Origin of the sequence: Streptomyces sp. NPDC056373 (assembly GCF_042262425.1) — a bacterium.
Lineage (GTDB): Bacteria > Actinomycetota > Actinomycetes > Streptomycetales > Streptomycetaceae > Streptomyces.
Genome location: NZ_JBHJPX010000008.1, coordinates 193,092 through 304,583, shown reverse-complemented (window position 1 = coordinate 304,583; position 111,492 = coordinate 193,092). Strand labels below are relative to the sequence as shown.

Here is a 111,492-nt window from a genome sequence, read left to right as displayed (position 1 = left end):
GAAGACCAGCTCGCCCTCCTCGCCCTCGGGCAGCACCTCACCGGTGACCGGGTCGACGACCTCGGGATAGAAGTGGTCCTCCCACACGTGCAGCCCGTCCTTGGTCTCCACGCACTCCTGGGCGACACCCGGCCCGATCACCTCGGACAGGCCGTATATGTCGACGGCGTGGATGTCCGTCCGCTCCTCGATCTCGCGGCGCATCTCCTCCGTCCACGGCTCGGCACCGAAGACGCCCACCCGCAGACTGCTCGCGCGCGGGTCGAGGCCCTGGCGCCCGAACTCGTCGAGCAGCGTGAGCATGTAGGAGGGGGTGACCATGATGATCTCGGGCCGGAAGTCCTGGATGATCTGCACCTGGCGCGCGGTCATGCCCCCGGAGGCCGGGATCACCAGACAGCCGGCGCGCTCCGCGCCGTAGTGCGCGCCGAGACCGCCGGTGAACAGCCCGTACCCGTAGGAGATGTGGACCTTGTGGCCCGGGCGCCCGCCGGCGGCTCGGATCGAGCGGGCGACGAGGTCCGCCCACATCGACAGGTCGTTCTCCGTGTAGCCGACCACCGTGGGGCGGCCGGTGGTGCCGCTGGAGGCGTGCACCCGCCGCACCTGGTCCATGGGCACGGCGCACATCCCGAACGGGTAGGTGTCCCGCAGGTCGGCCTTCGTGGTGAAGGGGAACCGGGACAGGTCCTCCAGCGAGCGGCAGTCGTCGGGGGAGACCCCGGCCGCGTCGAACTTCTTCCGGTACGCCTCCACGTTGTCGTAGGCGTGCCGCAGGCTTCCGCGCAGACGGTCGAGCTGGAGCTCGCGCAACTGCTCGCGGGTCAGTCGCTCACCGTCGTCGTACAGGTCGTGGGGGAGGGGCTCGCCGCGTCGCCGTCCCGTCGGCTCCGGGGCCCGGGGGGTCGTCGTGTCGCTGGTCATTCAGGACTCCTCCGGCCCACCTCATGGCCCGACCGAACATTCGGTCAGCTTGGCGCTGTCATGTAATCCAGCCCTCTCCGTGCCTGTCAAGGGTCCAGGACTTACCCGAGGGGTCTTACCAAGGTGCGCCGACGTGTCCTACGATGGACCGAACGAATGGTCGGTTGGGAAGTGGGACGGATGGACACGACACACTCCAGCCCCCCGGGGGCGGACGGCGCCGAGCCGGCTCTCCAGCAGCACTTCGACGCGACGATCGCGCGTGACCAGCGGATCGAGCCGCGCGACTGGATGCCGGAGGGGTACCGGAAGACACTGATCCGGCAGATCGCGCAGCACGCGCACTCGGAGATCATCGGCATGCAGCCGGAGGGCGAGTGGATCACCCGCGCGCCGTCGCTGCGCCGCAAGGCCATTCTGTTCGCCAAGGTCCAGGACGAGGCCGGGCACGGGCTGTACCTGTACTCCGCGGCGGAGACGCTGGGCGCCGACCGCGCGGACCTCACCGAGCGGCTGATCGAGGGCCGCCAGAAGTACTCGTCGATCTTCAACTACCCGACGCTGAGCTTCGCCGACGTCGGGGTGATCGGCTGGTTCGTGGACGGCGCCGCGATCTGCAACCAGGTGCCGCTGTGCCGCTCCTCCTACGGGCCCTACGCGCGCGCCATGGTGCGCATCTGCAAGGAGGAGTCCTTCCACCAGCGGCAGGGCTACGAGCTGCTGATGACGATGATGCGCGGCACCCCGGAACAGCGCGAGATGGTGCAGGACGCGGTGAACCGCTGGTGGTGGCCGTCGCTGATGATGTTCGGCCCGCCCGACGACGCCTCGCCCAACTCCGCGCAGTCCATGGCCTGGAAGATCAAGCGGCACAGCAACGACGAACTGCGCCGGCGCTTCGTCGACATGACCGTCCCGCAGGCCGAGAAGCTCGGCGTGACGCTCCCCGACCCGGAGCTGCGCTGGAACGAGGAGCGGGGGCACCACGACTTCGGCACGCCCGACTGGGACGAGCTGATGCGGGTCATCAAGGGCGACGGCCCGTGCAACGACCAGCGGATGGAACGACGCCGCACGGCCCACGAGGAGGGCGCCTGGGTACGCGAGGCGGCCACCGCCCACGCCGCCAAGCAGGCCGCCCGCGCGGAGAAGGGAGCGGTGGCATGACCGCCGACCGGCAGGACTGGCCGCTGTACGAGGTGTTCGTGCGCGGCAAGCGCGGGCTGAACCACGTCCACGTGGGATCGCTGCACGCCGCCGACGACCGCATGGCCCTCACCCACGCCCGCGACCTGTACACCCGGCGCAACGAGGGCGTCTCGATCTGGGTTGTGCGCTCCGAGCACATCGCCGCCTCCACCCGCGACGAGAAGGACCCCTTCTTCGAGCCCAGCGCCGACAAGGTCTACCGGCACCCGACGTTCTACGACATCCCCGAAGACGTCCCGCACATCTGAAGGAGAGGGCCATGAGCGACGACCACGTCTACCTGACCCTCGCCGAGGGACACGACGACGACACCCGCTGGGCCTACGGCACCGGCTTCGAGGACCCCCTGCACGGCATCGACACCACCGTGCCCGGCGACGTGGACGCCGCCGAACTGGCCGCCCTGTGCGTCACCCTGGCCGACGACGCCCTCGTCTCCGCCCAGCGGCTCGCCGAGTGGACCGCCCGCGCCCCCGAGCTGGAGGAGGAGGTGGCGCTCGCCAACATCGGGCTCGACCTGCTCGGGCAGGCCCGCCTGCTCTACTCCCGCGCGGGCCAGGCCGACGGCAGCGGCCGTGACGAGGACGCCTACGCCTACTTCCGCGACGCCGCCGACTTCCGCAACGTACGCCTGGCCGAACTCCCGGGCGGCGACTTCGCGTTCTCGATCGTGCGGCTGCTGGTGCTCGCCAGCTGGCGCCTCGCTCACTTCGAACGGCTCACCGCTCACCGCGACCCCGTGCTGGCGGCGATCGCCGCCAAGGGCGTGAAGGAACTGGCCTACCACCGCCAGTACGCGGCCGAGTGGGCCGTACGCCTCGGCGACGGCACCGAGGAGTCCCACCGCCGGATGCGCAGGGCGCAGGAGCAGGTGGCGCCCTACCTGGGCGAGCTGTTCACGGCCTGCGACGTCCGGGACGAGGTCGTCGCGGTCCTCCGTCAGGTCACCGAGGCGGCGGGGCTGCCCATGCCGGTCTACCGCCCGCTGCCCGGCTCGGGCCGCACCGGGGACCACACCGAACATCTCGCCCCGCTGCTGGCCGAGTTGCAGGGCGTGGCCCGCGCCCACCCGGGGGCGACATGGTGACGGCACTCCTGGACGCGCGACGGGCCCGGCGCATCGCCGAGCAGGTGCCCGACCCCGAACTGCCCATGCTCACCCTGGCCGACCTCGGCGTACTGCGCGAAGTGAGCCTCGCCCCGGACGGCACGGTCGTCGCGAGCCTGACCCCGACCTACTCGGGCTGCCCGGCGATGGCCGAGATGCGCGCGGGCGTCGCCGCCCGGCTGCGCGAGGCGGGGTACGCGCGCGTGGAGATCCGCACGGTCCTCGACCCGCCGTGGAGCAGCGACTGGATCACGGCGGACGGCCGCCGCAAGCTCGCCGAGCACGGCATCGCCCCGCCCGGAGCAGCGCCGCGGCACGCCACCGGCCCGGTCCCGCTCGTGCTCTCGCCGGCCCGCCGCTCGGTGCCCTGCCCCCGCTGCGGTCACCCCGACACCGAGGAGACCTCCCGCTTCGGCGCCACGTCCTGCAAGTCCCTGTGGCGCTGCCTCGCCTGCCGCGAGCCGTTCGAGTACGTCAAGGAGATCTGATGGAGGACCTGATGGAGCCGGCCCCCGCCCCGGCGCCGCGCCCGCGTGCCCGCCGACGTCCGGTCTTCCACCCCCTGCGGGTCGCCGCCGTGCAGCCTTTGTGCGAGGACGCGGCAGCCGTCAGCTTCGACATCCCGGCCGAGCTGGCCGAGGAGTTCACCTTCGCACCCGGGCAGTCGCTCACTCTGCGCCGCGACATCGACGGCCGGGACGAGCGCCGCTCCTACTCGATCTGCGCCCCCGCCGGCACAGCGCCGCGGATCGGCGTCCGGGTGGTGCCGGGCGGCCTGTTCTCCTCCTGGCTGGTGCGCGACGTGCGCCCCGGCGACACCGTCGAGGTCATGGCCCCCACCGGCGCCTTCACCCCCGACCTCACCACCCACGGACACCACGTCCTGATCGCCGCCGGATCCGGCATCACGCCCATGGTGTCCATCGCCGAGTCCGTCCTGGCCGCCGACCCCCGCTCGCGCGTCACCCTGCTCTACGGCAACCGCCGCACCGGCACGGTCATGTTCGCCGACGAACTCGCCGACCTGAAGGACCTCTACCCGACCCGGTTCCAGCTCGCCCACGTCCTGTCCCGCGAGCCCCGCGAGGCCGAGGTGCTCTCGGGCCGCCTCGACGCCGAGCGGCTGGCCGCCCTCGTCGACGCCCTGGTCGACGTGGAGTCCGCCGACCACTGGTGGCTGTGCGGCCCGCACGGCATGGTCCGCGCCGCCCAGCAGGTCCTGACCGGCCTCGGCGTCCCCGCCGGCCGCGTCCACCAGGAGCTGTTCTACGCCGACGACGAGCCCGTCCGCGAGGTCCACCACGCCGAGACCGGTCCCTCCGGCCCGGTCAGCCGGGTCACCGTCACCCTCGACGGCCGCTCCACCACGTCCCCGCTGCCCCGCGACCGCAGCATCCTGGAGGGGGCCCAGCAGACCCGTCCCGACCTGCCCTTCGCCTGCAAGGGCGGAGTCTGCGGCACCTGCCGGGCCCGGATCACCGACGGCAAGGCCGACATGCGCCGCAACTTCGCCCTCGAACCGTCCGAGGTCGACGCCGGCTACGTCCTCACCTGCCAGTCGTTCCCGGTGTCGGAGGAACTGACGGTGGACTTCGACACCTGATCCTCGCCTCCTCACCGCCCCTGACCGGCGCGCAGCACCCGCAACGCCGTGAGCGCCACGTGGAGTTCCGTGCGGCGGTCGCCGTATTCGAGGTCGGTGTCGAGGAGACGCTCGATGGTGCGCAGGCGTTGGTACATGGTCTCCCTGGACAGACCGCCGCGACGGGCCGCCGTCGTCTTGTTGCCGGCGGCGTCGAGGTAGTGGCCGAGGGTCGCCAGCAGGTCGGTGCCGTGCCGGGTGTCGTGGTCGACGAGCCGGCTCAGCCGCCGTTCCGTGTAGTCCTGGATCCGGGTGTCCTCGCGCAGCGCGTACAGCAGCCGGCGCAGGTCGATGTCCGGCAGCTCGTGGAAGGAACGGCCTTCGGGCGGGGCCTGGCCGGGCGGGGTGGCCTCTATGACCCGGGCCGCCTCCCGGAAGGAACGCGCGGTGTCGGCGAGGTCCGCCACCTCCGAGCCGACGCCGATGATCGCCTCCGGGGCCAGGGCCAGCGCGGTGCGGCTCAGCCGTTCGGCCACGGGCCGCCAGGGCCGGTCGGGGCGCAGGGCCAGCAGCACGCCGAGGCGGCCGGGGGAGAGCTCGCCGACCAGGGCCGGGACCCCGGCCGACCTCAGCTCCCGGTGCAGCCGGGCCTCCGCTTCCGCGCCCTCCCCGCCGGGCCCCGGATCCACGAGGATCGCCAGGAAGACACCGGCCTCCGTGGGCAGGCCCAGCGCGGCGCAGCGGGCGCGGACGTCCTCGGCGGAGTGGTGGCGCTGCTCCGCCAGCTCCCGCAGGACGGTGCGGTGGGCCGTGTGCTCCCACGGCGTGGAGTGGATGAGCCGGGCCACGGTCAGGGCCATCGCCGTCCGCTCCAGGACGGTGATGTGCTCGGGGCCGAAGGCCGGCCCGTCGCCGGGCAGCATGGCCAGCCGCCCCCAGCGTTCACCCTGGTAGGAGACGGGCGCGGTGAGCCACCCCTCAGGGCCGCCCACCTCGGTGCGATCGCCCGGCTCGGTCGCCCTGGAGCGCCGCTCCCAGCCCCCGAGCGCCTCCTCCACCGTGCTCCCCGAGGGCTCGCAGATCAGCGCCTGGTGCACCAGGTTCTCCAGCACGACCGTCCGGCCGCTCATCTCCGCCGCCGCGCGCACCACGTCCTCCGGCCCCGCCCCACGCAACGTCAGAGCCGTGAACGCCTCGTGGATCCGCTGCGTCCGCCGCATCGCGTCGGCCTGGTTGCCGAGGATCAGCGCGTGCACGACCTGGGTGACCTCCAGGAAGTTGACGTCCCGGGCAAGGGTGACCAGGGGGAGTCCGCGGGCCCGGCAGGCCTGCACGAGGGCGTCGGGCGGCCGGTGATAGCGCCGTACGAGCTCGATGACCAGGGCGGCCGCTCCCACCTCGGTGAGTTCGTCGACATACCGGCGGACGCCCGCGGCGTCCTCGGGCAGCGGCATGCCGGTGGTCAGGACCAGCTCGCCGCCCTTGAGGAAGGAGGCCGGGTCCGTCAGCTCGGTGATGTGCACCCAGCGCACCGGCCGGTCCAGCTGCGCCAGCCCCGTGACGACCTGGGGCTGTCCGGCGGCCAGGACCGGCAGGGCCAGGACGTCGGCGAGGGTGGGTGCGCGACCGGCCGGGTCCGCATCACGGCCGGCCGTCGGGGGGTGCTGGTTCACGGTGCCTCCCTGCGTGCCCGGTCACTCTGACAAGCGGGGCTGACCTGCGCAAGAGCTGTCCACGGGTGGGACAGGGGGTGCCTGGGGGGTCCGGCGGTTGACACAACGTCCGAACAACGGGTTCCGGCCGGACAGATCACGCGTTGTCGTCCGTCGCGGCGGCCTGGATGCTCGGACACCGGAGCTGAGCCAAGCAACCACACCTCGTCGTACGGCCGGGAGACACCATGACCGCACTGTCGCCGCACCTTCGCCAGGCCACGCCCGTCGTGGCGGCCAGGGGCGAGGGCGTCCACCTCTACGGTGAGGACGGCCGCCGCTACCTCGACTTCACCGCCGGCATCGGCGTCACCAGCACCGGGCACTGCCACCCCAAGGTCGTGGCGGCGGCGCAGGAGCAGGTGGGCACACTGATCCACGGCCAGTACACGACCGTGATGCACCAGCCGCTGCGCCGCCTCGTCGACAAGCTGGGCGAGGTGCTGCCGGCCGGCCTGGACAGCCTGTTCTTCACCAACTCCGGCAGCGAGGCCGTCGAGTCGGCACTGCGGCTGGCCCGCCAGGCGACCGGCCGGCCGAACGTCATCGTCTGTCACGGCGGTTTCCACGGCCGTACGGTCGCCGCCGCCTCCATGACCACCTCCGGCATCCGCTTCCGCTCCGGGTTCTCCCCGCTGATGAGCGGCGTGGTCGTCACCCCCTTCCCGACCGCCTACCGCTACGGCTGGGACGAGGAGACCGCGACCCGCTTCGCCCTGAAGGAACTCGACTACACCCTCCAGACGATCTCGTCGCCCGCCGACACGGCGGCGATCATCGTCGAGCCGGTTCTCGGCGAGGGCGGCTACGTCCCCGCGAACCGCGCCTTCATGGAAGGCCTGCGCGAGCGGGCGGACCGGCACGGTTTCCTGCTGATCCTCGACGAGGTGCAGACCGGAGTCGGCCGCACCGGCCGCTTCTGGGGCCACGACCACTTCGGCGTCACCCCCGACATCCTCGTCACCGCCAAGGGCCTGGCCAGCGGCTTCCCCCTCTCCGGCATCGCCGCCTCCGAGGAACTGATGACCAAGGCCTGGCCCGGCTCGCAGGGCGGCACGTACGGCGCCAACGCCGTCGCCTGCGCCGCCGCCTGCGCGACGCTGGACGTCGTACGCGACGAGAAGCTCGTGGAGAACGCCGAGACGATGGGCAAGCGGCTCCGCCAGGGTCTGGAAGCCGTGGCCGACCGGACCCCGGGCATCGGTGACGTCCGCGGCCTCGGCCTCATGCTCGCCACCGAGTTCGTCACCGAGGACGGCAGCCCCGACTCCGAGACCGCCGCCCGCGTGCAGCGCGCCGCGATCGACGAGGGCCTGCTCCTGCTGCTGTGCGGCGCCTGGAACCAGGTCGTCCGCATGATCCCGGCACTCGTGATCGACGAGGCGGGCGTCGACGAGGGCCTCCAGGCCTGGGCGAACGCGGTCGAGGCCGGCATGTCGGGAGCCGGAGAGCGATGACCACGGCCACCCGCGACCTGGCGGGTCTCACGGCGCGTCTCGCCGAGCTCGCGCCCGGTCTGCGGGTGGAGACCGGCCCGGGGGCCACCGGCCCGTACGCCTACGACGCCTCCAACTACCGTGTGCCGCCGCGGGCGGTGGCCTTCCCGCGTTCCGCCGAGGATGTGGTCGGCGTGCTGCGGGCCTGCCGTGAGGCGGGGGTGCCGGTCACGGCCCGGGGCGGTGGCACGAGCATGGCGGGCAACGCCGTCGGGCCGGGGGTGGTGCTCGACCTCTCCCGGTACATGAACCGGATCCTGGACATCGACGTCGAGGCGCGCACGGCGCGGGTCGAGGCGGGGGTGGTGCTGGACGCGCTGCGCTCCGCCACCGCGCTGCACGGGCTGGACTTCGGTCCGGACCCGTCCTCGCACAGCCGCTGCACCCTCGGCGGGATGATCGGCAATGACGCGTGCGGGAATCGGTCGGTGCGCGACGGGCGGACCAGTGGGCATGTGGTGTCGCTGGAGATCGTGACGGCCGACGGCGTGCGGGCCGTCGCCGATCACGCAGGGCTGCACCCGGTCGATCCGGGCGATGCCGGGCCGGTCGCCCGGCTGGACGCCGATCTCAAGCGTCTGGTCGGGGAGAACCTGGCGCTGCTCCGGACCGAGCTGGGCCGCATCCCGCGGCAGGTCTCCGGCTACCAGCTCCACCACCTCCTGCCGGAGAACGGCTTCGACCTGGCTCGCGCCCTGGTGGGCACCGAGGGCACCTGTGCGGTCGTCACCGCCGCGACGGTCCGCCTGGTGGCGACCGCACAGGCCTCCACCCTGCTGACCCTGGGCTACGAGGATGTGGTCCAGGCGGCTGAGGACGTGCCGGAGATCCTGCGCTTCTCGCCGAGTGCGGTGGAGGGCATGGACGAGGCGATCGTCGCCACCATGCGCGCCCGCCGCGGCCCCGATTCCGTCACCGGCCTGCCCGAGGGCCGCGCCTGGCTGTACGTCGAGCTCGAAGGCGACGACCAGGCCACCGTGAACGCCCGGGCCGAAGAGTTGCTCGAGGCGCTCAAGGCCCTGGGACGGCTGACCGGTGGACGGCTCGTGGAGAGCCCGGCCGAGCGGCGCTCGCTGTGGCGGGTGCGGGAGGACGGGGCCGGGCTGGCGGCCCGGCTCGTCGACGGCGGGGAGTCCTGGCCAGGCTGGGAGGACGCGGCAGTCGCCCCGGCGGACTTGGCCGCCTACCTGCGCGGTTTCCGCAAGCTGCTCGCCGCCCACGAGCTCACCGGTGTGCTGTACGGGCACTTCGGTGCCGGATGCGTCCATGTGCGGATCGACTTCGACATGGCGACGGACGCAGGCCGGACGGTCATGCGCCGGTTCCTGTCGGAGGCCGCCGCGTTGGTTGTCGAGCACGGCGGCACGCTGTCGGGTGAGCACGGTGACGGACGTGCCCGCAGCGAACTGCTGAAGGTCATGTACAGCCACCGCATGATCGCCGCGTTCGCCGCCTTCAAGCAGACCTTCGACCCCGAAGGGCTGCTCAACCCCGGTGTCATCATCGACCCGGCCCCACTCGACGCGGACTTGGCGCTGCGTGAACTGCCGCTGGTGGACACGACGTTCGGCTTCCCGCACGACGAGGACGGCTTCGCCGGTGCCGTGCGTCGCTGTGTCGGGGTCGGCCGCTGCCGCAGTGACGCGGGCGGGGTGATGTGCCCGAGCTACCGGGCCACGGGCGAGGAGAACGACTCCACCCGCGGCCGGGCCCGCATGCTCCAGGAGATGGTCCGGGGCGAAGCCGTCAGCGACGGCTGGCGCTCCACCGAGGTCAAGGACGCCCTCGATCTGTGCCTGTCCTGCAAGGCCTGCTCCAGCGACTGCCCGGTCGGCGTCGACATGGCCACCTACAAGGCGGAGTTCCTCCACCAGCACTACAAGGGCCGCCTGCGCCCCCGCTCCCACTACTCCCTCGGCTGGCTGCCCCGGACCTCCGCCCTGGCCGGGTACGCGGCCCGCCCGGTCAACCTGCTGCTGCGCGGACCGCTCGGCAAGCTCCTGGCCCGCCTGGGCGGCGTCACCACCGAGCGCAGAATCCCCGCCTTCGCCTCCCGCCGCGCCCTGCGCAAGACCCTCCGCGCTGCGAAGACCGCCGAACCGGCCAAGGCCATCCTCTTCGTCGACAGCTTCACCCGTGCCTTCCGCCCACAGGTCGCGGGAGCGGCGAGCCGCGTGCTCGCCGACGCCGGTGTCCCCTGCACCCCGCGGGACGGCCTGTGCTGCGGACTGACCTGGGTCAGCACCGGCCAGCTCGCCACGGCCCGCAAGATCATGGGCCGCACGGTCGCCGCCCTCGACGACGGCGACGACCGGCCGATCATCGTGGCCGAACCCAGCTGCGCCGCAGCCCTCAAACGGGACGTGCCCGAACTCCTCGGCACCGAGGCCGCCCGGCGCGTGGCGGAGCGCGTGCAGACCTTCACCGGCGCCCTGAGCGACCTGGCCGACCCGGACTGGACCCCTTCGCCCCTCCCCGAGAACGTCGTACTGCAGACCCACTGTCACGAGTACGCCACCTTCAAGGGCCGCCGCCCCGCCGACCTGCTGCGCCGCCTGGGTGCAGGCAGCGTCGACGAGGCCGAGGGCTGCTGCGGACTCGCCGGCAACTTCGGCTTCGAAGCCGAGCACTACGACACCTCCCTCGCCGTCGCCGACCTCGCCCTCAAGCCCCGCCTGGACCGGCTGGACGGACGCCCCGTCGTAGCCGACGGCTTCAGCTGCGCCACCCAGATCGACCATCTCGCCGGCGACCAGGGCATCCGCGCCCTGCACCTCGCCGAACTCCTCGACCCCGCCGCCGATCAACCAGGAGAGACGACATGACCGAGGTACTGACCCAGTTGTTCATCGGCGGGGCCTGGGTGGACGCCGCGGACGGCGCCACCATGCCCGTCGACGACCCCGCCACCGGCGAAATCCTCTGCCACGTCGCCGACGCCGGCCCCAAGGACGCCCGGCTCGCCGAGGAGGCGGCCGTCCAGGCCCAGTCCGACTGGGCCCGCACCGCGCCCCGGGCCCGCAGCGAGATCCTGCGCCGCGCGCACGAGATCATCCTGGAACGCACCGACGACCTCGCCCACCTGATGACCTCCGAGATGGGCAAGCCGCTCGCCGAGGCCAGGGGAGAGGTGGCGTACGCCGCCGAGTTCTTCCGCTGGTTCTCCGAGGAGGCCGTCCGCATCGACGGCAGCTGCGGCACCCTGCCGGACGGCCGCAACCGCATGCTGCTTTCCCGCCGTCCGGTCGGCCCCTGCCTGCTGATCACGCCGTGGAACTTCCCGCTGGCCATGGGCACCCGCAAGATCGGCCCGGCGATCGCGGCGGGCTGCACGATGATCCTCAAACCCGCCCCGCAGACCCCGCTGTCCAGCCTGGCACTGGCCGGGATCCTCAAGGAGGCGGGCCTGCCGGACGGCGTGCTGAACATCGTCACCACCTCCCGCGCCGGTGAGGTGTGCGAGCCGCTGCTGCGCGGCGGCCGGATCCGCAAGCTGTCCTTCACCGGCTCCACCGCCGTCGGCCGGCTCCTCCTCGCGCAGTGCGCCGACACCGTCGTGCGCACCTCGATGGAACTGGGCGGGAACGCGCCCTTCATCGTCTTCGACGACGCCGACCTGGACGTCGCCGTGGACGCCGCGATGGTCGCCAAGATGCGCAACATGGGCGAGGCCTGCACCGCCGCCAACCGCTTCTTCGTCCACCGCTCGGTCGCCGACGCGTTCGGACGACGGCTCGCCGAGCGGATGGGCGCCCTCGTGGTGGGCCCCGGCACCCGGGACGGCGTCGACGTCGGCCCGCTGATCGACGCCAACGGACGCGCCAAGGTGGAGGAGCTCGTCGCCGACGCCGTGGAGCGCGGCGCCGAGGTGCTCGTCGGCGGCCGCACGCCGGAAGGGCCCGGCCACTTCTACCCGCCGACCGTGCTGGCCGGTGTCGACCCCGGCAGCCGTCTGATGGACACGGAGATCTTCGGCCCGGTCGCCGCGATCCTCACCTTCGACGACGAGGACGAGGTCCTGCGCCGCGCCAACGACACGCCCTGGGGGCTGGTCGGTTACGTCTTCACCGAGGGGCTGGACCGGGGGCTGCGCGTCAGCGAAGGCCTGGAGGTCGGCATGGTGGGCCTGAACACCGGCCTCGTCTCCAACCCCGCCGCACCTTTCGGCGGAGTCAAGCAGTCCGGGCTCGGGCGCGAAGGCGGCCGCGTGGGGATCGACGAGTTCCTGGAGTACCAGTACGTGGCCGTGCCCGTGCGCTAGCGGTGGCGGGGCGCCGGGGTGGTCCACGCCCGTGTCGGAGAGCTGAACCAGCCCCCCGAACGGCGGCGGGTGATCTCGGCCGCCGTGTCGGCGACCATACGGCCCCACTCGGGCAGCCGGCTCTCGTCGTAGCGCGAAGCCGGCATGGAGACCGCCACGGAGGCGAGTGGTGTGCCGTCGGCGTCGAGGACGGGCGCGGCGATCGCGCACACGTCGGGGCGGAACTGGTTGCGGTTGACCGCGTACCCCTCGGCCCGCACACGGGCGAGCTCCGAGCGCAGCTGCGCCGCGTCGACCGGCGTGGACGCGCTGTAGCTCCGCAGCCCGTGTGCGACGACTGCGTCGAGGTCGGTTCCCGGCAGGTGGGCCAGCACACTGTGCCCGGTCGCCGTGGCGTGCAGCGGGGAGATGTCGCCGACGGCATGGAAGGTCCGTACGACGTGGTCGCAGTCGACGCGGTCGACGACGACCGTGCCGTGCGGTGCGTCGGGCACCGACAGGTGGATGGTCTCGTTCAGCGCGTCGCGAAGGCGGACCATGGGTTCGCGTGCGGCGGCGAACAGGCTGGAGCCCTGGAGCGCGGCGGGCCGTACGGCCAGGACGCGAACGCCCACCTCCCAGCTCGTGGTGTCCCTGCGGTCGGCCCGCAGCCAGCCCGCCTCGTTCAGCGTGTTCAGGGTGCGCTGCACGGTCGACTTGGGCAGGCCGAAGAGCTTGGTCAGCTCCCCGACGGTGACCGGCTGATGCTGGGCGACCGCCTCCAGGATGCGCAGCGACCTGGTCACGCTCTTCATCTCCATCGGCCCGCCCGTCCTCGTTTCGCCGGTCTCGGCTCTTGACTCTCTCCCGGATCCGCGGCCATCATCGTGCCGGATTCTAGCATGGCGTTCCACAAAGTGGCACAGATGCGGAATCCGATGTCCCTGCGGTGATGGACGGTGGTGGCGCCCTGACTGCGCCTGCCCGCCGCGGGGCGACCCCTTGTGCCCGGCCTCCCTGGGCCGGGCACAAGGGGGGTGGCGGCACCCCGAACGTGACAAGGGCCGGTTCCCCGGGTGGGGCCGGCCCTCGCGGCGGTCACTTCCTCGTTCAGGCGCCCAGTCGGCGCCCCGAGATCTCCGTTGCCGCGTCGGCGACCATGCGGCCCCATTCGGGCAGCCGGTCCGCGTCGTAGCGGGACTCGGGCATGGAGATGGCGACAGTGGCCAGCGGCGTGCCGTCCTCGTCGAGGATGGGTGCCGCGATCGCGCAGACGTCGGGACGGTACTGGTTGCGGTTCACCGCGTAGCCCATCGTGCGGATCCGGTCCAGCTCGGCGCGCAATTCGTCGGGGTCGGTCGGTGTCGTGTCGGTGTAGCGCTCGAGCCCCCGCTCGATGAGCTCCTCGACGTCCTGCTTGGGCAGGTGTGCCAGCACGGCGCGCCCGGTGGCGGTGGCGTGCAGAGGCGAGGTGTCGCCGACGGTGTGGAACGTCCGTACGGCGTGGTCGCAGTCGACGCGGTCGACGACGACCATGCAGTGCAGGGCGTCGGGCACCGTCAGGTGGATGGTCTCGTTCACCGCGTCGCGAAGACGGACCATGGGTTCGCGTGCGGCGGCGAACAGGCTGGAGCCCTGCAGTGCGGCGGGCCGTACGGCCAGGACTCGGGCGCCGATCTCCCACCGGGTGGTGTCCTTGCGGTTGGCCCGCAGCCAGCCCGCCTCGTTGAGGGTGACCAGGGTGCGCTGCACGGTCGACTTGGGCAGGCCGAAGAGCTTGGTCAGCTCCCCGACGGTGACCGGCTGATGCTGGGCGACCGCCTCCAGGATGCGCAGCGACCTGGTGACACTCTTCATTTCCATCCGGTTTCCCCCATTGGTCCTCGGAATTTCTCCTGGGTGCCCTCTTGACGCCCCCTGAGGGCCACTGCCATTCTCTGTGCCAGATTCTAGCACAGTATTCCACAATGTGGCACGGCCCTCCGGAAGATCCCGATGAGGTGAGCCGGACTCCGAGAACCGGGCGAATGCGGCCGGATGGCCCTGAAGGGCCCTGTCCCCTCCGAACCCCCTCGAATCGATCAGCCTCACGCAGGGGCTCAGGATGCGCCCCTGCGATACGAAAGGAAAGCCCTGTGTCAGCTGCCAGGAAGCGCGTCGCGGTCGTGGGCGTGGGAACGATGGGCAGTCAGGCCGCCTGGCGGCTCGCCGCCCGCGGCGCGCAGGTCGTCGCCTACGACCGCTTCGCCCCCGGCCACGACCGCAGCGCGGCCGGCGGCGAGACGCGGATCTTCCGCAGCGCCCACTTCGAGGACTCCCGCTACGTGCCGCTCCTCAAGCACGCCGACACCCTGTGGGAGCGGCTCCAGCAGGAGACCGGCCGTGAGCTGCGCCGCCTCACCGGCTGCCTGCTGATGGGCTCCACCGAGCAGCAGCAGATGGCCACCGTCCTGGAGTCCATCGCCGAGCACGGCCTCGACCACGAAGTTCTCGACGCCGAGACGATGGCGAAGCGGTTCCCGCAGTACCGGCTGGAGGACGGGGACGCCGCCGTCCTCGACCGCAGGGCGGGTTTCATCCGCCCCGAGCTGACCGTCCAGACCGCCGCCCGCCGTGCCGAGCAACTGGGCGCGCACATCCACCGCTACACCCCTGTGCGCGAGATCGTCCCCGTCCCGAACGGAGTGGAGATCCGTACCGACGCCGGCAGTGAGCGCTTCGACACCGCCGTCGTCACCGTCGGGCCCTGGGTGAACGACCTGCTGCCCGAGCTGCCCTGGGAGGTGGACGTCCGCCGACTCGTCAGCGCCTGGTACGTGCCCACCACCGGCGCCTGGTTCGGCGAAGAGCGTCCCGCCTTCATCCGCACCACCCCCACCCACTGCTACGGCCTGCCCTCCCCGGACGGCATCTCGGTGAAGATCGGCCTCTCGCGCGCCCTGCACGCCCCGGCCGGCGACCCCAACACGCTGGACCGCACCGTCCGGCCGGAGGAGCTGGAGCTCTTCACCGACCTGGTCCGCCGCCATCTGCCCGACCTGCACCCGGACCCGACCCGCCTGGCCGTCTACATGGAGGGCTACACCGAGAGCAGCCGCCCGCTGATCGGCCCGCTGCCCGGCGCCGAGAACGTCGTCCTGCTCGCCGGCTTCTCCGGCCACGGCTTCAAGCTGTCACCCGCGTTCGGCGACATCGCCGCCGACCTGGCGCTGGACGGCACCTCGGCGCAGCCCATCGACTTCATCAGCACACTCGGCCGCACCACGGCCTGAACGAGGTACGCCATGACACTGACCGTCGGACCCCTGCGGGCCGAACCGGGATGCAAGACCCGGGGCACGATCCCCGTGGACCTCGGCAGCACGACCGTCGAGATCCCCCTGATCCTCGTCAACGGCTCTCGCCCAGGCCCCCGGGTCGTCATCACCGGCGGCGTCCACGGCGGCGAGTTCGTCGGTGTCGACGCGGCCGCCCGCCTCGGCGGAATCCTGGAGCCGGACGACATCGCCGGCCAGGTGGTGATCTGCCCGGTGGCCAACCCGCCGGCGGTGTACGACGGCCGACTGGGCAGGTCCCCGCTCGACGACGTCAACATCAACCGCGTCTTCCCCGGCCACCGCGAGGGAGGCCCCACCGAGCGACTGGCCGCATGGCTCTTCGACCACGTCATCGCCGGCGCCGACGCCTACTTGGACCTGCACAGCGGCGGCATCGACGAGACCCTGCTCGACTTCGTCGGCTACCGGCTCACCTCCGACGGGGAACTCGACGCCAGGACACGGGCGATGGCCCACGCCGTCGGCTACGAGCGGGTCCTGTTCGGGCGTAACGCCGAGGGCGGCAACAGCCACGCCGCGGCCGCCCGCCTCGGCATCCCCGCCATCCTCATCGAGACCGGCCGGCTCGGCGAACGCCGCCCCGAGCAGACCCGGACCCTGCTCGACGGCCTGTACCGCGTGCTGCACCACCTCGGCGTCCTCGACGAGCCGCCGCACACCGCGCCCGTGGCCGCGCCACCGCGCGACTGGGTGTGGACCGGCTCCGTCGTCTCCCCGGCCACCGGCCTCTGGTACCCGGACGCCGCCACCGGTGACGACGTGACCGCGGGCCAGATTATCGGCCGCGTCATCGACCCGGCCCACGGCAGCGAACACAAGGTCACCGCCACCGCCGGCGGCCGGATCCTCTACGGCATGAACGGGCTCACCGTCGCCCCCGGCGCCGAACTCGCCGCCATGGCGCAGCCCGCCGACTGACCGGCCGCCCCGCTCCCCGCCCTCACCCCCCAGCCACCCCACCCCCTCGCCCCGCTCATCCGGTCCCCACGCGCCAGCCCCAGGAGATGTGTCATGAGTGATCCAGTCATAGGCCGCAGAGCGCTTCTGCGCGGAGCCGGCGGTGTCGCCGCCCTCGCCGCCCTGCCCTCTCTCGCCGCCTGCGGCACCGGCACCAGCCGTGCCGCCTCGGGCGGCAAGTCCGGCGGCAAGTCGGTGGTCGTCCGCGACAGCGGCGGCACCTACGGGGAGGCCCTCCAGAAGGCGATCTACACGCCGTTCACCCAGGAGACCGGCATCGGCGTCCAGGTCGTCAACCTCCAGAGCACCCAGATGCTGGCCCAGATCAAACAGGGCCGCCCCCAGTTCGACCTCATCAACAACTCGATGATGGACCACCGCAAGTTCGGGGCCCAGGACGCCCTGGAGACGCTGGACACCGACCGGATCAAGAGCCTGAAGAGCGCCAGGATCCCCGACAACCAGATCACCGACCACGGCGTCGCCAACAGCTTCTACGGCCAGTGCATGGCCTACCGCACCGACGCCTTCGACGGCCGCAAGCCGCAGTCGTGGGCCGACTTCTGGGACACCGCGGGGTTCAAGGGCAGCCGCTCGATGTGCAACCCGGACGCGGACCTGCCCGAGCTGGAGTTCGCCCTGCTGGCCGACGGCGTCCCGATGGACAAGCTCTACCCGCTCGACCTGGACCGTGCCTTCAAGGTGCTGACCCGGCTGCGCTCCGACATCAAGAAGTTCTGGGACAGCGGCCCGCTCCCCGGTGTGCTCCTGAGCCGCCAGGAGGTGACGATGTCCACCGTCTGGGACGGCCGGATCGCCGACCTGGAGAAGCAGGGCGTCCCGGTCGCGCGGCAACTCAACGGCATGCGCCGCCAGTTCCAGGGCTACGCCATCGCCAAGGGCGCGGCCCACGTGGACGCCGCCTACCGGCTCATGGACTACGCGCTGCGTCCCGAGTCCCAGGCCCGTCTGGCCAGGGCCTTCCCGTCGAACCCCGCCTCCCCGGTGGCCTACGAGAAGCTCACCACCGGCCAACGCAACGCCCTCGCCGGAGCGCCGCAGTACTACGACAAGGGTTTCGACGCGGACATCGGCTGGTGGCTCAAGAACGAGACAGCCGTCACCAAGCGCTGGCTGGAGTGGGCCCGTGACTGAATTCGGTGTAGCCATGCCTTCCCTGGAGACCACCGGCGGCAAGCCCGCCACCACGACCGGAAAACCCCTGTCCGTAGTGGCCCTGCGCAAGACCTACGGGGACGTCGTCGCCGTGGACGAGGCGTCCATGGAGATAGCCGCCGGGGAGTTCGTCACTTTCCTCGGTGCCTCGGGGTCCGGCAAGACCACGACCCTCATGATGATCGCGGGATTCTGCGAACCCGACTCAGGCACCATCACCGTCGGGGGCCGCGACGTCACCCGGCTCGCCCCGCAGAAGAGGGGACTCGGCTTCGTCTTCCAGCAGTACCTCCTCTTCCCGCACATGACCGTCAGCGAGAACATCGCCTTCCCGCTCACCCTGCGCGGCGTGCCGAAAGGCGAGATCCGCAGGCGGGTCGGGGAGACCCTGGAGATCGCCGGCCTCTCCGGGTTCGGCAGCCGCCGCCCCCGCGAGCTGTCCGGCGGACAGCAGCAGCGCGTCGCCCTGTGCCGCGCACTGGTCTACCGGCCGCCGGTCATCCTCATGGACGAGCCGCTCGGCGCCCTGGACAAGAAGCTCCGCGACCAGCTCCAGATCGAGATCAAGGCCATCCAGCAGGAACTCGGCCTGACCGTCATCTACGTGACGCACGACCAGGAGGAAGCGCTGGTCATGTCCGACCGCATCGCCGTGATGCGCAACGGCCTGATCGAGCAGTTCGACACACCCAGGGAGCTGTTCGAGCGCCCGAGGACCCCGTTCGTCGCGGACTTCCTCGGCGCCGCCAACTTCCTCCCCGGCCGCGTGGAACAGCACACCGGCGAGCACACCCTGGTCCGACTCGACCGGACCGGGGGCCTCCTGCGGGCACGCCGCCACGACCTGGCCACCGGCGCGGCGGTCGAGGTCGCCGTCCAGCCCGGCCGGCTGCGGGCCACCGCCCCCGGCGACGGCTTCTGCGCCGGCACGGTGGAGAACGCCACCTACGTCGGCAGTGTGGTCCGCGCCGCGGTACGGGTCGACGGCGCCGACGTCCCGCTGCTTCGCCTCGAAGTACCGGCAGGCCACGCACCCGTCGCCGGCGAGCTGGTCGGCATCACCGCCGATCCGGACGACGTCAATCTCTTCCCCGCCGGACAGGGAGGCTGAGCCATGGCCGCCACCCTCGCCGGTGCCCCCGCACGGCCCCGCAGGCTCCTGGCCTCCCGGCGCACCCGGGCCGGCCTCCTCTATGCCCTGCCCGTCGTCGTCTACCTGCTGGTGCTGTTCGTCTACCCGATCCTCAGTACGCTCCTCCTCAGCCTGAAGAACACCGACGGCTCCCTGACGACGCACTGGTACGCCGACGCGCTGACGGGCGTGAACCTCTCCGTGCTGATCACCACGCTGCGGATCTCCGCGGAGACAGCGGTGTTCAGCCTCGTCATCGGATTCGTCCTGGCGAACGCGATCTCCCGGCTCAAGCCCCTGTGGGCCGGAGTCGCGATGCTGGTCGTCGTCGTCCCGCACTTCATCAGCGCCCTGGTCCGCACCTACGGATGGATCATCCTGCTCGGCGACAAGGGCCTGGTGAACCAGGGCATGTCCGACCTGTGGTTCCCGGGGGCGCCGTACCAGCTGCTCTACAACGAGATCGGCGTGGTCATCGGCACCACCTCCGTGATGCTGCCGTACACCGTGCTGCTGCTGTACGGCGTGATGCGCGGCGTCGACCGGCGGCTGCTCGCGGCCGCGGCCAGCATGGGCGCGGGCCGCGTCACCATCTTCCGCCGGATCTACCTTCCGCTGGTGGCCCCCGGCCTGGCCAGCGCCGGACTGCTCAGCTTCATCCTCTCCCTGGGCTACTACATCACCCCCGCCCTGATGGGCGGCCCCAAGCAGACGATGATCGCCTCCCTCATCAACCAGCAGGTCATGAAGCAGAACCAGTGGAACGGGGCGGCCGCCGAGGGCGTCATCCTGCTGCTGCTCACCTTCGCGGGACTGCTGCTGGTGAAACTCATCGGCTCCCTCGGCGCCAGCCGCAAGAAGAGGAGCGCGGCATGATGCAACTGCGCAGCACCCTCGCCGGGCGGATCACCCTGACCGCCGTCGCCACCGTGATCCTGCTGTTCCTCGCCCTGCCGATCGTCGTCATCGTCGTCACCTCGTTCAGCGACAACGCCTTCGCCGCGTTCCCGCCGAACGCCTGGACACTGCACTGGTACGCCTCGCTGTTCGCGGACGGCAGCAAGTGGCCGGCCGCCCTGTCGCTGAGCGTTCTCGTCGCCTCTCTCTCGACCGTCTTCTCGCTGATCATCGGCGTGACCGCGGCGACCGCCCTGACCCGCAGCGAACTGCCCCTGCGCTCCGCGGTCTACGCCCTGGTCCTCGGACCCCTGCTCATCCCGCAGATCGTGACCGCCCTGGGCCTGTTCCTGCTCTTCGAACCGGCCGCCATGCTGGGCAGCCCGCTCGCCATCGCGCTCGGCCACACCGTGCTGGCCTCGCCGATCGCGGTGCTGATCCTGGTGGCGACCCTGCGCGGGATCGACGAACGGTTGGAGGACGCCGCGGCGAGCATGGGTGCCGGCCGGCTGACCATCGCCCGGCGGATCACCTTCCCCCTCGCCGCCCCCGGCATGATCGCCGCCGCGGTCTTCTCCTTCATCACCAGCTTCGACGAGTTCTACATCTCCCAGTTCCTGTCCTCGGTCGACACCGTCACCCTGCCGGTGCAGATCTACAACTCCCTGACCTTCGACATCGACCCCAGCGTCACCGCGATCAGCGCGATCCTCATCGCCTTCGCGATCCTCGCCCTCGGCCTCGTCGCCCTGGTGCGCTGGCTGGGCACCGGCCGGCAGGACGCCCTGCTGTCCGTGGAGAACACGACGGCGATCGCCGCCCCCGGAGGTGAGGCCGTATGACCACCGCCGCTCAGCGGCACCTGCTGCTGAACATGACCGCCAACGGATCGCTCGCGAAGCCCGGCAAGGAACTCTTCGTCGTGCGCCACGGCGAGGGACCCTACGTCGACGACGCGGCCGGCAACCGCTACATCGACGGCCTGTCCGGGCTGTACTGCTGCCAGATCGGCTACTCCTACGCCGAGGAGATCGCCGAGGCGGCCGAGAAGCAGCTGCGCGAACTCTGCTACAGCCCCCTGTGGTCGGACTCCGCGCACCCCACCGGCCTGGCCCTCGCCGAGCGCCTCGCCGCCCTGGCCCCCGACGGCATCGAGCACGTCTTCTTCAGCGGCGGCGGCGCCGAGGCAGTGGAGACCGCCTGGAAGATCGCCCGCAGGTACCACACCCTGCGCGGCGAGCCGGGCCGGACCAAGGCGATCGCCCGGCGCGGCGCCTACCACGGCCTGACGCTCGGGGCGCTGTCCTTCACCGACGACCCGGGCCTCACCGAGCCCTACGGGCCGCCGGCCGTCGAAACCCACTTCGTCGCCAACACCAACCGCACGGCACTGGAACGGCCCCTCGGCGAGGCGGCGTTCACCGAGCACCTCCTCGCCGACGTCGAGGCCACGGTCCTCGCGGCCGGGCCGGACAGCGTCGCGATGCTCATCGCGGAGCCGGTGCAGAACCGGGGCGGCTGCATCACCCCGCCCGAGGGCTACTGGCGGGGCCTGCGCGCACTGGCGGACCGGTACGGCTTCCTGCTGGTCGCCGACGAGGTCATCACCGCCTTCGGCCGGCTGGGGGAGTGGTTCGGCGGCGAGCGCTACGGCGCCCGCCCGGACCTCGTCACCGTCGCCAAGGGCATCACCGCCGGCTACGCCCCCATGGGCGCGACCCTGACAGCGGGCCATGTCGCCGAGGTGATCAACCGGCCCGGCCAGGTCCTCAACCACGGCTACACGTTCAGCGGTCACCCGCTGAGCGCGGCGATCGCCCTGCGCAGCCTGGACATCATGGAGCGGGACCGGATCCTGGAGAACGTCCGCGGCCACCAGGACCACCTGGCCCGGCGCATGGCCTCCCTGGGCGCCCTGCCGATCGTCGGCGACGTGCGCGGAGCGGGCTACTTCTATGCCGTCGAACTCGTCGGCGACCTCGACGGCGGCGCCTTCAGCGACAGCGCCCGCGCCGCACTCGTCGCCGACCTGATCCCGCGCCGGCTGCGCGAGGCCGGGCTGCTCGCCCGCGTCTACAACCGCGCCGCGCCCCTGGTCCAGATCGCGCCCCCGCTGATCGGCGACCGCGCGCTGCTCGACCGAATCGCCGACATCATCTCGGCCACCCTCGACGAGGCCTCCGCCCGCCTCTGACCCCTGCTTCGGACCGTTGCTTTGGAAAGGAACGACATGTATTCCATCGGCCCCCTGACCGTCGCCCCCGGCGAGCGCGCCCAGGGACTGATCCCGGTCGGCACCAGCACCTACGGCGTGGAGCTCGGCATCCCGCTCATCGTCGTCAACGGCACCGAGGACGGCCCGGTCCTGTGCGTGGACGCCGGTGTGCACGGCGACGAATACGAAGGGCAGGAGGCCATCCGCCGCGCGCTCGCCGCCGTCGACCCGGCCGGCCTGCGCGGCACCCTGGTCGGCATCCCCTGCATGAACACCCCCGCTTTCGAGGCTGCCGCCCGCACCAGCGGCCTGGACCACCTGAACCTCAACCGCATCTTCCCCGGCGACGCGGACGGCTCGTACTCCCTGCGCCTGGCCGCCACCTTCGTCGAGCAGGTCGTCCCCGCCATCGATGCCCTGGTCGACCTGCACACCGGCGGCACCTTCGGCGAGATCGCCCCCCTGGTCATCCTCCAGGGCGGCTACGAGCAACTCGCCACGGACCTCGCCCTCGCCGCAGGACACGAGCTGGTCTGGAAGGGCGGCAAGTGGGGCGGGACGGTCCGCCACCCCACCCTCGCGGCCGGCAAGCCCGCCATCACCATCGAGGCGGGCGGCGGCACCTACCGCGAGCAGAACGTGGCCCTGCACGTGCACTCGATCCGCAACGTCATGCGCCAACTCGGCATGATCGAGGGCGAGGTGGAGCTGCGCGACACCTACACCACCGTGTCGGGCACCTTCGCCCGGTCCGCCGCCGGCGGCTTCTTCCTCGGCCACGCAGAGCCGGGCGAGGGCTGCAAGGAAGGCGACCTGATCGCCCAGATCACCGACCACTACGGCAACACGCTGGAGGAGGTCCGGGCCCCGCAGGACGGCATCGTGCTCTGGGTACGACGGATCCGCACCGTGCGGCCCGGCGACGAGGTGGTCATCTTCGGCGAGGTGCAGGGAGCGATCCAGCCATGAGCACCGAACTCCCGTCGACCCGACTCCCGTCGGCCGAACCGGCGACGACCGAACTGCTGCTGATCGACGGCAAGCCGGTGCCCGCCGCCGACGGCCGCAGCTTCACGGTCCTGGACCCGTCGGACGGCACGGCCCTCGCCGAGGTCTCGCTCGCCGGACTCGCGGACGTGGACCGTGCGGTGGCGGCGGCGCGAGCCGCCTTCACGGCACCCGAGTGGGCACGGATGCGCCCCGCCGACCGCGGCAGGCTCCTCCACCGCATCGCCGAGGGCATCCGCCGCGAGGGCGACCGGCTCGCCCGCCTGGAGTGCCAGGACGTCGGCAAGCCACTCCGCCAGGCCAGATCCGATGTCGAGTCCGCCGCCCGCTACTTCGAGTTCTACGCGGGCATCGCCGACAAGCTCGGCGGCACCACGGTCCCCCTCGGCCCCGGCCTGATCGACTACACCCTCCGCGAACCCATCGGGGTCTCCGGCCAGATCATCCCGTTCAACTACCCGCTCCAGAACACCGCCCGAGGCTCCGCACCCGCACTGGCCGCGGGCTGCACGGTCGTACTGAAGCCCTCCCCGGAGGCGCCGCTCACCCCGCTGGAGGTCGGCCGGATCGCGCTGGAGTGCGGGCTGCCGCCGGGCGTGCTGAACGTCGTACCCGGCGACGGCGTGACCGGCGCCGCGCTCGCCGGGCACCCGGGCATCGACCAGGTCACCTTCACCGGCTCGGTGCCGACCGGCATCAAGGTCGCCCAGGCCGCCGCCGCCAACGTGGTGCCCTCCGTCACCGAACTGGGCGGCAAGTCGCCGTTCGTCGTCTTCGCGGACGCCGACTTCGATCTCGCGATCAGCGCGATCCTCGGCTGGTCGTTCAGCAACGCCGGCCAGATGTGCTCGGCGGGCACCCGGCTGCTGCTCCAGCGCGGAGCCGAGGAGTTCCTGGACCGGCTGGTCGAGCGGATCGCCACGCTGCGCGTCGGGCCGGGCCTCACGGACCCGGACATCGGCCCCCTGGTCGCCGCCCGGCAGCGCGACCGCGTCCTGGACTACCTCGAACTCGCCCGGCAGGAAGGCGCCGTGGCCCGCATCGGCGGCGGCGTCCCGTCCGCCATGGAGCTCGCCGACGGCTACTACATCGAGCCGACCGTCCTCACCGGCCTCACCAACCAGGCCCGCTGCGCGCGCGAGGAGATCTTCGGCCCCGTCGTCACCGTCATCGACTTCGACGACGCCGACGAGGCACTCCGGATCGCCAACGACAGTCCGTACGGCCTGTCCTCCTACGTCTGGACCCGCGACATCGACAGGGCCATGCGCCTGGCCGAGGGCATCCGGGCCGGACAGGTCTACGTCAACGTCACCAGCGCGGGTACCGGCATCGAGCTGCCCTTCGGCGGCTTCAAGCACAGCGGCTGGGGCCGCGAGAAGGGCCTGCAAGCCCTCGACAGCTACACGCAGACCAAGAACGTCTGCATCGGGTTCGGGGACCGGTCATGACCGCCGTGAGGGGAGCCCGGCCATGAGGTACCGCACGCTGGGCGAACGCGGCCCGACCGTCTCCGTCGTGGGCGTCGGCGGCAACAACTTCGGCTCGCGCCTGGACGAGGACGGCACGAAGGCCGTGGTGCACGCCGCCCTCGACGCCGGTATCACCCTGTTCGACACCGCCGACATGTACGGCGGGTTCGGCGAGCGGGGCGGGGAACGCGGCGACGGCGAACGCCTCCTCGGCGCCGCGCTCAAGGGCCGTCGCGACGACGTCGTCCTCGCCACCAAGTTCGGCATGAAGATGGGCCCGGAGGCCGACCTGTACGGGCGCCGCGGCGCCCGCCCCTACATCCGGTACGCCGTCGAGTCCTCCCTGCGGCGGCTCGGCACCGACCGGATCGACCTGTACCAGTACCACGAACCCGACGGCCTCACCCCGCTGGAGGAGACGGTCGCCGCCCTGCGGGAACTCGTGGACGAGGGCAAGATCCGCCACCTCGGCTGCTCCGGTCTCCCGCCCGAACAGCTCAGCGACGCCTTCGTCTCCACGCAGGCCCGCTACCACCTGCTCGACCGCGGCGCGGAGAACGACCTGATCCCCGCCTGCCTGCGCCACGGCCTGGGCCTCCTGCCGTACTACCCGCTGGCCAACGGCCTGCTCAGCGGCAAGTACCGGCGCGGCGAGGAGCCACCGCCCGGCAGCCGGCTGTCCTGGCGGCAGGGCTGGCTCACCGACGCCGCCCTCGACCGTGTCGAGGCCCTCACCGCCTACGGCGCCGAACGCGGCCTGACCCTCCTCCGGGTCGCCGTGGGCGCACTGGCCGCCCTCCCCGCGGTCGGCTCGGTCATCTGCGGCGCCATGACCCCCGCCCAGGTCACCGCGAACGCGGCGGCGGCCGAGTGGATCCCCGACGCGGCCGACCTGGCCTCCCTCGACGCGATCGTCGCCCCCGGCGAACGCGTCGTCTGACACCCCTACCGAACTTGCGAAGCGAGGCTGAACCCATGCGAGAGATCGTCACCTTCGACGCCTACGGCACACTGATCGACTTCCAGCTCGGCCCCACCACCCTGAAGGTCCTGGAAGACCGTCTCGACCTGGACAACCTGGACGTCGACGAGTTTCTCGACGACTTCCGCGTCATGCGCTTCCAGGCCGTGCTGGAGGCCTACCGTCCTTACCACGAGATCCTGCACTCCAGCCTGCGCAACGCCATGCGCCTGCACGGCCTGGAGTACCGCGAGTCCGACGGTGACGCCCTCGTGGAGGCCGTCCCCACGTTCGGCCCGTTCCCGGAGGTCCCCGACGCCCTGCGGCAGCTCAAGACCCGTTACGAGATCGCCATCATCTCCAACACCGACGACGACCTGATCGCACGGAACGTCGAGAACATCGGCGTCGACTTCGACCACGTCATCACCGCCCAGCAGGCCGGCGCGTACAAGCCGGACCGGCAGACCTTCGAGCACGCCTTCAAGGCCATGGGCGTGGAGCCCTCGCAGGTCGTCCACACCGCTCAGGGCTGGGAGTACGACCACATCCCGACCCGTGACCTCGGCCTGAGGCGCCGCGTGTGGATCAACCGCTACGGCCGCCCCGGCAGCGCCGACTACCAGCCCTACGACGAGCTGACCGACCTGTCGGGCCTGCCCGGGCTGCTCGGCTGCTGACCCGGGCGACACAGGACAGAGAACGCGGAGGACCCACCCCATGAAACAGATCCCCTACTGGCTCGACACCGCTCCCGCCCTGCCCGACCGCTCCGGAAAGGACCTGCCCGCCGAGGCGGACGTGGTGGTCATCGGGGGTGGCCTCACGGGCCTGTCCACCGCCTACCACACCGCCCGCAAGGGAGCCCGGGTCGTCCTCGTGGAGAAGGACAAGGTCGGCTCGGGTGCCTCCGGGCGCAACGGCAGCATGTGCACCCAGGGCCTCACCATCGGTGTCGGCGAGGCGCGCAAGCGCTACGGCCAGGAGCGTGCCCGCGAGCTGTACGACTCCTTCCGTGAGGCCGTCGACGTGGTCGAGGAGATCACGCGGACCGAACAGATCGACTGCGACTTCCACCGCGCCGGCAGGCTCGGAGTCGCCTTCAAACCGCAGCACTTCGAGTCGATGCGGGCCACCCAGCGCGACCTCGCCGAGAACTTCGGCCACGAGACACAGCTCCTGACCAGGAGCGAGCTCCCGTCCGAACTCGGCTCGGACTACTACCACGGCGCGCTGCTCGACCCGCTGAGCGCGGCCCTGCACGTCGGCAAGTACGTGCACGGCCTCGCCGAGGCCGCCGAACGCGCGGGGACGGAGATCCACGAGCGCAACGCGGCCACCGGTCTCACCCGCCTGCCCGGCGGCGGTTTCGTGGTCGACACCCTGAACGGCACCATCCGTGCCAAGCAGGTGATGGCCGCGACCGACGCCTACACCGACAAGTCGCTTCCGTGGTTCCGCAAGCGGCTCATCAATGTCGGCAGCTTCATCATCGTCACCGAGCCGCTCGGCGAGGAGCGCGCCAAGTCGCTGATCCCCAACGGCCGTCTGGTGGTGGACTCCAAGAACATCGGCCACTACATACGGCTCACCCCCGACAACCGCCTCGCCTTCGGCGGCCGGGCCCGGTTCGCCCCCTCCGACCCGGCCTCGGACGTCAAGAGCGGCGGCATCCTGAAGCGGGAGATGACGGAGATCTTCCCGCAGCTCGCCGGGGTGCGGATCGACTACGTGTGGGGCGGCATGGTCGGTTTCTCCTGGGACCGCCTCCCGCACGCGGGCGAGGCGGACGGCCTCTACTACTCGATGGGTTACTGCGGCCACGGGGTCCAGATGGCCACCTACATGGGCCGCGCGGTCGCCGAGATGATGGACGGCCGCCCCGAGGCCAACCCGCTGCGGGGCCTCGGCTTCCCGAAGGTCCCGGTCCCCTTCTACAACGGCACCGCGTGGTTCCTGCCGTTCGGCGGCGCCTACTACAAGGCCAAGGACAGGCTGCGCTGACCCCGGCACCGCGGACGGGACGGCCGTCGGGAGCGGGCGGGGAATGAAGACATGAATCAGTCTTCATGTGTTCCTGTATGGTGAGGAAGCCACACGCCCCCGCCCGAAGGACCACCCCCGATGACCTCCACGCTCACGCCTCAGCCGGTCGAACGGGCGAAGCCCGCACGCGCCGGAGCGGTGGCCCGGCGGCGTACCCGTGTCCTCGCCCTCCCCGAGGCGCGCTGGGCCGCCGCGGCAACCGTCCTCTTCCTGCTCGCGCTGCCCCTGCAGTTGACGGGCGCCCCCTCCTGGACCTGGGGGGGCCTGTACGCCCTGTCGTACGTCACGGGGGGCTGGGAGCCGGGGTGGGAGGGGCTCAAGGCGCTGAAGGACCGCACCCTCGACGTCGACCTGCTGATGGTCGTCGCCGCACTGGGCGCGGCAGCGATCGGGCAGGTCATGGACGGCGCCCTGCTCATCGTCATCTTCGCCACCTCGGGCGCGCTGGAGGCCCTGGCCACCGCCCGCACCGCCGACTCCGTGCGCGGCCTGCTCGACCTGGCCCCCGCCACCGCCACCCGGCTGAGCCCCTCCGGTGAGGAACAGGCCGTGGCGGTGGAGGAGCTGGAGGTCGGCGACACCGTTCTCGTACGGCCCGGCGAGCGGGTCGGCGCCGACGGACGCGTGCGGGACGGGGCGAGCGAGGTGGACCAGGCGACCATCACCGGCGAGCCGCTGCCCGTGGTGAAGGAGCGGGGCGACGAGGTCTTCGCGGGCACCCTCAACGGCACCGGCGCGCTGCGGATCCGGGTCGAACGCGACGCGTCCGACTCGGTGATCGCCCGGATCGTCCGCATGGTGCAGGAGGCCTCCGAGACCAAGGCGCCCACGCAACTGTTCATCGAGAAGGTCGAACAGCGCTACTCGCTCGGCATGGTGGCCGCGACCCTGGCCGTCTTCCTGGTGCCGCTGGCCTTCGGGGCGCAGCTCACCGACGCGTTGCTGCGCGCCATGACGTTCATGATCGTCGCCTCCCCGTGCGCGGTCGTCCTGGCCACCATGCCGCCCCTGCTGTCGGCCATCGCCAACGCCGGACGCCATGGCGTGCTGGTGAAGTCGGCCGTGGTGATGGAGCGGCTCGGCCAGGTGGACGCCGTCGCGCTGGACAAGACCGGCACGCTCACCGAGGGCGGCCCCCGGGTGACCGACGTCCGGCCGCTGCCCGGATCCGGTCTGGACGAGGGCGAGTTGCTGACGCTGGCGGCGGCAGCCGAACGGCCCAGTGAGCATCCGCTGGCCCGGGCGGTCGTGGACGCGGCCCGCGAGCGCGGTGCCGACCTGCCCGTCGCGCGGGACTTCACCTCCGCGCCCGGCGTGGGAGTCACCGCCGTCGTCGGCGGCCGCAGGGTAGAGGTCGGCGCGCCGGCCCGACTCGCCGGCGCCGCCGTCGGAACGGTCGCGGAACTGGAGGAGTCCGGCCGTACCGCCGTCCTGGTCGTCGTCGACGGCACGCCCGCCGGGCTGCTCGGCATCGCCGACCGGCTGCGCCCGGACGCCCCCGCCACCGTCGCCACCCTCGCCCGGCTCACCGGCACCGCCCCGGTGCTCCTCACCGGCGACAACCCTCGCGCCGCCGCGCAGCTCGCCGCCGAAGCCGGCATCGACGACGTGCGTGCCGGGCTGCTGCCGCAGGACAAGCTGGCGGCCGTCAAGGAGATGGAGAGCGCGGGCCGTAAGGTGCTGGTCGTCGGCGACGGCGTCAACGACGCTCCCGCGCTGGCCGCCGCGCACACCGGCATCGCCATGGGCCGGGCCGGCTCCGACCTGGCCCTGGAGACCGCGGACGCCGTCATCGTGCGCGACGAACTCGCCGCGGTTCCCGCCACGGTCGCCCTGTCCCGCCGCGCCCGACGCCTCGTCGTGCAGAACCTCGTGATCGCCGGGGTGTTCATCACCGGTCTCGTCGTCTGGGACCTGGCCGGTGACCTGCCGCTCCCGCTGGGCGTGGCGGGCCACGAGGGCTCCACCGTCCTGGTGGGACTGAACGGGCTGCGGCTGCTGAGGGAGGGGGCCTGGCAGCGGGCCGCCGCCGGGGGAGACGGCTGACGAAGGGGGGTCAGCGCGCCGGTGGGGGAGCGCTGCTCGCCCGCACCACGAGGTCCACGGGCACGACGCTGTCGACGCGGGGCCGCTCGCCCGGGCCGTCGATGCGGTCGACGAGGAGCCGCAGCGAACGGGTGCCGATCTCCGCGAAGTCGGTGCGGACGGTGGTCAGCGGCGGGAGGAAGTGCGCCGCCTCGGGGATGTCGTCGTAACCGACGACGCTGACGTCCCCGGGGACGGAGCGCCCGGACTCGTGCAGGGCGTGCAGCAGGCCGAGCGCCATCTGATCGTTGGAGACGAACACCGCCGTCACCTCCGGGCGCCGGGCCAGCCGGCGGCCCAGGTCGTAGCCGGAGCCGGCGCTCCAGTCCCCGACGAGGGGGTCCGGAACGGCGGCACCGGCCGCCCGGAGCGTCGACTGCCAGCTCGTCAGCCGATGGTGGGCGGAGGTCCAGCCCGTGGGACCCGCGATGTGCCACACGGTGGTGTGGCCGAGGCCGAGCAGATGCTCGGTGGCCTTGCGGGCGCCGGTGCGGGAATCACCGGTGACCAGGGACGTCTCGTCGTCGAGCGCGTTCTCCAGCACCACCAGGGGAGTGCCCAGATCGGCCGCCTCCGCCAGGGTCCGGCCCACCCACAACTGGGGGGCGATCGCGATCACGCCGTCCGCGCCCTCGGCCGACAGCCGGTGCACGGCCTCGACGACGGTGTCGTGGTCGGCGGTGTCGAGGGCGATGGAGCTGACGAGGTAACCGGCCTCCTGAGCCGCCGTGTTGATCGCGGTGAGGATCGAGGCGGGCCCGTACCGCGCGGCGTCGAAGGAGATGACCCCGAGCATCCGGGTCCTGCCGCTGGCCAGGGACCGCGCGCTGCGGCTGGGCCGGTAGCCGAGGGTGCGCATGGCGTCCAGGACCGCCTCGCGGGTCTGCCTCCGGACGGCCGGATGGTCGTTGAGCACCCGCGAGACGGTCTGCTTGGACACCCCGGCCATCCGGGCCACGTCGGCCATCACCGGCCGCGCTCCCGCGAAGTTGCGCCTGCTGCGGCCCTTGGGAACGGGGTCGTCGGGGGCGCTCGGTGTCATGGCGGATGATTCCTCGGGGTCGGCGCGGCGGTCCTGAACCCGCCCGGCAGGAGCACAGCATAGGCCGGGCGGTGCCCGTGGAGTCCTCGGCCGTGCCGAACCCCCCCGGCGCCGGATGAGGGAACGTACGGCGTGCCTCACCAGGTGTTCTCCGGGCCGAGGTCGGGGGTGTCGGTGAGGAGCGCACGGGTGGCCGTGGTGCCGTGCAGCTCCAGCAGGACGAGTTCGTTGGTGCCCGGGCGCAGAACCGGGGCCGGGACGTACAGCGTGCGCTGCGGGCCGCGGTTCCAGTAGCGGCCCAGGTGGAAGCCGTTGACCCAGGCCTGGCCCTTCGACCAGCCCGGCAGGGAGAGGAAGGCGTCGGCGGGGGTGCCGACGGCGAACGTGCCGCGGTGGAAGGCCGGGACGGTGACCGGCGCGTCCCCGGCCGGGGCGAACGGCACCGCGTCCAGGCCGTCCAGGGGCAGCGGACGGCAGTCCCAGCCCGTCAGGGCCGTGCCGTTGAGGGAGACGGGACCGAGCAGGCCCTTGGGCGCGCCGATGCGGGGGCCGTAGTTGACGCCGCCCATGTTCTCGACGAGCACCTCCAGCGTCGCCCCCGGGCGCGGCACCCGCACGGGCAGCGACTCGTCGTGTCGCTCGCTCTCCAGCACGCCGACGGGCGCACCGTCGACGAAGACCTGGGCGCGGTCGCCGACCCCGCGGGAGAAGTGCAGCAGGCCGTCGCCACCGACCGGGAGGGTGGTGCGGTAGAGCGCGTAGCCGGTGCGCTGCCCGAGCTCGTCCATGGTCACGGGCGTGTCGGCGCGCACGGCCGTCGCGAGCGAGCCGGCGAGGGGCAGGAGAGGGGCGCGGTCGCTCAACTCGACCGGGGTCGGCGGAAGTTTGGTGCTCGGAGCCGGGGCGGGCTCGTCGGGCACGGCCGTGTGGCGGGCGATGACCTCGCGGAAGGCGTGGTACTTCGGGCCCGGGTCGCCGCACTCGGTGAGCGCGGCGTCGTAGTCGTAGGACGTGACGGTGGGTGTGTAGGCGTGCTTGTGGTTGGCGCCGTTGGTGAAGCCGAAGTTGGTGCCGCCGTGGAACATGTAGATGTTCACCGACGCCCCCGCGGACAGCAGCCGGTCCAGGTCAGCGGCGGCGTCGGCCGCGTCCCGCACATGGTGGGGGCCGCCCCAGTGGTCGAACCAGCCGATCCAGAACTCGGCGCAGAACAGCGGGCCTTCGGGCCGGTGCTCGCGCAGCCGGGCCAGGGACCGCTCGACGCGGCTGCCGAAGGTGCCTGCGGCCGGCACGCCCGGCAGGCTCCCCGCGGCCAGGTGCTCGGGGTCGGCCTGGTCGCAGGTGAACAGCAGCTCCTCCACGCCGCGGGAGCGGAAGGCGTCGGCCAGGTGCTTGAGATAGGCGCCGTCGTCACCATAGGCCCCGTACTCGTTCTCCACCTGTACGGCGATGACGGGACCGCCGGCCGCCGCCAGGTGCGGGCGGATCGCGGGCAGCAGCAGGTCGAGGTAGCGGTCGACGGCGCCGGTGAAGCGGGGGTCGCTGGTGCGCAGCCGGATGTCCGGGTCGGAGGTCAGCCACTCGGGCAGGCCACCGCCGTCCCACTCGGCACAGATGAACGGACCCGGACGCAGCAGCACCCGCAGCCCCTCCTCGTGCGCGAGCCGGAGGAACCGGGGCAGGTCGAGAAAGCCGTCGAGGACGAGAGGGCCCTCGGGAACGGGCTGGTGGTGGTTCCACGGGAGGTAGGTCTCCACCGTGTTGAGCCCCATCAGCCGCGCCTTGCGCAGCCGGTCGGACCACAGCTGGGGGTGGACGCGGAAGTAGTGCAGAGCGCCGGAGATGATCCGGAACGGCTCGCCGTGCAGCAGGAATCCGTCGGACGTCGTGGTCAGGGCGGGCATGCGGAAGCTTCCCTTCGGCTGAGGGGGATCACGGTCAGCGGGAGCGGGTGGCGCGGATCAGCCAGAGCGTGGCCGACAGGCAGAGCGCCGACACGCCGCAGAGCAGAAGCGGCACGGCGCGGACCCCGGACCACTCGATGGCCTTGCCCAGAGCCGGCCCCGCGACCACGCCCCCGGCCATGGAAGCGGCGATGACCAGCGCACCGGCCCGCCTGGCCCGCGGGGCGGCCCGGTTCAGCCACGGCAGCCCGGTGGGGAAGATCGGAGCGATGAACAGACCGACACCGGCGTACGCCCAGGGCGCCAGTGCCGGAACGGTCGCGGCGAGCAGACACACCGTCATCCCCGTGCAGGAGACGGTGATGATGGCCTGCGGGGAGAAGCGCAGCGCGAGCGGGGCGACCAGGAAGCGGCCGACGGTCATCATGAGCCAGTACACGGAGGTGGCGGTGGCGGCGGTCCCCGCGCCGTAGCCGACGGTCTCCAGATGCGTGGGCTCCCAGCCGCCCACACCGGCCTCGATACCGACGTGCAGCACGTAGAGGACGACGAAGACGGCGAGCACGGAACCGAGGCTGCGTCCCAGGACGGCTTCGCCGACGGGCCGGTCGCCGGCCGTGGCGGGTGCCTGGTTCCGCACGCCCCTCAGGCACAGCAGCAAGGGCAGATTGGCGAGGGCGAAGACGAGGAACACGGCCGGGTAGTGCTCCGAGCCGACCGCGCCGATCACGGCGGGGCCGAGGATGGCCCCGATGCCGAAGTGCGCGTTGAGGATGTTCAGCATCGCGGTCGAGCGCCGGCCGAAGCCCACGGCGAACAGCTGGTTGAGGCCGTAGTCGATGCCGCCGAAGCCGAGCCCGGCGAGCAGGGACGCCGCCAGAGCGGTCGGCCAGTCGGGCGCCAGCGCGAAGCCTGCCGCGCCGACGGCCATCAGCAGATACGAGCTGCCGAGGATCCGCCGGTTTCCGATCCGCCCGTAGAGCCGGTCGAACAGCAGGACACCGGCGACACCACCGACGAAGTGCGCACTGAGCCCGAGCCCCGCGGCGGACGGCGACAGGCCGAACTCCGCACGCAGAGCGGGGATCGCCGGCCCGTACAGCGCCTGCAGCGCCCCGATGAGCACGAAGCCGGCACATGAGGCCAGGACGGCCGCCCTGCTGAAGAGCGGGCCGGGCGGTGCGGGGGAGGGACGGGCGATGCACTCTTCGATCACGCGGACTCCGAGGGACGGGCCACCGAGTGGCGGGGCGGAGGGCACAGGCGCGTACGTCTGGATCAGGCAACCTGATGTTACCGGTAACATCAGGTTCGTCAACATCCCTCGGCAGGTGCGGTTTCGCCGGGGGCCCCACCACAAGATCTCCCCCGCGCTCCCACGAACCCTGGAGATCCACCAGGATTGCCCCGTTCCCGTTCGGGTACGCGAGCAGGACCGAACCCGGGGCGGATCTTCCCCCGGGCAGGCCGCACGACCGCCGCTACCAGGGAATGTGCCATGGAGACACCCGCAAACGACCCCACGCCCACGCCCGCCCAGCGGGCACTGGACGTCCTCGCCGAGAACACCGAGGACACGGCGGCTCTGGACGCGCTCGCCAACAGCGACGTGCTCATCCCCGTGCCCGACGACGCGGGCGACGCCGACGCCGCCAACCCCTCGACGGTGGCGCTGCCCGTGCTGGAGCAGCCGGACGGCGAACCGGTGGTGCCCGTGTTCACCTCCGAGGTGGAGATGGCCGGGCTGCTGCCGTTCGTCTCCCGCTACCGCATGGTGCCGCTCGGCGCCCTCGCCGCCCAATGGCCGGCCGACGACCTGTCGCTCACCATCGACGGCAGCTCGGAGCACCGGCTGACGCTGACCTCGGAGGGAGTCCGCACCCTGCTGGTCCGTTAGTCAGCAGCACGCGCGCCGGCGCCCACGCGGGCGCGGCAGGTCAGAGCGCCTTGCCCGGGTTCAGAATTCCCCGGGGGTCGAGTGCCTCCTTGATCCGCCGCTGCACCGCGTGGGCCGTCGGCCCCAGCTCCTCGGCGACCCACTGCCGCTTGAGCACACCCACGCCGTGCTCCCCGGTCAGTGTGCCGCCCAGCCGCAGCGCCAGCGCGAAGATCGCACCCGCCGCTTCCCACACCGCGTCCGGCAGTCTGTCGAGGGCGGGGTCGACCACGATGATCGGATGCAGATTGCCGTCCGCGGCATGCGCGATGGTGAACACCGGCACGTCGTAACGTGCCGAGATCCCCCGGATCTCCCGGACCGCCTCGGCCAGCCGGGAACGAGGCACGGCGATGTCCTCGATCAGCGGGCGGCCGAGCCGCTCCAGCGACGGCAGTGCGAGCCGGCGAGCCGCCAGCAGCGCCTCGGCCCGAGCCGGATCCGCCGTCCGCTCCACCGTCGTCGCCAGCGGCTCCAGCAGCCGGGCGACCGCCGCCGCCTCGCTCGCCGCGCCCGCACCGTCGCACTGCACCACCAGCAGCGCGGCCCCCCGCTCCCGCAGCGCCGGGTCCACGGCCCGCAGCACCGGCCCGTCGACCAGTTCCGCCAGCGCGGGCTCCACACCCGCCCGGGTGATCGCGTACGACGCCTCGGCCGCCGCCTCGAAGGTGGCGAAGTACGCCGCGAGCGTGGCCGTCGCCACCGGCACCGGCCGCAACCGCAGCGTCGCCGAGGTGATCACGGCCAGGGTGCCCTCCGAACCCGTGAGCAGCGCCGTCAGGTCGTAGCCGGTGACGCCCTTGACGGTACGGCGGCCCGTGCGCACCACGGTCCCGTCCGCGAGGACCGCCTCCAGGCCCAGCACACTGTCCCGGGTCACCCCGTACTTCGCGCAGCGCAGCCCGCCCGCGTTGGTGGCGATGTTCCCGCCGATGGTCGACCATGCCGCGCTCGCCGGGTCCGGCGCGTAGCGCAGACCGTGCTCACCGGCCGCCCGGTCCAGTTCGGCGGTGATCACCCCGGGTTCCACGACGGCCAGCTGGTCGTCCGCCGAGAGTTCGAGGATCCGGTTCATTCCGGACAGGTCCAGGACCAGCGTGCCCTCTCCGGCCGCCGCCCCGCCCGACAGACCGGTCCCGGAACCCCGTGGCACCACCGGGACGCCCAGCTCGTGTGCGTGCCGGAGGGTGACGGCGACGTCCTCGGTGCGCCGGGCCCGTACGACGGCCAGCGGCTCCCCGTCCGGCCGGGTACCGGAGCGGTCGGTGGTGTGCGCGGTGATCGTGTCCGGGTCGGTGAGCAGCCGGTCGGGTGGCAGGTCACGGGCGAGCAGGCCGAGCAGGCGCGCGGAGGCGGTGGTTTCCGGTGCCACTGTCATGGGTTCAGTGCTTTCGTGCCGAGGGCGAGCAGGGCGATGTCCTCCTGGGGGGCGTGGACCGGGGCGCACTGGATGTCGCGGAAGTGCCGCTCCAGCGGATTGCCGCGGGCCAGTCCTGGGTTGCCGAGCAGCCGCACGGCCAGCTCCACGGCCCGCACACCGTGCCGGTCGGCCAGGACCCGTGCGCCGAGGGCCTGTTCGGGGGTGTAGGCGGGGCTGGCGGTGTCCACCCGCGCGGCGCCGTCGAACACGAGCTGCTCGGCGGCGGCGAGCAGCACCTCGATCTCCCCGGCGGTCCGCCGGAAGCGCTCCGTGCGGGCCACCGGATGGCCGAGGTTGGCGGGCACGCGCGCGTGGGCGAACGTGTGGAAGAAGGACTGGGCGGCGCGGGCCACTCCCAGGTACAGGGCGGCGAGCGGGAGATGCAGGTTCGCGCCCGCACGGTTGTCCTGTTCGGCGGCCGGCCCGTACGGTCCGAGCCCGATGACGTGTTCGTACGGGACCTCGACGTCCCGGAACGTCACGTCGTGACTCCCACTGGCCCGCAGGCCCAGCTGGTCCCAGCGGCCGGTGATCTCGACGCCCGGCGAGCCGCCGGGCACCAGGAACGTGCCCACGCGCGGCTCCGGCTCGTCGGTGGTCGCCCACACCAGGAACCAGTCGAGCCCCTCGGCGCCCGTGACGAACCGCTTGGTGCCGCTGACCGCCCAGCCGCCGGCGGTGCGCCGGGCCCGGGTGGCGGGCAGCCCGCCCCGCGCGGGGGAGCCCAGATCGGGCTCCACGCGCGCGTGGTTGAGGAGGACCGGCCGCTCGAACGACTCCTTCACCACGCGCGCGTACAGCTCCTCGGGCCAGTGCGGCTGTACCGCCTGCCGGGCGTGGTTGGTGAGCGTCATCGCGGCGATCAGGGCGACGGACGGGTCCGCCCGCCCAAGGCGGTGCAGGATTCGCGCGGTCTCCTCGACTCCCGCGCCCTGACCACCGTAGGGCCGGCCGATCGTCGCGGTGAGCAGTCCGGCCTCGTGGGCGATCCGGAGGGACTCGGCAGGGAAGGCGGCGGACCGGTCGTGCTCGGCGGCCAGTTCGGCGATGCGCTCGGTCACAGGGCCTTCTTCAGATCGGCGTCGAGGGCGGTGGTCCAGAAGGACTTCACGTCCAGGTGCTCCTTCAGTGCTCCGAGTTCGGTGAAGGCGTCGGCGACCTTCTGCTGGGAGGCGACGGTGTCGTCACCGACCGGGCGGGCTCGCGTCGGGCGCTGCTTCTGGGCGTCGACGAGGTCCTTCCTCGCCTGGGCCAGGGGCTGGTGGGTGGCGTCTGCGGTGATCTTCGCGAAGCCTTCCTCGCGCCCGTCGCGGACGTAGGCGTACGCCTTGGTGATCCGGGCGATCAGATCGGCCGCCGCGGCCCGCCGTGCCGGGCTCCGAAGCACGTTGTCGCGTGCCGACCACAGGAAGTTGCCCGACAGGATGTCCTTGCCCGAGCCGATCGTGCGGGCGCCCTGCTGGTGGGCGGTGATGATCGACGTGCCGTAGGAGGCGAGGGCGTCGATGCTGCCGCCGTTCAGGGCCGCGAGCCCGTCGTTCGGCAGCAGCGGCTTGGCGTCGATGTCCGACCACTTCAGGCCCGCCTGCTTCAGCAGCGCGTAGAGGAAGTAGTGGGCGGTGGTGTTCTGGACGTAGCCGACCTTCTTGCCCTTGAGTGCCGCGATGCCGGTGATCTTCGAGCCCTTGGCGGCGACGACCTCCTGGTTGAGCGTCGCCCCGCGCTGGACGGCGACGACCCTGAAGTTCGGGGCGCCGTCCGCGGCGGCGAAGACAGGCGGGATCTCACTGGACGAGGCGAGGTCCAGGGCTCCGGCCCGGACGGCCTGGAGCTGCTGCTCACCGCCCTGGAACTGGCTCCACCTCACCTTGTACGGGGTGTCGTCGAGGTGGGCGTACTTCAGGACCGCCTCCTCGGTCTTCCAGCCGGTGGCGCCGACGGCGAGCGTGACGGAGGACAGGCCGGACGGGGACTCGGCCTGCGCCGGACCGCCGCAGCCCGCGGCGAAGGGCAGGAGCAGGGCCAGGGCGGCGGCGGACGTACGCAGGGTGTGCCGGAACAACACGGGCTCTCCATCAGGCGGCTTGGGTGCTGGCGCGGTGGGCGAGTTCCTGGCGGACCAGGGGCAGGACGTGGCGGGCGTAGTCGATCGCGTCGTTCAGCGGGTCGTAGCCGCGGATCGACAGCAGGTCGCAGCCGATGTCGACGTAGTCCAGCAGTGCCTTGGCGACCGTCTCGGGTGAGCCGACCAGGGCCGTCGACGCGCCGGCCGCGTTCGTGGCGGCCGCCGGCGCCGTCCACAGGCAGCGGTCGTGCACCTCGCCGCGCTCGGCGATGTCCAGCAGCCGCTGCGAGCCGACGTTGGCCGGGCGGCCGGTCGTGCGGTAGTGCCGCAGCAGCTCGGTGTTGCGCGCCTGGTCCTTGAGCACGCCCAGCGTGCGGTGCGCCTTCTCCCAGGCCAGTTCGTCGGTGGGAGCGATGATCGGGCGGAACGACACCCAGATACGGGGGCCGGGGCGCCCGGCGGCCGCCGCCACCTTGTTGACGGCCGCGATCTGCTCGGCCGTCTCCTTCAGCGGCTCGCCCCACAGCCCGAAGATGTCGCCCTGCTGCCCGCCGACCCGGTACGCGTCCTGCGACGAACCGCCCACCGAGATCGGCACCAGCCCGTTCACCGGCTTCACGTCCGAGTGGTAGCCCTCGAACGTGAAGTACTTGCCCTGGTGCGAGACGGGGCCGTCCGCCTGCCACACCTTCCGCAGGATCCGGATGTATTCGTCGGACCGCTCGTACCGCTCCGCCTTCCCCAGGTAGTCGCCCTCCCGGCGTTGCTCCTCGTCGCTGCCGCCGGAGATGATGTGCACGGTCAGCCGGCCGTCGCTGATCCGGTCCAGGGTGGCCAGCGCCCGGGCGGCGTGCGTCGGGAAGATCACGCCCGGCCGGTGGGCCAGGATCGGGCGGATCCGCTCGGTGTGGGTGGCGACGAACTGGGCGATCTGGAAGGCGTCCGGCGAGGCCGAGTGGTAGGCGACCAGGGTGTGGTCGAAACCGCCGTCGTCCAGGGCGCGGGCGTACTTGCGCAGGTGATCGACGTCGAGCCCGGTGCGGCTCGCCGCGGCCGGTCCCGAGGCCCCGGCGTCCGTGTGGACGGCGCTGATGAATTCGACAGGCATGTACGGCTCCTGGTCAGTCGAGAAGGGAGGGGTCGGCGGACGTCGCCACGTCGACGTTCGGGTCGAGGACGCCGATGCCGTGCATGAGGTCGGCCACGCTCTGGACGGTGGCGTTCACGTCGCCGGTGACCGGCAGGACCTCGCTGTAGCCGGCGGAGGCCAGCGTCCTCGCCACGGCCGGGTCGGCGCCGTTACGAGTCTGGATGGCCTTGGCGTAGGCCTCCCGGTGCGTGCTCGTCCACTTCAGGGCCGTGCCGAGGCGCTTGAGGAAGTCGGCGAGCGCGGCCTTCTTGGACGGGTCGGCGAGGGCCTGCTCACTGGCGTTGACGAAGCCGATGCCGCTGACCCGGCCGTCCCCGCCGTCGGCGAGGAGGCGCCCGCCCTGCTTCAGCCCGATGGCCTGGTAGACACCGAAGGTCGCCCAGACCTTGACCTTCCCGGAGGCGAACGCGGCCTGCGCGTCGGTCGGCAGCAGGTACTGGACCTCGACGTCCTTGTAGTCGAGCCCGTTCTGCTTCAGCACGTTGGCCAGCAGGTACTCGGAGACGCTGCCCTTGGCGGAGGACACCACGACCCTCTGGCCCTTGAGGTCCTTCACGCTGTCGATGCCGGAGTCCTTGCGCACGACGAGCCCTACATGCCGGCCGTCGTTCTTCAGCGCGGCCACGTTCTTCACCTTCACCCCGCCGCTGAGCGCCTGGAGCGCCGGCAGGTCCGCGGAGTACCCGGTGTCGGCGGCACCCGCCTGCACGGCCTGGTAGAGCGGGGCCGCGCCCTCGAACTCGGCCCACTTCACCTTGTACTTCGCACCCTTCAGGGCATCGGCCGCGGCGACCATCGTCTGGAGCGTCCCGGCCTGGTCGCCGATGGTGAGGGTGGTCGCCTGCGGCGAGGAGGCGTCCGCGGAGGAGTTCCCGCCGCAGGCGGTCAGCGCCAGCAGGGTGGTCATGCTCAGCGCGGCGGCTGCGGTACGGCGGTTCACGACGGGGTTCCTTCCAGGGTGCGGTTCACGCCCAGCCAGTTCAGGAGGCGGGCGCGCAGGGACACGAATTCCGGGGCGGTGAGGTCCCGGGGCCGCGGCAGGTCGACGCTCAGCTCATGCGCGATCCGGCCCTCGTCCATCACCAGGACACGGTCGGCGAGCAGCAGCGCCTCCTCCACGTCATGGGTGACCAGGAGGATCGCGCAGCCGTGCCGCTGCCACAGCTCGGCCACCAGTTGCTGCACCCTGCCCCGGGTGAGCGCGTCCAGGGCGCCGAACGGTTCGTCCAGGAGCAGCAGTTCGGGCTCGCGGACCAGGGCCCGGGCCAGTGAGACGCGCTGTGCCTGGCCGCCGGAGAGCGTCTTCGGCCAGGCGGTCGCGCGGTCCGCGATGCCCACCTCGTCGAGTGCCTTGAGCGCCAGCGCCTTGTCGGGGCGGCCGGGCAGCCCCAGGACGACGTTGCGCCAGACCTTCAGCCAGGGCAGCAGCCGCGGCGACTGGAAGGCGGCACTGCGCCGGGCGGGTACGGTGACCTCGCCGCCGATCTCCTCGTCCAGCCCGGCCAGGATCCTCAGCAGCGTCGACTTGCCGCAGCCGCTGTGCCCGAGCAGGGCCACGAACTCGCCCTCCCGGATGTCCAGATCGAGATCGTGCAGCACGGTGTTGCCGTCGAAGGACCGCGAAAGCCCCCTGGTCTCGACACTGTTGGTCATCGTTTACGCCTCGCCCTCGAAGTTGGCGCGCCAGGTCAGCAGCCGGCGCGAAAGGATCCGTACGGCGAAGTCGCAGGCGAGCCCCAGCAGCGCGTACACGACGAGGCAGAGCACGATGACGTCCGTGCGGAAGTACTGCTGGGCGTTGCTCATCAGATAGCCGAGGCCCGCGTCCGCGTTGACCTGTTCGGCGAAGACCAGTGCCAGCCAGGCGGTGGACAGCGCGTACCGGAGTCCCACGAGGGCCCCGGGCAGCGCGCTCGGCAGGATCACGTAGGCGATCAGCCCGAGCCTTCCGAGCCCCATCATCCGGGCCGCCTCGACGAGCTGGGAGTCGGTGGAGCGGATGCCGCCGTAGATGTTGAAGTACAGCGGGTACGTCACACCGAGCGCGACGAGCGCGATCTTCGGGGTCTCCTCGATGCCGAACCAGACGATGAACAGGGGGATCAGGCCCACCCACGGGATCGCCCGGAACATGCCCATCGAGGAGTCGATGACGTCTTCGCCGAGCCGGAACAGCCCGGCCAGCAGGGACAGGCTCAGCGCGACGGACGCGCCGATCAGGAATCCGACGGCGGCCCTGCGGCCCGACGCGGCGATGGCGGAGGGCAGCTCACCGTTGCGGGTGAGTTCCACCGCCTGGTTCACGACGTCGACGGGGGAGGCCAGCACGGACTCGGGGAGGACACCGGTGGCCGAGGTCAGGAACCACAGCAGGACCAGGCCGACCGGGCCCGCGGAACGGCGTACGGAACGGGGAAGAGAGAGGCGGCGGCCGGACTTCGCGGTGCCGCGGAGGGTGACACGGGCGCTGGCGGCGGGCGGGCCGGGGTCGGCGGTCAGCTCGGGCAGCACCGCCGTGGCCGGTGATCGGGTCGTCATGGCGGGTTCCTTCGTCAGACCGGGAGCGGGCCGGTCACGGCCCGGCGGGCGGGATCGGCGGACCAGGCGGACCAGGAGCCGGGGAAGAGCACCGCGTCGAATCCGGCGATCTCCAGGGCGGCGATCTGGTGTGCCGCGGTGACTCCGGAGCCGCAGTACACGCCGATGCGCGTGGCCCCGTCCGCCCCCTTTTCACCGAACCGCTCGCGCAGTGCCTCCGGCGGCAGGAAGGTGCCGTCGGCCGCGATGTTCTCCCCGGTGGGCGCGGACACTGCCCCCGGGATGTGGCCGGGGCGCGGATCCACCGGCTCCACCTCGCCGCGGTAGCGTTCGGCCGCCCGGGCGTCCAGCAGCAGACCCGTGGCGGCGAGTTCGGCGGCACCGTCGGCGCCGGTGACGGGCAGACGGCCCTCGGCCAGGACGACGTCACCGGGCTCCGGCGCGGCGGGTACACCCGTCTCCAGGGGCAGTCCGGCCGCCCGCCAGGCACCGAGCGCCCCGTCGAGGAGGGTCACACGCGTCAGTCCCGCGTACCGCAGCAGCCACCAGGCGCGAGCCGCCGCCGTGTTGCCGAGGTCGTCGTACACCACCACGGGCCGGTCCCGGCCGATGCCCCAGCGGCGGGCCGCCGCCTCCAGCCGCGCGAGGTCGGGCAGCGGGTGACGCCCGCCCTCCGGGCTCGGCGGCGCGGCGAGCTCGGTCTCCAGGTCTACGTACACAGCGCCCGGGATGTGGCCCTGCGCGTAGTGCTCACGCCCGCGCGGGTCGCCCAGCGCCCAGCGGACGTCGAGGAGCACCGGCGGCTGCTCGGAGGCCAGTCGCTCGCGCAGTTCGGCAACGCTCGTCGTCACGCTCATGCCAGGCCCTCCGCGATCAGGGGGAGTTCGGGGGACAGGCGCAGCCGCTCCAGGAAGAGCACGACAGTGGCGGCGGCGGTGCGGTGCAGGGCGTCGTTGAGGACGTCGTGCCGCCCTCCGTGGAAGGTCACCAGCTCGACGGGGCGGCCGGCGTATGCCTGCCGGGCGGCGTCGAGCGGGCTCACCACGTCGTCCGTGCCGTGCAGCGCCAGCACCGGGACCCCGACCCGGTCCAGGCCCGGCCCGGACAGCTCCGGAGTGACGTCCAGCGCCCCGCGCCGGAACTCCGGGTCGCCGGCGAGGCGCCCCTGGTGTGTGGGGCAGGCGGTGCGGGCCTCGGTCTCCTCCACCCAACTCCCCGCCGTCCAGGCACCGGTGGGCAGCCCTGCCAGGACCAGGGCGTCGATGCCGGGGGTCCGGTCGGCGGCGAGTCGTACGGCGTGGTGGGCGCCGGTGTCCGAACCCACCAGCACCTTCGGTCCGGGCAGGGACGCGTCGGCGAGCAGCTCGGCGGCGGTGTCGAGCACACCCGGGTCGGCGGACGGGTCGCCGAGGGCGCGGACGCGGTAGGCATCGAAGGCGAGCCGGCGGCCGAACCGCTCGTACACACCCGCGTGTTCACCACGCCCGGCCAGCACGATCAGCGTGCCGCGCGGGGCGAGACCTTCGGGTTCGTCCCAGGTTCGGAGCGAAGAGGACATGAGGGGGCAACTCCCGTGTCGGGGCAGGGGGTGTCCAGGGCAGGACAAGGCAGGGCAGGGGGTGCCGGCTGTCACGTGTCAGTGCGGAAGAACGTGATCAGCTCGGGTGCTGGAGCGGGGAAGTGCCGCGGAGAGTCAGCGACAGCGCGCGCTGCACGCCACGCCGAAGTCGATGACCCGGCGCTGCGTCAGAAGGGCAGCGAAAGCGGTGGCGTGCGGCATGCGTTCATCATGACCGGTCGTGACAGCCGCCGTCCAACGACGATTCCTCATCGAAACCGATCAGAAATCGCGATCGATCGCACGAACGGATACGGTCGCCGCATGCACCGACCCGTCCTGGATCTCGTCGCCCTGCGCAGCCTGACCGCCGTGGCCGACTGCGGCGGCTTCCACCGCGCCGCCCGGGCGCTGGCCCTGAGCCAGTCGGCGGTGAGCCAGCACGTGCGCAAGCTGGAGAAGATCCTGGGGCGGCCGGTCGTCGAGCGCGAGGGGCGCGGCATGCGGTTCACCGCCGACGGCCACCGGCTTCTGGAGCAGGCCCGGCGCATCCTCGCGGTGCACGACGAGGCCGTGCGCACCCTGCTCGACGTCGACGCCGACACGGTCACCATCGGCGCCACCGAGCACGCCGCCGACCAGTTCCTGCCCCGGCTGACCGCCGCCGTCCAGGACGTGCGTCCCGGCTGCCGGGTCCGCTACCGCATCGACCGCTCCGCCCGCCTCGTCGAGGCCGTGGAGCGCGGGAGTGTCGACGTCGCCGTCTACGTGACCGAGGCCGCCGCCACCGAGGGCACCCCCGTCGGCGGTCTGCCGCTGACCTGGTACGCGGTGCCCGGCTGGCAGCCGCCGTCCGAACCCGCTCCCGTGCCGCTGGTCGCCGTGGAGGACCCCTGCGCGATCCGCCGCCGGGCCATCGCGACGCTCGCCGCGCACGGCGTGCCCGCCCAGGTCGTCGGGGACGCCGGGTATCTCGCGGGCGTCCTGGACATCGCCCGCACCGGTGAGGGCGTGGCCCTGCTCGCGGCGGTCGGTTCCGCCCCCGACGGGCTCGCGGCCTGCGCGGCGCTGCCGCCGGTCACACCCATTCCGATGAGCGCGCTCGCCCGTTCCGGGGCGGACCCGGCGACCGTCGGGGCCGCGTTCGAGGCCGTACGCGACCTGCTGCGGCAGGACACCCCGGCAGGGGCGTGACGCCCGGGGCTATGCGCCCAGCGTCCGTGCCAGCGCGGCCCGCTGCAGGGGCAGCACCTCGGCGTGCAGGTCACGGCCCCTGGCGGTCAGGGTGACCCAGACGCCCCGCCGGTCCTCCATGCACACGGACCGTGTCACCAGACCGTCCTTCTCCAGCCGGGCGATCAGCCGGGACAGCGCGCTCTGGCTGAGATGGACCCGCCCGACGAGGTTCTGCACCCGGCACTGCTCGCCCTCCTCGGCCGCCGCGGTCGCGAGCATGTCCAGCACCTCGAAATCGGACGCGCCGAGACCGTGCGGATGCAGCGCCCGGTCGATCTCGCACATCGTGCGCGCGTGCGCCGACAGGATGTCCCGCCACCGGTCCTCGAGCTGCCCACCAGCCGTTTTCGCCGCCATATGGGAACGGTAACACCGGCGCGGGGTTCAATGACCGTGCATGGAGTACGGGCTCGTCGCCCGGGCGCGGAACGGCCCGCCCCCGGCCGCCACCCCGGCCGTCCCCGGACATCCCCCCGGATCGCAAGCGTTTCCGGCAGGTCTCCGCGAGCCTCAGGCCGACTCCCGCTTCACCAGCTCCGTCGGCAGGATCACCGCCGCCGGTTCCTCGCCCCCGATCTGCGCGAGCAGCACCCGCACCATCTCGTTGCTGATGCGGTCCCAGGGCTGCCGGATGGTCGTCAGCCCGGGACTGGAGGCCACGGCGGCCGGCGAGTCGTCGAAGCCGCCCAGCGCCACGTCCTGCGGCACCCGCCGCCCGGCCCGCCGCAGTGCCGTGAGCGCCCCCTGCGCCATGAGGTCGGAGGCCACGAACAACGCGTCGATGTCCGGGGCCTGCGCCAGCAGCCGCTCGGCGCCCGCCTCGCCGCTCGCCCTGCCGTAGTCACCGGAGACGACCAGCCGCTCGTCGAACTCCAGGCCCGACTCCGCCAGCACCTCCTGGTAGCCGGCGAGGCGCTCGACACCGCCGGGTGTGGTCAGCGGCCCGGTCACCGTGCCCACCCGGCGCCGCCCGAGCGACAGCAGGTGGCGCACCATGTCGCGGGCCCCGTCGCGGTCGTCCGCGGCCACGTAACTCACCTTGGAGGCCAGCCCGATCGGCTTCCCGCACGCGACCAGCGGCACCCCCGCCTCGCGCAGCCGCTCCGCCACGGGGTCACCGGAGTGGCTGGAGACCAACAGGACCCCGTCGACGTGCCCGGCGGTGATGTACCGCGTGATGCGCCGCCGTTCGTCCTCGGTGCCCGCCAGCATCAGCAGCAGCGGGATGTCGTGCGCGGCGAGCGCCTGGGTGCAGCCGCGCAGCAGGACGTTGAAGTTGGGGTCCTCGAAGAACCGCTCCTGCGGCTCGGTGAGCAGGAAGCCGATCGAGTCGGACCGCCCGGTGATCAGGGAGCGGGCGTGCCGGTTGACCACATAACCGGTCCTGCGGATGGCCGCGTTGACCGCCTCCTGGGCGGCCGGACTGACGTAGTGGCCGCCGTTGAGGACACGCGAGACGGTGCCGCGCGAGACCCCCGCCTCGCGCGCGACGTCATGGATCGTGGGCGGCCTGCGCCTGCCTCCCGCAGCGTTCATGGTCATGACTTTACGGCTCCGGAGAACGGATCCGGACTCCGCCTGGGGAGGGGCCGGCCTGTCGTCCGAGCCCCTCCCCCTCCACCTGGGTGTCCGAACTCCACCCTGGGTCAAGGCAGTTCGGTATCGGTCAACGATGCCGAGTGCGGGACAGGGCGGCATCGGCTGCGCGACAGTGGGAAGGCTCGGTGAGAGGGCGAAGCCGCGAGGCAGGGGCACGACATGCTGAGGACTCCCACGGACGAGACGCGGCTGCGCATCCTGGCTTGGCTGAAGGAACCCGGTCCCGCGGCGGACGGTGTCACCGCGGACGCCGTCGCCGAGCGGTTCTCGATACCGCGCCCGGTCGCCGTCACCCATCTGCGGCTGCTGGAGGCCACCGGCATGCTGCGCACCAGCAGGTCCGCGGGCCGTGTGCGCTACCACCGCGACGACATGCGGATCGCCGAGGTCGCCCGGATGTTCGAGAAGGGCTGGTAGGCCACCCGGTACCGCCGCATCGCCCCCGATGACGAAGGACAGCTCTCGCTATGGAACGTCCCACGGCACTCGTCCCCCGCCACTACATCGCGGTGGGCCCCGGCCCCGAGGACGTGGTCGCCGACCCGCGCGGCCGCGTCCTCACCGGCGTCGCGGACGGACGCATCCTGCGGCTGGACGCCCTCGCCGACCCGGTCGCGGCCCGCGTCGAGGTGCTCGCCGAGACCGGCGGCCGGCCGCTCGGCCTCGAACTCCTCCCCGACGGCGACCTGCTGGTGTGCGACGCCGAACGCGGACTCCTGCACGTCGGCACCGGCGACGGCACGGTCCGGATCCTCGCCGACTCGGTGGCGGGAGAGCCGCTGCGCTTCTGCAGCAACGTCGTGGCCCTCTCCGACGGCAGCGTCTGCTTCACCGTCTCCAGCCGCCGCTACCCCCTGGAGCACTGGATCGGCGACATCGTCGAGCACACCGGGACGGGACGGCTGCTGCGGCTCGCCCCCGGCGCCGACGCTCCCGAGGTGGTGCTGGACGGCCTGCAGTTCGCCAACGGGGTCGCCGTCGGCGCGGACGAGTCCTTCCTCGTCGTCGCCGAGACCGGCGCCCGCCGGCTGCTGCGCGTCCCGCTCACCGGGCCGAAGGCCGGGCGCAGCGAGCCGTTCGCCGAGAACCTCCCCGGCATGCCCGACAACCTCTGGCGCGGCGCGCCCGACGGACCGATCTGGGTCGCGCTCGCCGGGCCCCGCGTCCCGCCCCTCGAGCGGCTCCACCGCAGCGCGCCCGGCGTCCGGGCCGCCGCCGCGCGCGTCGCCGTACGCGCCCCGTTCCGCCCCACCGGCACGATCGCCCTCCAGGCCTTCGACGACGAGGGCCGCGTCGTGCACCATCTCGCCCGCCGCCGCTCCGGCTACCGCATGCCCACCAGCGTCTGCGAAGCGGGCGGGCACCTGATCCTCGGCAGCATCCGGGAACGGGGCGTAGCGGTCTGCGAGGCGCCCGCGGCGAAGTGACCCGCGTCGTCCGTCCCGAGGTGCTCTCGACCGGCAGGTGATCTCACCGCCCGCCTCGGAGTGACCCCGCCCCGCGCTCGGGGTTAACCTGAACTCCGGCCGCGACGGGCGTCGCGGCGCGGCGGTGGGGCCCGCCGTACCCGAACCGCGGCGAGGAAGCCGCCAACGGTCCCTACTTGCGACGGCACGCGCCCGCACGACCCCGGGCCCCGGCGAGTAGGAGACGGACCACCCCATGACAGCCCCCGAAAGCCTCCGCGTCGCGGCGCCGGCTCCCCACCGGCCCTCTTGGCGTGCCCAGGCGCCCGTCGTCGCGGTGGTCTCGCTCGGCGGGGGAGTGGGCGCGACCGCCCGCTACGCGGCCTCCCTCATGTGGCCCAAGCCCCCGGGCGGCTTCCCCTGGACGACCCTCTGGGTCAACATCGCCGGCTGCGCCGTGATCGGCGTGTTCATGGTGATCATCACCGAGGTCCGCACCGCCCACCCCCTCGTCCGCCCCTTCTTCGGCACCGGCGTCCTCGGCGGCTTCACCACCTTCTCGACGTACGCCGTCGACATCCAGAAACTCATCGACGGCGGTCGTCCCGGCACCGGACTGGCCTACCTCGCCGCCACCCCGCTCGCGGCCCTCACGGCGGTGTGGCTCGCGGCCGGAACGACCCGCCGCGTCCTGAAAGGCAGGCAACGATGACGAGGCTCACCGGCAGGGCCCTGCGCCTGACCGTCTTCATCGGCGAGAACGACACCTGGCACCACAAGCCCCTCTGCTCCGAGATCGTGCACCGGGCCCACGCGGCGGGCCTCGCGGGCGCCAGCGTCTTCCGAGGCATCGAGGGCTTCGGCGCCTCCTCCCTGATCCACACCTCGCGGCTGCTGTCCCTGAGCGAGGACCTGCCGGTCGCCGTGGTGATCGTCGACACCGAGCCACGGGTCCGCGCCTTCCTGCCGCAGCTCGACGAACTGGTCACCGAGGGGCTGGTGACACTCGACGACTGCGAGGTCATCCGGTACACGGGCCGGGACGACACGCCCGGCACGACGGACACGAAGGGTAAGAGCTCGTTGTGAACTGGCTGCTGGTCGTCGGTGGCGCGATGGTGGGCGCCCCGCTGCGCTACCTCACCGACCGGGCGGTCCAGGCGCGCCACGACTCCGTCTTCCCCTGGGGCACCTTCACGGTCAACGTCACCGGCTCCCTGGTCCTCGGCCTGCTCACCGGAGCCGCCACCCACGTCCAGCTGTTGCTCGGCACCGGCCTGTGCGGGGCCCTGACGACCTACTCGACGTTCTCCTACGAGACGCTGCGGCTGGCGGAGACCGGCGCGCGTCTCCAGGCGGCCCTCAACGTCGGCGTCACGGTGGCGGTCGGCCTTGCCGCGGCCTTCGCCGGGGCGGCACTGGCGCGTATGTGAGGCGCGTCCATGAGCTCCGTTCTCGTCCGGGTGTAGTAAGACGGTCCCCTCCGCTCCCGCCCTCGAGCAGAACTGGATCCCATGAGCGTCATCAGCGTCGGTCAGGCCGTCGTCCTCGGAGCCGTCGAGGGGGTGACCGAGTTCCTGCCCGTCTCCTCCACCGGGCATCTGAAGATCGTCGAGGGGCTGATGGACATCCCCGTCGACGACGACGCCGTGGTCGGGTTCTCGGCCGTCATCCAGGTCGGCGCGATCGCCGCGGTGCTCGTGTACTTCTTCAAGGACATCGTGCGGATCGTCTCCGCCTGGGGGAGGGGCCTGCGCGACCGCGAGCAGCGGTACCACCACGACTACAAGTTCGCCTGGTGGGTGATCTGCGCGACGATCCCGATCGTCGTCGTCGGACTCGCCGCCAAGCCGCTCATCGAGGGCCCCCTCGCCTCGCTGTGGGTGGTCGCCGGCTCCCTGATCGCCGGCAGCGGCGTGATGTGGGCGGCGGACCAGATGGGCCGGCACAAGCGCGGCGAGGACGACACCTCCTTCAAGGACGCGATGCTGGTCGGCAGCTCCCAGATCCTCGCCCTGCTCTTCCCCGGCTTCTCCCGCTCCGGCGCCACCATGTCCACCGCGCTGATCCTCGACCTGGACCGCGTCGCCGCCACCCGGCTCTCCTTCTTCCTCGGCATCCCGGCGCTGACCGGTGCCGGCCTCTACGAGCTCAAGGACGCGCTGGGCACCGGGGTGGGAGCCGCCCCGCTCGCCGTGGGCACGCTCGTGTCGTTCGTCGTGGCGTACGCCTCCATCGCCTGGCTGCTGAAGTTCGTCGCCAAGCACTCGTTCAACGCGTTCGTGATCTACCGGATCGTGGTGGGTGTGCTGCTGTTCGGCCTGCTCGGGGCGGGTGTTCTGCACAGCTGAGTGTTCCGCCGGGAGGCGCCGGGGCCTGTGCCCGGCGCCGTCGTGGCTTGTCGCGCAGTTCCCCGCGCTCCTTCGGGAGCACCCTTGACAGCACGAGCCGTCGGCCGGAGTATCTCTCCCGTGAACCTGTCAGACAGCCGGACAGCCGGACAGCCTGTGCGTCGCGTCAGTGCCATGGAAGCGGTGCTGGCGTACCTGCGCGGCGCCATCGAGCGGGGTGAGTACGCCATCGGCGACAAGCTCCCCTCGGAGGCCGAGCTCTGCCGCACTCTCGAGGTCTCCCGGCCCGTGCTGCGCGAGGCGCTGCGGGCCCTGCAGACCATGGGCCTGACCGTGTCCCGGACCGGCAAGGGCACCTTCGTCGTGGCCAGCACCGTCGAGGACCCCACCTTCGGCGACTACTCCGCCAGCGACCTGCTGGAGGTGCGCCGTCACGTCGAGATCCCGGTCGCCGGGTACGCGGCCAGGCGCCGCACCCCGGAGAACCTCGACCACCTGGCCCACCTCCTGGACCGGATGGAGCGGGAGACCGACACCACCGCGTGGGTCGCCATGGACAGCCTGTTCCATCTCGCCGTGGCCGAGGCCGCCCAGAACCCGGTCTTCCGCCGGGTCATCGAGGAGATCCGGGACGCGCTGGCCCGCCAGTCGGCCTTCCTCAACGAGCTGGGCGGCCGCCGCGAGCAGTCCAACCGCGAGCACCGGGCCATCGTCGAGGCTCTGACCGACGGTTCCGAGACCGACGCGGTGGAGGCCATGGCCCACCATCTCGACCGCGTCGAGACCACCCTCACCGACATCGTGCGCTCCTCGCGCACGGACACCCCCACGGAAACCCCCATGGAAGGCGGAACCGAGGCGTGAGCGAGCAGTCCCTGCACGACGATGTGCAGAAACGTTCCATCCATGTCGATGCCGGAGACGCGGGCTACAGCAAGTCCCTGAAGTCCCGGCACGTCAACATGATCGCCATCGGCGGAGCCATCGGCACCGGCCTGTTCCTCGGCGCCGGCGGCCGCCTCGCCGACGCCGGCCCGTCGCTCTTCATCGCGTACGCGGTCTGCGGCCTCTTCGCCTTCCTCGTCGTGCGCGCCCTCGGCGAACTGGTGCTGTACCGGCCCTCCTCGGGTGCCTTCGTCTCCTACGCCCGTGAGTTCATGGGGGAGAAGGGCGCCTACACCGCCGGCTGGATGTACTTCCTCAACTGGGCCACCACCGGCATCGCCGACATCACCGCCGTCGCCACCTACACCCACTACTGGGGCATGTTCTCCGACATCCCGCAGTGGGTCATCGCGCTGATCGCGCTGGCCGTGGTGCTCACCGTGAACCTGATCTCGGTCAAGATCTTCGGCGAGCTGGAGTTCTGGTTCGCGATCGTCAAGGTCGGGGCCCTGGTCGTCTTCATGTGCATCGGCATCTTCCTGCTGGTCACCCAGCACCCCGTCGACGGCCACACCCCGGGCCCGTCCCTCATCGGCGACAACGGCGGCGTCTTCCCGCAGGGCCTGCTGCCCATGCTGCTGATCATCCAGGGCGTCGTCTTCGCCTACGCCTCCGTCGAACTGGTCGGCGTCGCCGCCGGTGAGACCGAGAACCCCGAGAAGATCATGCCGAAGGCGATCAACTCGATCATGTGGCGCGTCGGCGTCTTCTACGTCGGCTCGGTCGTCCTGCTGTCGATGCTGCTGCCGTGGAACAAGTACACCGCCGGCGAGAGCCCCTTCGTGACGGTGCTGTCCAACATCGGCATCCCGGCGGCCGGCGGCGTGATGAACCTCGTCGTCCTCACCGCCGCCATGTCCTCCCTCAACTCCGGCCTGTACTCCACCGGCCGCATCCTGCGCTCCATGGCCATGTCCGGATCCGCCCCCCGGTTCACCTCAGTGATGAGCCGCAGCCAGGTCCCCTACGGCGGCATCCTGCTCACCAGCGGCATCTGCGTGCTGGGCGTCGGCCTCAACTTCGTCGTGCCCGCCGAGGCGTTCGAGATCGTGCTGAACTTCGCCGCGATCGGCATCCTCGCCACCTGGGGCATGATCATGATCTGTCACCTCCTCTTCTGGCAGAAGACCCAGAAGGGCGAGCTGACCCGCCCGGGCTACCGGCTCCCGGGCTCCCCCTGGACCGAGATCGTGACGCTGGCCTTCCTCGCCTCCGTCCTGGTCCTCATGTACGCCGACGGCGGCGCGGGACGCACCACCGTGCTGTGCCTGCCGCTGATCGTCGGGGCCCTGGTCGTCGGATGGTTCGTCATCCGCGGCCGTGTCGCACGCAAGTCCACCACCTGAGCCGACGCGTGAGGAACGCGTCGCTCCCCGAGAAGCAGGCAGTGATGTTCAGCAGTTCTCTCGCGGACGCACCCCTTGTCCGTGAACCCCTCCACGCCCCCGTCGCCCACCTCGTCCGCGGCGGAATCGTCGAAGGCATCCACTACGGCTCCGTCGTCGTCCTCGACGCCGACGGACAGGTCCGGCTCCAGATCGGAGACATCGAGGCCGCCTTCTACCCCCGCTCCGCGATCAAGCCCGTACAGGCCGTGGCCATGGCCCGGGCCGGGCTGCCGCTCGACGGCGAGCTGCTGTCGCTGACGGCCGCCAGCCACTCCGGCGAGGAACGGCACCTCGCCGGGGCCCGGCGCATCCTCGAACTCGCCGGGCTCACCGAGGACCACCTGCGCAACGTCCCGGACCTGCCGTTCGACCCGGTCGTCCGGGACGCCTGGGTGCGAGAGGGCCGACTGCCCTCACGGCTCGCCCAGAACTGCTCGGGCAAGCACGCGGCCATGCTCTACACCTGCACCCTCAACGGCTGGTCCCTGGAGGACTACCTCGACCCCGGCCACCCGTTGCAGCAGGCCGTCGCCGAGATCGTCGAGGACCTCACCGGGCAGAGCATCGCCGGCGTCACCGTCGACGGCTGCGGCGCGCCCCTGTTCTCCCTCTCCCTGCACGGACTGGCCCGGGCCGCCGCCCGGATCACCACCGCCGCGCCGGGCACGCCCGAGGCCAGGGTCGCCGACGCGATGCGCGAACACGCGGAGATGGCCTCCGGCTCCGGCCGGGACGTCGCCGCGCTGATGCGGGCCGTGCCCGGACTGCTGTCCAAGGACGGCTTCGAGGGCGTACAGGTCGCCGCGCTGCCCGACGGCCGGGCCGTGGCGGTGAAGATCGCCGACGGTGCGAACCGGGCGCGTGTCCCGGTGGCTGCCGCCGCGCTGGCCCGGGCCGGTGTCGACCCGGATATGCTCACCGAGTTCGCGGGTGAGCCGCTGCTGGGCGGTGGGCGTGAGGTCGGGCGTGTGCGGCCCGTCCGCTCGCTGGAGCCGGTCGCCGGTGCTGCCCGCGCTTGATGACGTGCCGGATTCTGCCCTCCGGCGGCTGCGGCGCGCATGTGGCCGGTCGGGCAGTTCCCCGCGCCCCTGACGGGGCGCACCACCACCCTCACCTCCCTCAGAAAGAGGACCCCCACCGTCATGACCGCCGCCACCCGTTCCGAGCACGATCTGCTCGGTGACCGTGACGTTCCCGCCGAGGCGTACTGGGGTGTGCACACCCTGCGGGCCACGGAGAACTTCCCCATCACGGGCATGACCATCTCCGCCTATCCGCACCTGATCGACGCCCTGGCCGCCGTCAAGGAGGCCGCCGCCCTCGCCAACGAGGAGCTCGGCCTGCTGGAGCCGAGGAAGGCCGCCGCCATCGTCGAGGCCTGCCGTGAGATCCGGGACGGCAAGCTGCACGACCAGTTCGTCGTGGACGTCGTCCAGGGCGGCGCCGGCACCTCCACCAACATGAACGCCAACGAGGTCGTGGCGAACCGGGCACTGGAACTGCTGGGCCACGCCAAGGGCGAGTACGGGTTCCTGCACCCCAACGAGGACGTCAACCTCGGCCAGTCCACCAACGACGTCTACCCGACCGCCGTCAAGATCGCGACGGTGTTCGCGGTACGCGGGCTGCTCGACGCGATGTCCGTCCTGCAGGACACGTTCGCCCACAAGGCCGTCGAGTTCCGCGAGGTCCTCAAGATGGGCCGTACGCAGTTGCAGGACGCCGTGCCCATGACGCTGGGCCAGGAGTTCTCCGCCTACGCCGTCATGCTGGACGAGGACCGCTCCCGTCTCGCCGAGGCCGTCCAGCTCATCCACGAGATCAACCTCGGCGCCACCGCGATCGGCACCGGGCTCAACGCCCCCGCCGGATACGCCGAAGCGGCCCGCCGCCACCTCGCGGCCATCACGGGGCTGCCCCTGGTGACGGCGGCCAACCTGGTCGAGGCGACCCAGGACTGCGGTGCCTTCGTCCAGATGTCCGGAGTGCTCAAGCGCATCGCGGTCAAGCTCTCCAAGAGCTGCAACGACCTGCGGCTGCTGTCCTCCGGCCCGCGCGCCGGCCTCGGCGAGATCAACCTGCCGCCGGTGCAGGCCGGTTCGTCCATCATGCCCGGCAAGGTCAACCCGGTCATACCCGAGGTGGTCAACCAGGTCGCCTTCGAGGTCATCGGCAACGACGTCACCATCACCATGGCCGCCGAGGCCGGACAGCTCCAGCTCAACGCCTTCGAGCCGATCATCCTGCACTCACTGTCGGAGTCGATCACGCACCTGCAGAGCGCCTGCCTGACCCTGGCCGAGCGGTGCGTGTCCGGCATCACGGCCAACACCGAGGCACTGCGCGCCGGCGTGGAGAACTCCATCGGCCTGGTCACCGCCCTCAACCCGCACATCGGCTACACGGCCGCCACCGACATCGCCAAGGAGGCCCTCGCCACCGGCCGGGGCGTGGCCGAGCTCGTCCTGGAGAAGGGCCTGCTCCCCGCCGAGACACTCGCCGGCCTGCTGCGCCCCGAGGTCCTCGCCGGAAGCGGCCCGGCACCGGCCTGACCTGCCGGAGCGCACCGGGACCGGCGGAGGGACAATACCGATCATGACGTCGCCGACGACCTTCCAGCCGGTCCTGGAGCGCATCGCCGAGGAGATCGAACGGACCCCCGGCCGCGGCCGGCCCGCCGACTACATCCCGGCGCTCGCCGCCCGCGACCCGCGCAGCTTCGGTATGGCCGTCGCCGAGCCGGACGGCACCGTGTACGGGGTGGGGGACTGGCGGCAGCCGTTCTCGGCGCAGTCCCTCACCAAGGTGTTCACCCTCGCCCTCGACCTGGCCCGCGAGGGCGACGTCCTGTGGGAGCACGTGGGCCGCGAACCCTCCGGCAACCCCTTCAACTCCCTCGTCCAGCTGGAGTACGAGAACGGAATCCCGCGCAACCCGTTCATCAACGCGGGCGCCCTCGTCGTCACCGACCGGCTGCACACCCGCACCGGCGACGCGTCCGGCGAACTGCTGACGTTCCTGCGGGCGGAGAGCGGCAACCCCGGCCTGGCCTTCGACGAGGAGGTCGCCGCGTCCGAATCGGCGCACGGCGACCGCAACGCCGCGCTCGGCCACTTCATGGCGTCCTACGGCAACATCGACAACCCCGTGCCCACGCTCCTGGAGCAGTACTTCCGGCAGTGCTCGATCGCCGCGTCCTGCGCCGACCTGGCCCTCGCCACGAGCTTCCTCGCCCGGCACGGCATACGTGCCGACGGCACCCGCCTGCTCACCCGCAGCCAGGCCAAGCAGATCAACGCGATCATGCTGACCTGCGGTACGTACGACGCGGCGGGCGACTTCGCCTACCGTGTGGGCCTGCCCGGCAAGAGCGGAGTGGGCGGCGGCATCATCGCGGTCGTACCCGGCCGCTGCACCCTGTGCGTGTGGAGCCCGGGCCTCGACGAGCGGGGGAACTCGGTGGTGGGCGTGGCAGCCCTGGACCGGTTCACGACCCTGACCGGCCTGTCGGTGTTCTGACCACCCGGAGCGGCAGCCGCGGCGAGGTGTGATCCGCGTTCCAAACCGCCTCGTAGTAGCCGTTCTGCCGGTAGTGGTGGCGGCGAGGACCAGCCGCCCCACCCGCTCGGGGTGGCGCACGCCCACGTCGAGGGCGGTCCGGCCGCCGAGGCCGAAGCCTGATCACGTCCGTTCGTCGGTGTGCTGATGGCGGTGGGACCCCTGCTCCGGCGGGAACTCACCGGCCGGCGATCACCGGCCGGTCACCGCGGGGCCGCCCTCCGGAGAGGGGTGCGTCCCCTTGCGGCCATCCGCCGTTGACACGCTGCCCGAGTGTTGGCCATGGCTTTCCCCGTCGATCTCCGCCGCTGCCAGATGTTCGGTCTGGCCGGTACCGCCTGCCTCGCCCTGGGCGGTGAGACTGCCGGTGCCCTGCCCGTGGAGGACCTTCTCCACCCGGCCTCCGCTCGCGCCGCTGTAGGCCTGGTCGGCGCGTACTTCGGCGTCGTCCTGCTGATCGCGGCCTGGGCGCTGCTGGGCCGGCTGGTCCGGGGGCCGAGACCACCCGCGCCGCGCGCCCTGCTGCTCGTGCTCGCGGTGTGGGCGGCCCCGCTGCTGCTGGCGCCGCCTCTGTTCAGCCGGGACGTCTACAGCTACCTCGCCCAGGGGGCGATGGTCGAGGCGCACCTGGACGTCTACGCGCACGGGCCGTCCCTGCTCGGCGGTCCGCTCGCGGACGAGGTCGCCCCGCTCTGGCGGCACACCGGCGCCCCGTACGGGCCGGTGTTCCTGGCCGTGGCGGCGGCCCTGTCGGGTCTGACCCGCGGTGAACTGCCCGCGGGCCTGCTCGGGATGCGGCTCGTCGCCGTGGCGGGCGTGGCCCTGATGGCGGCCGCGCTGCCCCGCCTCGCCCGCCACAACGGCGCCGACCCGAGTGCGGCGCTGTGGCTGGGAGCCCTCAACCCGCTCGTCCTGCTGCACCTGGTCGCGGGCGCCCACAACGACGCCGTCATGCTCGGCCTGCTCGGCGTCGGCCTGGTGGCGGCCCTCGGCCGGTGGCCGGTCCTCGGCGCCGTCCTGGTCACCCTCGCCGCCCTGGTCAAGGCGCCCGCCGCGCTCGGTCTCGCCGCCGTCGTGGTGCTCCAGGTGCGTGCGGGCCGCAGCCCGTCGAAGGCCGTCGTGACGACCACCGTCGCGGCCGCGGGGACCACCGTCACCGCGACGGCCGTGGCCGGCACCGGCTACGGCTGGGTCGGTGCCCTGAACACCCCTGCCTCACCCCAGAACTGGGCGCTGACCACCCTCCTCGGCCGCGCCACCCGGGCCCTGCTCACACACCTCGGCAGCGATCTCGCGCCCTTCGCCGTTCCCGCCTGGAACGCGCTGGGCGTCGTGACCGCAGGGGCGGCGATCGTGCTGATCTGGCGACGGCTGCGCGTGCGGCCGGTGTACGCGCTCGGCCTGTCCCTTGCCGCGGTGGCCGCGCTCGGCCCCGCGATCCGCCCCTGGTACGCCCTGTGGGGCCTGTTCCTCATCGCCGCCGCCACGCCCAGCAACTCCGTACGCCACCGCACGGCGGCGGTGACCGGGGTGCTCGCGCTGTCCGTCCTGCCCAGCGGCGGCCCGGCGGACTCGGGGCAACTCGTGCTGGCCGTCTGCGGCGCGGCACTCGCCCTCGTCGTGCTGTGGCAGGCCCACCAGGCCGAACTCGCCCCGGCGCCGGGAGGCGCGGCATGACCCCGGCCCTGCCGCGCACCGACCGGGGCCGGCTGCTGCTGGTGCTGGCCCTCGCGGCGCTGGTGACGGTCTTCACCGCGACCGTGCCGCTGCTTCGCGACTGGTTCGACCTGCGCGTCTACTACGGCAGCATCGACAGCTGGGTTCACCACGGCGGCCGGGTGTACGACTACCGGGTGCCCGGGACGACGTACGGCTTCACCTACCCGCCGTTCGCCGCGGTCGCCATGCTGCCGATGGCCCTGCTCGACCTGCGCACCGCCATCGCCGCCGCTCTGCTGCTCAACCTGGCAGCCCTCGCCCTGGTGATGCGCCTGCTCGCGGGGCAGGACCGGCAGCGCCCCGGCTGGTTCGGCTGGGCCCTGATCGCCTGTCTGCTCGCCCTCTTCGAGCCACTGCGCGACACCTTCAGCTTCGGTCAGGTCAACCTGCTGCTGCTGGCGCTGGTCCTCGCCGACGCGAGGCTGCTCGCCACCGGACGCGGACGTCTGGCGGGTGCGGGCATCGGGCTCGCGGCGGCGGTCAAACTCACGCCCGCGCTGTTCATCGGTCTGCTGCTGGTGGCCAGGCGGTGGCACGCGGCGGCGGTCGCGACGGCCGTCGCCCTCGGGGCCACGGCCCTGGCGGCGTGGGTGGACCCGGACGCCTCGCGCTTCTACTGGACCGAGGCGCTGTGGGACACCGGCCGTGTGGGGCGTCTCGACTACGTCTCGAACCAGTCGGTGCAGGGCATCCTGGCCAGGCTCGGTGAAACGGACCGCACGGTGTGGGCGGTGGCGGTGCTGGCGGTCCTCGGCGTATGGGTGTCACGGACGCGCCGGGCGGTCGCCGCGGGGGACTGGACGGCGGCGTTCGCCCTGACCGGCCTCGCCGCCTGTCTCGTCAGCCCGATCACGTGGGTGCACCATCTGGTGTGGCTGCTTCCGTCCTTCGCCGTGCTGGTCCGGGCGGGGCGCCCGAGGATCGCGGGCGCCCTGTACGCGGTGCTGTGCACCAGCGTGGTGTGGCTGTGGTTCGACGACGCTTCCGGCGTCGACGGGTTCGTGGGCAGCAACACCTACGCCTGGATCACCCTGGGGCTGCTGCTGTGGCTGCCGGCCGGTCAGCTCCCGTCCGGTCTGCGGACCGGGAGCCTCAGCACCAGCACCACGACCGCCGCGCCCGTACCGGCGGCACCCGCGATCAGCCCCGCCTCCGTCCAGGCGGAGGTGTGCTCCTCCGGCACGGCCGCCGCTACCGCCGGCGGCGGCGTCGTCGTCGCCCGCGCGGAGGTGGGGGGCGCGCCGAGCGAGCCCACCGACTCGACCTTCCCGGCCGATCTGAACCCCCAGTCGAGCAGCGAGCGGGCCTCCTCGTACACGGTGGACCCACCGCCGTCCTGAGGGTTCATCACCGTCACGACCAGGGTGCGCCCGTCGCGGCGCGCCGCCGCGACGAGTGTGCTGCCGGCCTTGCTGGTGTAGCCGTTCTTGATGCCGATCAGCCCGGGGTACGGCTTCACGCCCTTGGCGCCGCTCAGCAGCCGGTTGGTGTTGAGGATCGGGTACGACGACGTGCCGTCGCCGGGGAACGCGGCCTCGACGGTGGCGCAGTACCGGGCGAAGTCGGGGTTGCGCAGCCCCACCCGGCCGAACACCGCCAGGTCGTACGCCGACGACACCTGGCCGGGTGCGTCGTAACCGTCGGGCGACACCACATGGGTGTCGAGGGCGCCGAGGGAGCGGGCCTTGGCCTGCATCCGCTCGGCCGTGAGCCGCCAGCCGCCGTTGAGCTCGGCCAGGACGTGCACGGCGTCGTTGCCCGAGTTGAGGAAGACGCCGCGCCACAGGTCGGCGATCCGGTACGAGTGGCCTTCCACGACCCCGACCAGGCTGCTGCCGGCACCGATGCCCCGCAGCTCCCGCTCGCTGACCGTGTGCCGGACGCCCGCCGGCAGCCCGGGCAGCACGGTGAGGGCGAACAGGGTCTTCAGGGTGCTGGCCGGGGGCAGTCTGCGGTGCGCGTTGTGGGCGGCGAGCACTTCACCGCTGCGGGCGTCGGCCACCAGCCAGGACAGCGCGGAGACCTCCGGGAGGCGAGCCACGCCGGGGCGCGGGCGGACCTGGGTGCCGGGTCGGTACAGCAGCGAGGGGTGCGGTGCCGCGGCCCGCGGCCCACCCGGTGGCGTGGGATCCGCGCCGACGGGGTCGGCCGCCGCCGCGGGCGTCAGCGCCAGGAGCCCCGCCACGCAGAGCGCACCGGCCGACGCGGCCACCCGGGAAGAGAGTCCGATGATCATATGATCAAAGTAGGAACGGACCTGCTTCGCACGGCGACGGCGGGGCCGCATTCCGCGCGCTAGCACCCGGATGGATGATCTCCCCGCGTCAGGCCGGCGGCAGGGTCGGCTGGATGCGCCGCAGGAACGTCGCGTTGTCCGGCGTCTCGCGCATGCGCTCCAGGAGGGTCTCCAGACCGCCCTGCCCGTCCCGGCCCTGCAGCACGCGCCGCAGGCCGTGAACGGCCGCCAACTCGGCCGGGTGCAGCAGGAGTTCCTCGCGGCGGGTGCCGGAGAGGGTGATGTCGACGGCCGGGAACACCCGGCGGGATGCCGGATCCCGGCTCAGGCGGAGCTCCATGTTGCCGGTGCTCTTGAGCTCCTCGAAGTAGAAGTCGTCGGCCCGGGAGCCGGTCTCCACCAGGGCGGTCGCGAGGATCGTGAGGGAACCTCCCTCCTCGGCGGACCGGGCGGCGCCGAAGAACCGCTTGGGCCCGGTCAGCGCGGACGCGTCGACGCCCCCGCTGAGGATGCGGCCCCCGGAAGCGGCCGCGTTGTTGTGCGCCCGGCACAGCCGGGTCAGCGAGTCGAGGAGGAGGACGACGTCCTCACCGGCCTCGACGCGCCGTTTGGCGCGCTCGATCACGAGGTCGGCGAGCGCGATGTGCTGCTTGGCGCTGCGGTCGAACGTCGAGGCGTACACCTCGCCCCGTACGCAGCGCCGCATGTCGGTGACCTCCTCGGGCCGCTCGTCGAGCAGCAGCATCATCAGCCGGCACTCGGGGTGGTTGCCGGTGACGGCGGCGGCGAGCTGCTGGAGGAGGACGGTCTTGCCGGTCTTGGGCGGGGCCACGATGAGCCCGCGCTGGCCCTTGCCGACCGGTGCGATCAGGTCGACGACGCGACCGGCGAGGCCGGCGGCCGGGTGCTCGAGCCGCAGCCGCTCCTGCGGATGCAACGGCGTCAGATCGTGAAAACGGCGCCGGCCGCGCAGGTCACCGGGCGCACGGCCGGCGATGTGGGAGACGTCGGTCAGGGCGTGCCGGTCTCCGGTCACGCCCTCGACGAGATCGCCCTTGCGCAGGCCGTACCGGCGGATCAGCGCGGGGGAGACCGCGGCGTCGGCGGGCGAGGGCAGGCAGTGCTCGGCGCGCAGGTGCCCCTTCCCGTTCGAGTCGATGTCGAGGACACCGGAGACGGTCCGGGCCGGGGACTGCTGCCGGACGGGTGGATTGTCGAGCGTGGTGGTCATGGTGGTGTGTGTCCTTTCACGGACGGCAGGCATGGGATGTGCGAGGGGGAGGGGGAGAGCCGCGCGGGGAGGAGGGCCTGTGGCGCGCTTCCGGGCGGCGGGGGACAGCACCTCGGGTACGACGAACACGTCGTGGTGCTGGAAATGCACGTCGTGGTGCTGGAAATGAAGGAGAGAGATGAAGAACGGCACCGGCGCCCGCAAAGAGGGGCGTGCACGAGTGCTCTTCGCAATGTACCACCGAAATCGGCGGATGCGGGTGAGCTTACCCGGAGGGGTGGGTCAGCGCGTGGCCGGGAGCCCGTTCAGCGCGTGGCCAGCAGCCCGTACAGCAACGGGATCCGCGGCTCGGGCAGGCGCCACCAGCCGGACTCCGTACGGACCATCCGCGGCCAGCGCGGCCAGGGGAGCTCGTCGCCCTCCCGCAGCCGCCGCACGGCGAGTCCCGCATCGGACAACGCGTTGAGGACCTCGCCCATTCCGTGCATCCACTCGTAGCTGTCCGTGGCGCCCTCGACGGCCGGACCGTCCGTGTAGGTGTGGGTCCCGTCGCGGTGCACCGGACCGGCGCCGCCCAGGTAGTCGTGGCGCAGCAGCAGCTCGGGTCCCTCGCCCGGGGCGGGCTTCGGCCCGAGCGAGTTGAGCAGCGGGTGGAACTCGACGATGTACAGCAGGCCGCCGGGCCGCAGGAGCCGCGCGATGACCCCCGCCCACCGGTCCAGGTCGGGGAGGTAGCACAGGGCGCCCTTGCCGGTGTAGACGACGTCGAACCGCCGCCCCTCCAGGGCCTCGACGGCGTCGTACACGTTGGCCCGGACGTACGTCACGGCCGTACCGGCCTTCGCCGCGATGTCCCGGGCGGCCGCCACCGACGCGCCCGAGAAGTCGAGACCGACGGCCCGGGCGCCGCGCCGCGCGAAGGCGATCGTCTCGGTACCGAGGTGACACTGGAGGTGGAGCACGTCGCGCCCGGCGAGCTCGCCGAGGTCCTCCCACTCGAACGAAGCGAACCAGCGCTCGGGTTCGAGGTCCTGGTCGAGGCCGTAGAAGCGGCTGGCGAGATGGACGGGCGTGCGGGCGTCCCAGTTCGCCTGGTTGGCCCTCATCAGCCGGTCGTGCTCGACGGACGTCATGAGGACATGAAACCGTGAACCGGCCGCGGGCGCAGGGAGAACGCGGGAACGGAACTCAGGACGTGTCGCTCAGAGAGAGCGGGTCCGTGCCTCCTCGGCGATCTTCTCGAACTGCTCGCCCATGGCCGCCGCGAGCGCCTGGGCCGCCGACAACGGTCGCACCATCACCGTGAACTCGTCGATGAGGCCGTCCTCGTCGACATGGATGAAGTCGCAGCCGCTGATCTCCCGGTCACCGACGCGCGCGGCGAAGACCAGGGCGTGGTCGCGGCCGTTCACGTCGTTGATCTCGCGCTCGTAGCGGAAGTCCTGGAAGACCTCGGAGACGGCACGCAGGATCGCGGCCGTGATCGCCTTGCCGGCGTACGGCTTGAACACGACGGGGCTGGTGAAGACGACGTCGGGCGCCAGCAGCGCCTCGGCGGCGTCGAGGTCGAGCTTCTCGATCGCCTCACGGAATGCACGCATCGAATCCGCCTTGGTCAATTTGTTGAGTAGGTGCGGAGTAGAATAATCACCTGTTGGTACGGTGTCCACATGTCTCTCAAGTACGCCGTTCTGGCGGCCCTCCTGGAGGGCGAGGCCTCGGGGTACGAGCTGTCCAAGGTGTTCGACGTGTCGCTGGCCAACTTCTGGGCCTCGACCCCGCAGCAGCTCTACCGGGAACTGGAGCGCCTCGCGCAGGACGGACTGATCGAGGCCCGGACGGTTCGCCAGGAACGGCGCCCCGACAAGCGCATGTTCACGCTGACCGAGGCGGGCCGCGAGGACCTGGGCTCGTTCGCCGCGGCGCCGCCCCGGCGGCCCACCGCCATCCGCGACGAACTCCTCATCAAGATCCAGGCCATGGACGGCGTGGACCCGGACGCGACCCGTGCGCTGGTCGAGGAGCGCGAGGCGTGGGCCCGGGCCAAGCTCGCCCGCTACCGGCGGGTGCGCGAACGCCTCCTGGCCGGCCGCAGCGAGGAGGAGTACCTCCGGGAGACCGACCGTGTCGGCCCGTACCTCACCCTGATGAGAGGCCTCGGCTTCGAGGAGGAGAACCTCCGCTGGTGCGAGCGCGTACGCGCCGTCCTGAAGCAGCGGGCTCCCCTAGGCTGAGCCGATGTTCAGCCCCGAAGGCCCCAGTCTGCGCGAACTCGCCGTCCAGGCACTGTCGTCCGTGGAGCGCGGCTACGACCTCCTCGCGCCGAAGTTCGACCACACGCCCTTCCGGACGCCCGACACGATCCTCGACGCCGTGGGCTCCGCCCTGCGGGCGGCCGGGCCCTTCGACGCCGGACTCGACCTGTGCTGCGGTACGGGAGCGGGCGTCGGGGTGCTGGCAGGGGTGTGCCGGGAGGGGGTCACCGGCGTCGACTTCAGCGCGGGCATGCTCGACGTCGCCAGGGAGCGTGTGCGGCCACAGGGCACGCAGGTCTCCTGGGTCCGGGCCGACGCCCGCGCCCTGCCCTTCGGGCCCGCCTTCGACCTGGTGGTGAGCTTCGGGGCCTTCGGGCACTTCCTGCCCCGCGAACTGCCCGGGCTGTTCGCGCAGGTCCGCTCCGTCCTGCGGCCGGGCGGCTGCTTCGCCTTCCCGCTGGTCGCCCCGCCCCGCCCGGTCTCGCCCGGCTACTGGGCACTGCTCGGCTTCGACACCGCCATGCGGGTGCGCAACGCCCTCTGGCGGCCTCCGTTCGTCATGTACTACCGCGCGTTCCGCCTCGGAGACGTACAGCGCGGACTCGAGGCAGCCGGTTTCGGCGTGGAGCTCCAGCCGCTCCCGGAGTTCGGGAGGCGGCCGGACGGCAGCCCCCGGGTGCGGCTCATCATGGCCCGGCTGCCGGGCTAGGCCCCGGCGCGAGGTGCTGGTCAGCCGCGCAGGAAGTTCAGCAGATCGTCGTTGAACGCCTTCTCGAAGTCGCCGACCAGGCCGTGCGGGGCGCCCGGATACACCTTCAGCGTCGCATCCTTGACGAGCTGGGAGGTACGGTGGGCCGAGGCGGCGATCGGCACGATCTGGTCGTCGTCCCCGTGCGCGACGAGCGTCGGCACGTCGATGTGCCCCAGGTCCTGCGTGAAGTCGGTCTCCGAGAACTGCGCGACGCAGTCGTAGGCACCCTTCAGACCGGCCTGCATGCTCCACATCCAGAACGCCCGCCGCACGCCCTCCGACACGGCGGCGCCGGGCCGGTTGAAGCCGTAGAAGGCCTCGCTCAGCTCCCAGTAGAACTGCGAGCGGTCTGCCGCGACCCCGGCGCGGATCCCGTCGAAGGCGTCCTTCGGCGTGCCCTGCGGATTGGTCTCCGTCCGCAGCATCAGCGGCGGCACCGCACCGAGCAGCACGACCTTCGCGACCCGCGCCGTCCCGTGCCGCCCGATGTAGCGGGCCACCTCGCCGCCGCCGGTGGAGTGGCCCACCAGGACCGCGTCGGTGAGGTCCAGTGCCTCGATCAGCTCGGCCAGGTCGTCGGCGTACCGGTCCATGTGGTTGCCCTGCCAGGGCTGGCCCGAGCGGCCGTGCCCGCGGCGGTCGTGCGCGATCGCCCGGAAGCCGTGCTCGGCGACCAGCCGGGCCTGCCCGTCCCACGCGTCCGCGTTGAGGGGCCAGCCGTGGCTGAACACCACGGGTTGCCCCGCGCCCCAGTCCTTGTAGTAGAGCTCGGTTCCGTCGGAGGTCGTGAACGTGGTCATGGGGATCCTCTCGAGGGTCGCCTGGGGGAGCCGTGCCGTCTCTCGATGATCTCCGTCATCTCGCGGAACCCGCGTCGGCAGTCCGCCGAACGGGTGACGGGCCAGGGTCGGCCCCGGGTGCCGCGGCGCGGCCCGGCAGGGTGAACTCGTAGACCAGCGCGTCCTGCTGGGCGTCCACCACGAGATCGGTGATCTCCAGCGGGCGGGCGTACTGATCGTGCACCTGCCGGGTGACCCGTACCGACGGGGCGTTCGCGATGCGGGTGATGGCGTCGCGGTGGTGCAGGGTCAGACCGGCCCGGCGCATCCAGTCGTAGGCCCGCCGCAGTTGCGCGGCGGCGGTGCCGTCGGCGTGGTCGCGGTAGCGGTAGCGGGCCAGCTCCTCCACCTCCGCCAGCGCCACGGCGGAGAACGATGTCACCGCGGTCCGCAGGCCCTGCCCGTCGGCCGTCGCGTACCGGTAGCGGTGCATCAGGGTCGGGCGGCCGGGCGCCAGCTCCAGGGCCTCCGCATGGTCCGGCGGGGGTGTCTCCCAGGCGACGGTGGCACGGGCGACACGCCCCGGGGCCGCGGCCCCGGCGCCCACCGGGAAGGTGAGCGACGCCGGGGTCTCGACCGGCGGGCCGGGCAGGATGGCGTGACTGCCGCGCCGGTCGGTGGAGACCAGGCCGTCGCGGCGCAGCAGCTCCAGCGACTGCCGTACGGTCTCCCGGCTGACTCCCAGGTGAGCGGCCAACCGCCGTTCGCTCGGCAGTCGTTCACCGGGCGGGATGGTGCCGTCGCGCAGCTCGCCGAGCAGCGCGGTCGCGATCCGCCGGTACAGGGGCTCGTCCTCGGCCGACGGGTGGTCGTGCGGGGTGGTGCGGGCCATGCCGCCCCTCCTGTGGGTGACGTTGGGTGGCCGTTCGGGCTCGGTGCGCCACCAGATCTAGCATTGGTCTAAACCAGCTGGGAAGGGTGGCCGGGCGGTTCGGCCGAAACCGGCCCGCCCGCTCCCGCCCTCACAGCACGCCGTACAAGGCGTCGATCAGGGCCCTCTTTCGCGGGTCGTCGGCGATGCGCGAACCCATCCGGTTCATCACATAGCCCAGGGACACTCCGGCGTCCGGGTCGGCGAGCCCGCAGGAGCCGCCGGCGCCGTCGTGTCCGAAAGCGCGCGGGTTGGGGCCGTACGAGCCGTCGGGGCCGCTGAGCCAGAGTCCGAGACCGAGCTCCGTCTCGTGCTCGAAGCCGGCGCCGAGCACCAGGTCCCGGCAGCCGCCCTGCCCCTCGCGCACCCGCTCGGCGGCCTCGGGGGACAGTACGCGGTGGTTCCCGACGGAGCCGCGGCCCGCGAAGACGCCGTACAGTCCGGCGACGGCACGCGCGGTGCCGTGGCCGTTCGCCGCCGGGATCTCGGCGGCCCGCCACTGCGGGGTGTGCGCCGCGGCGGCGGACACCGCCGGATTGGTCAGCGCGGCGACGGCCGCCGGCGTCAACCGGGCGAAGACCGCCGCCCGTTCGCTGTCCGTCGCGGTCGGCGCCTGGACCAGCTCGGCCGCCCTGCCGAAGTCGCCTTCCGGCAGGCCGATGCGGAAGTCGATGCCGAGCGGCCCCGTCACCTCCCGTGCCAGGAAGGCCCCCGGCCGCAGCCCCGACACCCGGCGTACGACCTCGCCGACCAGATGGCCGTAGGTCAGCGCGTGATAGCCGGACCGGGTGCCCGGTTCCCACCAGGGCTCGGTGGCCGCGAGCCGCTGCGTGGTCAGCTCCCAGTCGCAGAGCTGCTCCAGCGAGTGCGGCTCACGCAGGCCGGCCAGACCGGCGCGGTGCGACAGCAGATGCCGCACGAGGACCTTCTCCTTGCCCGCGGCGGCGAACTCGGGCCAGTACCGGGCCACCGGCGCGTCCAGGTCGAGCAGTCCGCGATCGGCGAGGATGTGCGCGCACAGCGCCACCGGCCCCTTGGAGGTGGACCACACGTTGACCAGGGTGTCCCGCTCCCACGGCCGGGAGCGCGCCGCGTCGGCCCAGCCGCCCCACAGATCCACCACGGTCCGGCCGCCGACGGTGACGGCCACCGCGGCGCCCAGTTCACCGCGCTCCCGGAAATTCTCCTCGAACGCCCGGCGCACCGCCGTGAACGCCGCGTCGCAGTGACCGTGCACCTGTGTCCCGATCTCGGACATGAACCCCTCCGCGTACCGCCCCGGGCCCGGACCGCCGCGTCGCGGCCCGGGCGCGATGAACGTACCGACCGGTCGGACCGAGGGGAAGCCCGGCGGAGGGGAACGGCCGGATCAGATGTACGAGCGCATCCAGCGCAGCTTGGCCGCCTGCTGGAAGGGACCGCCACCCTCGTGGTCGTTGAAGTCGTAGACCTCGATCGCCTTGTCCTCGTGGCCCCAGGCGTTGAAGGCCGCGAAGACGGTCGAGGGCGGGCAGGTCTGGTCCTCCAGAGCGGCCGAGAAGAGCGCCGGGGCCCGGCCGCGGGCGGCGAAGTGGACGCCGTCGAAGTAGGACACCGTGCGCAGGGCGTCCTCCGTGCGGCCTCGGTGGGTCTTGAGGTAGAGACCGATCTCCCGGTACGGGTGCCGGTCCGTGATCGTCGCCGCACGCGGGAAGTCGCACAGGAACGGCACGTCCGGCGCTATGCCCGCCAGGTCCGGGACGAGTCCGCCGACCGCGATGGTGATGCCGCCGCCCTGGCTGGAACCGACGGCCACCGTGCGCGCCGGGTCGGTGAGCGGATGGGAGCGGGCCGCCTCCACGGCACGCACCGCGTCCGTGTACACCCGGCGGTAGTAGTAGTTCTCCGGGGCGTCGATGCCGCGCGTCATGAAGCCGGGGTACGCGGGCGCGCCCCCCACCGGGTCCGCCGTGCCGCCGCCCCCGCCCCAGCCGCTGCCCTGCCCGCGGGTGTCCATCACGAAGTGCGCCCGGCCCGAGGACGCCCACAGCAGGTGCTCGTGCGGGAGCCCGCGCCCGCCCCCGTAGCCGATGTACTCCACCACGAGCGGCAGCGGCCCGTCCGCGCCGGCCGGGAGCGTCAGCCAGCCCTTGACCGGGTGGCCGCCGAAACCGGCGAAGGTCACGTCGAAGACCTGGACGGTGGACAGGCCCGTGTCGACCGGTTCGAAGCGGGCGTCCAGGTCGTGCCGGCGAGCCTCCTGGAGGGTCTTGGACCAGAAGGCGTCGAAGTCCTCGGGCTCGGCGGCCGCGCTGCGGTACTCGCGGAGCTCGTCGAGCGGAAGGTCGAACAGGGCCATGCAGGACCGCCTTGGGTGAGAAGCAGCTACAGGGGCAGTGCGGATGATCACACTACGTCCGTGGCCGGAGGACTGGCCAGGCGTTTCCTCCGATGCCCCGGGCCCCGCGCGCCGTCACGCGTTGCGATGCGTCCACTCCGGTTCGATACGGGCCCACGCCCGGTCCCACTCGGCCATCCGGCGCCGCAACGCCACCCGTCGCACGAGCAGGTGCCCGAGGAGCACCACGGCCACCGCACCGCCCGTGGCGCAGGCGCCGATGGTGAGGGTGTGTTCCCAGACCGCCGTTTCGTCCACCGGTGGCAGCACACTGCGTCCCTGGCGGTCGAACCAGACGTCCACCCGGTCGCCGCGCCGGGAGTCCGCGGGCACCCGGGCCGTCGATGTGTGTGTGGCGCCGCCCGGATCCGTCCAGCGCACGGTGGCCCGGTACGCGTGCTGTCCGCCGGCCCGTACCGACGGCAGGGAGTCGTTCCCGCCGATCACCTCGGCCCGGACCCGATGCCGCTCGGCCCGCTGTTCGATCGACAGCGACCGTGCCTCGCCATGCGCCCACCAGGCGGCGGCCGTCCCGGCCAGGGGCGCGCCCACGAGGACGAGAACGGCGACCACCAGCACCGTCCACGCTTCGACGACGTCCGACCGGCGCCCCAGCGGACCGCGCCGCCGGCGCCAACCGTGCATCAGCGTGCGCATGCCCACCTCCTCGCCGTCACCGCGGGGGAGGGCCGGACCGGCCGTGCGGTGCACCGCCGCTCCCCGCGCATCACCTCACGCGTACGCGTGCCCTACGGATGGGATACCCCCTCCGGCGCCCGTCGATCGCTTCACGTCCGAGGGGGCGTCCCGCGAAAATCATGAACGCCCGCCACATCCACGCACAGCAGCGGCGGGCAGCCGCACCCCTTCGCCTGGGTGCCCGGCGCGCGCGGGGCGAAACACCCGGGTCAGCCGAAGCGCTCGATGCGGATCCGGTCCACCGGCTGACCTGCCGTCACCAGCAGGCGCGAGGCATGCTCGGCGAAGGAGTTCGAGCCGCACACATATGCCTCCCACCCACCGGAAGGCTGCTCGGCCAGGAGTGGCGCCACATGTGCGGCCGCCATACGTCCGACCGCCGCACCCTCCGGCGCGCTCCGGGTGAAGACGGTGGTGGTCTCCGCACCCAACTCCCGGGCGTAGATGAGGTCCTCGGGACTGCGCGCGGACACCACCAGCCGCAGCGGCACGGTCAGGTTCCGTGCCCGGTGGTGCCGGACCATCGACATCAGCGGCACGACACCGGAGCCTGCGCCGACCAGCAGCGCGGGGCGGTCGCCGGGCCAGGCGAAGAAGCCGCTCACCGGGCCGCGCACCTCGACCCGGTCGCCGGGCCGGGCGACGGTGTGGAACCAGCCCGAGACCTCGCCGCCCTCGACGTGGTCCAGGGTCAGCTCGACCTGCCCGGAGTCGTCGGGCGCCGACGCGATCGAGTAGTGCCGCTGGGCGGCGTAGCCGTCCTCGGCGGTCAGCCGGACCATCAGGTGCTGGCCGGGCAGATGCCCCGGCCAGCCCGGCACGGAGAGCCGGAAGGTGGACACACGCGGCGTCTCGCGGCGGACCTCCACGACGGTGGCGGTCTGCCACTCGGACGCGGCCTGCTCGTTCACCGCGATGCGCCCGGGCACGGCGAACCGCGTGGGCGGCACGAAGGTCTCCGTGGCGGCGGTCTCTGTCACGGCGGTCTCAGTCACCGGAGTACCTCTGCTCCTCCCAGGGGTTGCCCCGCTCGTGATACCCGTTGCGCTCCCAGAAGCCTGGCTCGTCGTGGTCGAGGATCCGCAGACCCGCGATCCACTTGGTGCTCTTCCAGAAGTACAGATGCGGCACCAGCAGCCGGGCCGGGCCGCCGTGCTCGGGGGCGAGCGGCTGCCCGTCGTACTCCCAGGCGATCCAGGCGCGCCCGCCGGTCAGGTCGGCGAGCGGGAGGTTGGCGGTGTAGCCGGTGTGCGAGTAGGCGACGGCATGGGTGGCCGACTCATGGGGCCGTACCACGTCCAGGAATGCGTCCAGGGACACGCCCGCGAAGCGCACCCCGAACTTCGACCAGCTGGTGACGCAGTGGATGGCGCCCTCGTAAGCCGACTTCGGCAGCCGGTGCGCCGCCTCCCAGTCCCAGGTGCGGGGCTCGGCCACCAGCCCGTCGACGCGGAAGGTCCAGTCGGCGGCCGCCAGCTCGGGAGTGACCTCGGCCGACAGCACGGGCCAGTCGTCGCCCGCGTCGTACTGGCCGGGCGGCAGGCCCGGGTCGGCGACGCGCGGGCGCCCGGTGAAGCCTCGGGTGATGTGCATGCGGTGGTGCCTCCGGGCCGGTCCGACGGTGCCCCGCCGGACCGGTGTGCTCGGTGTGTGCGTACTCAACCCTACGTGCCGGGTGTCCTAGTCCTGCCGGCCAAGACCCGGCGAGGCGTTGTAGCGCACGAGGTAGTCCGCGAACCGGCTCAGGTCCTCCGCGGGCCAGTCGGCCAGGCGCTCCCGGAACGCCGCGCGGCGGCTCTCGGTGACCTGGGCCAGGATGTGCCGCCCGGCCCCGGTCAGGTGCAGGACCTGGACGCGCTGGTCCGCCGCGTCGGGACGGCGCTCGATGAGTCCGGCGCGCTCCAGCCCCGCCACCTGGCGGCTGACGGTGGACTTGTCCAGCGCGTAGTGGACGGCCAGGTCGGTGGCCCGGCACCCACCGCTCTCCTCCAGGTGCCCGAGCAGCGTGTACGACACCAGTGACAGCTCGGGGTGCATCCGGCCCGCCGCGGCCCTGGCCCGGCGGGCGAAGACCGTCATCTCCCGCTGGATGGTCTCCACGGCGTCTGCGGTGTGCACAGGCCCTCCCTCGCCACGGTGCTGCTCGGCTCCTTCCATGGTTGCACAACCCAACCACCTGACCGGGTGCCGTCACGAGGGCGCGGCGGGCGGTGGGCCCGTCGGGTAGGGTTGCCGTCCGGCCGGTCAGGACCCGGCCGTCGGAAGCCGAGGAGGTGAGACCCATTACCGCTGTGTCAGCTCGGGTGCTCTCCTCTCGATGTCGCGCGGATCGCCGGTCGTAGCGATCGCCGGAGCGCCCTTCGGTTCCCGAAAGGCTCTGGGCTTCCATGCCGTCTGTGTCCGCTGTCCCCCCTTCCGCGCCGTCCTCACGTGACCGTGTCGTCCGCGCCCTGCGCGCCGCGGGCTGTGTCTTCGCCGAGGACGAGGCCGAGCTGATCCTCTCCGCCGCGCGCACCCCGGCCGAGGCCGCCGCCATGGTCGAGCGTCGCGTCGCGGGCCTGCCGCTCGAACTCGTCGTCGGCTGGGCCGGGTTCCGTGGCCTGCGCATCGCCGTCGCCCCGGGCGTCTTCGTGCCGCGCCGGCGCACCGAGTTCCTGGTCGAACAGGCCCTGGAGCGGGCGTCCGGCGCCGCCGTCGTCGTGGACCTGTGCTGCGGCTCGGGCGCCGTGGGAGCGGCGCTGGCCGCCGCGCTCGGCCCCGTGGAACTGCACGCCGCCGACATCGACCCGGCCGCCGTGCGATGCGCCCGCGGCAACGTCGCCGCCGCCGGCGGCCGCGTGCACGAGGGCGATCTGTTCGAGGCACTGCCCCGTGCGCTGCGGGGCCGCGTCGGCATCCTCGCGGCCAACGTGCCGTACGTGCCGAGCGACGAGATCGGGCTGCTGCCGCTGGAGGCCCGGGACCACGAGCCGCTGGCCGCCCTCGACGGCGGCACGGACGGCCTCGACGTCCTGCGCCGGGTCGCCGCGCAGGCGCCCGGCTGGCTCGCCCCAGGGGGCTGCGTCCTGGTGGAGACGAGCCGGCACCAGGCACCGGCCGCCGTCGAGGCCTTCGAGCGCGGCGGCCTCACGACCCACCTGGCCGTGTCGGAGGAGCTGTACGCCCACGTGGTGATCGGCGTCGCGCCGCAGCCGGTCAGTCCGGTGCGGTCGCCCGCGCGATGAGCAGGGCCACGTCGTCGAAGTTGTCCGGCTCGTGCAGTGTGCGCAGCAGCAGGTCGCAGACGTCCTCCAGCGGCAGGTCCGGCCCGTCGAGCAGGGACAGCAGTGTCTCGAGCCGTTCGTCGATCGGGTCGCGCCGGGTCTCGACGAGACCGTCGGTGTAGAACACCAGCCGGTCCCCGGGCTCGAGTTCGACGGTGGTCGTGGAGAAGGCGACACCGCCCACCCCGAGCGGCACCCCGGTGGGCAGGCCGAGCAGTTCCGGCGGCCGCCCGGCCCGGACCCGCACCGGCGGCAGGTGCCCGGCGTTGGCGATCCTGCACTGCCGAAGATGCGGGTCGTGGACGGCGTAGACACAGGTGGCGATGGCCTGTTCGAGGCCCGCGGTGATCTTGTCGAGGTGCTCCAGGAGCACGTTCGGGTCGAGACCGAGGGAGGCGAGGGTGTGGGTCGCCGTGCGCAGCCGCCCCATCGCCGCCGCCGCGGGGATGCCGCTGCCCATCACATCGCCCACGACGAGCGCCGTCCGGCCGCCGTCCAGCGGGATCACGTCGAACCAGTCGCCGCCGACCTCGCTCGTCGCCCCGGCCGGCTGGTAGCGGGAGGCGACCTCCAGTCCGCCCGTGACGGGCGGATGGCTGGGCAGCAGGCTGCGCTGCAGGGTGAGGGCGGTCTCCCGGGCGCTCTGGTACCAGCGGGCGTTGTCGATCTGCACGGCGGCCCGGGCGGCCAGCTCGCGCGCCAGCAGCAGGTCGTCCTCGCTGAACGGCAGAGGATTGCGGGTGCGCTTGAGGTCCAGTGCCCCCAGCACCTCTCCGCGCGCGATCAGCGGCACCGCCAGATACGAGTGCACCCCGGCCCGGCCCAGCAGCTCGGCCGCCTCCGGGGAGCGGGCGATGTGCACCAGGTCCTCGTCCTTGACCTCCGGCAGCATCACCGGGCTCGCCGTACGCACGCACCGGGTGACGAGCCGGTCCGGTGCGTACCGGGCGACCTGCCCGGGAGTGTCGGCCGCCTCCAGTGCCTCGGCGGACTCGTACCCCTGGACCGCCAGCGCGCGGATCACGGCCGACTCCGCGGGGCCCAGGCTGGTGCGCCGTCCCTGCACCACCGCGTCCAGCAGGTCGACGGCCGCGATGTCCGCGAGCTCCGGCACGGCCACGTCGGCCAGCTCGCGAGCCGTGCGGTCCAGGTCCAGCGTGGTGCCGATCCGCCCCGAGGCGTCGGCGATCAGGGCCAGTCGCCGGCGGGCCGCCTCGGCCTCGATGCCCGCCCGGTACTGCTCGGTGACGTCGACGATCGAGACGGCCACGCCCAGCACGGTCCCGAAGGCGTTCTCCAGCCGGTACAGCGAGACCGACCAGGCGTGGTCGTGGTGCGGGTCGGCCGGAGTACGGCCGATCGTGGACTGGTCGACGACCGGCGTGCCCGTCTGCAGAACCCGGCTTGTCGCGGCCTCCAGGGCGTCCACGTCCATCCGGGGCACCACCTCGCGAGGGGTGCGGCCCAGGTGCTCCGCGGCCGGTACGCCGTTGATCTTCTCCAGCGCCCTGTTGACCGAGACGTACCGCAGCTCGGTGTCCAGCACGGCGAGCCCCGTCGGGGACTGCGCGATCATCCGCGTCGACAGGGCCACCTCGCGCTCCAGCCGGCGCACGGTCCTCTGGTCGGCGCACAGCCCCAGCGCGTAGACGTCGCCCTGGTCGTCCAGCAGCCGCATGTTGCGGAACTCCACGAGCCGGGTGCCGCCGTCCTTGCGGCGGATCGGGAAGGCTCCCGCCCAGCTCTGTCCGGTGCCCATGACGTCGGCGAACAGCTTGACCACGAGGTCGACGTGCTCTTCGTGGACCATGATCCGGGCGGCGTACTGGCCGAGCGCCTCCTGGGCTTCGTATCCGAACAGTTCCTCGGCCTGCGGGCTCCACAGCACGATGCGGCCCTCGGCGTCCAGGACCACCGAGGCCACCCGCAGCACGTCCAGCAGCCCGCTCGGGCGCGCCGGTCCGCGCACCGGAGCGTCGCCTGCGGATTCGGGAGACCCGGCTGCACTCATCCCACGCCCGCCTTCGCCGTCCTCGCGGCACGCCGTCGTGTGCCGACACCCCAAGTTCTACCGCGCGGAGCCGTGTCCCGGCGGCCCCTTCCGTCACCTTCCACCATCTCCCACCACGGCGCGGACCGCCCCGCAAAACCGTCACCGGATCGACCGCACCGGCCGGTAGTGCTCGCCGGAAGGTGGTGCTTTGCTGGGGTAGGGGCGGATACGGCAGCCGGTGGCCTCGAGAGGATTGATCACGATGGCGATGGACCACGAGCGACCGCACCCCCACTCCGTCTCGGTGGAGATCAGCGGGTGCAGCAAGTACGACGCCCGGATCGTGTTCGACGCACTGTGCTCCTGCTTCGAGTCCGACCGGTGTGCCGACGACGTGCCCGAGGAACTGCACGAGACCCGCCCGACCGTGTGGCTCGGCACCTTCGACGTAGCCGACGAGCACGAGGGCACGCGGCCGGTTCACCTGGCGTCCTCCGTCGAGGCCGACCTGCACGGCGGCTACTGGGCGATCGAACGGTTCCGCACGACCCTGGACTCGCTGTTCGACGTGCATGATCTCAGCACGGTCTCCGGCGACCAGGAGAAGGAACTGCACGTGCGGCTGCAGAGCCGCTGACGGCCTCCTGGTTCTTTTCCCCCGTAGCGCGCCCAGGGCCGCCCTCAGGCCGGCGGCACCTCGGCGCGGTGTCCACGCATGCGGACAGCGGTCGCAGGGCCCCGGTCGTGGCCCTGCTGTGCCCTCCATCACGTTATGCAACTAGTTGCATAAACCGCCGGTAGTCCTCTACAACTACAGGCACGACACCGCGCACGGAGGGCCCGATGAGCCGTTACCCGCACCTGCTGACCCCCCTCGACCTGGGCTTCACGACCCTGCCCAACCGGGTCCTCATGGGCTCCATGCACGTCGGCCTGGAGGAAGCAGAGGGCGGCTTCGCGCGCATGGCCGCCTTCTACGCCGCCCGCGCCCGCGGGGGAGTGGGCCTGATCGTCACCGGCGGCATCGCCCCCAACGACGAGGGGCGGCCCTACGAGGGCGGCGCCAAGCTCACCACCGAGGAGGAGGCCGAGCAGCACCGGGTCATCACCGACGCCGTGCACCGCGAGGGCGGGCGGATCGCGATGCAGATCCTGCACTTCGGCCGGTACGCCTACCACAAGGACCTCGTCGCCCCGAGCCCCGTCCAGGCGCCGATCAGCCCCTTCCCGCCCCGCGAACTCACCGACGCCGACATCGAGCGGACCATCGACGACTACGCCCGCGCCGCCCGCCTCGCCCGGCAGGCCGGCTACGACGGTGTCGAGATCATGGGCTCCGAGGGCTACCTCATCAACGAGTTCATCGCGCAGCAGACCAACCACCGCACCGACGGCTGGGGTGGCTCCTACGAGAACCGCACGCGCTTCCCGCTGGAGATCGTGCGCCGGGTGCGCGAGGCCGTCGGCGAGGACTTCATCGTCATCTACCGGCTGTCCATGCTCGACCTCGTCCCGGGCGGCTCGACGCTCGACGAGGTCATCACCCTCGCCAAGGCCGTCGAGGCCGCCGGGGCGACGATCATCAACACCGGCATCGGCTGGCACGAGGCCCGCATCCCCACCATCGCGACCTCCGTGCCGCGCGGCGCGTACACCTGGGTGACCAAGCGGCTCATGGGCGAGGTGTCCGTCCCGCTCGTCACCACCAACCGCATCAACACCCCCGAACTCGCCGAGGAACTGCTCGCCGAGGGCGCCGCCGACATGGTGTCGATGGCCCGCCCGATGCTCGCCGACCCCGACTTCGTCACCAAGGCCGCCGCCGGCCGCCCCGAGGCGATCAACACCTGCATCGGCTGCAACCAGGCCTGCCTCGACCACACCTTCAGCGGCCTGATCACCTCCTGCCTGGTCAACCCGCGCGCCTGCCACGAGACCGAGCTGGTGCTCTCCCCGACCCGGCTGCGCAAGCGCGTCGCGGTCGTCGGCGCCGGCCCGGCCGGCCTCGCCTGCGCGGTCTCCGCCGCCGAGCGCGGGCACGAGGTGACGCTGTTCGACGCGGCGAGCGAGATCGGCGGCCAGCTCAACGTCGCCCGCAAGGTCCCCGGCAAGCAGGAGTTCGACGAGACGCTCCGCTACTTCCGCACCCAGCTCGACTGGCACGGCGTCGACATCCGGCTGAACACCCCCGTCACGGTCGCGGAGGTCGACGGCTACGACGAGGTCGTCGTCGCCACCGGCGTCACCCCGCGCACCCCCGGGATCCCCGGCATCGACCACCCGAGCGTGGTCGGCTACCTCGACGTCCTGCGCGACGGTGCACCCGTCGGCGACCGGGTCGCGATCCTCGGCGCGGGCGGCATCGGCTTCGACGTCGCCGAGTTCCTCACCGACGGCGGCGACAAGGCCCACGAGGACCCGGCGACGTACTTCCGGCAGTGGGGCGTCGACATGGACTACAGCGGTCCCGGCGGCCTCGCGGCGCCCGAGCGGCCCGCCCCGTCGCGCACCGTGCACCTGCTCCAGCGCAAGACGTCCAAGGTCGGCGCCGGCCTCGGCAAGACCACCGGCTGGATCCACCGCACCGAGCTCAAGCACCGCGGCGTCACCATGGTCCCGGGCGTGCGCTACGACCGGATCGACGACGCCGGGCTGCACATCACCGTCGGCGAGGAGAGCACGGTCCTGGAGGTCGACACGATCGTGCTGTGCACGGGCCAGGAGCCGCGCCGCGGGCTCTACGAGGAACTGCTCGCCGCCGGGCGCAGCACACACCTCATCGGCGGTGCCGACGTGGCCGCCGAGCTGGACGCCAAGCGCGCCATCAAGCAGGGCACGGAGCTGGCAGCGGCCCTGTAGTGCGAGAAGGCGTCCCTAGGATGAGGCCATGTCACTCCCGCACGCGATCCTGACCGCCCTGCTCGAGAAGCCGTCGTCGGGCCTGGAGCTGACCCGCCGCTTCGACCGGTCGATCGGCTACTTCTGGTCGGCGACGCACCAGCAGATCTATCGCGAGCTCGGGAAACTGGAGGCCGACGGCCTCATCAGGGCCCTGCCGGCCGAGCAGCCGGCCCGCGGGCAGAAGAAGAGCTACGAGGTCCTGCCCGCGGGCCGCGCCGAGCTGGCCCGCTGGACCTCCGCCTCCCAGGACCCCAAGCCGCACCGCGACCCGCTGCTGCTGCGCCTCAGGGCGGCGGCCGTCGTCGGTACGGCAGGCCTGGAATCGGATCTGCGACGCCATCTGGAGCTGCACGAACGGCAGCTGGCGGAGTACGAGGAGATCGAGAAGCGCGACTTCCCACCCGGCCGGGACGGCACCGACGTCCGGCTGCGGCATCTCGTGCTGCGGGCGGGTATCGACCTGGAGACCTTCTGGACCCAGTGGCTCGGTCGTGCCCTGGCGGACGTCGCCGAACTCCCGGACGCCGAACCCACCTGACGGACCCGGCCGACCCGGACACGACATGACGGTGGCCCGGTCGTCCGGCACACGGCATGACGGCCGCCCGGTCGCCCCGGACACGACATGACGGCGGCCCACCCGCCCGGAGCGCTTCGGGGGAGCGGGCCGCCGTCCGTACCGGGTCAGAGCCGGTACGGCTTGTTGCGCCGGCGCAGGTACCAGGCCGTTCCGATCAGGCCCGCCCCGACCAGCGTGCCGCCCGCCACGAGCGTGAGGGTCCCGTAGTCCTTCGTGCTGCCGCCGACCCCGCCCATGACGCCACGGGACGCCGAGGCGGAGGGCGACGCGGACCGTGAGGGGGAGGGAGCGGTGGAGACCACGACGGACTGCGTGCCCGCGGTGGTGCCGTCCGAGCAGACGACGATGACCGTGTACGTGCCCGGGGAGACGTTCGACCAGGCCGCGGACTGACTGGTGGACGTCCCCGACAGCGTCACCTGGCGGCCCTGGGCGAAGCTGCCCTGACTGCTGGTGAGGAGCGAGGCGGTGCCCCAGCTGCCGTTGATCTGGGTGCACGAGCTGGTCGTGACCGACACCGTGGACCCGGTGGTGCTCACGGAGATACCCGGGCCCGCGACGGCGGGCACCGCGGCCAGGGTGAGGGGCAGCGCGGCGACTGCCACGGTCAGGCCGGAGCGGAGAACTGACGATGAGTAGCGCATGTGGACTGCCCTCCGGCGGCACGGTCGGCGGTACATCCCTTGAGCCGCCGAGGGTCGGGGAACGCCCGTGCTGCCTCGGAGTCAGCCAAGGCGCCCCCGGCCACGGCCGCACTCCGAGCGCCCCCGTGCAGGTGACGGGTTCCTCCGCCCGGCCGATGCCGCACAGGACGTCAGGACCCCGTCGTCACCGTCCGCTCCGCCGAGAGGCCTCCCCAGGTGCCGTCCGGCAGCATCGCCCTGATGCGGACCCGGTGGGTGACACCGGCTCTGCGTCCCACGTAGAAGCTGTAGGTGGCCCGGTCACGCGGGGCTCTGCCGCCGAACACGAGGGACGTGGCGGGCCGGCCGTCCAGCTCGATCCGGTACTCGGTGACCTCACCGTCCACGCGGGGCGGCACCCAGCTCAGGTCCAGGTGGTACGCCCCGTCCGCCCGGTGGCCCGTCGCCCGGAAGCCGATGGGGGCGGTGGCCCGGCCGTCGTCGGTGCCCGGGGTGGTGAGGCGGACGGGGCGGGTGGTGGGGGAGACGTTCCCGGCCGCGTCCCGGGCCCGTACGGTGAACGCGTAGCGCGTGCCCGGCCGCAGCCCCGTGAGCACCGTGGCCGTCCTTCCCGCGCCCACACTGTGGATCTTCGTGCCTCCCTGGAGGATGTCGTACGACACCACACCCCGGTCGTCCGTCGCGGCGGACCAGGACAGCCGGACCGCCCGGCTTCCCACCGCCCGGCCGCGGGGCGCGGACGGGCGGGCCGGCGCGGAGCGGTCGTCCGCCACGGCCGCGGGCGTCCGCGCCCGCACCCGGCGACTGTGCGGCCCGAGACGCCCGTCGGCGCCCCGCGCCCGCACGGAGAAGACGTACAGCGTGGAGGGGCGGAGCCTGGTGACATCCACCATGTGCTGCGAACCCGGCACTTCCTTGACCTTCGTGGTGCCGCGATACACCTCGTAGACGTCGGCCCGGTCGGTCGTGTTCCACATGACGTGCACGCTCGTCGCGCTGCCCGATGCGGCGGTGACCCCCGTCGGCGCCCCCGGCGCACCGCCGCCGTCGCCCTCCTGCGCCCCGGCCGGGCCGCAGGAGGCGGCCAGCGCGAGGGCTCCGCAGAGCGCCAGGCGGCGCAGGAGGAGGGAAGAGGGAGCGGAACGTCCTCGCACGACACTGCCTCCGTGGGGTGGTCGGCCGGCCGGTCGACGGCAATGGTCCGGACCAATATGACGCCGTTGGCGGGACCGCATCAAGAAGGCGTCCGGTCGAACATGGGCGGTCCGGCCGGGAAGGGCGTACGCCGGGCCGTGCCTGACCGCCCGGAAGCCGTGCCTGTGCTGAGCCTCACGGCCGAACCCCCCTTTCGGCAAAGGGGAGTTCGTTCCTGCGGTGCGCGGGCCGCTGTCATCGCGGAACTCGTGCCGGCCCGGGTGACCGGGCGGCCGGAGTCTTACGCGCAATCAGGCTCCCGGCCCCTGTCGGGGGTTGAGGACGTGAGCCGTCCGGCCCCTTATCGGTGGCCGGGTGATCGTCGCGGGAACAGATTGGGCTGAGTGCCCGTCAGGTTCCCGATGAGAGGCTCCCGTATCGTGCGTGTCCAGTCGCTCACCCTGGCCGCGGCCAGCGCCGCCCTGCTCGCCCCGACGACACCCCCCGCCGCCCACCCCCAGCCGGCGGTATGGCGCGAGAGTGCCGTGAGCGCCGCCGAACTGCTCGCCGGGGTGAGTGACTGCACTCCCGTCTCCCGGGGCCGCTTCCGCAGTGACAGCGACGCGCCCGCGGACATCCCCGTCTGCGGCACCCCCGACGCCGTGTTCTGGAAGGCCGACATGGACATCGACTGCGACGGCCGGCCCGGGCCCCGCTGCAACGTCCGCACGGACCCGTACTTCGCCGCCAGCACGGCCTACTCCCAGTCGGACGGCCGCCCGTTGAGCGCCGAACGCCTGCCCTTCATCGTCGTGCCCGCGCCGAGCCGCCGCTGGGACTACCGGGACCACGGCATCGGCGGCGGTTCGGTGGTGGCCGTCGTGTACCGCGACCGCGTGCAGTACGCGGTCGTCGGCGACGCGGGCCCCCAGGGCATCATCGGAGAGGCGTCCTACGCGACCGCCAAGGCCCTCGGCATCCGCGCCGACCCACACGGCGGCGGCGCACCCTCCGGCGTCACCTACATCGTCTTCAAGAACACCAGGGTGTCGCCCATCGAGGACCGCACCGCCGCCGTGACGGAGGGGGAACGAGCGGCGAAGCGGTTCGCCACCGGAAGCCGGACGGAGCGGAACTGAACGGCTGACGGCACCTCACCGGCAGGCCTGCGGCCGGGCGCACCGCCGTGTCGGCGTGCCCGGCCGCGACCCGCGCTCACACCTTCCGGTAGGAGTACGCCTCCGTGGCGGCCGCCTCCACCGCGGCCAGGTCCGCCCCCGTGGACGCCGTGACGACCGCCGCCACGGCCCCCTCCACGAAGGGGGCGTCCACCAGGCGCGTCCGCTCGGGGAGTTCGTCGCCCTCCGCCAGCAGCGCCTTCACCGTGAGCACCGCGCTGCCCAGGTCGGTCAGTACGGCGACTCCGGCACCGCGATCGACGGACGCGGCCGCCGCGGCGATCAGTTCGGAACTGGTGCCGAGCCCACCGCCCTCGGTACCGCCCGCCGGAGCGACGGGTACCGCCGGGCCGCCGCCCGCCAGCCCCTTCGCCAGCTCGGCGACCGACGCGGCCACCCCCGCGCTGTGCGACACCAGCACGATTCCCACCAGCTGCTCGTCACTCACCTGCGGCCTCCGCGAGTCCGGCGATCAGCAGCGCCGACGACGTGGCACCCGGATCCTGGTGGCCGATGCTGCGCTCGCCCACGTAGCTCGCCCGGCCCTTGCGCGCCTGCAGGGGCGTCGTCGCCACCGCGCCCTCCTCCGCGGCGGTCCGGGCCGCGGCGAACGAGTCGCCGAGCGCGTCCACCGCGGGCACCAGGGCGTCGATCATGGTCTTGTCGCCCGGGGCGGCACCGCCGAGCGTCATGACCGCGTCCACCCCCGCCCGCAACGCCTCTGCCAGCTGCTCCGCGCTGACCTCTTCGGCATCGCCCAGCGCCTTGCCGGTACGGCGCAGCAGCGTCCCGTACAGCGGCCCCGACGCGCCGCCGACCGTCGAGATCAGCTGGCGTCCGGCCAGGGTGAGGACCCCGCCCGGCGTGCCGGGGGCCTCCTTCTCCAGCACGGTCACGACGGCCGTGAACCCGCGCTGGAGGTTGCTGCCGTGGTCGGCGTCCCCGATGGGGGAGTCGAGGGCGGTGAGCCGTTCCGCCTCGCGGTCGACGGACGCGGCGGTCGCCGTCATCCAACGGCGGAAGAAATCGGCGTCGAGCACTGGATCTCCTTGCCTGGTAGGTACGTGGTGATCCTCTACCCCCTGTGGGTCACATGCCCCAGCGCAGGCCCGGGGTCTTGACGGGCGCGTCGTACAGTCGCAGCAGCTCCTCGTCGACCTGGCACAGGGTGAGCGAGGCGCCCGCCATGTCCAGTGAGGTGACGTAGTTGCCCACGAGGACGCGTGCCACGGGGACGCCGCGCTGGGCGAGCACCCGGTGCACCTCGGCGTTGAAGCCGTACAGCTCCAGCAGTGGTGTCGCGCCCATGCCGTTGACCAGGACCAGCACCGGGTTGCGCGGCTGGAGGTCCTCCACCACCGCCTCGACGGCGGCCTCGGCGATCTCGCCGGAGGTCATCATGGCGCGTCGCTCCCGGCCGGGCTCGCCGTGGATGCCGATGCCCAACTCCAGCTCACCGGGCGGCAGATCGAAGGTGGGGCTGCCCTTGGCCGGGGTGCTGCAGGCGCTGAGCGCGATCCCGAAACTGCGGGAGTTCTCGTTCACCTGCCGGGCGATGGCCTCGACGCGCTCCAGGGGCATCCCCTCGGCTGCCGCGGCGCCCGCGATCTTCTCCACGAACAGAGTGGCGCCCGTACCGCGACGGCCCGCCGTGTACAGACTGTCGGTCACCGCCACGTCATCGTTGACCAGGACCTTCGCCACCTGGATGCCCTCGTCCTCGGCCATCTCGGCGGCCATGTCGAAGTTGAGTACGTCCCCGGTGTAGTTCTTCACGATGAACAGCACGCCGGCCCCGCTGTTCACGGCGGCGGCCGCGCGCAGCATCTGGTCGGGCACGGGGGAGGTGAAGACCTCGCCCGGACAGGCCGCCGACAGCATGCCGGGGCCCACGAATCCGCCGTGCAACGGCTCGTGCCCCGAGCCTCCGCCCGATACCAGCCCCACCTGTCCGGCGACGGGAGCGTCCCGCCGCACGATCACCCGGTTCTCCACGTCCACGGTCAGCTCCGGGTGGGCAGCCGCCAGACCACGCAGCGCATCCGCGACCACGTTTTCCGGGACGTTGATCAGCATCTTCACGGGGTACCTCCTAGACGACCTAGTAGATGAGGCCTCCACTCCAGCTTCGCAGCCCACATCACGTTTGACCAGTTGTCGATCTTGGCTGGTCCCATCGGTCCGTCCCGGACCGATGGCGCCCTGCGGGCCGAGGCCGTCCGCGCCCGTGAAGGACGCGGACGGCCCCGGCCCGGTGCCGGATCAGCCGGGCAAGGAGCACCGGGCGCCCGTACGGCCCGGGATCAGTAGCCGTAGATCATCTTGTAGGCGACCTCGGGGAGGAACTGCCCGGCAGAGGAGCCGCCTCCCACGCCGCAGTTGCCGTCGGACTCGCCGGGAACTTTGATCCACAAAAGCATCTCGGCGCCTCCGCCCAGCCGGGTGGGGGTGCCGATCCGGCGGCCTGAGGGGTTGCACCACTGGCCGTTCGAGCCGTTGCCGTTGCGGCTGGTGTCCACGACGAACGGCTTGGTGTAGCCGTACCGGGCGCCGAGTTCCCGGTTGACGGCGTCGGCGTACGCGGTGTTCTCGGCCGTGGTGAGGTAGTTGGAGACGTTGAGCGAGAAACCGTGAGCCTGCCGGACACCGGCTTCGTGCAGACGCCGGGCCATGGTCGCCGCGCTCGCCCAGGCCGGGTTGCCGGCGTCGAGGTAGACCCAGGTGTTGGGGGCTCGGCGGTTGAACTCGGCGAGCGCACCGGTCAGCATGCTCTCGCGTTCGTCCACCTGTGCCTGGTTCATGCAGTCGTAGTCCCCGAGGGAGTCCGGTTCGAGGACGGCGACGGCCGGGCGGGCGCCGATCCCGCCCGCGAACTGGGAGATCCAGTTCGCGTAGGCGGACGGCGAGGAGGCTCCGCCCGCGGAGTGTCCGCCGCAGTAGTCACGGTTGTAGATGTTGTAGGCCACGAGGAGGGGCAGCTTGTCCCGGGCGTCCGCCGCGCCCGTGTACGCGCTGATTGCGGTGCCGATGCCGCCGCTCCAGGAGCCGAACCAGCGGGCCGTCGGGGTATTGGCGATGGCGGCGTTGATCGCGGAGGCCCGGCCGTCGCCGGAGTTGGCGGCGACCCATCGTTTCGCACTGGAGTCGGGGTCCACGTAGAACCCGTTGGTCATGGTCGTCGGGTCGGCCGCGTGCGCGGCCGGGGCGGCGGCGAGTGCCAGGGGCAGTGCGGAGAGCGCTGCCACCAGGGCGAGGAGTCTGCGGCGCATGACGGGGTACCTCGGCTTTCTGACGGGGGCGTGCGAAGGTCGACGGCGATCCGGTGAGGGGAGCACTCTCGTCTCAAGCGCTGCCCACGGCACGGTCGGTCAGCAGGAGGAGTTCGTCCGGGTGAGCAGCCCGAGCCGCCACGGGAGCAGGTTGTAGTCGCCGCCCGCGTTGGGGTTCATGCCCTGGTAGAGGTACTGGAGCCGGCAGGACGGGATGGTCATCGTCTGGTCGTGGCCGGCCCGGATCATCTCGCCGTGGCTGATGTCCCGGGTCCAGGCGCCCGAGGGGAAGGCCACGTTGCCGGCCCGCGCGAAGGGGTTGCTCTCGGACGCGGCCAGGGGGGTCCAGGAACCGGTCAGGCTGCCCGAGGTCCAGGACCGGAAGTAGCGCCGGCCGTCCGATCCGATGGCCTCGACGAGCAGCAGGTACTGGTTACTGCCCTGGACCTTGTACACGTTGCTCGCCTCGAACAACGCGTACTTGGAGTCCTGGGCCGCGATGACGGTGTTGGTGAACCCGTTCGGGAACTGACCGGTGGTCGTCTGCGAGCGGTACAGGTGTCCGTTGTCGTCGGAGGAGAACAGGTAGCAGTTGCCGCTGTCGCAGATCACCCACATGTCGACCCAGTCGCTGTCGCGGATGCCCCAGACCGTGATGCCGGTGCAGCGCGCGACGTTCATGCAGGCCCGCACCGTGTTCGCGTAGGCAGAGGCCGAAGCCTGTGCGATGTCCAGTTCGGTGATCTGGACGTCCACGCCGAGGGCGGCGAAGTTCGACAGCGTCGTCCGGAAGCTGCCGGGCGGGCCGCCGGTGCCGAAGTGGGCCTGGAGGCCGACGCAGTCGATGGGTACTCCGCGCGCCTTGAAGTCGCGCACCATGCGGTAGACGCCCCGGGTCTTGGCGTCGCTCCAGTTCTCGATGTTGTAGTCGTTGTAGCAGAGCTTGGCCGCGGGGTCCGCCGCCCGTGCCGTGCGGAACGCCTGCTCGATGAAGCCGCTGCCCAGCACGTCCCGGAAGACCGAGCTGCGCATCTGGCCGCTGCCGCCGTCCGCGAAGGCCTCGTTGACCACGTCCCAGGAGTGGATCCGGCCCTTGTAGCGGTTCATCACCGTGGTGATGTGGTTGTTCATCACGCCGCGCAGCGTGTTCGCGTCCCTGATGGCGTTGACCCAGCCGGGCAGTTGGGAGTGCCAGACCAGGGTGTGGCCGCGCAGTCGCTGTCCGCGGGCCTGTGCGCGGCTGGCGATCTGGTCCGCGCGGCTGAAGTTGAACGAGCCGCGGGACGGCTCGGTCGCGTCCCACTTCATCTCGTTCTCGGGAGTGACCGAGTTGAACTCACGGTCCAGGATGCCGGTGTACGTGCCGTCGCCGAGCCGTTTCAGTGGGTTCATGGTTGTTCCTCGTGGAGGGGTGGGGGGTTGCGTGGTGCGATCGGATCGCATGAGGGCGCGGGCAGCGAGCGCCTGTGTGGCGCGGTGGAGAAGGGCGACTCGGTGGCCCATGACCCTGGAGGTGCCTTGCCTCGTACGGGTGGAGCACTGCATCGGTTCGCTATGTCGAACATGCTTCGATGTGCCGAGCACCCTGGATGATAGGAGGCCCTTGAGCCCCGTCAATCCTTCTCGCATTATTCGATTTCGGCGTCGAAACATTCGGAGCCTGTGTGGCCAGATCGCCGCAGGTCCATCGCTTGCCCCGCACGGACGCCGACGCTGTTGACATGTTCGGGCCTCCGTCTACCATCCCAGGCATCACGAGTTTCGGAACGGCATGCGAAATTTTGAAACCCACGGGATGTCATGCACGTGACAGTCGCAGCGGTCACGGCTCATGGCACCCGTCCGGCTGAGGAGGCACCGGTGCCCAGACGATCAGGCGGACGACTGCTCCGCCTTCTCGCGACCACCGTGCTGACGGTCACCACCTCCCTGGTGGCCTTCGCACATTCCACCGCCGGGGCTGCGCCGGGCAGCCCGGCGCTCACTCCGCCGATGGGCTGGAACAGCTGGAACAGCTTCGGTTGCGGTATCACCGAGGCCCAGGTGCGCCAGGCCGCCGACACCATGGTGTCCTCGGGCATGAAGGACGCCGGATACCGGTACGTGGTGGTCGACGACTGCTGGTTCGACCCGCAGCGTGACGCGGCGGGCAACCTGCGGGCCAACCCGGCCAAGTTCCCCGGCGGGATGAAGGCGCTCGGTGACTACATCCACGGCAAGGGCCTGAAGTTCGGGATCTATCAGGCGCCCAACGAGAAGACATGTGCCCAGGGCGTGGGCACCTATCCCGGCTCGACGGGCAGCAAGGGGCATGAGGCCCAGGACGCCGCCACGTTCGCCTCCTGGGGCGTCGACTACCTCAAGTACGACTGGTGCTCCGGCAGTGGCACCCGTGACGAGCAGGTCGCGCGGTTCAAGCTGATGCGCGACGCCCTGCGCGCCACCGGTCGGCCGATCGTCTACAGCATCAATCCGAACAGCTTCCACGCCCCCACCGGCGACACCTACAACTGGGGCGAGGTCGCCGACCTGTGGCGGACGACCGAGGATCTGCTCGACATCTGGCAGAACAACAACACCAACAGCTACCCGATGGGCGTCGGCAACGTCCTGGACGTCACCGCGCCGCTGGCCGCTCAGTCCGGCCCGGGCCACTGGAACGACCCCGACATGCTGGTTGTCGGCCGCCCCGGCCTGTCACTGACCGAGTCCCGCTCGCACTTCGCCCTGTGGGCGCTGATGGGCGCCCCGCTCATGGCCGGCAACGACATCCGCTCCATGTCCTCCGACGTGAGTGCCATCCTGCGCAACCCGCGTCTGCTGGCGGTGAACCAGGACCCGTTGGGGGCGGGCGGGCGCAGGGTGCGCGACGACGGCAGCACCGAGGTGTTCGCCAAGCCCCTGTCCGACGGTTCGGTCGCGGTGGGTCTGTTCAACCGGGGCGCGGGTGCCGCGACGGTCACCACCACGGCCGCGCAAGCCGGCCTCACCGGCGGGTCGTTCACCCTCACCGACCTGTGGACCGGTGCCACGTCCAGCACCTCCGGCCAGATCTCCGCGAGCGTCCCCGCGCACGGTGTGGCCGTGTTCCGTGTCAGCGGCGGCAGCCCGCTGGCCTCCACCACCGCACGCCTGCGTGGTACCGGATCCGGCCGCTGCCTGGACGTGGATCGCTCCTCCACCGCCGCCGGATCCACCGTGGTGATCTGGGACTGCCACACCGCCGCCAACCAGCTCTGGACCACGTGGGCAGGAGGCGAGATCCGTGTCTTCGGCGACAAGTGCCTGGACGCCTACAACCAGGGCACGGCCAACGGCACCCGGGTCATCACCTGGCCCTGCAACGGCCAGGACAACCAGAAGTGGACCGTCGGCTCCGACGGGACGATCCGCAACGTCCACGCCGGACTGTGCCTGGACGTCGACGGGTCCGGCACCGCGGGCGGCACCCCGCTGGTCCTGTGGACCTGCAACGGGCAGGCCCAGCAGAAATGGAGCCGTGCGTGAAGTCGCCGGGTGCCCGGGCCCCGTTCGGGGCGAGACCCCCGTCGGTACGGAGGCATGGGCGGCCGCCGATCGCGCCGGGTCGGTGGCCGCGCGACCAGGGCCTCCTCATGCCATGCCCACACGAGTGATTCCGGCCCGGGCGGCCCGGCCGTGATGAGAGAGTCGGCTGCATGTCCACCTCGGTTCTCGTCCGCCCGGCCGCTGCGGCCGCTCTGGCCCTCGCCCTCACGGCCTCTCTCAGCGCCTGCGGTGACCTGCACGCCCCGGACTCGCGGACCGGGGCGGCGTCCACTCCTTCGGAGGCATCCTCGCCCAGTGCCCCGGGAGCGTCGCCGTACGTGGAGCCGGGGGCGGGAGACGGCGCCCCGCACTACAACGAGAACAACGCCTCCCGCCGTGAGGGCGCCATGACTCCGGCCCACGCGGAAGACGCCCGGCGGGAGGCCGACCGCATCCGGCCGGTGCTCGAACGGCTGTGGGAGCGGCGGACGTGGGACCCGGCGACCGTACGGACGGCCCTGCTCCGGCTCGGCTACGAGGAGGAGCGCGTCACGAAGGACGGCGAACGCGTCGGCGGCACGCTCACCGTCACGGGGATGTCCCCGCGCTGGAAGGACGACGGCTACGTCACGCCCGAGGGGACGCGGGTCGCCCTGCGCGTGCACGACGACGCCTGCGTCTCGGGGCCGTGCAGAAGTCGAACTTCGAGGTGCGGGCCAACGGCCCGTACCCGGAGAGCGGCTGCCTCGAACCGCCCTACGGCCACTGAGGCCACCGGCCAGGACGTCGATGCGGCCGCGAGCGGGTACCCGGCCCCCGCATGGTCAGGCGCGCACCGGGAGCGCGACGATCGCCTTTGCTGTTGTAAGCGGTTTCTCCTTCTGTGTCATGTTTTGTTCCCGCGGGAGTGCGGCACTCGGTAACCCACGAGCGTTCCCCCGAGAGGTGACCTTCGCTGCGTGAGGTGCGTCCGACGCGCGCCGGAGTCCGGCCCGGTCGCCGGGCGGAACAGAGGGTGGTAGATGAGGACCATCGGCGTGGAAGAGGAGTACCTGCTGCTCGACCCGGTCACGGGCCTGCCGGTACCTCAGGCGGACAAAGTGCGCGCCGCGGCGGGCGTGGGGCACCTCGTGACCGACCAGGAGGTGCAGTACGAGCTGCTCCAGGCGCAGGTCGAGGTGGCCACCCCGGTCTGCGGCACCCTGGAGGAGGTCGGCGGTCACCTGCTGCGGCTGCGGCACGCCGTCGGCGTGGCCGCCGAGCAGCACGGCTGCCGGATCGGGGTCTGCGGCACCCCACCGTTGCGGCACGGCCGTCCCATCGCCGTCACCGACCAGGCCCGCTACCGGGCCATGGTCTCCCAGGCCCCCCAGCTGGTGGCGGAGCAACTGGTCAACGGCACGCACGTGCACGTCGCGGTGCCGGACCGGGAAGCGGGCGTGCAGGTGCTGAACCGGATCCGCTCCCGGTTGCCGACGCTGACGGCCATGGCGGCGAACTCCCCGCTCTGGGACGGCCACGACACGGGCTTCGCGAGCTGGCGCACCGTGATCTTCAGCAGGTGGCCGGTCAGCGGCATGCCCCCGCACTTCCGGGACGCCGACGACTACGACCGGCGCGTGGCACGGCTGCTGGAGTCGGGTCTGATCTCGGACGTCGGGCAGCTCTACTGGCAAGCCCGCCTCTCGGACACGTATCCCACCATCGAGGTGCGGTGCCTGGACGTCCAGCTGCGGGCGGACGAGGCGGTCATGCTCGCCGCGCTCATCCGGGCCCTGGTGGAGAGCGCCCTGACGGAAGCGGCCGCCGGCGCGCCCCTGCCCGACACCGCGCCGGAGCTGCTGCAGGCGGCCATGTGGCACGCCGCCCGGCACGGGCTCGGCGACACCCTTCTCGGCCCCGGCGGCGCCCCGCACCGGGCCGGCGACGTGCTCTACGAGTTCCTGCGTCACGTCGCTCCCGCCCTCGACGCATCCGGCGACTCCCGGCAGGTCACGTCCCTGATCCACCGGCTGCTGCAGGACGGGACCGGTGCGGACCGGCAGCGCGCCGCCCTCGCACACGGCGGTCTGCGTGCGGTCACCGAGCTGATCAGCGCCCAGAGCACGATGCCGTGACGCCCTGAACGGCTCCCCGGGCCACCGCGGCGTAGGCGGCGGCGATGTCCGCGCGGGCGTGGACGACCAGGAGCGTGCCGCCGGTGTCGGCTTCCGCCCCGAGCACGCGGCGGCCGGGCGCACGGTGCGCGGCGACCGGCATCGGAGTGGGCCGGACGAGGCGTCTTGCCGGACCGGGCCCTGGTCAGGCGGGAAGGGCGAACGGGGGGTGCGCCCCGTTGAGGAAGTAGTCCCCGACGTCCTGGAGCCGGTGGCCGACGGGCTCGTACAGGGTGTGCGTCCGGGCGTTGCGCCAGAACCGGTCGAAGCCGAGCCGGGCGGAAGCCGAGCGGGTGCCGATGATGTCCAGGGCGCGAGCGGTGGACTCCTGGACGGCCTTGGACGCGGCGGCCTCGGCCATGGCCACCAGGACGGAGATCTCCGCGCAGTCCTCGTACGTCAGGTCCTCGCCGTGGTCCAGCCCGCCCTGCACGGCCTGACGTGCCTCGTCGGTGAGTGCGGACGCCGAGCGGGTGAGCACGGTGAGCTCCCCGTACGCCGTCAGCACCTGTGGATCCTGCGGGGAGCCGACCGGCCAGTCCGGGTGCCAGTGCGCGTGGCCGGACCTGCTGTACTCACGGGCCTCGGCGAGCACGCCCTCCGCCATGCCGAGCCGGAGCTGCGCCGACAGCAGACGGCCGACCGGTGACACCAGGGCTGTCAAGGGCGACAGGACGTCCTCGTCCGACGACAGAGAGCCCAGTACGTCGTCGGCGGCGACGGGCACGGCGTCGAACTCCGCGCTGCCGCCCGCCGCCAGCCGCTGGCCGAAGGGGTCGGCGTCACCGTCGACGACCACACCCGCGAGGGCGGGGTCGACCACGAGCGCACAGGGTTCGCCGGTTCCGGCCCGCACCGCACGTACGGCGAGGCGGTCGGCGACCAGAACCCCGGCGGCGTAGCTCTGCCGCCCGTTCAGCACGTACCCGCGTGTGTCCCGGGTGAGCGTCAGGGCCGGTTCCTGGCGGGCCAGGCCGCCGCCCCAGCACCACCGCTCCGCCGCGGTCCGCCGCTCCAGCCGCGCGGCGAGGACGGGATCGGCGAGGAATCCTGCGCTCCAGGACGTGAAGTAGTGACAGCCGAGGAGCTGCCCGATGGCGCCGTCGGCCGCCGCTATCTCCCGGACCACGGCGTACGCCTGGGTCCAGTCCGCGCCCCCGCCCCCGAGCTCGGCGGGGACGAGGAGGGTCAGCAGGCCCGACTCGCGCAGCCGGGCCACCTCGTCGAAGGGGGGCTTGCCCGCTTGGTCCCGGGCAACGGCGTCCGTGGCCAGGTCCTCCGCCGTCTCGCGTGCCACGCGCGACCAGTGCGCGCTGTCGGTCCCGGACTGGTCGAACTCCGCGGCGGGGCCGGATGGCGCCAGGGCAACGCCCATCGCAGGATTCTCCTCAAGTTCTTGTGCAGAACGGGGTGTCGAGCCTCACGGGTGAGAAAGATGTGTGGGCCATCCGCATCATCCTGCGCAGGAGCACATGGCCTCGTCAATACTTTCCTAGTAATTCGATAGGGAACGTAGGGAATGGCGGTGTGCGGCCGGCCGGGCCCTCAGCCGCTGCACGGGCGTCGGCGGCAACGCACGGGCGGCGCCCCGCGCATAGTGCCGCTCCACGTAGAACTGCCCCACGCCGAGCACGGTCGTGACGGCGATGTACCAGAGGGTGGCGACCAGCAGCAGCGGGATGACCTGGTACGTCTGGTTGTAGACCAGTTGCACCGAGTACAGCAGGTCGTGCACGGCCAGCACACTGACGATGCTCGTGCCCTTCAGGGTGCCGATCAGCATGTTGCCGGCCGTCGGCACGATGGAGCGCATCGCCTGCGGTACGACGATCCTGCGCAGGGCGCGCGCCCTGCCGATCCCGAGCGCCTGCGCGGCCTCCGTCTGTCCGGTGTCCACGGACAGGATGCCGCCGCGCACCACCTCGGCGGCGTAGGCGGCCTCGTGCAGGGTCAGGCCGATGACGGCCGTCAGGACGGGGCCGAGCAGGTTCACCGTCTTGACGGTGACGAACTGGGGGCCGAACGGGATGCCGAGGCCGAGCGTCGGATAGAGAGCCCCGATGTTGAACCACAGCAGCAGCTGCACCAGCAGGGGAGTGGACCGGAAGACCCACACATAGCCCCAGCTCAGAGTGGACAGCACCGGGTTGGCGGACAGGCGCATCACGGCCAGCGGGATGCCGAGCAGAAAGCCGAGCACCATCACCACGCCGGTCAGCCAGAGGGTGAGCAGCAGCCCGTCGAGCACGGCGGCACTGGTGAAGTACCCGCCGACCACGTCCCATTGGAAGGCCTTGTTGCTGACGACGGATCGGGCCAGCAGCGCGAAGAGCGACAGGGCGACGGCAGCGGCCAGCAGGCGGCCGGTGTTGCGGCGCGGCACGATCCGCGGGACGTCGTCGCCGGCCCCCGGGCCAGGGGGTTTCGGACCTGCCACGGACAGGGCGGGAGCGGATGCGGTGAGGTCGGAAGGCGAGGCCATCAGAAGGCTCTCCAGGGGAGGGAGGCAAGGCACGGACAGGGGGACCTGAGCCAGGCTTCGGCGTCATCACGCTCGCCGCGTCCCTCAACGCGGTGCGCCCGATCGTACGGCGGTGACACACACAGGTGTCAACCACACGGAAACCGCGGGCCGACTCGTCCCAACTCCCGTCCGCCATCCGGGCCGTGGTTGACGAGACGCGAGTCGCCCTGCTCAAGTAGTCGCATGAACGCCGAGCAGCGCCTGGTCACCCGGGGCCACATCGACTTCGGTCGGGTGTGGTCCGCGGCGTGTTGCGCCTGACGCGGCAGCGGGCCGTCTGACCGGCCCTTCCCTCCCTCGGTGCCCCCGTCGCGGGCCGAGTCCCACTCCTGACACGCGCTGCCGCCGCTCCACCCTGCCCAGGGCCCAGGCCCCGGCGCCATCACCCCACTTCACCACCCTCTTCGCCACCCCCTTCACAGCCCCCTTCGCCACGCCCTGAAGCGCCGTCGCACCCCGACCGCGCCACGGGCCCGCCCCGCCGTGCCCAGGCGTTGTCCCGGCACGGCGCCGGACGACTTGAGGAAAGGCCAGAACCCATGCCCGTGGAGTTCCTCGGCATCGCCGCCACCCACGACGGATCCGAAACCACACCGCGCTCCGGCGCCGCCTTCGACAAGGACTACACACTCCGGCTCGCCCGGGCCCACGAGGAACACGGCTGGGACCGGGTCCTGTTCGCCTACGGGTCCGGATCGCCGGACCCGGCACCCGCCGCCGCGTACATCGCGAGCCGGCTGGACCGGCTCCAGATCCTCCTCGCCCACCGGCCCAACGTGTCGTACCCGACCTTCGCCGCGAAGACCTTCGCCACCCTCGACCGGATCAGCGAGGGCCGCCTGACCGTGCACTTCATCACCGGCGGCAACGACCGGGAGCAGGGTCGTGAGGGCGACACGCTCACCAAGGACCAGCGCTACGCCCGCACCCGCGAGTACATCCGGATCGTCAAGAAGATCTGGACCACGCACGAGCCGTTCGACCACGAGGGCGAGCACTACCGTTTCCACGACTTCGTCAGCGACGTCTTCCCGGTCCAGCAGCCCCGCCCGAACGTGTCGTTCGGAGGCTCCTCGCCCGCCGCGTACGCCGCCGGCGGCGCCGAGGCCGACATCTACTGCCTGTGGGGGGAGCCCCTGGACAAGACCGCCGAGCAGATCGAGAAGGTGAAGGCCGCGGCATCGGCCGCGGGCCGCACCGATGTGCCGCGCATCCAGGCGGCGTTCCGGCCCATCATCGCCCCCACCGAGGAACTGGCCTGGGAGAAGGCCCACCGCACGGTCGGTGCGATCAAGGCCCGCAGGGACCGCGGCGAGGCCGTCACCAAGCGCCACAACGGCTCCGCGCAGCCGCAGAACACCGGCTCCCAGCGACTGCTCGCCATCGCCGAGGCGGGGGAGCGCTACGACCGTGCCCTGTGGACGCCCACCGCCGCCGCTACCGGCGGCGCGGGCAACTCCAACGCCCTGGTCGGCACCCCGGAGACGGTCGCCCAGGCCCTCCTGGACTACTACGACATCGGCGTGGACATCCTCTCCGCCCGCGGCTACGACCTGCTCGGCGACGCCATCGACTTCGGCCGGCACGTGATCCCGATCGTCCGCGAGGAGGTCGCCAAGCGTGACGCCGAACGCGCCGCCGGGCGCGCCACCGAGCGAACGGCCCACGAGCCGCGGCCCCTCGCGACGGTGCACGAGTGACCTCCGCGCCGGAACTGACGGTCATCCAGGTCCTGGTCTCCGACCCCCGGGTCGCGCCGCTGCTGCGTGAACTCGGCGACGAGTACTCCAGGCGCTACGGAAAGGACGCGCACGCCGAGATCTCCCGCTACCCCGACGAGGAGTTCACCGCACCGCACGGCGGTCTGCTCCTGCTGCTGCTGGAACGCGGCGAACCCGTCGCGGGCGGCGCCTTCCGCCGGTACGACGCGGCCACGGCCGAGCTGAAACGGATCTGGACCCACTCCGCCCACCGCCGCCGCGGTCTCGCCCGGCGCGTCGTCGCCGAGCTGGAACGCGAGGCGGCGGGCCGTGGATACAGGCGGGTCCATCTCACCACCGGCCCACGCCAGCCCGAGGCCCGCGGCCTGTACCTGGCCACCGGCTACACACCCCTGTTCGACACCGAGGCCGACCCGGAGACCATCGGCCCGCTGCCGTTCGAGAAACACCTGCGAGAGGTCGCCGAGCAGTGAACAGAACCCGTCTGCGCAGCACCGCCGTCCTGGTGCTGCTGCCCGCCCTGGCCCTCACCGCCTGCGGCTCCGGCGCCACCAGCGGCGCCGCACCGGCGGGCGCCCAGGCCTCGCCCGCCCCCACCGACGACCCGGTCGCCGCCGTCCGCCGGGTGGACTCCGTCGCCGCCCTGCTGCCCGCCGGCATCCGCACCTCGGGAAAGCTGCGCATCGGCAGCTCCGTCGGCTCCCCGCCCGGCGCCTACTACCCGAACGGGCCCGGCAAGGCGCCCGCGGGTCAGGACATCGACATCGCCGACGCCGTCGCCAAGGTCCTCGGCGTGAAGCCGGACCGGCAGGACGCCTCCTTCGAGACGATCCTGCCCGCCCTGGGCAGCGGCAAGTACGACGTGGGCACCGGCAACTTCGGCGTCACCACCCAGCGCCTGAAGACCGTCGACTTCGTCACCTACATCGACGACGGCCAGGGTTTCGCCGTGAAGAGGGGCAGCAGTGCCGTCGGGAAGAAGGTCACCGACCTGACCCAGCTGTGCGGCCTGACCATCGGCACCGGCGCCGGAACCACCTTCGAGTCGACCCTCGCCGCGCACAAGGACATCTGCGCCGAGGCAGGCAAGAAGCCCTACGAGGTCAAGGTCTACTCCGAGAACGGAGCGACGCTCACCGCGCTCCGGCAGGGCCGCATCGACGTGATCATGTCGACCATCAACGGCCTGCGCCACCAGGCCGCCCAGCCCGCGGCGCAGACCACGTTCCTCGGCGAGTACCACCGCCTCGACGTCGGCTTCGCCTTCAAGAAGGGCTCCCCGCTCACCAAGGCGTTCCGGGCCGCCGTCGACGAGCTGATCGAGAACGGCACGTACGCCCGGATTCTCGAGAAGTGGGGCACCTCCGCCTCCGCGATCGACACGTCGCGGATCAACCCGCCCGAGCACAGGTGACCCCATGAGCAGCGACACGATCACCCCACCGGCCACCCGAAGGGCCGGACATCCCGAAGAACTGAAGGTCGTACCCACCCGCCACTACGCCCGCTGGGCCGCCGGCGCGGCCGTGGTCGTCCTGGTCGCGCAGTTCGCCCACGGCCTCGTCACCAACCCCGTCTGGGAGTGGGGTGTCTTCAGCGACTACGTCCTGTCCGAGACGATCGTCCAGGCGGTGTGGGTCACCCTCCAGCTCACCGCCTACGCCACCGTCCTCGGCTTCCTCCTGGGCACGGTGCTCGCCTTCATGCGCCTGTCGCGCAGCCCGGTGCTCTCGACCGTCGCCTGGACCTACATCTGGGTGTTCCGGTCCATCCCGATGATCGTCCAGCTGGTGTTCTGGTTCAATCTCAGCGCCCTGTACAAGGAGCTGGGCCTCGGCATCCCCTTCGGGCCGGTGTTCTGGTCCGTCGACAGCAACACCCTCATCGGGACCATCGGCGCCGCCGTCATCGGGCTGACCCTGCACCAGGCCGCCTACGCCGCCGAGATCGTCCGCGGCGGTGTCATCGCCGTCGACCAGGGACAGCTGGAGGCGGCGGCGGCCCTCGGCATCCCCCGGCTCCGGCAGATCCGCCGGATCGTCCTCCCGCAGGCCATGCGCGCCATCCTGCCCACCGCCGGCAACGAGATCATCGGCCTGCTCAAGGGCACCTCGGTGGTCTACGTCATGTCCATCGGCGAGCTGTTCTACCAGGCGCAGGTGATCTACGGCCGCAACGGCCGGGTGATCCCGCTGCTGCTGGTCGCCACCGCCTGGTACGTCGTCCTCACCTCGCTGCTGTCGGTGGCCCAGTACTACGTGGAGCGCCGCTATGCCCGCGGCGCCGACCGCACCCCGGCCCCCACCCCGCTCCAGCGCGCGCGCCGGTTCGTCACGTCCCTCACGAAGGAGAGCGCATGAGTGCCGTCATGGTCGACGTCCACGGCGTCCACAAGAGCTTCGGCCCCCTGGAGGTGCTGCGCGGTGTCGACCTGCAGGTGCGGGCGGGGGAGGTCACCGTGGTCCTCGGCCCGTCGGGCTCCGGGAAGTCCACGCTGCTGCGCACCATCAACCACCTGGAGAAGGTCAGCCGCGGCTGGATCAGCATCGACGGTGAACTCATCGGCTACCGCCGGTCGGGGAACAAGCTGCACGAGCTGAGGGAGCGGGACGTTCTGAAGCAGCGGACGAACATCGGGTTCGTCTTCCAGAACTTCAACCTCTTCCCGCACCTGACCGTCCTGCAGAACCTCGTCGAGGCCCCGGTCTCCGCCCGGCGCCGCCCGCGCAGGGAGGCCGAGGAGACCGCCCGCCGGCTTCTCGACCGGGTCGGTCTCGCCGACAAGGCCGACGCCTACCCGCGGCAGCTGTCCGGCGGTCAGCAGCAGCGCGTCGCCATCGCCCGGGCACTCGCCCTCGAACCCAAGGTGCTGCTGTTCGACGAACCCACCTCGGCACTCGACCCGGAGCTGGTCGGCGAGGTCCTCGACGTCATCAAGGACCTGGCCCGTACCGGCACCACCATGATCGTCGTGACCCACGAGATCGGCTTCGCCCGTGAGGTCGCCGACACCGTGGTCTTCATGGACGCCGGAGTCGTCGTCGAGCAGGGCCCGCCCTCGGCCGTGCTCGGCGCACCGCGGCACGAGCGCACCCGCGCCTTCCTCTCCAAGGTCCTCTGACCAGCCTCCCGCCCCTCACGCAAGGAGCCCGACCGTGGCCACCACCGTCGTCCCCCGTCGTACCACCGCCGCAGCAGCGCTCGGACTCACCGGCGCCCTCGCCCTCGCCGGCTGCGCCAACCCCACCGACGGCGGCACCACCGAGGTCGCCGCCACGTCCGGCGGGAAGACGAAGATCAACATCAGTCCCCACCAGAACCGCGTCACCACCGGCAAGGTCGACTCCATAGCCGCCGAGGTCCCCGAGAAGATCCGCAGGAGAGGCACGCTGGAGATCGTCGACTCCTCCGGCTCCGCGGCACCCCTGACCTTCCGGGCCACGGACAACAGGACCGTCATCGGCGTGGAGCCCGACATCGCCTACCTGGTCGCCGACGTCCTCGGCCTGAAGCCGCGCCTGAACACGGTGTCCTGGGAGAACATCTTCGTCGGCCTGGACAGCGGCAAGTACGACGTCGGACTCAGCAACATCACCGTCACCGAGGAACGCAAGGAGAAGTACGACTTCGCCACCTACCGCGAGGACAACCTGGCCTTCGAGGCCGAGAAGGGAAGCGGCCTGAAGATCGACGGGCCCGAGGACGTGGCGGGCCGGACCGTCGCCGTCGGCAGCGGCACCAACCAGGAGAAGCTGCTGGTCGAATGGTCCAAGGAGAACGAGAGAGCCGGCCGCAAGCCGGTGGATATCAAGTACTACCAGAACGACAGCGACACCTACCTCGCGCTCCAGTCCGGCCGGATCGACCTCTACCTCGGCCCCAACCCGACCGCCGCCTACCACGCGGCGACCACCGGAAAGACCGAGGTCGTCGGCACCTATTCCGGCGCGGGCGCCCGCCTCCAGGGCCTCATCGCGGCCACCACCAAGAAGGACAACGGCCTGGCGAAGCCCCTCGCCGACGCCCTCGACCACGTCATCGGGAACGGGACGTACGCGAAGGTCCTGAAGCGCTGGGGCCTGTCCGGTGAGGCCGTGCGGAAGTCGGAGATCAACCCGCCCGGCCTGCCGAAGACCGGCAGCTAATGCCGCGGCCGGCAACGTTCGCCCGAGCAGGAGCGGCGTCCGGTGCGTGCCCCCGGCATGCCGGCCGTCCCTCGTCCCCTTCCGCCGTCCCACGCTGAGGAGCACCGATCATGCCCGGCATCCCCCTCGGAGTCCTGGACCTCGTCCCGGTCCCGTCCGGCGACACCGCCGCCGGCGCCCTGCGCAACACCCTGGACCTCGCGCGGCGGACCGAAGAGTTCGGCTACAGCCGCTACTGGTTCGCCGAGCACCACCTGAACCCGGGAGTCGCCGGGGCCTCTCCCGCCGTCCTGCTCGCCCTGACCGCCTCCGCGACCTCCACGATCAGGATCGGCTCGGGCGCCGTGCAACTCGGCCATCGCACCGCGCTGTCCACCGTCGAGGAGTTCGGGCTGATCGACGCCCTGCATCCCGGGCGCCTGGACCTGGGACTCGGCCGTTCCGGCGGACGTCCCCCCGGGCAGACGGCGCCGCCCCGGCCGACCACCACCCCCGTCGTCGACGGCCGTACGCCGGGCGGCCTCCGGATCCCGCCCCGGTTCACGTACGAGCACCTGCGGGGCTCACCGCGCCTCCGGCTCCAGCAGCAGCTGTTGCAGCAGCCGGGCGCCCGGCACCAGGACTACGGCGAGCAGATCGACGACGTGCTCGCGCTGCTGCGCGGCGACTACCGCTCGGCGGACGGCCTCCAAGCGCACGCCGTGCCCGGCGAGGGCGCCGAGGTGCAGGTGTGGATCCTCGGCAGCAGCGGTGGGGAGAGCGCCGACGTCGCCGGCCGCAACGGCCTGCGCTTCGCCGCCAACTACCACGTCAGCCCGGCCACCGTCCTGGAGGCGGCGGAGGGTTACCGGGCCGCCTTCCAGCCGTCGGACCACCTCGACAAGCCCTACGTCAGTGTCTCCGCGGACGTCGTCGTCGCCGAGGACGACGCGACCGCCCGGGAACTGGCCACCGGGTACGGCCCGTGGGTGCGCAGCATCCGCACCGCCGAGGGCGCGATCCCCTTCCCCACCCCCGATCAGGCCCGCGCCCACCCCTGGACCGAGCAGGACCGGGCGCTGGTCGCCGACCGTGTGGACACCCAGTTCGTCGGGTCGCCCGGACGCGTCGCCGACCAGCTCGAACAACTGCAGGAGGCCACCGGCGCCGACGAGCTGATCATCACGACCATCACCCACGGCCACGCCGACCGGGTGCGCTCGTACCGGCTCCTCGCGCGGGAGTGGCAACGCAGGTGACGTAGGCCCGCACGGTGGCGCGCGCTCCGGCGGAGGCGGCCGGCCCGTTCGAGGCCGGCCGTCCCCGTGCTCGCCGGGGACCGCGGGTCGAGCGGCTCGCTGAAGTCGTGGTGCGGCCGCCGGCCATCGCCGGGCCCTTCGCGCGAGACCGGCCGGCCACACCGACGCGGGACGCGGTCACGACCTGACCGCATCCCGTGCGACCGTGAGCGCGCAAGCCGCCCGGGCACCTGGACCGCGGGTCGGCACACGACGCGAAGGCCGAAATGCTCCGATGACCGTTCTCGACGCCCGGGCGCTCAACCGCGCCACCCTGGCCCGGCAGTTGCTCCTCGACCGCGCCGACCTGCCGGTCCTCGACGCGGTCGCGCACCTGTGCGGTCTCCAGGCACAGGAACCGCAGGAACCGTTCCCCGGGCTGTGGTCCCGGCTGCGGGCCTTCGACCCGGCGCAGTTGTCGGACCTGCTGACAGGGCGCCGTGTCGTGCGCACCCATCTCATGCGCCGCACCGTCCATCTCGTCACCGCCGATGATGTCGTGGCCTGGCGTTCCCGCCACGACGCCATGCTCCGCCAACGGGTGCTCGGCGTGTACCGGCGCGAACTCGCCGGGATCGATCCCGGTGAACTGGCGGCGGTGGGCCGCGAGGTCATGGCCGACGGCGAACCCCGCTCCATGCCCGACCTCGCGCGAGCCGTCGCCGGCCTCCGGCCCGGGGCGCCGCTGCGCCCCCTGGGCGAGATGCTCGTGGCGGCCCTGCTCCCGACGGTCCAGGTGCCGCCGCGCGGCCTGTGGCGCGCCAGCGGGGGAGCGCGCTACGCGCTCGTCTCCTCCTGGCTCGGCCGCGACATCGACCCGCCCTCTTCGGACGTCTGCGACCCCGTGGGCCGGACGCTGGTACGGCGCTACCTGGCCGCGTTCGGCCCCGCCGCCTCCGCCGACCTGCGTGCCTGGTGCGGGCTGGCCGGACTGCCCGCCGCGGTCTCCGCCGTCCGGGAGGAACTCGTCGCCTTCCGCGACGAACGCGGCCGCGAACTGCTCGACCTCCCCGACGCGCCCCGCCCCGATCCCGGCACACCCGCGCCGGTGAGGTTCCTGCCGGCGTTCGACAACGCGATCCTCGGCTATGACGACCGCAGCCGGATCATCGACGACGCGCACCGTCATCTGTCCGTCGCCGGTGCCCGGGTCGTCCTGGTCGACGGCAGGGTCGCCGCCACCTGGACCGTCGAGGCGGGCACGGTGCTCGTCACCCCGCTGCGCCGCTTCTCACGGAGCGACCGCGCGGGCGTCGCGGAGGAAGGGCGGGCGATGGCCTCCTTCCTCTCCGGCGACGAGAGCGACCGGGTACGGATCGCGGCATCTCCCGGCTGAACCGGACTCGCGCCGGCTCGGAGGCGCTCTCGCGGCTTTGATCGGCGGGCGTTCCCGGCGGACAGGCGCACACTGGAAGGGTGCTGCCGGTGCTCACGAGGGGGTGTCGGCCGATGAAAGCGTCAGAACGCGTGACCGTGCGGTGGTGGCGGTGGCGGCGCAACGCGCTCAAACGGCGCGTCGACGTCGTCGAAGCCTGGATCGTGCTCGCCGGCTGGTTGCTCGCCCTGGTGGGCGGGCTGGTCGCGGGACTGTTCGCGGCGGGCACGGTCGAGCAGGCCGTCGAGCGGCAGCGGGCCGAGAGCAGCGAGGTCCGGGCAACGGTCGTCGAGGACGCGCCCGGACCGTCACCGGCCCGCGAGGCGAGCGACCACAAGGTGTGGGGCAAGGTGCGGTGGACCGCCCCCGACGGCTCGACCCATCGGGAGGAGGCCCGGGTACCGGCGAGAGCACCCGCCGGAAGCACCCTCTCCGTGTGGGTCGACCGGAGCGGTGACCTCACGGCCCCGCCCGTGTCCGGTGGCGAGGCCTGGCTGCACACCGCCATGGGCGGCGCGCTCGCCGGGATCTTCACGGGCGCCACGGTGCTGGGAGCCACCTGGCTGACCCGCCTGGGCCTCGACCGGCGCCGCATGTCCCAGTGGGACGCGGAGTGGGAGCGGATCGACACCCGCAGGGGCTGGAAGACGGGCTGAAACAGGGCGGTCGTGTGGTGCCGAAGGAGGGGCACAGCCCACGCGCCCAGGCCCGGCCGAGGCGTCCAGTGGCCCCCGGGGGCCGATCTCGGTGCACGGTCAGCTCAGTGGCCGCAGGCCGGCCCGCGGCGCTGCGGTGACGTCCGCCGGGGCGAGGGCGGGCGGGCGGCGGAGCCGCTGGGCGCGAGGCGGAACCGCCCCCGCCCCGTGCCGGCTACCGGGACGGCGGCGGGAGGGGAGACGCGGACGGCAGGGGCGTGGTCGTGGACAGGCGTGCGGTCGCCCCCTCGACCTGCCGCACCGTACTCTCGCCGGGCCGGTGGCCCGTACCCGCGCCGGTGGACAGCTGGGACCAGACTCCCAGGGCCAGCGCGACGGCGGCGGCGGTGGCGGCCACCCGGCCCGCGCGCCGGACCTTGGCACGACGGTCCAGGTCCCGCCACGCCACGCGGACCCAGAGGTCCTCCGGCTGCCACAGATCGCCGACGGCGTGCGGGGGCTGGAGCTGCCGGCCCGCCGCCCGCTCCGTGGCCGAGGGTTCCCTCGGAGCGGAGACGCGTATGGCGCACTCGCTGTCCGTCAGGAACCTCAGCCACACGTCGTCGGGGACGGGGCGAACGTTGGGCGTCTCATGGGGAGTTCTCCGCCCGTCCGGCTCTTCGGTGGTCACGTCCCGTCAGCCCCTCTCCGGCCTCGCCCGATCACTGCGCAGCGCAAGATCAGTATGCCGCCCGGGCGCCGGAGCAGCGCCCCTTCCGGTCACGGACAGCGCGTCCGAGACCGACTTGGAACGTGCCGTGGGCGGGAGGGCCCGGCCGCACTCCCGCCGCACCGCTCAGACCGTGGCCGGCAGGACGTGGTCACCGACCTTGTCGGTGCTCAGGCACAGCGAACAGACGACCGCGTCGTGCGTCGTGCACGCGGCCACGTCCGGTCGCTCGAACTGCTGCCGGCACACATGGCACTCGTAGGCGACGGCGCTGGGGTTGCCGTCCTCGTCCAGCAGCGGCTCGGCGATACCGTCGTCGGTACGGCGCAGGTAGTAACGGCCCTTGGTGACCACGGCCATCAGCGGTGTGAGGACGAAGGCGATGACGGCCGCGGCGACGGGGGAGTACGGCTGGAGCGTGTCGCCGAGGCCGTGGAAGTACATGGCGATGGACAGCCCCGAGGCGGCGACGAAGGCCACGACCCCGACGGGGTTGACCGCGTAGAGCATGCCGCGGCGGAACTCGGGGGCGTGCGGGGACAGCTTCAGCACGTACTTGTTGATGCCGATGTCGGTGGCCACCGTGACCACCCAGGCGATCGCGCAGTTCGAGTAGAAGCCCAGGATGCTGTTGAGGAAGCTGAACATGTCGGCCTCCATCAGTGCGAGCGCGAAGCCCAGGTTGACCAGGACGAAGACCATCCGGCCCGGGTAGCGCCGGGTGACCCGGGTGAAGGAGTTGGTCCATGCCAGGGAGCCGGAGTACGCGTTCGTCACGTTGATCTTGATCTGGCTGATGACGACCAGCACCACGGCCAGCGGGACGACGAGCCAGGACGGCATCATCGCGTCGAACGCGCCCTTGAACTGCTGGATCGGCTCGGGTGCGGCGGAGGCGCCGACCTCGGCGATGATGTACACCGCGAGGAACACGCCGATGGCCTGCTTGAGCGCGCCCAGCACCACCCAGCCCGGACCGGCCATCACCACGGCCGTCCACCAACCGCGCTTGTTCTCCTCGGTCCTGGGCGGCATGAAGCGCAGGTAGTCGATCTGCTCGCCGATCTGCGCGATCAGCGACAGGCACACGCCCGCCCCGAGCAGCACGGAGGCGGTACTGATGCCGCCGTCGCCGTCGGTGCCCGCGTAGGCGAGGAAGCGGTCGACGGTGCCCGGGTCGGTGGCGACGAGATAGACCAGCGGCCCGACCATCAGCAGCAGCCAGACCGGGGTCGTCCACACCTGGAGCTTGCTCAGCGCCTTCATGCCGTAGATCACCAGGGGGATCACCATCAGCGTGGAGACCAGGTAGCCCAGCCAGAGCGGCAGTCCGAGGCCCAGCTTCAGGCCCTGGGCCATGATCGAGCCTTCCAGGGCGAAGAAGATGAAGGTGAAGCTGGCGAAGATGACGCTGGTGAGGACCGAGCCGAAGTAGCCGAAGCCCGAACCGCGGGTGATCAGGTCCAGGTCGATGTTGTAGCGGGCCCCGTAGTAGGCCAGCGGGAAGCCGGTCACGAAGATGACGACGGCGGCGACGGCGATCGCGAGCAGCGCGTTGCCCGTGCCGTGGGCCAGTCCGATGCCGGCCCCGATGGAGAAGTCGGCCATGTAGGCGATGCCGCCGAGCGCGGTCGTCGCCACCACCATCGGGGTCCAGCGCCGGTAACTGCGCGGCGCGAAGCGGAGCGTGTAGTCCTCGAGCGTCTCCTTGACGGCCTGGTCCGTGCCCGGTACGGCCTGTGCTGCGGGTTCCGGCTCGGCCACTGCGGCCAGTCGCGGCTCGGCACTCATGCCACGCCTCCTTGCTGCGGGTTGGGTACTGACAAGGCAGGCACGGTAGGCAGCGGTCGTTACCCCTAAATACTTCCTGCGTGAAGGGAATGTTTCGGAGCCATCTCACGGGGCGCCCACGGCGGGCCGCTCCTACGGCACCCCCAGCACGAACAGCACGTATCCCGCGTACGACCCCGAGGCCAGCGCGGCCGTGCCGAGGACCGCGGCCAGGGACGGCCACCGCAGCCGGCGCATCGCGAGAGCGAGAGGGACGAACAGCGGGAAGAGCGGGAGCAGGTAGCGCGAGACGTTGCCGAAGTACTGCTGGGTGGTCATCACCATCAGGTAGGAGAGGACGGTGTAGACGACGAGGACGGCAGGGGGGCGCAGGCGCGTCAGCAGCACGGCCAGCACCGGCACCATGAGCACCACGCAGACGCCGATCACGTCCTCGAAGGGCATCGCGAAGCGGTAGTCGAAGTGGCCGACGGGGATGGACGTCAGTACGTCGAACGTGTGCACCCCCCAGTCGAACTTGTGGGCCCAGGCGCCGTCCTGGAGTTTGGAGTAGCCGTTGATGTCGCCCATGCGGTAGTTGACCCAGCCGAGGTAGCCGAACAGGCCCAGGGGCGCGATCGCCACAGCGGCCAGGGGCCGGCGGACCCCGTCCTCGCGTCGGCGCAGGGACAGCACCGCCGCGAGGGCGAGGGCGGCGACGAGCGCGACGGCGGTGGGCCGGCACAGCCCGGCCGCGCAGGTCAGCAGGCCGGCCGTGAGCCAGCGTCGGGTCATGACCGCATGGCAGGCCCACGCGGCGAGGGCCGTGTAGAGGGACTCCGAGTAGCCCGACCACTCCGTGCCCGATCCGGGCCAGACCGCCCACAGCCCGGCCGCGGCCAGACCGGCCCGGTGGCCGCCGAGGCGATGCGTCACGGTGTAGATGCCGAGCGCGGCGACGAACGAGGCGACGACGGAGACCGTCATACCGGCGCCGTACAGGCCGAGACCGGTGCACTCCGAGACCAGCCGCATCAACGTCGGGTACAGCGGGAAGAACGCCGCCGAGTTGCCCTCCAGCGTGATCAGGCCCGTCGCGCCCGGCACCGGCTTCAGGGCCGGGTCGTAGCCGTGCGCGGCGATCTGCTGGTACCACCAGCCGTCCCAGCTGGCCAGGACGTCCCAGGCGTGCTCGCCGCCGCCGAAGCGCGGGTTCTTCTTGCGGAAGTCGCCCGCGGAGTCCAGCAGGAACATGAAGACGCCGAAGCCGGCCAGCTTCAGCACGCCGTATGTCAGCAGCACCGGACTGCAGCGTGCGGCGGCGGCGCGCAGTCGCGGTCGTAACTTCCGTGACCCGCCCGGGACTTCGGGCCGTGCGGTACCGACGGGCGGACGACGCAGCTGGACGGTGCTCATACGGCGGACGGTCCTGTCGTGCGGCGGGCCGGGAACACCCAGGCCCGGAAGAGGAGGAAGCGCAGCAGCGTCGCGGCCAGGTTGGCGACGACCAGAGCCATGAGCTCGACCGGGTGGCCGGCCCCGGGAGCGGTGTGGTGCAGCAGCGCGAGCGAACCGCTCGTCAGGGCCAGTCCGATCAGGAAGGCGGCGAGGCCCTTGAGGTGATGGCGCAGTGCGCCGCCACGCCCCCGCACACCGAAGGTGACCCGCCGGTTGGCCGCCGTGTTGGCGATCGCGCTGGCGAGCAGGGCAAGCGCGTTGGCGGCCTGCGCCCCCGTCCCCGGTCTGAGCGCGCTGTACAGCAGCAGATAGCACAGGGTGCTGGCGGCACCGACGGCGGCGAAACGCACCACCTGCCGGGCCAGACCCGCGGGCAGCTCTCCGGCGAGGTCGCCGCCGCTGCGGCGCAGAACGGACAGCGGCAGCCTGCCGCAGGCCAGGGCTTTGCCGATCCTGGCCATGCCACGCAGATCGGCCAGCGCCGTGGAGAGGATGTGGACCCGGCTGTCGGGGTCGTCCACCCAGTCCACCGGCACCTCGTGGATCCGCAGGCCCGCCCGTTCGGCGATGACCAGCAACTCGGTGTCGAAGAACCACTCGCGGTCCTCCACGAGCGGCAGCAGCCGCTCGGCGACGTCCCGCCGCACCGCCTTGAACCCGCACTGCGCGTCGGAGAAGCCCACCGCGAGCGTGCCGCGCAGCAGCCCGTTGTAGCAGCGGGAGATGATCTCCCGTTTCGGCCCGCGCACCACCCGGGAGCCGCGGGCCAGCCGGGTGCCGATGGCGATGTCGGAGTGGCCCGAGATCAGCGGCGCGACCAGCGGCAGCAGTGCGGCGAGGTCGGTGGACAGGTCCACGTCCAGATAGGCCAGCACCGGGGCGCGGGAGCGGGACCAGGCGGTGTGCAGCGCACGCCCCCGGCCCCTTTCCGCCAGCCTGATCCAGTCCGTGCCGGGCAGTTCCGCGGCCAGCCGGGCGGCGATCCGCGGGGTCGCGTCGGTGCTGGCGTTGTCGGCGATGGTGATGCGGAAGGCGTAGGGGAAGGTCTCGCCGAGGTGTGCGTGCAGGCGCCGGACGCAGGGTTCGAGGTCGTTCTCCTCGTTGTACACGGGAACGACCACGTCCAGGACGGGGTCCGGGTGGTGCGCCGGCAGAGGCGCCCGGCGGGGCAAGGCGGTCGGTTCGGTCGTCGGGCGGTCGATCGGGACCGACCGCAATTCGGTTCGCATGGCTGTCTCACGGTCTCTTTCTGGCGTGGGGGCATGCCCGGGCGCCGGCTCCGGGCATGCCGAAGGCGCCCGTGACGGGTGAGGCGTCTGGAAGATCGGGGCGGGGCGCCCCTGACGGGTGAGGCGGCGAGAAGGCCGGTGCGATGGTGCCCCTGACGGGAGGGGCCGCTCAATCGGCTACTCGGGGTGGACCGACGCAGAGGGCTGTTCGGAGTACGGAGCCGACGCGGGGGCGGTCGTCGGTGGGGAGGAGGGAGGAGGTGCGGGCGGTGTCGAGGTGGTCCGGCTCTCGGGGGCCGTGGTGGTCGGTGCGGGTTCGGCCGGCTCGCTCGTCGCCCTGGACGGGGTGATGCCGCCGGTGGTGGTGGTCGTCGTCGCGGGCAGGGTCGTCTCGGGCTGCTCGGTCGGTGTCGTGCTCGGCGTCGGCGCCGAACTCGTCGGGGTGCTGTCCGGTGAGACCGCCGGGCTCGTCACCGGCCGCGGCCGGTGGTCCGCGGGCTGGGCGCGGGTGAACATGCTGGGCAGCAGGGCCAGCCCGACGCTGAGCCCGGCCACCGCCACGGCGGAGCCGCCCGCCTTCCACAGCAACCGCGACCGGCGGCGGGCCCGGATGCCCGCGTGCAGCCGCTGCCGGTGCGCGGGCTCATAGGGGGTGTGCTGCCGGGTGTCGTGCATCAGCCGCGACAGGTCCCGCTCGAAGTCGTCCATCGGTACTCCCTTCACCCCACGGGCCTGACGGTGTCGGACAGGATCTGACGGAGCCGTGCGACTCCGCGTGACGCATGGGACCGAGCGGTGCCCACCGGGCAGCCCAGAGCCTGGGCGACCTGGGCCTCGGGCAGGTCCTCGTAGTAGCGCAGCACCACCGCGGCCCGCTGCTTCGGCGACAGCTGGGACAGTGCCGCCTCCAGCCGCGAACGCTCCGCGACGGCGGACGACACGTCGCCCGGATCGGCCCGGTCGGGCAGGTGCTCCACCGGACGTTCACCCCACCAGCGCCGCCGCGCCGAGCGGGCCGCCAGCCGCACCAGCACCGTCCGGACATAGGCCTCGGGAGCCTGCTCGGCCACCTTCGGCCAGGCGAACCACAGCTTGACCAAGGCCTCCTGCACCAGATCCTCGGCCCGCTGCCGGTCGCCCCCCGTGAGCAGACGCGCGACATGGAGCAGCGCCGACCAACGGGCGGCCGCGAACTCGTCGAAGCCGTCCGCCCGAAACTGCTCCATCCTCACCGTCCTGCGTCTCAGTGGCCCCCTACACCTGTCAAAAGACGCCGGCCCCCGCTCCACGATGCACTCGAAGCCTGTGATCCACCTCACCTCCGTGATGCCGGATCCGGGCACGAAAAAGGGGCCCGTGCACAAGCACGAGCCCCTCTCTCGGCCGGACGTGGCCGGGCGCTGGGATCAGCGGGCTCCCGGGCCGCCGCTGCCGAAGCCGCCGCTGCCGCCCTCGCTCCAGCGCGGGCGTTCCTGCGAGGCGCTGGTCCGGTCGCTCTGATTGCCGTGACCCTTGAGCTGGTGCGGCGTCAGGCGCTCCTCGCTCCGGGGGACCTCCTCCGGCTCCCTGCGCTCACTCGTCTCGCGGACCGGGCCCCCGTCGGGCAGCCTCGGCTGCTCGTCCGGTCGCGGTGTGGGCAGCTCCCTGCGCTTGACGCGCACGCCGAGGACGAAGGCCCCCAGCAGCAGGGCCACGACCACCACACCCGCCACGATCAGCCCGATGCCGACGGCGCCACGGCCCGCGGCCATCTCCATCCATGCGCTATTCATGGCACGCGGGTACCCGGGGTCCCCTCCGTGAACCTGCTGGGCACGGATGACGGCCGCACCGGACGGAACCCTTGCGAGCACAGGGTTTGAGCGGCGTCGACCGGGGCTACCCGCGCTGTGTGACTTCGACGACATCCCAGCAGGAGCTGTTCCGGTTCCTGGAGGACCGTTTCGCCTGTGCGCAGGCGTGCACCGAGTGTGCGCGGGCGTGCGCGCTGCGCGCGAGCCTCGTGGATCCCGACGGCACCGAGAACCAGGAGCTCGTACGGCGCAAGGGCATCATGTGCGCGGAGGTCTGCGACGCGACCTGCCGTGTGCTGTCCGAGCAGAACCAGGTGGACGAGAGCGGCATCCGCATCCAGGTGGAGTGGTGCCGGACCGTGTGCCTGGAGGCCGCTCACGTCTTCGACCGGCAACCGGGAGCGGAGGACTCGGCGGCGGCCTGTCGCGCCTGCGCGCGGGCGTGCACGGACTTCCTCGCCACGCTGAACTGACCGACGCCATTCCCAATTTCTGAAACACGTTCTACGGTGTGCGCCGACAGGACCGGCCTTGGGAGCCTGGAGGCGCCGTGCACCTCGAATACACGCCCGAGCAGCAGCGGCTGCGCACCGAACTGCGGTCCTACTTCGCCGAACTGGTCCCGGACCAGGCGTACGCGCGGCACGGCGACCCGGCCGCCCGGAAGCGGTTCTACCGCGAGACCATTCGCAAGCTCGGCTCGGACGGCTGGCTCGGCGTGGGCTGGCCGAAGGAGTACGGCGGGCGTGGCCTTACGGCCATGGAGCAGTTCATCTTCTTCGACGAGGCCGCCCAGGCAGGTGTCCCGCTGCCGCTCATGGCGCTGAACACCGTCGGCCCGACGATCATGCAGTACGGCACCGACGAACAGAAGGCGTACTTCCTGCCGAAGATCCTCTCCGGCGAGATCGACTTCGCCATCGGCTACAGCGAGCCCGGCGCCGGAACCGACCTCGCGTCCCTGCGCACCAGGGCGGTACGGGAGAGTGGGGGAGAGTACGTCGTCAACGGACAGAAGATCTGGACGACCAACGGGGACACGGCCGACTGGGTGTGGCTGGCGGTGCGTACCGACCCGGACGCCCCGCCGCACAAGGGCATCACCATGCTGCTGGTGCCGACCTCCGACCCCGGCTACTCCTGCACCCTGATCAACACCCTCGCCTCGCACGACACCACCGCCGGCTACTACGAGAACGTCCGCGTCCCCGTCTCGCGGCGGGTCGGCGCCGAGAACCAGGGCTGGCGCCTGATCACCAACCAGCTCAACCACGAACGCGTGACCCTGGCCGCCCACGGCACCATGGCGATCCGCGCCCTGCACGACGTGCGGCGCTGGGCGACGGAGACCAAGCTCGCCGACGGCCGCCGCGTCGCCGACCTGCCCTGGGTACGCCGTCTCCTGGCCCGCACCCACGTCCGGCTGGAGGCCCTCAGACTGCTCAACCAGCAGATGGTCGGCGCCGTACAGGACGGCACCCTCACCCCGCAGGACGCCTCCGCGGTCAAGGTCTACGGCTCGGAGGCGCGGCGCGACGCCTACGCCTGGCTCATGGAGATCGTCGCGGCGCCCGGTGCCCTCAAGGAGGGCTCGGCCGGCGCGGTCCTGCACGGCGAACTCGAACGCGGGTACCGCTCGGCGGTCATCTTCACCTTCGGCGGCGGCAACAACGAGATCCAGCGCGAGATCATCTCGTGGATCGGGCTGGGGATGCCGAGGGTGCGACGCTGACGGGACTGTGAGCCTTTTCCAACCTGCCTGCGGCGGTGAGGTGTTGGGGGCTGCCAGTTGTACGGAACGACGAAGCTCCTGGTAGACGGGTTCTCGACCAAGATCACCCGTGTCCGCCAGGAGCTTCGCGTGCTTGTCTACCCGTCGTCGATCGATCTTTCCAGCCGCACCCTGCGCTTCCTGACCACATGGCTGTATGCCCGGCAGCGAGAGATCGGGACCCGGTGGCGACGGCTTGCCCGGATCGACCCATGACGAGTGGCCCGTCGTCGTGGCCCGTTCCGGCGCGGAGATCGACCGGGCGATCCGGGCTTCCTGAACTGACGGGCGAGGGGTCGGTCCCCGGTCCATGTCACCGGGAACGGCCTCTCGTCTCCACGCGGACGCGGCCGTCGGCCAGTACGCCTCCGCCACAGCAGCCATGCCAAGATCCGATGCATCGGCGAACATGCCATGGCCACCTTCAAAGGCTGGTGCCACCTGCGAAAGCTCCACTGCAGCACCAACCGGATCACCGACAGCGTGAAGACCGTTCTCGTCCTTCATCACGCCCCGACTTGAGGTTGGAAAAGGCTCACTTGCGCGGGCGGCAGCGGGGTGCTCCTGCTGAAAGGGCCCTGGCTAATGCCGAGGTACAGGTGATGGTGCGCACCCTCGGCGGGCTACGGCACCGAATATGACGGCCGACGGCACGTATCAGGTGGTCGAGGCAATCGCTCGGGTGACGGCCGTGACCGCCGGGGTGGGGCGGCCAGGGAGCCGCGCCACGAGAACCCGGCGGATCTCGGGGGGTGCGCCTTCGACGTGCAGCAGGCTCACCCCGGGCGGCAGCACCGGCGAGAGCCGCCAGGGCACCGTTGTCACCCCGAAGCCACCGGCGACCAGCTGAAGCTTCGTCAGCCAGTCGCGCGCGCAGTGGACGATGTCCGGCCGTCCGGGCAGGCCAGGCCAGACGCCGAGCAGTGGCTCGGCGTTCGACGCCGGGGCGGCAATCCACGGGGCGTCGACCAGTTCGTCGACGTGTACCGCGGTGCGGCCGGTGAACGCTCCGGTCGAAGGCGCCGCCACGACCAGTTCGGTGTCCGCGACGGTCTCGACGTGCAGGCGCGGCGACTCGCCGTCCAAAGGCCGGTGGGGTGGGCGGGACGTCAGTACGGCGAGGTCGATCGAGCCCGCCCGCAGTGCCCGGACCAGGGAGGGCGTGGTGCCCTCGGTAGTCGTGACCGTGATCTGCGGGTCGGTCGCCGCGAGGCGGGTGAGTGCGAGGGGCAGGATGGCCGCGCCCGCGCTCAGGAACAGTCCGAGCCGCACCAGTTCGGTATGCGGGACCGTGCCGGTGAGGTCGCGTTCGGCCGCCGTCAGGCAGTCCAGGATCGTGCGGGCGTGGCGCAGCAGAGTCAGTCCCGCCGGGGTGAGCCGTACTCCGTCGGGGCGGCGTTCGAACAGGGCGGTGCCCGCGCTTCGTTCGAGGGAGGCGGCCTGGCGCGAGACCGCCGACTGGGTGTAGCCGAGCCGGGTGGCTGCTGCGGTGAAGCTGCCGGACTCGGCGATCTGCCGCAGGACCCTTAGGCCTGTGCTGGAAATGTCCATGCGGGATACGCATACCACAGATGCCTGATCGTCGCTTCCCGCATGTCGCCCGGGTTCCTAGTGTCGATCCCGACGAACAACGACGAACACGGAGGTCATCAGGTGCGAGCAGCAGTTCTGACGCAGTTCGGTGCCCCGCTCACGGTGCGGGAGGTTCCCGATCCCGATGCCGGCGGCGGCGAGGTGGTGGTCCAGGTCCTCGCCGCCTGTGTGGCCCCGTACGCGGCTGAGGTCTTCAGCGGCGAGCGGAACTACC

The 111,492-nt window shown here is 72.1% G+C and carries 104 protein-coding genes and 2 pseudogenes (2 of these 106 running past the window's edge); 58 read left to right on the top strand and 48 right to left on the bottom strand.

Translation table 11 applies throughout. The annotated features are described in order from the left end of the window. Positions 1–924, bottom strand: partial view of a phenylacetate--CoA ligase PaaK gene (paaK, locus tag ACFCXS_RS19170; RefSeq protein ID WP_376644519.1) — the 5' portion only. 432 nt of this gene lie to the left of the window's left edge; the window shows 924 of its 1,356 coding nt (coding positions 1–924); the start codon lies at positions 922–924; its stop codon lies off the left edge, out of view. 180 nt (positions 925–1,104) lie between these two features. Between paaK and paaA the strand changes: the two genes are divergently transcribed. The 5 genes from paaA to paaE are packed head-to-tail and all read left to right on the top strand — an operon-like array spanning position 1,105 to position 4,844. After that, positions 1,105–2,091 (top strand): 1,2-phenylacetyl-CoA epoxidase subunit PaaA, encoded by a 987-nt coding sequence (paaA, locus tag ACFCXS_RS19165; RefSeq protein WP_344455117.1) that lies wholly within the window; start codon positions 1,105–1,107, stop codon positions 2,089–2,091. Then, the gene (paaB, locus tag ACFCXS_RS19160) at positions 2,088–2,381 is read left to right on the top strand and encodes a 1,2-phenylacetyl-CoA epoxidase subunit PaaB (protein ID WP_053672731.1); all 294 of its coding nucleotides are present in this window, start codon (positions 2,088–2,090) and stop codon (positions 2,379–2,381) included. Before paaA ends, paaB begins: the two co-directional genes overlap by 4 nt. 11 nt (positions 2,382–2,392) lie before the next feature. Beyond that, positions 2,393–3,220, top strand: coding sequence for a 1,2-phenylacetyl-CoA epoxidase subunit PaaC (gene paaC, locus ACFCXS_RS19155; RefSeq protein WP_376644518.1), 828 nt, complete (start codon positions 2,393–2,395; stop codon positions 3,218–3,220). Beyond that, positions 3,214–3,729, top strand: coding sequence for a 1,2-phenylacetyl-CoA epoxidase subunit PaaD (gene paaD / locus ACFCXS_RS19150; protein ID WP_376644517.1), 516 nt, complete (start codon positions 3,214–3,216; stop codon positions 3,727–3,729). The genes paaC and paaD overlap by 7 nt, the downstream gene beginning before the upstream one ends. Next, positions 3,729–4,844 (top strand): 1,2-phenylacetyl-CoA epoxidase subunit PaaE, encoded by a 1,116-nt coding sequence (gene paaE, locus ACFCXS_RS19145; RefSeq protein ID WP_376644516.1) that lies wholly within the window; start codon positions 3,729–3,731, stop codon positions 4,842–4,844. Before paaD ends, paaE begins: the two co-directional genes overlap by 1 nt. An 11-nt stretch (positions 4,845–4,855) precedes the next feature. Here paaE and ACFCXS_RS19140 read toward each other — a convergent pair whose 3' ends face one another. Beyond that, entirely contained in the window at positions 4,856–6,496 is a 1,641-nt protein-coding gene (locus tag ACFCXS_RS19140) for a PucR family transcriptional regulator (protein ID WP_376644515.1), read from the bottom strand. Positions 6,497–6,723: 227 nt separating this feature from the next. Between ACFCXS_RS19140 and ACFCXS_RS19135 the strand changes: the two genes are divergently transcribed. Genes ACFCXS_RS19135 through ACFCXS_RS19125 form a run of 3 tightly spaced genes read left to right on the top strand, consistent with a single transcriptional unit; the run spans position 6,724 to position 12,292 of the window. Continuing rightward, entirely contained in the window at positions 6,724–7,992 is a 1,269-nt protein-coding gene (locus ACFCXS_RS19135; RefSeq protein ID WP_376644514.1) for an aspartate aminotransferase family protein, read from the top strand. Further along, on the top strand, positions 7,989–10,856 hold the full coding sequence (locus ACFCXS_RS19130; protein ID WP_376644513.1) for an FAD-binding and (Fe-S)-binding domain-containing protein: 2,868 nt from the start codon (positions 7,989–7,991) through the stop codon (positions 10,854–10,856). The genes ACFCXS_RS19135 and ACFCXS_RS19130 overlap by 4 nt, the downstream gene beginning before the upstream one ends. Then, complete coding sequence (locus ACFCXS_RS19125) at positions 10,853–12,292, top strand: NAD-dependent succinate-semialdehyde dehydrogenase (RefSeq protein WP_376644512.1); 1,440 nt, start codon at positions 10,853–10,855, stop codon at positions 12,290–12,292. Before ACFCXS_RS19130 ends, ACFCXS_RS19125 begins: the two co-directional genes overlap by 4 nt. On the opposite strand, the gene ACFCXS_RS19120 is transcribed toward ACFCXS_RS19125, so the two are convergent. Next, the gene (locus tag ACFCXS_RS19120; protein WP_376644630.1) at positions 12,289–13,086 is read right to left on the bottom strand and encodes an IclR family transcriptional regulator; all 798 of its coding nucleotides are present in this window, start codon (positions 13,084–13,086) and stop codon (positions 12,289–12,291) included. The two genes, ACFCXS_RS19125 and ACFCXS_RS19120, sit on opposite strands and share 4 nt — an antisense overlap. Before the next feature lie 295 nt (positions 13,087–13,381). Continuing rightward, complete coding sequence (locus ACFCXS_RS19115) at positions 13,382–14,128, bottom strand: IclR family transcriptional regulator (RefSeq protein ID WP_376644629.1); 747 nt, start codon at positions 14,126–14,128, stop codon at positions 13,382–13,384. Positions 14,129–14,406: 278 nt separating this feature from the next. Between ACFCXS_RS19115 and solA the strand changes: the two genes are divergently transcribed. The 13 genes from solA (at position 14,407) to ACFCXS_RS19050 (ending at position 29,519) form a co-directional block, all read left to right on the top strand. After that, positions 14,407–15,543 carry an N-methyl-L-tryptophan oxidase gene (gene solA / locus ACFCXS_RS19110; protein WP_376644511.1) on the top strand — a complete coding sequence of 379 codons (1,137 nt, stop codon included), beginning with the start codon at positions 14,407–14,409 and terminating at the stop codon, positions 15,541–15,543. A gap of 12 nt (positions 15,544–15,555) precedes the next feature. Then, a complete protein-coding gene (locus tag ACFCXS_RS19105) occupies positions 15,556–16,527 on the top strand; it encodes a succinylglutamate desuccinylase/aspartoacylase family protein (protein ID WP_376644510.1) in 972 nt (323 codons plus the stop codon). A 93-nt stretch (positions 16,528–16,620) separates the two neighbouring features. Next, the gene (locus ACFCXS_RS19100) at positions 16,621–17,721 is read left to right on the top strand and encodes an ABC transporter substrate-binding protein (RefSeq protein ID WP_376644509.1); all 1,101 of its coding nucleotides are present in this window, start codon (positions 16,621–16,623) and stop codon (positions 17,719–17,721) included. A gap of 13 nt (positions 17,722–17,734) precedes the next feature. Then, positions 17,735–18,853 carry an ABC transporter ATP-binding protein gene (locus tag ACFCXS_RS19095; protein WP_376644508.1) on the top strand — a complete coding sequence of 373 codons (1,119 nt, stop codon included), beginning with the start codon at positions 17,735–17,737 and terminating at the stop codon, positions 18,851–18,853. A 3-nt stretch (positions 18,854–18,856) separates the two neighbouring features. Then, positions 18,857–19,750, top strand: coding sequence for an ABC transporter permease (locus ACFCXS_RS19090; RefSeq protein ID WP_376644507.1), 894 nt, complete (start codon positions 18,857–18,859; stop codon positions 19,748–19,750). Beyond that, entirely contained in the window at positions 19,747–20,613 is an 867-nt protein-coding gene (locus ACFCXS_RS19085; protein ID WP_376644506.1) for an ABC transporter permease, read from the top strand. The genes ACFCXS_RS19090 and ACFCXS_RS19085 overlap by 4 nt, the downstream gene beginning before the upstream one ends. Continuing rightward, on the top strand, positions 20,610–21,965 hold the full coding sequence (locus ACFCXS_RS19080; RefSeq protein ID WP_376644505.1) for an aminotransferase class III-fold pyridoxal phosphate-dependent enzyme: 1,356 nt from the start codon (positions 20,610–20,612) through the stop codon (positions 21,963–21,965). Before ACFCXS_RS19085 ends, ACFCXS_RS19080 begins: the two co-directional genes overlap by 4 nt. Positions 21,966–22,001: 36 nt before the next feature. Continuing rightward, positions 22,002–22,955 (top strand): succinylglutamate desuccinylase/aspartoacylase family protein, encoded by a 954-nt coding sequence (locus tag ACFCXS_RS19075; RefSeq protein WP_376644504.1) that lies wholly within the window; start codon positions 22,002–22,004, stop codon positions 22,953–22,955. Beyond that, the gene (locus ACFCXS_RS19070; protein ID WP_376644503.1) at positions 22,952–24,445 is read left to right on the top strand and encodes an aldehyde dehydrogenase family protein; all 1,494 of its coding nucleotides are present in this window, start codon (positions 22,952–22,954) and stop codon (positions 24,443–24,445) included. The genes ACFCXS_RS19075 and ACFCXS_RS19070 overlap by 4 nt, the downstream gene beginning before the upstream one ends. Before the next feature lie 22 nt (positions 24,446–24,467). Then, positions 24,468–25,406 carry an aldo/keto reductase gene (locus ACFCXS_RS19065; protein WP_376644502.1) on the top strand — a complete coding sequence of 313 codons (939 nt, stop codon included), beginning with the start codon at positions 24,468–24,470 and terminating at the stop codon, positions 25,404–25,406. Between the two features lie 35 nt (positions 25,407–25,441). Then, complete coding sequence (locus ACFCXS_RS19060) at positions 25,442–26,107, top strand: haloacid dehalogenase type II (RefSeq protein WP_376644501.1); 666 nt, start codon at positions 25,442–25,444, stop codon at positions 26,105–26,107. 40 nt (positions 26,108–26,147) lie between these two features. After that, the gene (locus ACFCXS_RS19055; protein ID WP_376644500.1) at positions 26,148–27,431 is read left to right on the top strand and encodes an NAD(P)/FAD-dependent oxidoreductase; all 1,284 of its coding nucleotides are present in this window, start codon (positions 26,148–26,150) and stop codon (positions 27,429–27,431) included. 120 nt (positions 27,432–27,551) lie between these two features. Continuing rightward, positions 27,552–29,519: a heavy metal translocating P-type ATPase gene (locus ACFCXS_RS19050; protein WP_376644499.1), complete on the top strand. Its 1,968-nt coding sequence runs from the start codon at positions 27,552–27,554 to the stop codon at positions 29,517–29,519. A gap of 10 nt (positions 29,520–29,529) precedes the next feature. On the opposite strand, the gene ACFCXS_RS19045 is transcribed toward ACFCXS_RS19050, so the two are convergent. The 3 genes from ACFCXS_RS19045 to ACFCXS_RS19035 form a co-directional block, all read right to left on the bottom strand. Beyond that, complete coding sequence (locus ACFCXS_RS19045; protein ID WP_376644498.1) at positions 29,530–30,600, bottom strand: LacI family DNA-binding transcriptional regulator; 1,071 nt, start codon at positions 30,598–30,600, stop codon at positions 29,530–29,532. A gap of 137 nt (positions 30,601–30,737) precedes the next feature. Beyond that, positions 30,738–32,504: a glycoside hydrolase family 35 protein gene (locus ACFCXS_RS19040; protein ID WP_376644497.1), complete on the bottom strand. Its 1,767-nt coding sequence runs from the start codon at positions 32,502–32,504 to the stop codon at positions 30,738–30,740. 34 nt (positions 32,505–32,538) lie between these two features. Further along, positions 32,539–33,720 carry a sugar MFS transporter gene (locus tag ACFCXS_RS19035; RefSeq protein WP_376644496.1) on the bottom strand — a complete coding sequence of 394 codons (1,182 nt, stop codon included), beginning with the start codon at positions 33,718–33,720 and terminating at the stop codon, positions 32,539–32,541. 282 nt (positions 33,721–34,002) lie between these two features. Between ACFCXS_RS19035 and ACFCXS_RS19030 the strand changes: the two genes are divergently transcribed. Next, on the top strand, positions 34,003–34,401 hold the full coding sequence (locus ACFCXS_RS19030) for an SseB family protein (RefSeq protein ID WP_376644495.1): 399 nt from the start codon (positions 34,003–34,005) through the stop codon (positions 34,399–34,401). 40 nt (positions 34,402–34,441) lie between these two features. On the opposite strand, the gene ACFCXS_RS19025 is transcribed toward ACFCXS_RS19030, so the two are convergent. From ACFCXS_RS19025 to ACFCXS_RS18985, 9 genes are read right to left on the bottom strand one after another with little or no spacing between them, the layout of a single operon-like run. Further along, complete coding sequence (locus tag ACFCXS_RS19025; protein ID WP_376644494.1) at positions 34,442–35,818, bottom strand: FAD-binding oxidoreductase; 1,377 nt, start codon at positions 35,816–35,818, stop codon at positions 34,442–34,444. Next, on the bottom strand, positions 35,815–36,921 hold the full coding sequence (locus ACFCXS_RS19020) for an acyl-CoA dehydrogenase family protein (RefSeq protein ID WP_376644493.1): 1,107 nt from the start codon (positions 36,919–36,921) through the stop codon (positions 35,815–35,817). The genes ACFCXS_RS19025 and ACFCXS_RS19020 overlap by 4 nt, the downstream gene beginning before the upstream one ends. Further along, a complete protein-coding gene (locus ACFCXS_RS19015) occupies positions 36,918–37,925 on the bottom strand; it encodes an ABC transporter substrate-binding protein (protein ID WP_376644492.1) in 1,008 nt (335 codons plus the stop codon). Before ACFCXS_RS19015 ends, ACFCXS_RS19020 begins: the two co-directional genes overlap by 4 nt. A 10-nt stretch (positions 37,926–37,935) precedes the next feature. After that, entirely contained in the window at positions 37,936–39,033 is a 1,098-nt protein-coding gene (locus ACFCXS_RS19010; RefSeq protein ID WP_376644491.1) for an LLM class flavin-dependent oxidoreductase, read from the bottom strand. A gap of 13 nt (positions 39,034–39,046) precedes the next feature. Next, the gene (locus ACFCXS_RS19005) at positions 39,047–40,015 is read right to left on the bottom strand and encodes an ABC transporter substrate-binding protein (protein ID WP_376644490.1); all 969 of its coding nucleotides are present in this window, start codon (positions 40,013–40,015) and stop codon (positions 39,047–39,049) included. Then, positions 40,012–40,728 carry an ABC transporter ATP-binding protein gene (locus tag ACFCXS_RS19000; protein WP_376644489.1) on the bottom strand — a complete coding sequence of 239 codons (717 nt, stop codon included), beginning with the start codon at positions 40,726–40,728 and terminating at the stop codon, positions 40,012–40,014. The genes ACFCXS_RS19005 and ACFCXS_RS19000 overlap by 4 nt, the downstream gene beginning before the upstream one ends. Before the next feature lie 3 nt (positions 40,729–40,731). Then, complete coding sequence (locus ACFCXS_RS18995; protein WP_376644488.1) at positions 40,732–41,613, bottom strand: ABC transporter permease; 882 nt, start codon at positions 41,611–41,613, stop codon at positions 40,732–40,734. 14 nt (positions 41,614–41,627) lie between these two features. Beyond that, positions 41,628–42,470 (bottom strand): sulfurtransferase, encoded by an 843-nt coding sequence (locus ACFCXS_RS18990; protein ID WP_376644487.1) that lies wholly within the window; start codon positions 42,468–42,470, stop codon positions 41,628–41,630. Continuing rightward, the gene (locus ACFCXS_RS18985; RefSeq protein WP_376644486.1) at positions 42,467–43,171 is read right to left on the bottom strand and encodes an alpha/beta hydrolase; all 705 of its coding nucleotides are present in this window, start codon (positions 43,169–43,171) and stop codon (positions 42,467–42,469) included. The genes ACFCXS_RS18990 and ACFCXS_RS18985 overlap by 4 nt, the downstream gene beginning before the upstream one ends. A 324-nt stretch (positions 43,172–43,495) precedes the next feature. Between ACFCXS_RS18985 and ACFCXS_RS18980 the strand changes: the two genes are divergently transcribed. Further along, positions 43,496–44,365, top strand: a complete 870-nt coding sequence (locus ACFCXS_RS18980) for a LysR family transcriptional regulator (protein ID WP_376644485.1) — start codon at positions 43,496–43,498, stop codon at positions 44,363–44,365. A 9-nt stretch (positions 44,366–44,374) separates the two neighbouring features. Here ACFCXS_RS18980 and ACFCXS_RS18975 read toward each other — a convergent pair whose 3' ends face one another. Together ACFCXS_RS18975 and ACFCXS_RS18970 are read right to left on the bottom strand one after the other, a co-directional pair. After that, a complete protein-coding gene (locus ACFCXS_RS18975; RefSeq protein ID WP_376644484.1) occupies positions 44,375–44,764 on the bottom strand; it encodes a MarR family winged helix-turn-helix transcriptional regulator in 390 nt (129 codons plus the stop codon). A gap of 153 nt (positions 44,765–44,917) precedes the next feature. Beyond that, the gene (locus tag ACFCXS_RS18970; RefSeq protein ID WP_376644483.1) at positions 44,918–45,949 is read right to left on the bottom strand and encodes a LacI family DNA-binding transcriptional regulator; all 1,032 of its coding nucleotides are present in this window, start codon (positions 45,947–45,949) and stop codon (positions 44,918–44,920) included. A 216-nt stretch (positions 45,950–46,165) separates the two neighbouring features. Between ACFCXS_RS18970 and ACFCXS_RS18965 the strand changes: the two genes are divergently transcribed. The 13 genes from ACFCXS_RS18965 (at position 46,166) to ACFCXS_RS18905 (ending at position 58,713) form a co-directional block, all read left to right on the top strand. After that, the gene (locus ACFCXS_RS18965; RefSeq protein WP_104782202.1) at positions 46,166–46,423 is read left to right on the top strand and encodes a helix-turn-helix transcriptional regulator; all 258 of its coding nucleotides are present in this window, start codon (positions 46,166–46,168) and stop codon (positions 46,421–46,423) included. Between the two features lie 50 nt (positions 46,424–46,473). Then, the gene (locus ACFCXS_RS18960; RefSeq protein WP_376644482.1) at positions 46,474–47,433 is read left to right on the top strand and encodes an SMP-30/gluconolactonase/LRE family protein; all 960 of its coding nucleotides are present in this window, start codon (positions 46,474–46,476) and stop codon (positions 47,431–47,433) included. A gap of 235 nt (positions 47,434–47,668) precedes the next feature. After that, on the top strand, positions 47,669–48,124 hold the full coding sequence (gene crcB, locus ACFCXS_RS18955) for a fluoride efflux transporter CrcB (RefSeq protein ID WP_376644481.1): 456 nt from the start codon (positions 47,669–47,671) through the stop codon (positions 48,122–48,124). Further along, the gene (locus ACFCXS_RS18950) at positions 48,121–48,501 is read left to right on the top strand and encodes a DUF190 domain-containing protein (protein WP_376644480.1); all 381 of its coding nucleotides are present in this window, start codon (positions 48,121–48,123) and stop codon (positions 48,499–48,501) included. The genes crcB (ACFCXS_RS18955) and ACFCXS_RS18950 overlap by 4 nt, the downstream gene beginning before the upstream one ends. Beyond that, entirely contained in the window at positions 48,498–48,845 is a 348-nt protein-coding gene (gene crcB / locus ACFCXS_RS18945; RefSeq protein ID WP_376644479.1) for a fluoride efflux transporter CrcB, read from the top strand. Before ACFCXS_RS18950 ends, crcB (ACFCXS_RS18945) begins: the two co-directional genes overlap by 4 nt. 81 nt (positions 48,846–48,926) lie before the next feature. Beyond that, a complete protein-coding gene (locus tag ACFCXS_RS18940; protein WP_376644478.1) occupies positions 48,927–49,763 on the top strand; it encodes an undecaprenyl-diphosphate phosphatase in 837 nt (278 codons plus the stop codon). Positions 49,764–49,937: 174 nt separating this feature from the next. Continuing rightward, a complete protein-coding gene (locus tag ACFCXS_RS18935) occupies positions 49,938–50,627 on the top strand; it encodes a FadR/GntR family transcriptional regulator (RefSeq protein ID WP_376644477.1) in 690 nt (229 codons plus the stop codon). Then, positions 50,624–52,054 (top strand): amino acid permease, encoded by a 1,431-nt coding sequence (locus tag ACFCXS_RS18930; RefSeq protein WP_376644476.1) that lies wholly within the window; start codon positions 50,624–50,626, stop codon positions 52,052–52,054. Before ACFCXS_RS18935 ends, ACFCXS_RS18930 begins: the two co-directional genes overlap by 4 nt. A gap of 44 nt (positions 52,055–52,098) precedes the next feature. Further along, on the top strand, positions 52,099–53,115 hold the full coding sequence (locus ACFCXS_RS18925) for an asparaginase (protein WP_376644475.1): 1,017 nt from the start codon (positions 52,099–52,101) through the stop codon (positions 53,113–53,115). A 123-nt stretch (positions 53,116–53,238) separates the two neighbouring features. Beyond that, positions 53,239–54,648 carry an aspartate ammonia-lyase gene (gene aspA / locus ACFCXS_RS18920; protein ID WP_376644474.1) on the top strand — a complete coding sequence of 470 codons (1,410 nt, stop codon included), beginning with the start codon at positions 53,239–53,241 and terminating at the stop codon, positions 54,646–54,648. Between the two features lie 43 nt (positions 54,649–54,691). After that, positions 54,692–55,615, top strand: coding sequence for a glutaminase (locus ACFCXS_RS18915; protein WP_376644473.1), 924 nt, complete (start codon positions 54,692–54,694; stop codon positions 55,613–55,615). A 321-nt stretch (positions 55,616–55,936) separates the two neighbouring features. Then, positions 55,937–57,331, top strand: coding sequence for a polyprenol phosphomannose-dependent alpha 1,6 mannosyltransferase MptB (mptB, locus tag ACFCXS_RS18910; protein WP_376644472.1), 1,395 nt, complete (start codon positions 55,937–55,939; stop codon positions 57,329–57,331). Then, positions 57,328–58,713: a glycosyltransferase 87 family protein gene (locus ACFCXS_RS18905; protein WP_376644471.1), complete on the top strand. Its 1,386-nt coding sequence runs from the start codon at positions 57,328–57,330 to the stop codon at positions 58,711–58,713. Before mptB ends, ACFCXS_RS18905 begins: the two co-directional genes overlap by 4 nt. An 11-nt stretch (positions 58,714–58,724) precedes the next feature. Here the strand turns inward: ACFCXS_RS18905 and ACFCXS_RS18900 are convergent. From ACFCXS_RS18900 to ACFCXS_RS18885, 4 genes and pseudogenes are all read right to left on the bottom strand, one after another. Further along, positions 58,725–59,609 (bottom strand): annotated as a pseudogene (locus ACFCXS_RS18900) (D-alanyl-D-alanine carboxypeptidase family protein); the annotation flags it as partial. An 88-nt stretch (positions 59,610–59,697) separates the two neighbouring features. Continuing rightward, positions 59,698–60,840: a transcription termination factor Rho gene (gene rho / locus ACFCXS_RS18895; protein WP_376644470.1), complete on the bottom strand. Its 1,143-nt coding sequence runs from the start codon at positions 60,838–60,840 to the stop codon at positions 59,698–59,700. Between the two features lie 305 nt (positions 60,841–61,145). Continuing rightward, positions 61,146–61,973, bottom strand: a complete 828-nt coding sequence (locus ACFCXS_RS18890) for a class I SAM-dependent methyltransferase (protein WP_376644469.1) — start codon at positions 61,971–61,973, stop codon at positions 61,146–61,148. Positions 61,974–62,042: 69 nt separating this feature from the next. Beyond that, on the bottom strand, positions 62,043–62,441 hold the full coding sequence (locus ACFCXS_RS18885; protein WP_376644468.1) for a nuclear transport factor 2 family protein: 399 nt from the start codon (positions 62,439–62,441) through the stop codon (positions 62,043–62,045). Positions 62,442–62,510: 69 nt separating this feature from the next. Between ACFCXS_RS18885 and ACFCXS_RS18880 the strand changes: the two genes are divergently transcribed. Then, complete coding sequence (locus tag ACFCXS_RS18880; RefSeq protein ID WP_376644467.1) at positions 62,511–63,074, top strand: PadR family transcriptional regulator; 564 nt, start codon at positions 62,511–62,513, stop codon at positions 63,072–63,074. A 4-nt stretch (positions 63,075–63,078) separates the two neighbouring features. Beyond that, positions 63,079–63,804 carry a methyltransferase domain-containing protein gene (locus ACFCXS_RS18875; RefSeq protein ID WP_376644466.1) on the top strand — a complete coding sequence of 242 codons (726 nt, stop codon included), beginning with the start codon at positions 63,079–63,081 and terminating at the stop codon, positions 63,802–63,804. A 20-nt stretch (positions 63,805–63,824) separates the two neighbouring features. Here ACFCXS_RS18875 and ACFCXS_RS18870 read toward each other — a convergent pair whose 3' ends face one another. The 8 genes from ACFCXS_RS18870 to ACFCXS_RS18835 all read right to left on the bottom strand — a co-directional run bounded on the left by ACFCXS_RS18870 (position 63,825) and on the right by ACFCXS_RS18835 (position 70,789). Further along, on the bottom strand, positions 63,825–64,646 hold the full coding sequence (locus ACFCXS_RS18870; RefSeq protein ID WP_376644465.1) for an alpha/beta fold hydrolase: 822 nt from the start codon (positions 64,644–64,646) through the stop codon (positions 63,825–63,827). A 55-nt stretch (positions 64,647–64,701) separates the two neighbouring features. Beyond that, complete coding sequence (locus tag ACFCXS_RS18865) at positions 64,702–65,517, bottom strand: GntR family transcriptional regulator (RefSeq protein ID WP_376644464.1); 816 nt, start codon at positions 65,515–65,517, stop codon at positions 64,702–64,704. A 130-nt stretch (positions 65,518–65,647) separates the two neighbouring features. After that, positions 65,648–66,814: a serine hydrolase domain-containing protein gene (locus ACFCXS_RS18860; protein WP_376644463.1), complete on the bottom strand. Its 1,167-nt coding sequence runs from the start codon at positions 66,812–66,814 to the stop codon at positions 65,648–65,650. Between the two features lie 111 nt (positions 66,815–66,925). Continuing rightward, complete coding sequence (locus ACFCXS_RS18855) at positions 66,926–67,894, bottom strand: acetylxylan esterase (RefSeq protein WP_376644462.1); 969 nt, start codon at positions 67,892–67,894, stop codon at positions 66,926–66,928. Between the two features lie 114 nt (positions 67,895–68,008). Then, positions 68,009–68,590 (bottom strand): hypothetical protein, encoded by a 582-nt coding sequence (locus tag ACFCXS_RS18850; RefSeq protein WP_376644461.1) that lies wholly within the window; start codon positions 68,588–68,590, stop codon positions 68,009–68,011. A gap of 251 nt (positions 68,591–68,841) precedes the next feature. Next, positions 68,842–69,627, bottom strand: coding sequence for a ferredoxin reductase (locus ACFCXS_RS18845; RefSeq protein ID WP_376644460.1), 786 nt, complete (start codon positions 69,625–69,627; stop codon positions 68,842–68,844). Continuing rightward, positions 69,620–70,225: a sulfite oxidase-like oxidoreductase gene (locus ACFCXS_RS18840; protein WP_376644459.1), complete on the bottom strand. Its 606-nt coding sequence runs from the start codon at positions 70,223–70,225 to the stop codon at positions 69,620–69,622. Before ACFCXS_RS18840 ends, ACFCXS_RS18845 begins: the two co-directional genes overlap by 8 nt. A gap of 87 nt (positions 70,226–70,312) precedes the next feature. After that, positions 70,313–70,789: a MarR family winged helix-turn-helix transcriptional regulator gene (locus ACFCXS_RS18835; protein WP_376644458.1), complete on the bottom strand. Its 477-nt coding sequence runs from the start codon at positions 70,787–70,789 to the stop codon at positions 70,313–70,315. Positions 70,790–71,019: 230 nt separating this feature from the next. Here ACFCXS_RS18835 and ACFCXS_RS18830 point away from each other — a divergent pair, with 230 nt between their 5' ends. Then, positions 71,020–71,856, top strand: coding sequence for a putative protein N(5)-glutamine methyltransferase (locus ACFCXS_RS18830; RefSeq protein ID WP_376644457.1), 837 nt, complete (start codon positions 71,020–71,022; stop codon positions 71,854–71,856). On the opposite strand, the gene ACFCXS_RS18825 is transcribed toward ACFCXS_RS18830, so the two are convergent. Further along, a complete protein-coding gene (locus ACFCXS_RS18825; RefSeq protein WP_376644456.1) occupies positions 71,828–73,906 on the bottom strand; it encodes a SpoIIE family protein phosphatase in 2,079 nt (692 codons plus the stop codon). The two genes, ACFCXS_RS18830 and ACFCXS_RS18825, sit on opposite strands and share 29 nt — an antisense overlap. 250 nt (positions 73,907–74,156) lie before the next feature. On the opposite strand from ACFCXS_RS18825, the gene ACFCXS_RS18820 reads away from it, so the two are divergent. The 3 genes from ACFCXS_RS18820 (at position 74,157) to ACFCXS_RS18810 (ending at position 77,327) form a co-directional block, all read left to right on the top strand. Next, the gene (locus ACFCXS_RS18820) at positions 74,157–74,525 is read left to right on the top strand and encodes a hypothetical protein (protein WP_376644628.1); all 369 of its coding nucleotides are present in this window, start codon (positions 74,157–74,159) and stop codon (positions 74,523–74,525) included. A gap of 206 nt (positions 74,526–74,731) precedes the next feature. Continuing rightward, the gene (locus ACFCXS_RS18815; protein WP_376644455.1) at positions 74,732–76,747 is read left to right on the top strand and encodes an FAD-dependent oxidoreductase; all 2,016 of its coding nucleotides are present in this window, start codon (positions 74,732–74,734) and stop codon (positions 76,745–76,747) included. Between the two features lie 28 nt (positions 76,748–76,775). Then, complete coding sequence (locus ACFCXS_RS18810) at positions 76,776–77,327, top strand: PadR family transcriptional regulator (protein ID WP_376644454.1); 552 nt, start codon at positions 76,776–76,778, stop codon at positions 77,325–77,327. 146 nt (positions 77,328–77,473) lie between these two features. Here ACFCXS_RS18810 and ACFCXS_RS18805 read toward each other — a convergent pair whose 3' ends face one another. Together ACFCXS_RS18805 and ACFCXS_RS18800 are read right to left on the bottom strand one after the other, a co-directional pair. Then, entirely contained in the window at positions 77,474–78,013 is a 540-nt protein-coding gene (locus ACFCXS_RS18805; protein ID WP_376644453.1) for a hypothetical protein, read from the bottom strand. A 170-nt stretch (positions 78,014–78,183) separates the two neighbouring features. Beyond that, entirely contained in the window at positions 78,184–79,167 is a 984-nt protein-coding gene (locus tag ACFCXS_RS18800) for a fibronectin type III domain-containing protein (RefSeq protein ID WP_376644452.1), read from the bottom strand. Between the two features lie 420 nt (positions 79,168–79,587). Here ACFCXS_RS18800 and ACFCXS_RS18795 point away from each other — a divergent pair, with 420 nt between their 5' ends. Beyond that, on the top strand, positions 79,588–80,286 hold the full coding sequence (locus ACFCXS_RS18795) for a glycoside hydrolase family 75 protein (RefSeq protein WP_376644451.1): 699 nt from the start codon (positions 79,588–79,590) through the stop codon (positions 80,284–80,286). A 76-nt stretch (positions 80,287–80,362) separates the two neighbouring features. Here ACFCXS_RS18795 and ACFCXS_RS18790 read toward each other — a convergent pair whose 3' ends face one another. The 5 genes from ACFCXS_RS18790 to ACFCXS_RS18770 all read right to left on the bottom strand — a co-directional run bounded on the left by ACFCXS_RS18790 (position 80,363) and on the right by ACFCXS_RS18770 (position 84,986). Next, complete coding sequence (locus ACFCXS_RS18790; RefSeq protein WP_376644450.1) at positions 80,363–80,773, bottom strand: PTS-dependent dihydroxyacetone kinase phosphotransferase subunit DhaM; 411 nt, start codon at positions 80,771–80,773, stop codon at positions 80,363–80,365. Continuing rightward, on the bottom strand, positions 80,766–81,365 hold the full coding sequence (dhaL, locus tag ACFCXS_RS18785) for a dihydroxyacetone kinase subunit DhaL (protein WP_362243899.1): 600 nt from the start codon (positions 81,363–81,365) through the stop codon (positions 80,766–80,768). Before dhaL ends, ACFCXS_RS18790 begins: the two co-directional genes overlap by 8 nt. A 49-nt stretch (positions 81,366–81,414) precedes the next feature. Then, the gene (dhaK, locus tag ACFCXS_RS18780) at positions 81,415–82,407 is read right to left on the bottom strand and encodes a dihydroxyacetone kinase subunit DhaK (RefSeq protein WP_376644449.1); all 993 of its coding nucleotides are present in this window, start codon (positions 82,405–82,407) and stop codon (positions 81,415–81,417) included. Between the two features lie 221 nt (positions 82,408–82,628). Continuing rightward, a complete protein-coding gene (locus tag ACFCXS_RS18775) occupies positions 82,629–83,594 on the bottom strand; it encodes a glycoside hydrolase family 6 protein (protein WP_376644448.1) in 966 nt (321 codons plus the stop codon). Positions 83,595–83,693: 99 nt separating this feature from the next. Next, positions 83,694–84,986, bottom strand: coding sequence for a non-reducing end alpha-L-arabinofuranosidase family hydrolase (locus tag ACFCXS_RS18770; protein WP_376644447.1), 1,293 nt, complete (start codon positions 84,984–84,986; stop codon positions 83,694–83,696). A 468-nt stretch (positions 84,987–85,454) separates the two neighbouring features. Between ACFCXS_RS18770 and ACFCXS_RS18765 the strand changes: the two genes are divergently transcribed. Continuing rightward, positions 85,455–87,101, top strand: a complete 1,647-nt coding sequence (locus ACFCXS_RS18765; RefSeq protein WP_376644446.1) for a ricin-type beta-trefoil lectin domain protein — start codon at positions 85,455–85,457, stop codon at positions 87,099–87,101. Between the two features lie 1,022 nt (positions 87,102–88,123). Further along, a complete protein-coding gene (locus tag ACFCXS_RS18760; protein ID WP_376644445.1) occupies positions 88,124–89,218 on the top strand; it encodes a glutamate--cysteine ligase in 1,095 nt (364 codons plus the stop codon). Positions 89,219–89,402: 184 nt separating this feature from the next. Here the strand turns inward: ACFCXS_RS18760 and ACFCXS_RS18755 are convergent, their stop codons facing one another. Then, positions 89,403–90,632, bottom strand: coding sequence for an acyl-CoA dehydrogenase family protein (locus ACFCXS_RS18755; RefSeq protein WP_376644444.1), 1,230 nt, complete (start codon positions 90,630–90,632; stop codon positions 89,403–89,405). Positions 90,633–90,749: 117 nt separating this feature from the next. Then, positions 90,750–91,739 carry an amino acid ABC transporter permease gene (locus ACFCXS_RS18750; protein WP_376644443.1) on the bottom strand — a complete coding sequence of 330 codons (990 nt, stop codon included), beginning with the start codon at positions 91,737–91,739 and terminating at the stop codon, positions 90,750–90,752. 581 nt (positions 91,740–92,320) lie between these two features. On the opposite strand from ACFCXS_RS18750, the gene ACFCXS_RS18745 reads away from it, so the two are divergent. From ACFCXS_RS18745 to ACFCXS_RS18705, 9 genes are all read left to right on the top strand, one after another. Further along, positions 92,321–93,481: an LLM class flavin-dependent oxidoreductase gene (locus ACFCXS_RS18745; RefSeq protein ID WP_376644442.1), complete on the top strand. Its 1,161-nt coding sequence runs from the start codon at positions 92,321–92,323 to the stop codon at positions 93,479–93,481. Further along, positions 93,478–93,975, top strand: coding sequence for a GNAT family N-acetyltransferase (locus ACFCXS_RS18740; RefSeq protein WP_376644441.1), 498 nt, complete (start codon positions 93,478–93,480; stop codon positions 93,973–93,975). The genes ACFCXS_RS18745 and ACFCXS_RS18740 overlap by 4 nt, the downstream gene beginning before the upstream one ends. Continuing rightward, positions 93,972–94,916 carry an ABC transporter substrate-binding protein gene (locus ACFCXS_RS18735; RefSeq protein WP_376644440.1) on the top strand — a complete coding sequence of 315 codons (945 nt, stop codon included), beginning with the start codon at positions 93,972–93,974 and terminating at the stop codon, positions 94,914–94,916. Before ACFCXS_RS18740 ends, ACFCXS_RS18735 begins: the two co-directional genes overlap by 4 nt. Before the next feature lie 4 nt (positions 94,917–94,920). Beyond that, positions 94,921–95,862 (top strand): amino acid ABC transporter permease, encoded by a 942-nt coding sequence (locus tag ACFCXS_RS18730; RefSeq protein WP_376644439.1) that lies wholly within the window; start codon positions 94,921–94,923, stop codon positions 95,860–95,862. Continuing rightward, on the top strand, positions 95,859–96,623 hold the full coding sequence (locus ACFCXS_RS18725; protein WP_376644438.1) for an amino acid ABC transporter ATP-binding protein: 765 nt from the start codon (positions 95,859–95,861) through the stop codon (positions 96,621–96,623). The genes ACFCXS_RS18730 and ACFCXS_RS18725 overlap by 4 nt, the downstream gene beginning before the upstream one ends. A gap of 34 nt (positions 96,624–96,657) precedes the next feature. After that, the gene (locus tag ACFCXS_RS18720) at positions 96,658–97,647 is read left to right on the top strand and encodes an ABC transporter substrate-binding protein (RefSeq protein ID WP_376644437.1); all 990 of its coding nucleotides are present in this window, start codon (positions 96,658–96,660) and stop codon (positions 97,645–97,647) included. Between the two features lie 110 nt (positions 97,648–97,757). Next, on the top strand, positions 97,758–98,885 hold the full coding sequence (locus ACFCXS_RS18715) for an LLM class flavin-dependent oxidoreductase (RefSeq protein WP_376644436.1): 1,128 nt from the start codon (positions 97,758–97,760) through the stop codon (positions 98,883–98,885). 274 nt (positions 98,886–99,159) lie between these two features. Continuing rightward, positions 99,160–100,260 (top strand): winged helix DNA-binding domain-containing protein, encoded by a 1,101-nt coding sequence (locus ACFCXS_RS18710; RefSeq protein ID WP_376644435.1) that lies wholly within the window; start codon positions 99,160–99,162, stop codon positions 100,258–100,260. A gap of 113 nt (positions 100,261–100,373) precedes the next feature. Then, the gene (locus tag ACFCXS_RS18705) at positions 100,374–100,955 is read left to right on the top strand and encodes a hypothetical protein (RefSeq protein WP_376644434.1); all 582 of its coding nucleotides are present in this window, start codon (positions 100,374–100,376) and stop codon (positions 100,953–100,955) included. A gap of 214 nt (positions 100,956–101,169) precedes the next feature. Here ACFCXS_RS18705 and ACFCXS_RS18700 read toward each other — a convergent pair whose 3' ends face one another. The 7 genes from ACFCXS_RS18700 to ACFCXS_RS18670 form a co-directional block, all read right to left on the bottom strand. Continuing rightward, entirely contained in the window at positions 101,170–101,625 is a 456-nt protein-coding gene (locus ACFCXS_RS18700; protein ID WP_376644433.1) for a hypothetical protein, read from the bottom strand. A 165-nt stretch (positions 101,626–101,790) separates the two neighbouring features. Further along, positions 101,791–103,455, bottom strand: coding sequence for a purine-cytosine permease family protein (locus ACFCXS_RS18695; RefSeq protein WP_376644432.1), 1,665 nt, complete (start codon positions 103,453–103,455; stop codon positions 101,791–101,793). 132 nt (positions 103,456–103,587) lie between these two features. Then, on the bottom strand, positions 103,588–104,850 hold the full coding sequence (locus tag ACFCXS_RS18690; protein ID WP_376644431.1) for a hypothetical protein: 1,263 nt from the start codon (positions 104,848–104,850) through the stop codon (positions 103,588–103,590). Next, positions 104,847–106,121, bottom strand: a complete 1,275-nt coding sequence (locus ACFCXS_RS18685; protein ID WP_376644430.1) for a glycosyltransferase — start codon at positions 106,119–106,121, stop codon at positions 104,847–104,849. The genes ACFCXS_RS18690 and ACFCXS_RS18685 overlap by 4 nt, the downstream gene beginning before the upstream one ends. 177 nt (positions 106,122–106,298) lie before the next feature. Further along, positions 106,299–106,829, bottom strand: coding sequence for a cellulase (locus ACFCXS_RS18680; protein WP_376644429.1), 531 nt, complete (start codon positions 106,827–106,829; stop codon positions 106,299–106,301). Between the two features lie 11 nt (positions 106,830–106,840). After that, positions 106,841–107,347: a SigE family RNA polymerase sigma factor gene (locus ACFCXS_RS18675; protein ID WP_376644428.1), complete on the bottom strand. Its 507-nt coding sequence runs from the start codon at positions 107,345–107,347 to the stop codon at positions 106,841–106,843. 180 nt (positions 107,348–107,527) lie between these two features. Continuing rightward, positions 107,528–107,893, bottom strand: coding sequence for a DUF6479 family protein (locus tag ACFCXS_RS18670; protein ID WP_376644427.1), 366 nt, complete (start codon positions 107,891–107,893; stop codon positions 107,528–107,530). A 119-nt stretch (positions 107,894–108,012) separates the two neighbouring features. Between ACFCXS_RS18670 and ACFCXS_RS18665 the strand changes: the two genes are divergently transcribed. The 3 genes and pseudogenes from ACFCXS_RS18665 to ACFCXS_RS18655 all read left to right on the top strand — a co-directional run bounded on the left by ACFCXS_RS18665 (position 108,013) and on the right by ACFCXS_RS18655 (position 110,207). Further along, a complete protein-coding gene (locus ACFCXS_RS18665) occupies positions 108,013–108,387 on the top strand; it encodes a ferredoxin (protein ID WP_376644426.1) in 375 nt (124 codons plus the stop codon). Between the two features lie 77 nt (positions 108,388–108,464). Continuing rightward, a complete protein-coding gene (locus ACFCXS_RS18660; protein WP_376644425.1) occupies positions 108,465–109,646 on the top strand; it encodes an acyl-CoA dehydrogenase family protein in 1,182 nt (393 codons plus the stop codon). A gap of 129 nt (positions 109,647–109,775) precedes the next feature. Next, positions 109,776–110,207 (top strand): annotated as a pseudogene (locus tag ACFCXS_RS18655) (hypothetical protein). A 135-nt stretch (positions 110,208–110,342) separates the two neighbouring features. Here the strand turns inward: ACFCXS_RS18655 and ACFCXS_RS18650 are convergent. Beyond that, positions 110,343–111,236, bottom strand: a complete 894-nt coding sequence (locus tag ACFCXS_RS18650; RefSeq protein ID WP_376644424.1) for a LysR family transcriptional regulator — start codon at positions 111,234–111,236, stop codon at positions 110,343–110,345. Positions 111,237–111,338: 102 nt separating this feature from the next. Here ACFCXS_RS18650 and ACFCXS_RS18645 point away from each other — a divergent pair, with 102 nt between their 5' ends. Beyond that, positions 111,339–111,492 carry the start of an alcohol dehydrogenase catalytic domain-containing protein gene (locus ACFCXS_RS18645; RefSeq protein ID WP_376644423.1) on the top strand. 947 nt of this gene lie beyond the right edge of the window, so the window shows 154 of its 1,101 coding nt (coding positions 1–154); it begins with the start codon at positions 111,339–111,341; its stop codon lies off the right edge, out of view.

What these genes read in the sequence shown, in the direction of transcription:
- paaA (WP_344455117.1), top strand. Translation starts at nt 1,105, where the DNA reads ATGGACACGACACACTCCAGCCCCCCGGGGGCGGACGGCGCCGAGCCG.
- paaB (WP_053672731.1), top strand. Translation starts at nt 2,088, where the DNA reads ATGACCGCCGACCGGCAGGACTGGCCGCTGTACGAGGTGTTCGTGCGC.
- paaC (WP_376644518.1), top strand. Translation starts at nt 2,393, where the DNA reads ATGAGCGACGACCACGTCTACCTGACCCTCGCCGAGGGACACGACGAC.
- paaD (WP_376644517.1), top strand. Translation starts at nt 3,214, where the DNA reads ATGGTGACGGCACTCCTGGACGCGCGACGGGCCCGGCGCATCGCCGAG.
- paaE (WP_376644516.1), top strand. Translation starts at nt 3,729, where the DNA reads ATGGAGGACCTGATGGAGCCGGCCCCCGCCCCGGCGCCGCGCCCGCGT.
- ACFCXS_RS19135 (WP_376644514.1), top strand. Translation starts at nt 6,724, where the DNA reads ATGACCGCACTGTCGCCGCACCTTCGCCAGGCCACGCCCGTCGTGGCG.
- ACFCXS_RS19130 (WP_376644513.1), top strand. Translation starts at nt 7,989, where the DNA reads ATGACCACGGCCACCCGCGACCTGGCGGGTCTCACGGCGCGTCTCGCC.
- ACFCXS_RS19125 (WP_376644512.1), top strand. Translation starts at nt 10,853, where the DNA reads ATGACCGAGGTACTGACCCAGTTGTTCATCGGCGGGGCCTGGGTGGAC.
- ACFCXS_RS19120 (WP_376644630.1), bottom strand. Translation starts at nt 13,086, where the DNA reads ATGAAGAGCGTGACCAGGTCGCTGCGCATCCTGGAGGCGGTCGCCCAG.
- ACFCXS_RS19115 (WP_376644629.1), bottom strand. Translation starts at nt 14,128, where the DNA reads ATGAAGAGTGTCACCAGGTCGCTGCGCATCCTGGAGGCGGTCGCCCAG.
- ACFCXS_RS19105 (WP_376644510.1), top strand. Translation starts at nt 15,556, where the DNA reads ATGACACTGACCGTCGGACCCCTGCGGGCCGAACCGGGATGCAAGACC.
- ACFCXS_RS19100 (WP_376644509.1), top strand. Translation starts at nt 16,621, where the DNA reads ATGAGTGATCCAGTCATAGGCCGCAGAGCGCTTCTGCGCGGAGCCGGC.
- ACFCXS_RS19095 (WP_376644508.1), top strand. Translation starts at nt 17,735, where the DNA reads ATGCCTTCCCTGGAGACCACCGGCGGCAAGCCCGCCACCACGACCGGA.
- ACFCXS_RS19090 (WP_376644507.1), top strand. Translation starts at nt 18,857, where the DNA reads ATGGCCGCCACCCTCGCCGGTGCCCCCGCACGGCCCCGCAGGCTCCTG.
- ACFCXS_RS19085 (WP_376644506.1), top strand. Translation starts at nt 19,747, where the DNA reads ATGATGCAACTGCGCAGCACCCTCGCCGGGCGGATCACCCTGACCGCC.
- ACFCXS_RS19080 (WP_376644505.1), top strand. Translation starts at nt 20,610, where the DNA reads ATGACCACCGCCGCTCAGCGGCACCTGCTGCTGAACATGACCGCCAAC.
- ACFCXS_RS19075 (WP_376644504.1), top strand. Translation starts at nt 22,002, where the DNA reads ATGTATTCCATCGGCCCCCTGACCGTCGCCCCCGGCGAGCGCGCCCAG.
- ACFCXS_RS19070 (WP_376644503.1), top strand. Translation starts at nt 22,952, where the DNA reads ATGAGCACCGAACTCCCGTCGACCCGACTCCCGTCGGCCGAACCGGCG.
- ACFCXS_RS19065 (WP_376644502.1), top strand. Translation starts at nt 24,468, where the DNA reads ATGAGGTACCGCACGCTGGGCGAACGCGGCCCGACCGTCTCCGTCGTG.
- ACFCXS_RS19060 (WP_376644501.1), top strand. Translation starts at nt 25,442, where the DNA reads ATGCGAGAGATCGTCACCTTCGACGCCTACGGCACACTGATCGACTTC.
- ACFCXS_RS19055 (WP_376644500.1), top strand. Translation starts at nt 26,148, where the DNA reads ATGAAACAGATCCCCTACTGGCTCGACACCGCTCCCGCCCTGCCCGAC.
- ACFCXS_RS19050 (WP_376644499.1), top strand. Translation starts at nt 27,552, where the DNA reads ATGACCTCCACGCTCACGCCTCAGCCGGTCGAACGGGCGAAGCCCGCA.
- ACFCXS_RS19045 (WP_376644498.1), bottom strand. Translation starts at nt 30,600, where the DNA reads ATGACACCGAGCGCCCCCGACGACCCCGTTCCCAAGGGCCGCAGCAGG.
- ACFCXS_RS19040 (WP_376644497.1), bottom strand. Translation starts at nt 32,504, where the DNA reads ATGCCCGCCCTGACCACGACGTCCGACGGATTCCTGCTGCACGGCGAG.
- ACFCXS_RS19030 (WP_376644495.1), top strand. Translation starts at nt 34,003, where the DNA reads ATGGAGACACCCGCAAACGACCCCACGCCCACGCCCGCCCAGCGGGCA.
- ACFCXS_RS19025 (WP_376644494.1), bottom strand. Translation starts at nt 35,818, where the DNA reads ATGACAGTGGCACCGGAAACCACCGCCTCCGCGCGCCTGCTCGGCCTG.
- ACFCXS_RS19010 (WP_376644491.1), bottom strand. Translation starts at nt 39,033, where the DNA reads ATGCCTGTCGAATTCATCAGCGCCGTCCACACGGACGCCGGGGCCTCG.
- ACFCXS_RS19000 (WP_376644489.1), bottom strand. Translation starts at nt 40,728, where the DNA reads ATGACCAACAGTGTCGAGACCAGGGGGCTTTCGCGGTCCTTCGACGGC.
- ACFCXS_RS18995 (WP_376644488.1), bottom strand. Translation starts at nt 41,613, where the DNA reads ATGACGACCCGATCACCGGCCACGGCGGTGCTGCCCGAGCTGACCGCC.
- ACFCXS_RS18990 (WP_376644487.1), bottom strand. Translation starts at nt 42,470, where the DNA reads ATGAGCGTGACGACGAGCGTTGCCGAACTGCGCGAGCGACTGGCCTCC.
- ACFCXS_RS18985 (WP_376644486.1), bottom strand. Translation starts at nt 43,171, where the DNA reads ATGTCCTCTTCGCTCCGAACCTGGGACGAACCCGAAGGTCTCGCCCCG.
- ACFCXS_RS18980 (WP_376644485.1), top strand. Translation starts at nt 43,496, where the DNA reads ATGCACCGACCCGTCCTGGATCTCGTCGCCCTGCGCAGCCTGACCGCC.
- ACFCXS_RS18975 (WP_376644484.1), bottom strand. Translation starts at nt 44,764, where the DNA reads ATGGCGGCGAAAACGGCTGGTGGGCAGCTCGAGGACCGGTGGCGGGAC.
- ACFCXS_RS18970 (WP_376644483.1), bottom strand. Translation starts at nt 45,949, where the DNA reads ATGACCATGAACGCTGCGGGAGGCAGGCGCAGGCCGCCCACGATCCAT.
- ACFCXS_RS18965 (WP_104782202.1), top strand. Translation starts at nt 46,166, where the DNA reads ATGCTGAGGACTCCCACGGACGAGACGCGGCTGCGCATCCTGGCTTGG.
- ACFCXS_RS18960 (WP_376644482.1), top strand. Translation starts at nt 46,474, where the DNA reads ATGGAACGTCCCACGGCACTCGTCCCCCGCCACTACATCGCGGTGGGC.
- crcB (WP_376644481.1), top strand. Translation starts at nt 47,669, where the DNA reads ATGACAGCCCCCGAAAGCCTCCGCGTCGCGGCGCCGGCTCCCCACCGG.
- ACFCXS_RS18950 (WP_376644480.1), top strand. Translation starts at nt 48,121, where the DNA reads ATGACGAGGCTCACCGGCAGGGCCCTGCGCCTGACCGTCTTCATCGGC.
- ACFCXS_RS18940 (WP_376644478.1), top strand. Translation starts at nt 48,927, where the DNA reads ATGAGCGTCATCAGCGTCGGTCAGGCCGTCGTCCTCGGAGCCGTCGAG.
- ACFCXS_RS18935 (WP_376644477.1), top strand. Translation starts at nt 49,938, where the DNA reads ATGGAAGCGGTGCTGGCGTACCTGCGCGGCGCCATCGAGCGGGGTGAG.
- ACFCXS_RS18925 (WP_376644475.1), top strand. Translation starts at nt 52,099, where the DNA reads ATGTTCAGCAGTTCTCTCGCGGACGCACCCCTTGTCCGTGAACCCCTC.
- aspA (WP_376644474.1), top strand. Translation starts at nt 53,239, where the DNA reads ATGACCGCCGCCACCCGTTCCGAGCACGATCTGCTCGGTGACCGTGAC.
- ACFCXS_RS18915 (WP_376644473.1), top strand. Translation starts at nt 54,692, where the DNA reads ATGACGTCGCCGACGACCTTCCAGCCGGTCCTGGAGCGCATCGCCGAG.
- mptB (WP_376644472.1), top strand. Translation starts at nt 55,937, where the DNA reads ATGGCTTTCCCCGTCGATCTCCGCCGCTGCCAGATGTTCGGTCTGGCC.
- ACFCXS_RS18905 (WP_376644471.1), top strand. Translation starts at nt 57,328, where the DNA reads ATGACCCCGGCCCTGCCGCGCACCGACCGGGGCCGGCTGCTGCTGGTG.
- rho (WP_376644470.1), bottom strand. Translation starts at nt 60,840, where the DNA reads ATGACCACCACGCTCGACAATCCACCCGTCCGGCAGCAGTCCCCGGCC.
- ACFCXS_RS18890 (WP_376644469.1), bottom strand. Translation starts at nt 61,973, where the DNA reads ATGACGTCCGTCGAGCACGACCGGCTGATGAGGGCCAACCAGGCGAAC.
- ACFCXS_RS18885 (WP_376644468.1), bottom strand. Translation starts at nt 62,441, where the DNA reads ATGCGTGCATTCCGTGAGGCGATCGAGAAGCTCGACCTCGACGCCGCC.
- ACFCXS_RS18880 (WP_376644467.1), top strand. Translation starts at nt 62,511, where the DNA reads ATGTCTCTCAAGTACGCCGTTCTGGCGGCCCTCCTGGAGGGCGAGGCC.
- ACFCXS_RS18875 (WP_376644466.1), top strand. Translation starts at nt 63,079, where the DNA reads ATGTTCAGCCCCGAAGGCCCCAGTCTGCGCGAACTCGCCGTCCAGGCA.
- ACFCXS_RS18870 (WP_376644465.1), bottom strand. Translation starts at nt 64,646, where the DNA reads ATGACCACGTTCACGACCTCCGACGGAACCGAGCTCTACTACAAGGAC.
- ACFCXS_RS18865 (WP_376644464.1), bottom strand. Translation starts at nt 65,517, where the DNA reads ATGGCCCGCACCACCCCGCACGACCACCCGTCGGCCGAGGACGAGCCC.
- ACFCXS_RS18860 (WP_376644463.1), bottom strand. Translation starts at nt 66,814, where the DNA reads ATGTCCGAGATCGGGACACAGGTGCACGGTCACTGCGACGCGGCGTTC.
- ACFCXS_RS18855 (WP_376644462.1), bottom strand. Translation starts at nt 67,894, where the DNA reads ATGGCCCTGTTCGACCTTCCGCTCGACGAGCTCCGCGAGTACCGCAGC.
- ACFCXS_RS18850 (WP_376644461.1), bottom strand. Translation starts at nt 68,590, where the DNA reads ATGCGCACGCTGATGCACGGTTGGCGCCGGCGGCGCGGTCCGCTGGGG.
- ACFCXS_RS18840 (WP_376644459.1), bottom strand. Translation starts at nt 70,225, where the DNA reads ATGCACATCACCCGAGGCTTCACCGGGCGCCCGCGCGTCGCCGACCCG.
- ACFCXS_RS18835 (WP_376644458.1), bottom strand. Translation starts at nt 70,789, where the DNA reads ATGGAAGGAGCCGAGCAGCACCGTGGCGAGGGAGGGCCTGTGCACACC.
- ACFCXS_RS18830 (WP_376644457.1), top strand. Translation starts at nt 71,020, where the DNA reads ATGCCGTCTGTGTCCGCTGTCCCCCCTTCCGCGCCGTCCTCACGTGAC.
- ACFCXS_RS18825 (WP_376644456.1), bottom strand. Translation starts at nt 73,906, where the DNA reads ATGAGTGCAGCCGGGTCTCCCGAATCCGCAGGCGACGCTCCGGTGCGC.
- ACFCXS_RS18820 (WP_376644628.1), top strand. Translation starts at nt 74,157, where the DNA reads ATGGACCACGAGCGACCGCACCCCCACTCCGTCTCGGTGGAGATCAGC.
- ACFCXS_RS18815 (WP_376644455.1), top strand. Translation starts at nt 74,732, where the DNA reads ATGAGCCGTTACCCGCACCTGCTGACCCCCCTCGACCTGGGCTTCACG.
- ACFCXS_RS18810 (WP_376644454.1), top strand. Translation starts at nt 76,776, where the DNA reads ATGTCACTCCCGCACGCGATCCTGACCGCCCTGCTCGAGAAGCCGTCG.
- ACFCXS_RS18805 (WP_376644453.1), bottom strand. Translation starts at nt 78,013, where the DNA reads ATGCGCTACTCATCGTCAGTTCTCCGCTCCGGCCTGACCGTGGCAGTC.
- ACFCXS_RS18775 (WP_376644448.1), bottom strand. Translation starts at nt 83,594, where the DNA reads ATGCGCCGCAGACTCCTCGCCCTGGTGGCAGCGCTCTCCGCACTGCCC.
- ACFCXS_RS18770 (WP_376644447.1), bottom strand. Translation starts at nt 84,986, where the DNA reads ATGAACCCACTGAAACGGCTCGGCGACGGCACGTACACCGGCATCCTG.
- ACFCXS_RS18760 (WP_376644445.1), top strand. Translation starts at nt 88,124, where the DNA reads ATGAGGACCATCGGCGTGGAAGAGGAGTACCTGCTGCTCGACCCGGTC.
- ACFCXS_RS18755 (WP_376644444.1), bottom strand. Translation starts at nt 90,632, where the DNA reads ATGGGCGTTGCCCTGGCGCCATCCGGCCCCGCCGCGGAGTTCGACCAG.
- ACFCXS_RS18750 (WP_376644443.1), bottom strand. Translation starts at nt 91,739, where the DNA reads ATGGCCTCGCCTTCCGACCTCACCGCATCCGCTCCCGCCCTGTCCGTG.
- ACFCXS_RS18745 (WP_376644442.1), top strand. Translation starts at nt 92,321, where the DNA reads ATGCCCGTGGAGTTCCTCGGCATCGCCGCCACCCACGACGGATCCGAA.
- ACFCXS_RS18730 (WP_376644439.1), top strand. Translation starts at nt 94,921, where the DNA reads ATGAGCAGCGACACGATCACCCCACCGGCCACCCGAAGGGCCGGACAT.
- ACFCXS_RS18725 (WP_376644438.1), top strand. Translation starts at nt 95,859, where the DNA reads ATGAGTGCCGTCATGGTCGACGTCCACGGCGTCCACAAGAGCTTCGGC.
- ACFCXS_RS18715 (WP_376644436.1), top strand. Translation starts at nt 97,758, where the DNA reads ATGCCCGGCATCCCCCTCGGAGTCCTGGACCTCGTCCCGGTCCCGTCC.
- ACFCXS_RS18710 (WP_376644435.1), top strand. Translation starts at nt 99,160, where the DNA reads ATGACCGTTCTCGACGCCCGGGCGCTCAACCGCGCCACCCTGGCCCGG.
- ACFCXS_RS18705 (WP_376644434.1), top strand. Translation starts at nt 100,374, where the DNA reads ATGAAAGCGTCAGAACGCGTGACCGTGCGGTGGTGGCGGTGGCGGCGC.
- ACFCXS_RS18695 (WP_376644432.1), bottom strand. Translation starts at nt 103,455, where the DNA reads ATGAGTGCCGAGCCGCGACTGGCCGCAGTGGCCGAGCCGGAACCCGCA.
- ACFCXS_RS18690 (WP_376644431.1), bottom strand. Translation starts at nt 104,850, where the DNA reads ATGAGCACCGTCCAGCTGCGTCGTCCGCCCGTCGGTACCGCACGGCCC.
- ACFCXS_RS18685 (WP_376644430.1), bottom strand. Translation starts at nt 106,121, where the DNA reads ATGCGAACCGAATTGCGGTCGGTCCCGATCGACCGCCCGACGACCGAA.
- ACFCXS_RS18680 (WP_376644429.1), bottom strand. Translation starts at nt 106,829, where the DNA reads ATGGACGACTTCGAGCGGGACCTGTCGCGGCTGATGCACGACACCCGG.
- ACFCXS_RS18675 (WP_376644428.1), bottom strand. Translation starts at nt 107,347, where the DNA reads ATGGAGCAGTTTCGGGCGGACGGCTTCGACGAGTTCGCGGCCGCCCGT.
- ACFCXS_RS18670 (WP_376644427.1), bottom strand. Translation starts at nt 107,893, where the DNA reads ATGAATAGCGCATGGATGGAGATGGCCGCGGGCCGTGGCGCCGTCGGC.
- ACFCXS_RS18650 (WP_376644424.1), bottom strand. Translation starts at nt 111,236, where the DNA reads ATGGACATTTCCAGCACAGGCCTAAGGGTCCTGCGGCAGATCGCCGAG.